Origin of the sequence: Saccharothrix xinjiangensis (assembly GCF_039527585.1) — a bacterium.
GTDB lineage: Bacteria > Actinomycetota > Actinomycetes > Mycobacteriales > Pseudonocardiaceae > Actinosynnema > Actinosynnema xinjiangensis.
This window is the reverse complement of the sequence record NZ_BAAAKE010000035.1, coordinates 1-84597: the sequence shown is the minus strand read 5'-3', so window position 1 is coordinate 84597 and position 84597 is coordinate 1. Positions and strand designations below refer to the sequence as shown.

68 protein-coding genes, 3 tRNA genes and 1 other RNA gene are annotated in these 84597 nt (G+C 70.3%); 24 read left to right on the top strand and 48 right to left on the bottom strand.

Annotation, left to right across the window (positions count from 1 at the left end):
* The first annotated feature begins 792 nt into the window (after positions 1-792).
* Entirely contained in the window at positions 793-4806 is a 4014-nt protein-coding gene (locus ABD223_RS39280; RefSeq protein WP_344042645.1) for an Eco57I restriction-modification methylase domain-containing protein, read from the top strand.
* Between the two features lie 3 nt (positions 4807-4809).
* Positions 4810-8220: a helicase-related protein gene (locus tag ABD223_RS39275; protein WP_344042643.1), complete on the top strand. Its 3411-nt coding sequence runs from the start codon at positions 4810-4812 to the stop codon at positions 8218-8220.
* Between the two features lie 71 nt (positions 8221-8291).
* Here the strand turns inward: ABD223_RS39275 and ABD223_RS39270 are convergent, their stop codons facing one another.
* From ABD223_RS39270 to ABD223_RS39200, 15 genes are all read right to left on the bottom strand, one after another.
* Positions 8292-8633 (bottom strand): hypothetical protein, encoded by a 342-nt coding sequence (locus ABD223_RS39270; RefSeq protein WP_344042641.1) that lies wholly within the window; start codon positions 8631-8633, stop codon positions 8292-8294.
* Positions 8620-9021: a hypothetical protein gene (locus ABD223_RS39265; RefSeq protein ID WP_344042639.1), complete on the bottom strand. Its 402-nt coding sequence runs from the start codon at positions 9019-9021 to the stop codon at positions 8620-8622. Before ABD223_RS39265 ends, ABD223_RS39270 begins: the two co-directional genes overlap by 14 nt.
* A 52-nt stretch (positions 9022-9073) precedes the next feature.
* Positions 9074-13567: a DUF6531 domain-containing protein gene (locus ABD223_RS39260; RefSeq protein ID WP_344042637.1), complete on the bottom strand. Its 4494-nt coding sequence runs from the start codon at positions 13565-13567 to the stop codon at positions 9074-9076.
* The gene (locus tag ABD223_RS39255) at positions 13564-13869 is read right to left on the bottom strand and encodes a type VII secretion target (RefSeq protein ID WP_344042635.1); all 306 of its coding nucleotides are present in this window, start codon (positions 13867-13869) and stop codon (positions 13564-13566) included. The genes ABD223_RS39260 and ABD223_RS39255 overlap by 4 nt, the downstream gene beginning before the upstream one ends.
* 4 nt (positions 13870-13873) lie before the next feature.
* Complete coding sequence (locus tag ABD223_RS39250) at positions 13874-14314, bottom strand: YbaB/EbfC family nucleoid-associated protein (RefSeq protein ID WP_344042633.1); 441 nt, start codon at positions 14312-14314, stop codon at positions 13874-13876.
* A 110-nt stretch (positions 14315-14424) separates the two neighbouring features.
* Positions 14425-14880: an NUDIX hydrolase gene (locus ABD223_RS39245; protein ID WP_344042631.1), complete on the bottom strand. Its 456-nt coding sequence runs from the start codon at positions 14878-14880 to the stop codon at positions 14425-14427.
* Between the two features lie 43 nt (positions 14881-14923).
* Positions 14924-15538 carry a dTMP kinase gene (gene tmk / locus ABD223_RS39240; RefSeq protein WP_344042629.1) on the bottom strand — a complete coding sequence of 205 codons (615 nt, stop codon included), beginning with the start codon at positions 15536-15538 and terminating at the stop codon, positions 14924-14926.
* Between the two features lie 20 nt (positions 15539-15558).
* Positions 15559-17022 carry a B12-binding domain-containing radical SAM protein gene (locus ABD223_RS39235; protein WP_344042627.1) on the bottom strand — a complete coding sequence of 488 codons (1464 nt, stop codon included), beginning with the start codon at positions 17020-17022 and terminating at the stop codon, positions 15559-15561.
* Positions 17012-17833, bottom strand: a complete 822-nt coding sequence (locus ABD223_RS39230) for a DNA glycosylase family protein (RefSeq protein ID WP_344042625.1) — start codon at positions 17831-17833, stop codon at positions 17012-17014. The genes ABD223_RS39235 and ABD223_RS39230 overlap by 11 nt, the downstream gene beginning before the upstream one ends.
* Before the next feature lie 173 nt (positions 17834-18006).
* Positions 18007-19788: a GmrSD restriction endonuclease domain-containing protein gene (locus tag ABD223_RS39225; protein ID WP_344042623.1), complete on the bottom strand. Its 1782-nt coding sequence runs from the start codon at positions 19786-19788 to the stop codon at positions 18007-18009.
* 278 nt (positions 19789-20066) lie between these two features.
* On the bottom strand, positions 20067-21632 hold the full coding sequence (locus tag ABD223_RS39220; RefSeq protein ID WP_344042621.1) for a helix-turn-helix transcriptional regulator: 1566 nt from the start codon (positions 21630-21632) through the stop codon (positions 20067-20069).
* Positions 21633-21851: 219 nt separating this feature from the next.
* A complete protein-coding gene (gene fxlM / locus ABD223_RS39215) occupies positions 21852-23066 on the bottom strand; it encodes a methyltransferase, FxLD system (RefSeq protein WP_344042619.1) in 1215 nt (404 codons plus the stop codon).
* Positions 23063-24286 carry a lanthionine synthetase C family protein gene (locus ABD223_RS39210; protein ID WP_344042617.1) on the bottom strand — a complete coding sequence of 408 codons (1224 nt, stop codon included), beginning with the start codon at positions 24284-24286 and terminating at the stop codon, positions 23063-23065. Before ABD223_RS39210 ends, fxlM begins: the two co-directional genes overlap by 4 nt.
* Complete coding sequence (locus ABD223_RS39205; RefSeq protein WP_344042615.1) at positions 24283-27342, bottom strand: lantibiotic dehydratase; 3060 nt, start codon at positions 27340-27342, stop codon at positions 24283-24285. The genes ABD223_RS39210 and ABD223_RS39205 overlap by 4 nt, the downstream gene beginning before the upstream one ends.
* A 69-nt stretch (positions 27343-27411) precedes the next feature.
* Entirely contained in the window at positions 27412-27573 is a 162-nt protein-coding gene (locus tag ABD223_RS39200; protein WP_344042613.1) for an FxLD family lanthipeptide, read from the bottom strand.
* Between the two features lie 190 nt (positions 27574-27763).
* Here ABD223_RS39200 and ABD223_RS39195 point away from each other — a divergent pair, with 190 nt between their 5' ends.
* A complete protein-coding gene (locus tag ABD223_RS39195; protein ID WP_344042611.1) occupies positions 27764-29281 on the top strand; it encodes a peptide deformylase in 1518 nt (505 codons plus the stop codon).
* Between the two features lie 94 nt (positions 29282-29375).
* Here the strand turns inward: ABD223_RS39195 and ABD223_RS39190 are convergent, their stop codons facing one another.
* The 4 genes from ABD223_RS39190 to ABD223_RS39175 all read right to left on the bottom strand — a co-directional run bounded on the left by ABD223_RS39190 (position 29376) and on the right by ABD223_RS39175 (position 36051).
* A complete protein-coding gene (locus ABD223_RS39190) occupies positions 29376-32513 on the bottom strand; it encodes a type I restriction endonuclease subunit R (protein ID WP_344042647.1) in 3138 nt (1045 codons plus the stop codon).
* Positions 32513-33790, bottom strand: coding sequence for a restriction endonuclease subunit S (locus tag ABD223_RS39185; RefSeq protein WP_344042609.1), 1278 nt, complete (start codon positions 33788-33790; stop codon positions 32513-32515). The genes ABD223_RS39190 and ABD223_RS39185 overlap by 1 nt, the downstream gene beginning before the upstream one ends.
* Positions 33787-35532, bottom strand: coding sequence for a type I restriction-modification system subunit M (locus ABD223_RS39180; protein WP_344042607.1), 1746 nt, complete (start codon positions 35530-35532; stop codon positions 33787-33789). Before ABD223_RS39180 ends, ABD223_RS39185 begins: the two co-directional genes overlap by 4 nt.
* Positions 35533-35978: 446 nt before the next feature.
* Positions 35979-36051 (bottom strand) — tRNA-Ala (locus tag ABD223_RS39175).
* 123 nt (positions 36052-36174) lie between these two features.
* On the opposite strand from ABD223_RS39175, the gene ABD223_RS39170 reads away from it, so the two are divergent.
* A complete protein-coding gene (locus ABD223_RS39170) occupies positions 36175-37467 on the top strand; it encodes a phenylacetate--CoA ligase family protein (protein WP_344042605.1) in 1293 nt (430 codons plus the stop codon).
* On the opposite strand, the gene ABD223_RS39165 is transcribed toward ABD223_RS39170, so the two are convergent.
* From ABD223_RS39165 to ABD223_RS39150, 4 genes are all read right to left on the bottom strand, one after another.
* Entirely contained in the window at positions 37460-38218 is a 759-nt protein-coding gene (locus ABD223_RS39165) for a DsbA family protein (protein WP_344042603.1), read from the bottom strand. The genes ABD223_RS39170 and ABD223_RS39165 overlap by 8 nt on opposite strands.
* Before the next feature lie 69 nt (positions 38219-38287).
* Positions 38288-39595: an MFS transporter gene (locus tag ABD223_RS39160; RefSeq protein ID WP_344042601.1), complete on the bottom strand. Its 1308-nt coding sequence runs from the start codon at positions 39593-39595 to the stop codon at positions 38288-38290.
* 85 nt (positions 39596-39680) lie between these two features.
* Positions 39681-40493 carry a GNAT family N-acetyltransferase gene (locus ABD223_RS39155; RefSeq protein WP_344042599.1) on the bottom strand — a complete coding sequence of 271 codons (813 nt, stop codon included), beginning with the start codon at positions 40491-40493 and terminating at the stop codon, positions 39681-39683.
* Positions 40486-41586, bottom strand: a complete 1101-nt coding sequence (locus tag ABD223_RS39150) for a glycosyltransferase (protein ID WP_344042597.1) — start codon at positions 41584-41586, stop codon at positions 40486-40488. Before ABD223_RS39150 ends, ABD223_RS39155 begins: the two co-directional genes overlap by 8 nt.
* Before the next feature lie 26 nt (positions 41587-41612).
* On the opposite strand from ABD223_RS39150, the gene hrpB reads away from it, so the two are divergent.
* From hrpB to ABD223_RS39130, 4 genes are read left to right on the top strand one after another with little or no spacing between them, the layout of a single operon-like run.
* Positions 41613-43940, top strand: coding sequence for an ATP-dependent helicase HrpB (gene hrpB, locus ABD223_RS39145; protein WP_344042595.1), 2328 nt, complete (start codon positions 41613-41615; stop codon positions 43938-43940).
* A 53-nt stretch (positions 43941-43993) separates the two neighbouring features.
* Complete coding sequence (locus ABD223_RS39140) at positions 43994-44416, top strand: hypothetical protein (RefSeq protein WP_344042593.1); 423 nt, start codon at positions 43994-43996, stop codon at positions 44414-44416.
* Positions 44413-45060, top strand: a complete 648-nt coding sequence (locus ABD223_RS39135) for an alpha/beta fold hydrolase (RefSeq protein ID WP_344042591.1) — start codon at positions 44413-44415, stop codon at positions 45058-45060. Before ABD223_RS39140 ends, ABD223_RS39135 begins: the two co-directional genes overlap by 4 nt.
* Positions 45038-46609 (top strand): GMC oxidoreductase, encoded by a 1572-nt coding sequence (locus tag ABD223_RS39130; RefSeq protein ID WP_344042589.1) that lies wholly within the window; start codon positions 45038-45040, stop codon positions 46607-46609. The genes ABD223_RS39135 and ABD223_RS39130 overlap by 23 nt, the downstream gene beginning before the upstream one ends.
* Before the next feature lie 45 nt (positions 46610-46654).
* Here ABD223_RS39130 and ABD223_RS39125 read toward each other — a convergent pair whose 3' ends face one another.
* Positions 46655-47449 carry an SDR family NAD(P)-dependent oxidoreductase gene (locus ABD223_RS39125; RefSeq protein WP_344042587.1) on the bottom strand — a complete coding sequence of 265 codons (795 nt, stop codon included), beginning with the start codon at positions 47447-47449 and terminating at the stop codon, positions 46655-46657.
* A gap of 167 nt (positions 47450-47616) precedes the next feature.
* Positions 47617-47989: a transfer-messenger RNA gene (gene ssrA, locus ABD223_RS39120) on the bottom strand.
* A gap of 172 nt (positions 47990-48161) precedes the next feature.
* On the opposite strand from ssrA, the gene ABD223_RS39115 reads away from it, so the two are divergent.
* Positions 48162-49409, top strand: coding sequence for a sensor histidine kinase (locus tag ABD223_RS39115; protein WP_344042585.1), 1248 nt, complete (start codon positions 48162-48164; stop codon positions 49407-49409).
* Positions 49397-50041 (top strand): response regulator transcription factor, encoded by a 645-nt coding sequence (locus tag ABD223_RS39110; protein WP_344042583.1) that lies wholly within the window; start codon positions 49397-49399, stop codon positions 50039-50041. Before ABD223_RS39115 ends, ABD223_RS39110 begins: the two co-directional genes overlap by 13 nt.
* A 15-nt stretch (positions 50042-50056) precedes the next feature.
* Here ABD223_RS39110 and smpB read toward each other — a convergent pair whose 3' ends face one another.
* The 5 genes from smpB to ABD223_RS39085 all read right to left on the bottom strand — a co-directional run bounded on the left by smpB (position 50057) and on the right by ABD223_RS39085 (position 53928).
* The gene (gene smpB / locus ABD223_RS39105) at positions 50057-50533 is read right to left on the bottom strand and encodes an SsrA-binding protein SmpB (protein WP_344042581.1); all 477 of its coding nucleotides are present in this window, start codon (positions 50531-50533) and stop codon (positions 50057-50059) included.
* A 30-nt stretch (positions 50534-50563) separates the two neighbouring features.
* On the bottom strand, positions 50564-51466 hold the full coding sequence (ftsX, locus tag ABD223_RS39100; RefSeq protein WP_344042579.1) for a permease-like cell division protein FtsX: 903 nt from the start codon (positions 51464-51466) through the stop codon (positions 50564-50566).
* Between the two features lie 40 nt (positions 51467-51506).
* The gene (ftsE, locus tag ABD223_RS39095; protein ID WP_344042577.1) at positions 51507-52196 is read right to left on the bottom strand and encodes a cell division ATP-binding protein FtsE; all 690 of its coding nucleotides are present in this window, start codon (positions 52194-52196) and stop codon (positions 51507-51509) included.
* 79 nt (positions 52197-52275) lie between these two features.
* Positions 52276-53376, bottom strand: a complete 1101-nt coding sequence (gene prfB / locus ABD223_RS39090; RefSeq protein WP_344042575.1) for a peptide chain release factor 2 — start codon at positions 53374-53376, stop codon at positions 52276-52278.
* 51 nt (positions 53377-53427) lie between these two features.
* Entirely contained in the window at positions 53428-53928 is a 501-nt protein-coding gene (locus tag ABD223_RS39085) for a PadR family transcriptional regulator (protein WP_344042573.1), read from the bottom strand.
* A gap of 376 nt (positions 53929-54304) precedes the next feature.
* On the opposite strand from ABD223_RS39085, the gene ABD223_RS39080 reads away from it, so the two are divergent.
* A complete protein-coding gene (locus tag ABD223_RS39080; RefSeq protein ID WP_344042571.1) occupies positions 54305-54502 on the top strand; it encodes a hypothetical protein in 198 nt (65 codons plus the stop codon).
* Between the two features lie 44 nt (positions 54503-54546).
* Here the strand turns inward: ABD223_RS39080 and ABD223_RS39075 are convergent.
* From ABD223_RS39075 to ABD223_RS39065, 3 genes are all read right to left on the bottom strand, one after another.
* Positions 54547-54620 (bottom strand) — tRNA-Met (locus tag ABD223_RS39075).
* A 281-nt stretch (positions 54621-54901) separates the two neighbouring features.
* Positions 54902-54975 (bottom strand) — tRNA-Met (locus ABD223_RS39070).
* 106 nt (positions 54976-55081) lie between these two features.
* Positions 55082-58060 (bottom strand): UPF0182 family protein, encoded by a 2979-nt coding sequence (locus tag ABD223_RS39065; protein ID WP_380648835.1) that lies wholly within the window; start codon positions 58058-58060, stop codon positions 55082-55084.
* Between the two features lie 130 nt (positions 58061-58190).
* Between ABD223_RS39065 and ABD223_RS39060 the strand changes: the two genes are divergently transcribed.
* The gene (locus ABD223_RS39060; RefSeq protein ID WP_344042567.1) at positions 58191-58733 is read left to right on the top strand and encodes a PPA1309 family protein; all 543 of its coding nucleotides are present in this window, start codon (positions 58191-58193) and stop codon (positions 58731-58733) included.
* Between the two features lie 66 nt (positions 58734-58799).
* Here the strand turns inward: ABD223_RS39060 and ABD223_RS39055 are convergent, their stop codons facing one another.
* Complete coding sequence (locus tag ABD223_RS39055) at positions 58800-59882, bottom strand: YlbL family protein (protein ID WP_344042565.1); 1083 nt, start codon at positions 59880-59882, stop codon at positions 58800-58802.
* Between the two features lie 80 nt (positions 59883-59962).
* Here ABD223_RS39055 and ABD223_RS39050 point away from each other — a divergent pair, with 80 nt between their 5' ends.
* Complete coding sequence (locus tag ABD223_RS39050) at positions 59963-61273, top strand: zinc-dependent metalloprotease (RefSeq protein ID WP_344042563.1); 1311 nt, start codon at positions 59963-59965, stop codon at positions 61271-61273.
* Between the two features lie 270 nt (positions 61274-61543).
* On the opposite strand, the gene ABD223_RS39045 is transcribed toward ABD223_RS39050, so the two are convergent.
* Complete coding sequence (locus tag ABD223_RS39045) at positions 61544-62071, bottom strand: M48 metallopeptidase family protein (RefSeq protein WP_344042561.1); 528 nt, start codon at positions 62069-62071, stop codon at positions 61544-61546.
* Between the two features lie 204 nt (positions 62072-62275).
* Between ABD223_RS39045 and ABD223_RS39040 the strand changes: the two genes are divergently transcribed.
* From ABD223_RS39040 to ABD223_RS39025, 4 genes are all read left to right on the top strand, one after another.
* Entirely contained in the window at positions 62276-62431 is a 156-nt protein-coding gene (locus tag ABD223_RS39040; RefSeq protein ID WP_015098458.1) for a DUF5679 domain-containing protein, read from the top strand.
* 127 nt (positions 62432-62558) lie between these two features.
* Positions 62559-63593: a ThiF family adenylyltransferase gene (locus ABD223_RS39035; protein ID WP_344042559.1), complete on the top strand. Its 1035-nt coding sequence runs from the start codon at positions 62559-62561 to the stop codon at positions 63591-63593.
* A gap of 62 nt (positions 63594-63655) precedes the next feature.
* Positions 63656-64966: an ABC1 kinase family protein gene (locus tag ABD223_RS39030; RefSeq protein ID WP_344042556.1), complete on the top strand. Its 1311-nt coding sequence runs from the start codon at positions 63656-63658 to the stop codon at positions 64964-64966.
* A gap of 80 nt (positions 64967-65046) precedes the next feature.
* Complete coding sequence (locus ABD223_RS39025; RefSeq protein WP_344042554.1) at positions 65047-65604, top strand: hypothetical protein; 558 nt, start codon at positions 65047-65049, stop codon at positions 65602-65604.
* Between the two features lie 448 nt (positions 65605-66052).
* Here ABD223_RS39025 and ABD223_RS39020 read toward each other — a convergent pair whose 3' ends face one another.
* From ABD223_RS39020 to ABD223_RS39005, 4 genes are all read right to left on the bottom strand, one after another.
* Positions 66053-66970 carry a class I SAM-dependent methyltransferase gene (locus ABD223_RS39020; protein ID WP_344042552.1) on the bottom strand — a complete coding sequence of 306 codons (918 nt, stop codon included), beginning with the start codon at positions 66968-66970 and terminating at the stop codon, positions 66053-66055.
* 244 nt (positions 66971-67214) lie between these two features.
* A complete protein-coding gene (locus tag ABD223_RS39015; RefSeq protein WP_344042550.1) occupies positions 67215-67439 on the bottom strand; it encodes a hypothetical protein in 225 nt (74 codons plus the stop codon).
* Entirely contained in the window at positions 67436-67834 is a 399-nt protein-coding gene (locus ABD223_RS39010; RefSeq protein WP_344042548.1) for a WhiB family transcriptional regulator, read from the bottom strand. The genes ABD223_RS39015 and ABD223_RS39010 overlap by 4 nt, the downstream gene beginning before the upstream one ends.
* 776 nt (positions 67835-68610) lie before the next feature.
* Complete coding sequence (locus ABD223_RS39005; protein WP_380648826.1) at positions 68611-70680, bottom strand: ATP-dependent DNA helicase UvrD2; 2070 nt, start codon at positions 70678-70680, stop codon at positions 68611-68613.
* Between the two features lie 63 nt (positions 70681-70743).
* Here ABD223_RS39005 and ABD223_RS39000 point away from each other — a divergent pair, with 63 nt between their 5' ends.
* Positions 70744-71493 (top strand): DUF4191 domain-containing protein, encoded by a 750-nt coding sequence (locus tag ABD223_RS39000; protein ID WP_344042544.1) that lies wholly within the window; start codon positions 70744-70746, stop codon positions 71491-71493.
* Between the two features lie 181 nt (positions 71494-71674).
* On the opposite strand, the gene ABD223_RS38995 is transcribed toward ABD223_RS39000, so the two are convergent.
* The gene (locus tag ABD223_RS38995; RefSeq protein WP_344042542.1) at positions 71675-72133 is read right to left on the bottom strand and encodes an RDD family protein; all 459 of its coding nucleotides are present in this window, start codon (positions 72131-72133) and stop codon (positions 71675-71677) included.
* Positions 72134-72327: 194 nt separating this feature from the next.
* Between ABD223_RS38995 and glnA the strand changes: the two genes are divergently transcribed.
* Together glnA and ABD223_RS38985 are read left to right on the top strand one after the other, a co-directional pair.
* Complete coding sequence (glnA, locus tag ABD223_RS38990; protein WP_344042540.1) at positions 72328-73752, top strand: type I glutamate--ammonia ligase; 1425 nt, start codon at positions 72328-72330, stop codon at positions 73750-73752.
* A 216-nt stretch (positions 73753-73968) separates the two neighbouring features.
* Positions 73969-74403, top strand: a complete 435-nt coding sequence (locus tag ABD223_RS38985) for an inositol monophosphatase family protein (protein ID WP_344042538.1) — start codon at positions 73969-73971, stop codon at positions 74401-74403.
* Between the two features lie 208 nt (positions 74404-74611).
* Here ABD223_RS38985 and ABD223_RS38980 read toward each other — a convergent pair whose 3' ends face one another.
* A complete protein-coding gene (locus tag ABD223_RS38980) occupies positions 74612-75268 on the bottom strand; it encodes a hypothetical protein (RefSeq protein ID WP_344042536.1) in 657 nt (218 codons plus the stop codon).
* 192 nt (positions 75269-75460) lie between these two features.
* Between ABD223_RS38980 and ABD223_RS38975 the strand changes: the two genes are divergently transcribed.
* On the top strand, positions 75461-75673 hold the full coding sequence (locus ABD223_RS38975) for a hypothetical protein (RefSeq protein WP_344042534.1): 213 nt from the start codon (positions 75461-75463) through the stop codon (positions 75671-75673).
* A 34-nt stretch (positions 75674-75707) separates the two neighbouring features.
* On the opposite strand, the gene ABD223_RS38970 is transcribed toward ABD223_RS38975, so the two are convergent.
* The 6 genes from ABD223_RS38970 to ABD223_RS38945 all read right to left on the bottom strand — a co-directional run bounded on the left by ABD223_RS38970 (position 75708) and on the right by ABD223_RS38945 (position 82231).
* On the bottom strand, positions 75708-76637 hold the full coding sequence (locus ABD223_RS38970) for an NADP-dependent oxidoreductase (RefSeq protein WP_344042532.1): 930 nt from the start codon (positions 76635-76637) through the stop codon (positions 75708-75710).
* 12 nt (positions 76638-76649) lie between these two features.
* Complete coding sequence (locus ABD223_RS38965; RefSeq protein WP_344042530.1) at positions 76650-79589, bottom strand: bifunctional [glutamine synthetase] adenylyltransferase/[glutamine synthetase]-adenylyl-L-tyrosine phosphorylase; 2940 nt, start codon at positions 79587-79589, stop codon at positions 76650-76652.
* Between the two features lie 40 nt (positions 79590-79629).
* The gene (locus tag ABD223_RS38960) at positions 79630-79854 is read right to left on the bottom strand and encodes a hypothetical protein (protein WP_344042528.1); all 225 of its coding nucleotides are present in this window, start codon (positions 79852-79854) and stop codon (positions 79630-79632) included.
* Entirely contained in the window at positions 79851-80984 is a 1134-nt protein-coding gene (locus tag ABD223_RS38955; protein ID WP_344042526.1) for an inorganic phosphate transporter, read from the bottom strand. The genes ABD223_RS38960 and ABD223_RS38955 overlap by 4 nt, the downstream gene beginning before the upstream one ends.
* Before the next feature lie 83 nt (positions 80985-81067).
* The gene (locus tag ABD223_RS38950; RefSeq protein ID WP_344042524.1) at positions 81068-81793 is read right to left on the bottom strand and encodes a type 1 glutamine amidotransferase; all 726 of its coding nucleotides are present in this window, start codon (positions 81791-81793) and stop codon (positions 81068-81070) included.
* A gap of 15 nt (positions 81794-81808) precedes the next feature.
* Positions 81809-82231, bottom strand: coding sequence for a rhodanese-like domain-containing protein (locus ABD223_RS38945; protein WP_344042522.1), 423 nt, complete (start codon positions 82229-82231; stop codon positions 81809-81811).
* A 79-nt stretch (positions 82232-82310) separates the two neighbouring features.
* On the opposite strand from ABD223_RS38945, the gene ABD223_RS38940 reads away from it, so the two are divergent.
* From ABD223_RS38940 to ABD223_RS38930, 3 genes are read left to right on the top strand one after another with little or no spacing between them, the layout of a single operon-like run.
* Positions 82311-82775, top strand: coding sequence for an Lrp/AsnC family transcriptional regulator (locus ABD223_RS38940; protein ID WP_344042520.1), 465 nt, complete (start codon positions 82311-82313; stop codon positions 82773-82775).
* A gap of 30 nt (positions 82776-82805) precedes the next feature.
* Positions 82806-83432, top strand: coding sequence for a hypothetical protein (locus tag ABD223_RS38935; protein WP_344042518.1), 627 nt, complete (start codon positions 82806-82808; stop codon positions 83430-83432).
* Positions 83429-83635, top strand: a complete 207-nt coding sequence (locus ABD223_RS38930) for a helix-turn-helix domain-containing protein (protein WP_344042516.1) — start codon at positions 83429-83431, stop codon at positions 83633-83635. The genes ABD223_RS38935 and ABD223_RS38930 overlap by 4 nt, the downstream gene beginning before the upstream one ends.
* On the opposite strand, the gene ABD223_RS38925 is transcribed toward ABD223_RS38930, so the two are convergent.
* Positions 83616-84482 carry a GNAT family N-acetyltransferase gene (locus ABD223_RS38925; RefSeq protein ID WP_344042514.1) on the bottom strand — a complete coding sequence of 289 codons (867 nt, stop codon included), beginning with the start codon at positions 84480-84482 and terminating at the stop codon, positions 83616-83618. The genes ABD223_RS38930 and ABD223_RS38925 overlap by 20 nt on opposite strands.
* Positions 84483-84597 lie beyond the last annotated feature (115 nt).

Genomic DNA, 84597 nt, shown 5'->3' with positions numbered 1-84597 from the left:
AAGCTCACGAGCGAGCCCGGCCCAGCGCCTCCGGCAGGCTACAACCAGTGATCACCCAGCCAGCCCAACCGGTACCTACATACAAGTCGGAAGCTCATGACGACTGACCGCCGCACGGCTGCTCCTGACTGCGGTCACGACAGTATGCATGCTCGGGCACTCACCCACGCCGATGAGCGGTCCACGGAGACCCGCATCCGGCATTCAGGCGATCGTCAACCCCACTTGGGTCTACTCAGAGTAAAAGATCCGCAGTCGTGCGGTCCGCAGTTGGCAGTGCTCAAAACGTTACTTGGTTCTCGGTAACTCCAGCACCTTCACTACCGCTATAGGCGGCGAAGACGTCGACATGGCCATCCATGCCGACACCGCCTGACTACACCCGGAAGACTTCGTGGAGCGCCGATGACCACAGCCACAGCATGTCGCCACCCCACTGCGAGCAGTTGGCGCTCTCCTTCCGCGCAACCGGTTACCGCGCCACCCCTCACTCGCGAAAGCGATTGGCCGACCAACAGCAATCGGATACCGTCCTGACACCAGTGAGTACAGCGGTAGCACCACGTTCACCAGCCGTTTGTCGATCGCCATAGAGTGCTGAGCGAAGTGGCACCCTGGACGCGCTTCAATACCGCGAGCTTCTCGGCGCAATCCGACTGAAGCGGTCACCGTCGCCATCCAGTACTATCTCGGCCTTCGCAACCACTACAGCTTCCAGTATCTGCCGTCCCTTGAACGGGGGATGGCTATTCAGCGCGCCCGAAAACTTGGAACATGGGGACGGACATGGACATGTTCACGATCGACGACTTCTTATCCGATACCGACACAATGGAAGTCGAGTGGCTCCTCCCTCGCGACGCACCTGCGTCTCTCCATCCTGTCCGGGTTCACATCGGCAGAGGCACCGATGGTCTCGAAGTCGTGCTCGTGACATCGGAGACGGCACCTCGCGTGGAGGATGTCCGACGGCTCTGGTGGATGCGCTTGAACCGCCGAGCCACGCCGATCCTCCTCGTCGTCGGCTACCAGGAAGCCGGTGGCTGGGAAGCGACCGTGTTCGGACCTACCGACCACTCAGCCGCCATCGCAGGGCTCGACCTGCGACAGGTCGACCGGATCTGCGCCGCCGCGCTGGCCGAGCCCAACCCTTCAGCCGCGAAACGGACCTTGCAACAGCTGCTAGGCAGCCTGAAGGACCAGCTGATCGTCGGCCTGACGAACCAAGGGCTCTTCGCATCGCACGAGCTTCGCCACGGTGTCCCGGCCCGCTCCGACTGGCAGGAGGCGCGCGCCGCGGGCCGGGCGATTCTCGGCAAGACGGGACTCGACCTCATCTCCGGCCTGGGGTACCACATCACCGCGCACGGGTCCGTAGCGCAAGTGCTGTCGACCGGTGGCACCAAACAGGCGGTGGCCGTCCTCCTCAACGAGGATGAGCTGTTCGACCGGCCCGGACAACGATTCGGGACCGTCTCCCCGGTCATGCAGGGCTTGGCTATCGCGCAAGACCAGGATCTGCCCTGGCTCGTCGTCATCAGGGGGACGCAACTACGCCTCTACCCCGCCAAGCCCGATGTGGGTGTTGGTCGGAAGGGGCGCTCGGAGACCTTCGTCGAACTGGACCTGGCCCTCCTGACCGAGGAGGACGCCGGCTACCTGCCTCTGCTGTTCGCGCCGTCCGCGCTCGCCGACAACGGCACCGTTGTCGAGATACTCACGGCATCCGTTGACCACGCCAGCGCACTCGGCACCCGCCTCCGTGAACGTGTCTACGTGGACGTGGTCCCGGCGCTCGCCGTCGCCGTCGCCAAGGCCATGAAAGCCGACACCGGTTCGGAACTCGATGAGGCCGAGCTGCACGAGGCGTACCACCGGACGCTCATCATCCTGTTCCGGCTCCTCTTCGTCGCCTACGCCGAGGATCGAGGGTTGCTGCCGTATCAGCGCAATCCCGGGTATACCAAAAAGGCACTCAAGAGCCTCGCGCGCGAGTTCACCGAGAACCCCGACATCGTGTTCGACGCCGACTCCCACGACCGCTGGAACGACCTCTTGGCGGTGTGGCACGCGGTCGACGACGGCAACCCGGACTGGGCTGTGCCCGCCTACAACGGCGGCCTCTTCGCCGATGATCGAGAACTTCACCCCTCCGGGCACGCCATCAGCCGCATGCGGCTCACCGACGCGGAGATCGGCCCCGTCCTCAAAGCACTCGTCATCGACGTCAGCAGCGACGGTGATCCGGGCCCCGTGGACTTCCGCTCCCTGTCCGTCCGGGAGTTCGGCACCATCTACGAAGGCTTGCTCGAATCCTCGCTCTCCGTGGCACCCGGCGACCTCGCGATCGATTCCAAGACCAAGGCCTACCTCCCCGCCAAGCCGGGTGACGACGTCGTCGTTCCAGCGGGGATGGTCTACTTCCACAACGCCTCCGGCGCTCGCAAGGCGACGGGCTCCTACTTCACCAAGGCGTTCGCGGTCGAGCACCTCCTGGACACCGCACTTGAGCCGGCTCTGACCGATCACCTCGCCGCCATCGAAGGGCAACTGGCCACCGGCGACGATGCTGGAGCCGCTGACAAGTTCTTCGACTTCCGCATCGTCGACCTCGCCATGGGGTCGGGCCACTTCCTCGTGGCCGCCATCGACCGGATCGAGAACCGCTTCGCGAAGTTCCTCAGCGGTCACCTCGTCCCCCTCGTGAACGACGAACTGCTCCGCCTGTCGCAGGCTGCGGAGAAGGCGCTCGGCGATACAGCCGGACAGGTGGAAATCGACACCTCCATGCTCCTGCGCCGCCAGATCGCCCGTCGCTGCGTCTACGGTCTCGACCTCAACCCCATGGCGGTCGAGCTGGCCAGGCTCGCCATCTGGATCCACACCTTCGTCCCGGGTCTACCGATGTCCTCGCTGGACCACGGTCTCCGGGTGGGCAACAGCCTCACCGGGATGGGCACCGTGGATGAGGCGTTGACCGTCTTCGAACCTAAGGCGGCAGCAGGCCAGTACAGCCTGTTTAGTGAGCCGATCATGGAAGCGCTCGGCACCGCGAGGGACCGCCTGGTTCGCGTCGCGCGTACAGCCGAGGCAACGAAGGCAGAAGCATTGGAGGCATCTCGGGCCCATGCCCAGGCAATGGAGGAGGCTGCCGATGCCAAGGCGTTGCTCGACGCCGCTGTAGGTGTCCGGCTCGGAAAAATCCCCGTTCCCACCGACGTCGACACAGCACTGGCGCTGGGGACCGCCGACGTGACGACCCAGGCCGTTCAACGGTTGGGAGCGGTGCACCTGCCCTTCCTCTTCCCCGAGGTCTTCATGCGCGAGGCACCGGGTTTCGACGTCGTCCTCGGCAACCCGCCGTGGGAGAAGGTCCGCTGGGAGCCGGCGCCCTACTGGGTCGGTGTCAGCCCTGGACTGATGGCACTTCCGGACAAGGCTCGTGAGGCGAAGATCCACGAGCTCCGCGCATCACACCCGCTGGAAGCAGCTCACGAGGAGGCCGAGCAGGAACACCGAGCTGAACTTCAGGAGTACTTCAAGCGCGGGTTCAGCCTCAGAGGTGGGACTCACCTTGAACTGGCCCAGTTGATGCTGGAACGGGCATTGAAGGTCTTGCGCCCGAGCGGACGCCTTGGCTTGGTCCTTCCGCGACAGAGCATGGTGCTGGCCGGCTGGAAGAACCTGCGGAAGACGCTGACAGATGGGTACGACCTCCACCTCGTTCAAGCACGGAACCACTCGGAGTGGATATTTGAGGATGTTCACGCTTCCTACGCTGTAGTTTTTCTGGCAACGGCACCATTGAGCAGTGGGGCCATCCGGGTCTGGGTTGCCACCTCTCCCGATGAGATTCGCTGCGCCACAGAGGACAACGCCATCAACCTGAGCAAGGAAGACATCGAGTCCTACTCCGAGACCAATGTGATCCCCTGGTTCGTCGATTCCGCCGACAGGGAGATATTCGACAAGATCCGCACTCGGCCACGACTGTCCGACAACGGCGGTTGGATCACTGGCCGTCACGACGCGAGGTGGGACTTCAGGGGTACCGGACCGGACAGGGGTCTTGCCGTCCACGCACAGCCACCTGGCGCGTGGAAGGTTCTGATGACCGCGCACGTGGATGCTTACACGTTCGACGCTTCCGCTAAGTTCAAACAATCCGTCCCGAAGTTGGTCGAACTCGCCGCCAAGGGACGTGGCGTCACTGCGCGAGACAGCGGTTTCGTCTTGGACGGCACGCACCCCGTGGTCGTGGTGCGTCACCCAAGTCGAAGCGATGATACTCGCACTATCATCGCCACGGCTTTACCCGAGCAGGAGATCCTGCACAACAAAGGGTACGTTCATGCTGTCGCACATCGACCTGATACTCCGCCAGAAAACAGGCTTGCATTACTGGGGTTGCTGAACACCAATACGCTCGACTGGTGGGCGCGAAGATTCGTCGATCGCCATGTGACAGCTCCCGTGATCAACCAACTTCCACTTCCCGACTGGTCGGACGACCAGATCACCGCCGTGGCCGACAGGGTTTCGGTGATGCTGTCCCGAAACGGCTACAGCCGACTGGCAGGCGGTATCGACCTCGAGAGCCGCCTCCGCCACATGCCGGACGACCTGGCAAACGCTCCGGATGAACACCTGCTGGCCGCGATCGAGGTTTTCGCGCTTGATGGCTACGGCTTGAGCGCCGATGACTTCGTCACCATTAAGAAGGACTTCTCCGACAAGGGACTTCCCCCACGTCACCTGGAGTTGGTACTGACGTACTACAAGACGTGGCGCGCGAAGGCGGCGTGACCCATGACGACACCACCGGAGAGCGTCCGGCCCGAGTTCGCCACGAACGACGAGAGCAAGGGACACCGGGTCGCTTCCGCGATCAACTCGCTGCTCTCCTACCTGCGCACGAAGTGGGTGGAACCTCCCGCGCTGGCCATTGCGACCGCCTACTTCAACCCCGCCGGGTTCGGCTTGCTCGCCGACGAACTGGAGAAGGCCGGGCCGGTTCGCCTCCTGCTGGGCGCCGAACCGACGGATGTCGACCAGCGATCACGGGTACGACCGCTGGGTCGACGGCAGCGTCGCCGTGGGCCTTCCCCCGAGGTGTTGCGCGCGCTGGAAGGCCATGCACGATCGCTGGCCGAGGACCGCGACCTGCTTGGGTTCACCCTTGAGGCGGACATGGCCGCACGACGCCTTGTGAAGTGGCTCGAAGAACACCCGGGTGTGGAGGTGCGCCGGTACGAGCAAGGGTTCCTGCACGGCAAGGCGTTCATCGTGGAGACGGATGCCACCGGTGTGATCGCCGGATCGAGCAACTTCACCTACGCCGGTCTGGCGCGGAACAACGAGTTGAACCTCGGGCACTACCAGCCGACCACGGTGCGGCAGGTGATCGACTGGTTCGACGAGCAGTGGGTCAAGGCAACCCCCTACGACCTCGCCGGTCTGTACAAGGCGCGGTGGGAGCCCCACCAACCCTGGGACGTCTTCCTGCGGATGTTGCACGAGAACTACGGGGCGGACCTCGAGGACGCGACGGTCGGGTCGAAGCTCGGACTCACCGCGTTCCAGGCCGACGGCGTGTGGCGGGCCAAACGAATACTGGACCGCCGCAACGGTGTACTCATCGCCGATGAGGTCGGCCTCGGGAAGACCTACCTGGCCGGAGAGTTGATCTACGAGGCGACCGTGGTGCGCCGGCAGAAGGTGCTCATCATCTGTCCCGCCACGCTGCGCGACTCCACCTGGACCGGATTCCTGCGCCACCACAACCTCCGCGCCGACGTGCTGTCGTACGAGGAGCTCGTGTCGAACATCGACACCGCCGGCAACCGCACGTCAGCGCTCCAAGACCTCGACGAGTACGCGATGGTCGTCATCGACGAGGCACACGCGTTCCGCAACAACGTCACCAGACGGGCCGATGCACTGCACCGCATCGTCGACTCCAGGGTGCCCAAGGACCTGGTGCTCCTCACGGCAACCCCGGTGAACAACAGCCTCGAAGACCTCTACACCCTGATCATGTACTTCGCCCGGAACGACTACGCGTTCGCCGACGTCGGCATCCCGTCACTCCGGCAGTACTTCAACCGGGCGATCGCGACCGACCCCGACAGCCTGACCGCCCAACACCTGTTCGACGTGCTCGACGCCACCGCCGTACGACGCACACGGCGATTCGTGAAGAACCACTACCGCGGCGACAAGATCCGCGTGAACGGCGTCGAGCAGGAGATCTCCTTCCCCACCTGCGAGGTGCGCCGCATCGACTACGACCTCGCCGGCGTTTTACCGGGGATGTTCGACGCGGTGGCGACCTCACTGGGCGCTCACGTGGCGGATGACGTCATGGCGGCGAGCGTGGCCGCCGGAGTCATCCTCGCGGACGTCGGTCAGGTCCTCACGATGGCCCGCTACGTGCCGTCCCGGTTCCGGCTCGACGGCGACATCGAGCAGTACGAAGCGCAGAACGCCGGCCTCTTGCGATCAGCGCTGTTGAAGCGGTTCGAGTCCTCCGCGCACGCCTTCCGACGCACTGTGGAGAAGATGATCGATTCGCACGAACGCTTCCTCCACGCCCTGCAAGCCGGCTTCGTGCTCACGGGGGAGAATCTCCGCGACTTCGTCTCCATCGGCATGGACGACACCGAGGACTTCCTCGCCGAACTCGAAGACGACGACGGCACGATGGACGCCTCCCACTACGACGTCGACGCTCTCCGCAGAGCCGTCGAAGCGGACCAGGGCATCCTGGCCTCGCTCCACGAACGAGTCCGCCACGTCGATCACACCAGCGACCCCAAGGTTGAACGACTCGTCGACGAACTCGCCGCCATGGCCGCGGAGGCGAGAGCCGAGGGCATCGGCGAGGAAGACACCCGGAACAAGCGGAAGGTGCTGGTCTTCACCTACTTCGCCGACACCGCCGACTACATCCAGACCGCGATCAAGGACGCGGTCATCACCGATACCCGGCTGCAGCCTTACCGGGATCGCTACGCCGGCGTCTCCGGCGCGGACAAGAGCGACCGCACCGAGGTGATCACCGGGTTCGCGCCTCGTACCGCGGGGTCCGGGAGCGAAGAAGACCTGTATGACCTCATCGTCACCACCGACGTGCTCGCCGAGGGCGTGAACCTGCAACAGGCTCGGCACATCATCAACTACGACCTGCCCTGGAACCCGATGAAGTTGGTTCAGCGCCACGGGCGCATCGACCGCATCGGGTCCCTGCACAAACGCGTGTTCATGCGCTGCTTCTTCCCCGACGAAGACCTCGACCGGCTCCTGGGCCTTGAGGAACGACTCCAGCGGAAATTGAAGCAAGCCGCAGCCGCCGTAGGCGTCGGCACCGTCCTCCCCGGCATCGACCCGGTCGAGCGATCGATCACCGAGACCCGCGACATGATCGACAAGATCAAGCGGGAAGAGGCCACGTTGTTCGAGGAGGGTGGCTCCGCCGCGTTGTCCGGTGAGGAGTACCGGCGCAGGCTGGCCAACGCCTTCAAGAGCACCTCCACGAAGACCCGGGTCACCGCGTTGCCGTGGGGAGCGGGTAGCGCCATGGCTCGTAGGAACGCAGACCCTGCCTTCGTGTTCTGCGCTCGGGTTGGTGATCATGACAAGCCGTTCTACCGGTACGTGCCTCTCAACGAGGACCTGACGCTGCGCGCCGTCCGAACGGCTGAGGGTGGCACGACTCCGGAGATCGTCCGAGACATCCTGGCCTGCTTGGACCAGGCAGATCCCGGTGATCCGATCACTCCGGCGGCCATACTCACCGAAGAGATGTACCGAGCAGCATTCGACGCGTGGACCGTCGCACGAGCCGACATCCACCGAGACTGGTCACTCCAGACGGACCCCGGACGGCTCGCACCGCCACTGCCGAGGGTGATGCGGACAGCCGTCGAGTACGTCGAGCAGCACGGCGGGTTCCTCGGTGAGAGGCAGGATGACCTGGCGTCGAGGCTCAAGGCGCCTTACACGAATCGGGTTCAGCGAGCCGTCCGCGGTGCGCTCGGCCACGCCGACCACGGCACACCGCGGGAAACCGTCGAACGCATCGCCGCGGTGGCAGACGACTATGGGCTCAGCATTCCCGAACCACCGGTTCCCCTGCCGCCTGCGAACCTGGAAGACATCTACTTGGTTTGCTGGATGGCGATCGTGCCGGCCTCCGAGGTTACGTCCACGCATCGGTAAGGGCTCTTCACTCCCCATCACCCGTGACCGGACCGACGACGCGGCGGCTCGGGCGCCGCTGCGCGTGTTGTTCAGAGCGACCCGGCTTTGGACGTCCGGCTCCCCACTCGCACGGCGGGGGTGGAGGTGAACCGAACGTTGGTGCCCGCCCCCGTCACCGCGACCGACACCCGCTCCCCCACCGGCACCTGCTCCACCCTGGTGGGCAGCTGGTGGCTCCAGCCGTGCACCTCCACGTCGTCGACCGCGGCGAACCTGAGGTGGAACCGGATCCAGTCGTGCTCGGGCGGCGCCTCCCACGTCCGACGGGCGGCTTCGTCCAGCGGTCCTTCGAAGGACACCGTGACCGCCTGCTCGCGCTCGTCCCAGTGCAGGGCGTACACCTCGAACGCCGACAGCTCAGAAGTGCTCATGGTAGGTGTCGACCTCCGCCCCCGGGACCGCCGTGTACAGCCGCTGGTCCAGCCTGCTGGTGAACTCGTGCGGCCCGTCGTCCACCGCGTCCGGGGGCGAGTTGTGGGCGCTGACCTTGCCGAAGCGGAGCTGCTCGGCGCACGTCAGCGTCAGCCGCAGCGCCTCGCCGGTCACCGACACGGCCAACCTCGCCCTGGGCCGTTCCGCGAAGTCGACCGACACCGTGGCGGGCAGCACCGCGCCGCCGGACAGCCGGACGTCGTCGACCGCCAGGAAACCCAGGTGCGCCTGTACGCGGCTGTAGCCGGGCACGTCCGAGGCGACCGGCAGGTCGACGCGCAGCGTGCAGCCCGGACCGCGGCGCTCGAACCGGATCGACCGCAGCACCAGTCCGGTGAGGTCCGGTGCCTGCGGGTGGAACCGGGCCAGCAGCTTGACGTCATTGGGCAGGAGTCGGTCTGCCCAGGTTGGGGTTGTAATAGTAGTGCTCCTGCGCTCCGGGGACCTGGCCGTTGCGGGTGTTGTCGTAGGGTCGCACATGGACGTGCGGGGGTTGGTCGCCCACTCCGCCCTCGCCGAACTGGTGTCCGGTGTAGTGGTCCTGGAACACGATCAGCTCGTCCCGGTTGTTGAGGTAGATCTCCTCGGGGAAGTAGACCGGCTGGTAGTTCTCGTCCAGGATCTGCCGGCCGCCCGGCGTGGTGGAGGGCACCATGCGGCTGTCGAGGGGTTCGGAACCCGGTGGGACGCCGGCGTCGGCAAGGGCCTGCTGCTTGGCCTCGTCGCCGCTGACGTCGCAGCTCTGGAGGCCGAGCGGGTCGATCTGCCGGGTGGGGTTCGGCACGTAGGCGCCGGGGTTGACCGACGGCACCAGGCCCAGCGGGTCGGGTGAGGCGTACCGCCCGGTTTCCGGGTCGTAGTAGCGGAAGTGGTTGTAGTGCCAGCCGGTCTCCGGGTCGTGGTACTGGCCCGGGAACCTCAGCGGGCAGGCCGTCTGGCCCGCCTGGGACAGCGTTCGGCCCCAGAGGGTGCTCGTGCGTCGCCACCCGACCTCGCCGCGGGCGTCGACCAGTTCGGTCGGGCTGCCGACGACGTCCGCCACGATGGCGTAGAAGCGCCGATCGACCTCGTCCTGGTCGACCTGGGCGATCGGGGTGGCCGATCCGGGTTGGTACTCCCAGGTGCTGGTCGTGCCGCTGCTGTGGGCGTGCTCGACCAGTCGCGTGCCGTCCCAGGTGAAGTCGAACCGCTCCACGGGGTTGCCGGCCGCGTCGAACCGCTCCTTCGCGATCCGCCTGCCCATCGGGTCGTAGCGGTACCGCCAGGTGTCGCCGTCGGGGGTGGTCACGCTGGTGAGCCGGTCCTCGGCGTTCCAGGTGAAGCGCCAGAGGCGCACCTGGCCCGACAGCGTGCGGTGTCGCCGTTGCACAACGCGGCCCTGCCGGTCGTGCACGTAGGAGGTGCGCCCGGCGTTGCGCAGGCGCGTGGCGGCGTACTCGCGCGGTCCTTCGGAGCCGTGGTCCGCGATCGGCAGGTCGGCGCGGGTGATGTTGCCGACGACATCGTAGTCGTAATGCTCGGACCAGCCCTGCCCCTGCACGGAGACGACGCGTCCGCGTCGGTCCAGCGCGAACCGGCGCTCGCCGGTCGGGTCGGCGACCCCCTCGATGTGACCGTCGGGCCGGTACCGCCAGCTGCGGTGGGTGATCGGCTGCTTGGCCGCGACGACCTGTCCGGTCAGCTGGTGCGCGGGAGACCACGACTGGGTCACGGTGAGCTCGCCCAGGCTCCGCTCGACCTGCCGGCCGAGCGGGTCGTGCCGGAAGGCGAGGTTGCCGCCTGTCGCGTGCAGCGCCACCGGGTTGCCCGCCGCGTCGTATTCCCAGACGGAGGTCACGCCCACCGCGGTCTGTCGGAACACGCGCCTGCCGGTGGCGTCGAACCCGGACCGGACGGTGCGCCCGCCCACGGTTTCCGCGAGCACGCGCCCGCGGGCGTCCCGCTCGTAGAGGACCTCGGTGTCCGGGTTGGCCGCCCGGACGACGCGGCCGCACGGGTCGCGGTCGAAGGTGGCCGTCCCGGTCGGTGTGTGCTTGGCGACCACGACGCCGTGGACGTCGCGCTCGTAGGTGACCGTCTCGCCCATGCCGTTGGTGCGGGTGGACAGCCTGCCGGCGGCGTCGTGGGTGTAGGTGAGCACCCTGCCGTCGAAGTCCACCTCCCGCCGCAGGCGGCCCGCGGCGTCGTACTCGTAGCGCCAGCTCAGCCCGTGCGGGCCGACGACCTCGACGAGGCGGAGTTCCGTGTCGTACGCGTACGACGTGCGGGCGCCGTCCGGGGCGGTGCGGGCGGCCGGGAGGTCGAAGAAGGTGAACTCCGTGCGGGTGACCTGCCCGAGCGCGTCGACGTGCTCGACCTGGTTGCCCTCGCCGTCGTAGCGCCACCGCTCGGTGCTGCCGTCGGGGCGGGTGCGGGCCAGGAGCCTGCCTTCTACGGTCCAGCTGTACCGGGTGGTGCCGCCGAGCGCGTCGGTCGTGGCGGCGACGCGGCCGAAGGCGTCGCGCTGGTGCCGGGTGGTGGCGCCGAGCGGGTCGGTGATCGCGGTGATCAGCCCGGCGTCGTCGGTCTCGTACCGGGTGACGTTGCCGAGCGGGTCGGTGGTGAGGCTGAGGTGGCCGCGGTCGTCGTACTCGAACCTCGTGGTCGCGCCGGCCGGGTCCGTTTCGACCACCAGGTTGCCGTGGGCGTCGTACTCGCGCAGCCACCTGCCGCCCGCGGGGTCGGTGACCTCGGTCGCCAGGCCCGGCCCGGCGTAGGCGGCGGTGACCGTCGTCCCGTCCGGCCTGGTGATCGCGGTGACGTCGCCCTCGTCGTCGTAGGCGTAGCGGGTGGTGTGGCCGAGCGGGTCGGTCACGGCCAGCAGCCGGTCGTGGTGGTCCCACTCGCGGGTGGTCACGGCGCCGAGCGGGTCGACCTGCCGCACCACCTGGCCGAGTTCGTTGAGCTCGTAGGTGGTCGCGTTGCCGAGGGTGTCGGTGTGCGTGGTGCGGCGGTCCTCGTAGGCGAACGTGCCGTTGAGCGCCCCACCGGAGCCGATGGTCGTGGTGGCCCGGCCCTGCTCGTCGTAGACGTACCGGTACCAGACGCCGTTGCGGTCGGTCCAGGACGTGAGCCGGCCGTCCTCGTCGTGGGTGAAGCGCAGTGCGGCGCCGGACGAGTTGGTCACCTCGGACAGCTGTCCCGCGTCGTCGTAGGAGTAGCGCGTCAGGGTGATCGGCTCGGGCGCGGACGTCAGCCTCAGCGCCATCACCCGCCCGTCGGCCGTGTCGACCGCGACCTCGTACCCGCCGGAGTGGCGCAACCGCGTCGGCAGGCCCTCGTCGTCGTGGTCGACGAGGACGTCACCGCCCGCCCGCCGCCGGACGGCCGTCAGCGGCAGCGTCGAGCGCGCGTCCCACTCCGCGCCGACGGGCTGGAACTCCCACGTCAGCCCCCGCTGCGGGTGCGCCACCTCGTAGCCCGCGCCGCTGCGCCGCAGCGCCAGCCGCGGGCCGAAGTCCGGCAGCACGGTTTCCGCGCCGTCCGGCTTGGGGAAGCGCAGCAGGCGGCCGTCGTCCGTCGCCAGCCAGACGTGGACCGGGCCGACCTCGACCCGCTGGTCCAGGGTGGAGGACCAGGACGGGCCGAACAACCGCCCGGCCCGGTAGGAGGACTGGTGGTGCCGGGAGAACACGAGCGGCAGCAGACCGGGCAAGGTGGCGTCGGTCTGCGACAGCACCACCTCACCGGTGGCGACGTCGATCGGGTCGTCCTCGCAGAACGGCCGGTCGGCCGACTGGGAGGCGTTGTGCGGGTCGTCCACCGTGCTGTCGATGTCGCCGTCGCGCTGCCCGCTGTTCCCGGTGCGGTCGGGCTGCCGAGGACTGTCCGGTGACGTGGTGCCGGGCGGCGCACCGTCCGGGCCGGGGGTGTCGGGAGTGGCGGGGCTGCTCGGGGTGGCGGCCGCCGAGGGGGTGGTGGTGCCGGACGGGCTCGTGGTGCCGGACGGGGAGGTGGTGTCCGGAGCACCGGACGGGCTGGTCGTGCCCGACGGGCCGGTGGTGCCGTCGGGTCCCTTGACGGTCGGCGCGTCGGGTGCGCTCGGGGCGCTGGAGGGGGTGGTGCCGGGGGTACCGGGTCCGTCGGCGCGGCGGCCGAGCTTGCCCAGCTTCTCCATGATCTCGCCGAGCTTGTCCAGGACTTGGCGGATGCGCGGGGTGACGTTGCCGATGGTCTTGACCAGCTTGCGGACCAGGTCCGAGATGCGGTTGCAGACCCGGGCGATGGTCGAGGTGGCCTGGGCGACGATCACCGGCGTGGCCAGGCCCAGGGTGGCCACGGCTTCCAGTGCCCAGGTGATGAGCTTGCCGACGACTTCGGCGACCAGGTCGCGGATGATCTCGCGGACGGCGGCGACGACCTCGCCCATGACCATCACGCCGACGCCCACGCCCTCGGCCAGGGTGGCGGCGCCGGCGATGGCGTCGGCGGTCTGGGCGGCGTGCCCGCGGTAGGTGTCGGCGGCCTGGCCGGTCCAGCCCGACGCGTCCTGCTGCCCGAGTTCGGTGGCGATGCGGCCGACCTCGGTGGCGACGTTGGACCAGGTCTCGCTGAAGGAGCGGATCACCGGCGGGTCGCCGGCGAACCAGTCCAGGGCCTCCTTCAACGGCTGCACGTGCTCGATCAGCCAGCCGACGCCGTAGGAGGCGACGGTGCCGACCGGGTCGATGACCATCGACAGCACTTCCAGGCCCACCCCGACACCGCCCAGGCCGGCCTCGACCCAGCTGCCGTCGGCGATACCGCTGGCCAGGCCCTGCGCCGACTCGGCGATGCCGATGCCGGTGACCGCGGTGGTGTCGCTCTGCGGCGCGGCGATCAGCGGGTTGGTCACCGGTTCATCCCGCCGAAGTTGGTGGACTCGGCGGTTTCCCGCTGGTCGTAGGCGCGGGAGGTGCCGCGCAGGTTCGCCGCGTTGTCGGCCACCGTCTCGGCGGCCTTGACCAACGCCTGCACGCCCATCTCCTCGAACGGTTGCAGCAGCGCGGCGAAGGGTTGGCAGACCACGCCGTAGGCGGAGTCGTTCATCGCCACCGTCCGTGCGGCGTCCGCAGCGGCGCGCAGCCGCTCCGACAGACCTTCGACCCGCCCGGCCAGCGCCGAGATCTCACCGGTGACCGCCTCGTAGCCCGTCATCGCCTCACCCCAGGTAGCTGTCGTCGCTGAAGTCGTCACCATCACCGCGACGCGGCGGCGCGGCGGGAGGGCCGTCCGGCTCGACCTGCGGGAAGTTGCGCTCGGCGGTGGCCACGATGTGCCGCCCCGACGCGGTCTCCCCGACCGTCTCCCCCACGATCCGCGCCAACTCCGCCGGATAGGCGGCCTGGGCCTGGCGCATCGCCTCCATCACCGCCGCCGCGATCTGCTCCGGGCGCAGCCGCGACACCGCCTCGGTCATGGTCACCGCGCCGGGAATGCCATTCGACCCGACGGTCACGCTCACCGCACCACCGGCCGCCGACCGGGTGATGGAGATCCGCCCGACCTCCTGCCGCATCGACTCGTACCGCGCGGCCTTCTCCTGCGCATCCCGCTCCCAGTCGTCCACCAGGCGCTGCACATTCGCCAACGGATCAGTCATCGGCTCCCCCTCCGGTGACGTGGAAATCGGGCCACGCTACCTCGTGTGGGACGGCGCCCGAGGCGGTTTCGTTCCCGAGGTGCCGGCTGAGCCCGACGCGGACGATCCGATCAGAGCGCTACCGGTTGCCTCGCCCAGCCCCGGGTGCTGAAGGTGGTCGCGGCGCGGTAGGCGTGGATGCCGGCGGCCGGGTAGTCGATGAGCCGGTCGGGCAGGGCCTCCAGGGAGAACCAGCGGACCGCGGAGCACTTGTCGGGCTCACAGTTGGTCGGGGTGCCGGTCCAGCGGCGGGCTTCGAAGAAGAGGCCGAGGCGGGGTTCGGGGCCCGAGCCGTTGACGTGGAGGGTGTGGACCAGGCGCAGATCGGCGGGGGCGAGGTGGACGCCGACCTCTTCTTCGGCTTCGCGGACGGCGGCGTCGAGGACCGACTCCCCCGCGTCGAGCTTGCCGGAGGGCAGGTGCCACAGGCCGTCGAAGAGCGGGTTGGTGTCGCGGCGGCGGGTGAGCAGGACGTCGTCGTCGCGGACGAGGAGGACGTGGACGTCGATCAGGTGACGGTCGGCCATGGATCCTCGTCGGTTGCTCACGCGGTTCAGGACCCGGCGCAGCTTACGCGGTGAGTGATTCGTCAGGTGGACCGGCCGTCAATTGCGCAATTCGTTGGGTGATCATGCCGACGACCTGCTCTGTTGCGCTTTTCGTCGTATCGATTGCGAGTATCGGGTAGTTGAGTCGAATCAGGCGATCAATGGTGTCCACGTATAGCTCGGCTTCCGCCCGGCACGTGGTGATGCCTCCCTCGAAGCGGCTGTGCGCGCCGCGCTCGTGAATGCGCCGGGCGGTGACTTCCGGGTCTGCGGTGAGGATGACGGCGAGGTCGGGGATGTCGGCGGCGGCGTTGAGGGCTTCGATGAAGTCGATCGGGACGCCGTCCATGCGTTGCAGCACGTAGGAGGAGGCGACGTAGCGGTCGCACAGCACGATCCTGCCCGCGGCGAGTTGCGGGCGGATCTCGGTGGCCAGGTGGTGGTAGCGATCGGCTGCCACCAGGCAGGCCAGGGCGTGTCCGGAGTAGGTGTCGGTGCCGTGGCGGGCGATCTCTCCGAGTTGGGCGTAGGAGGGCTCGGTGGTGGTGTGGACGGCGTAGCCCTGGCTGGTGAGCTGGTGGCGCACGTGTCCGGTGGTGCTGCTCTTGCCCGCGCCGCCCATACCGTCGATGGTCACGAGAAGTCCGCGGTGGCCGGTCATGCCGCTGTGGCTTTCCGGGCGTGCTGTTCGTGGGTCAGGGCGACGAGTTGGGCGCGGACGTGGTCGATGGGCACTTCCGAGAGTTGCAGGTTCACCGAGAAGTTGAACTCGTCGCGTTCCTTCATGGACTCGTCGATCCCGGCGTCGGTGAGGTCGACGGGGGTGTAGTCGAGCAGTTGGTCGGCGGTGTAGCGGCCGGTGGCCAGGAGGCGGTGCCAGTCGGGTGTGCCGGGGTAGGGGCGGTACTCGAAGGCCGAGGCGCGGAACCGCCCCGGTAGTGGGTCGGTGAGGTCCCACAGTTCGTGCACCAGGCGGACGGTGGCGGCCATCTCGGTCGGGGTCTCGGTGGGGAAGCCGAGGATGAAGTAGCCCTTGACGTCGATGCCGCGTTCGGTCAGGCGGCGGACGACGGTCTTGGTCATGTCGGGGTCGATGCGCTTGTCGATCAGCGTGAGCACGCGCTCGCTGCCGGATTCGATGCCCAGTGCCACTTCGCGCAGGCCGTTGCGCGCAAGGGTGTCGAGGGTGTGGTCGCTCGCGCGGTGCAGGACGTTGATCCGGCCGGTGGCGTCCCAGACCGCCCAGTCTCCGACGCGCTCGGTGGTGAACGCGCTCATCATGTGGTCGATGACCCGTCGTGCGCCGAGGAACAGGTCGTCGACGAAGCGGAACGCGGTCACGCCGGTGTCCCGCAGCTGGTGCATCTCGGCGAGGATGTTGTGCGGGTCGCGGGTGCGGATGGTGATGTCGGGGTTTGCGGAGACCGCCGCGCCGCAGAACGAGCAGTCATAGGGACAGCCGCGGGCGCCGACCATGTTCGCCTCCCACCGGCCTGCCTCGCGGTGCGGGTCCTGGGCGAGGTAGCGGCGGTCGACGAAGGGCAGCGCGTCCACGTCCGGCGCGAGGTGGTGGGCGTTGCCGGGGATGCCGCCGGTCACCGGGCGCTTCAGGATCGGGTCCAGCCACATGACGCCGGGCAGTTCGGTGCGCGACCGGTGGTCGGCCAGCAGGGCGGCCACTCGGGTCTCGCCTTCGCCGAGGACGAGGGCTTCGCAGCGGGACATGCGCGGGTCGGTCAGGATCTCGACGGGCATCGCTTTGGCCTGGTGGCCGCCCAGCATGACCTTGATGGCCGGGTCGAGGGCGGCGGCGATGCGGGCGCTGACCTGGTAGGTCGGGGCGAGCAGGTTGAAGCCAACCCACCGCGGAGCGGCCCGGTTGACGATGCCGATCGTGTGGTCGATGCCCAGGCCGTGGGCCTCGGCGTCCAGGACGCCGACGGTGAAGCCCTGTGCGGCGGCGTAGGTGGCCAGGTAACCCATGCCGAGCACGGGCAGGGTGAAGTCGTTGACGCGGGGCCGCTCGGCGTAGTCGCGCAGCGGCGCGTTGACGAACAGGGCGTCCAGCGGCTGTCGGAGGTCTGCGCCGGTGATCAGCGCTGCGGATGGGTCAGATGGCAACGGCTCCCGAGGTGTTGGCATGACGTACTCCCCATGCGAGTGTGAGCAGCGTCCAGGCGGACAGGTCCTTCCCCGCCAACCGTGCCCAGCGGCGGGCGAAGTCCGGTTCGGTTTCGGGCCAGGTTCGCCCGGTGGACAGGCGGTTCGCCCAGGTGCGCACCGCGAGATCGGCGTACGGGTACAGCGAGTAGTCGTTCGTGAGGTCGGCGACGGTCGCACCCGCGGTCCACGGGCCGATGCGGGGCACGCCCTGCACCTCGTCCCGCAGCACGGCCGGGTCGAGTTCGGCCCACTTCGCGCCGAACTCCAGCACCGCCTCGGCGGCGGCTTTCAGCGGACGGCGCTTGAACGCCATCCCGAGGGCGGTGAACTCCTCGTCCGGGAGCGCCAGGACGGCTTCGGGCGTCGGGAACAGCCAGGTCGGGCCGTGGGGCGTGGTGACCGCCTCGCCGTGGCCCCGGCAGAACGCGCGGTAGAGCTTGCGCGCCTGGCCCGCCCGGATGACCTGTCGGACGATCGACGTGGCCAGGGCGTCCCACAGGTCCGGGTTGCGCCAGCGCCCCACCGTGCCCGCGGCGCGCAGCACGCCCACCACGTCCTCGGGTCCGGTCAGCCCGGCGGGGTCGATGACGTCGAGCACGGGAGCATCTCCCGCGCCGGACACGGGGCGAGCCTCTGCCCGGTACTCGCCGGTCCCGACAGGTGTGCAGGTCAGCACCCAAGTGGAGCGTCCGGAGCGGACGGCGCGGTAGGTGGTGTCATCTGCCGACAGCCAGGAGGGATGGTCGGTCATCACCGAGGACACGATCACAGCGTGGCTCCCTGGGGTGGGTTGAGAGTCACCCATGATGCCGATGCCACCTCCCCTGCACATCCACCCCGCCGGCGTGGCGGAGCGGATGTGCCGGAATGGACGACGACGCCACTCGCAGGTGAAGGAGACCCGCCGTCTCGGCAGAGGCGCGACGATCGAGCCACATCCCACTACTCGGTGTCGATCTGCGCGTCCTTGCCCATGGCTTTGCCGACGAGGTCCAGCAGGGCACCCTGTCGGGTCCTCATCGCGGCGTCGAAGTCGTCGTTGCGCAGGTCGGCCGCCGAGATCAGGTGTGACTGCACGTTCCGGTCGACCTGTTCCGGAGTGGTGTCCGCGGTCTTGGCCAGTCCGCGCAGGTACACGGAAGGCGCCCGGCCGCCGATGAGTCGGTTGGTGCGGGCGGTCAGCGGTGTCTTGTTGACGATGGAGTTGTACTCGGCCGAGCTGATGCCCTGCTTCTCGCACCACGCCTTGGGGAACACGTGGTGGATGTCGACCGCGTTGTCGAAGTAGTTCTCGTTGGACATGTCCGAGCCGGTACGCCAGTCCACGGGCCCCTCCTTGAGCAGCAGCGCGTAGAGGCCCTTGTAGGCGGCGGAGCCGCGGGTGCGCAGGGAGTGGAGGCGGCTGGAGAAGAACTGGGCCTCCTGGACGGTGCGGGGTTCACCACCCTGACCGGTCACCCAGGCCACGACCTCGGGCACGTCGCGTGCGAAGCGGGTCTCGGTGGTGCCGCCGTAGAGCTCACCGAACACACCGGACCAGTACCAGCGGGAGATCTTCTGCAGTGCCCCGACGGTCCCGGCCTTGCCGCCGAGCAGGGCGAAGATCGCGGACATCGGAATGAGCTGACTGCCGTAGGGCAGGAACCGGGTGTCGAAGATGTGCTGCGAGTACAGGAACTGCGCCGCCGACTTGAGCCCGTCGGTCACGGCGGACGCCCACTTGCGGTATTCCGGCAGGGTGAGGTTGAGCATGTCGGCGCGCCGGCAGCCGATGCGCGGGACGGCGACCTCGTCCCGACCGGCCTCCACGGCGGCCTGGTGGCGCTCGTGCGTGGCCAGCAGCGTCACCGCCTGGAGGAAGTCGGTGTTGGCGACCTCGGAGAGGATCCGGTACTGGCTGCCGGCCCACTGCGCCTTGCGGTCGGCCCAGTCCTGGCGCAGGTCGAAGTCGTCTGCGGCGAAGGTCGCGGTCAGCAGCTCGAAGACGGTCAGGGTGACCCCGCCGGTGTTGACCTTCTCGAAGACCTGGCACACCGCCTGGCGAGGCGTGCTCTTGCCCAGCTCGATCACCGGCAGCTGGTACTGCTCGAACCGCTTGACCACGGCCTCGTGGAACTTGCCCCACAGCGCCAGGTTCTCGGACTGCCGCTCGGGCGAGTGCTGGAAGAACCCCATCATCCACTGCATCGAGTTGAACACGGCCGTGCACGGGAACATGCGGTTCGCGTACTCCAGCTCCGGCGTGGACAGGTCCAGCAGCGCCTGCCCCCGGAAGTCCACGCGGACCTTGGTCTCGGGGACGAAGACCACGGCCTCCTCACGATCCCCGTCACCGAGGAGGGCCTTCTCCATGTCGATGTAGAACCAGCCGCGCGTGGTGTTGCCGCGGACGTCGTGGGTCTCCACCGGGGCGTCGCGGAACAACGACTGGTAGAGCGAGGTCAACCGCTGCTGACCGTCCAGGATCAACCGGTCGGGCGCGGCGCCGGCACGGGGCGCTCCTTCGACCGACCTGGTCTTGAAGCGGACGTCACCGCCCTGCTTCAACATCATCACGGTGCCCGCCGGATAGCCCAGCGAGATCGAGGCGATCAGGCTGGCGATGTTGCGGTCGGGCCACACCCAGCCGCGCTGGAACTCGGGGAGCTGCGCTTCGCCTCTGTCCACCTGGGTGAGCAGGTCCTTCAGGAACTCCTTCTCGATGCCGAAGGCCTCGACGCCCATGTGGATCACCCCGTTCGCTGTGCCGTCGAGGGCTGTATCGCGCAGTCGGACGAAAAAGTTTCTCCGAACGTCGCATCGCCTACATGAGATTCCGTCACATGCTGCGCGAGCAGTTCCACTCCATCCGGAGAGACCGACCCCGTGCCTCGACGAGCCGCGTCGATCACACCCCAGACGTGCAGCCAGAAGTGGATGTGCTGCAGTGAGGTGACCTCAACGAGCTTCAGGTGAGTCGTCCGCGACTTCCGGGCAGGGTCGGTTCGATGGATGCCCGAACGCTAGTACCGGAGGAGGGCGGCCCGGTCTCGCCACGCCAGGCGTAGCAGGGTCAACGCGCTAGCTGTCAGGCGCGGTTCGAGGCGGTTGATGGCCTCTTCGGTGAACGGGATGCGCTTGGTGCCGCCCTTGCCGATCACGCTGCCCTCGTCGTTGGTGGACACCATGTTGGCGAACAGCCGGTCGAACTCGGGTGCGTCCAGGACCGCCACGGTGAGCTGCAGGGCGCCGAGTTCGAGCGGTTCCACGACCAGTCCGTAGTGCCACATGCGAAGTGTTCCGCGGTCGCGTGCGAGCTCGAAGCGCACGAATGGCTCGTCGTTCTCATAGTCGATCGATTTCGGGTTGCAGCCGTCGTGTTCGGGGTTCCCCAGGAACTCCTCGGAGAACTCGCGCATGATATTGCGCCACAGGGAGAAGTCGTTCGCTACATCCACCGGCGCGGAGGATGACGGCTGGAACTCGCCAGCGGGCATCACGTGGCACAGCCCGCCACCGTCGGCTACCTTCCCGCCGTCCCGTTCGTGCAGGACGAAGCTCGCACCCTCTCCGGGGCTGCCACGTCGTATCGTCAGGGTATTGATTCCCGGCGACATGAGCAGTCGCGCGGGGTCGAACGGGTTCCCGATGGCAGCGCGCAGCGGAAGCCTTTCGAACCCGGGAATCTGCCTGCCCGACAGGAGCCAGGCTTTCTTGAACTCGTGCGCGACCATCTGCTTGACGTTGAAGACCTCGAAGAACGTGGTGCGCCCGAACCGCAGCGTCAAAGTTCCGTCCGCCTCGCCGTGCACGCCGGTCAGCCGATAGCTGAGACGGTTCTCCAGCAATCGAGGACGCACCAGGTCGCGTACCGCCCGGCTGTAGTCCGCATACCGGTTGTCCTCGTCACGCAAGGGCAGCAGGCCATCAATGGGGACGGCCTCGGGAAGTGCGTAGGGCGCCGCATCCTGATCCCAGCACAGCTTGACGGAGTCCAACTCGACGGGTTCTTCCAGGAGCCAGTGCGAGTCAGCGAGCACGTGACCGCCGACCGCACGGTCGGACTCGGGGTACAACCAGGCCGCCAGTTCCGTCAGCTCTCGCCCCCTCACACCTGGAGCGTTGCGCACGCGCAACCACTCCTCTTGGCTCGTTCGTACGTGCTGAGGCGGATGCACATCGTCGAAGCGACCTTCGAGGATGGGGCCGGTGTTACCAGAGGTGTCCGGCGGAGTCGTTTTGTCGCGTCGACCATGCCGTTCCTGCCGCGCCGCCTCTCGTAGTTCCAACAGGAGGCCGTCCGCTTTCAGCGTCTTGTCAAGCGCTCGAACGAGTTCCAGGGAAGGGAGGTTGGCTTGGGGACGTTCGGCGTGGGACACGTACTGGCGGGTGTATCCGATCAGTCGGGCCAGTTCCGGTTGGCTCATGCCGGCCCGGTTGCGACGTTGACGGATTTCATTAGCCAGCCTCACGGTCGCGTCGAGAGCACCGCCGTTCGCCTGCTCGGAATTGTCGACCGCGTCTGCCACCGGTCGGACCGGAGTTGCCGCCGGCTGCCTCTCCTCGCCATCACCGTGAAAGATGTTCATGCGAACCCCTGGATTGCACGAGCGGCACCACTGACGCGCGCAGTATAGCTCTGGCGTTAAAATCGTGATCGATGAACTTCTGCGATGACACGGCGACCACATTCATCCGCCGACGGCTCGCTCTCGGCGACTGACCACGTCCAGCGATGCGGAGATCACCAGTTCACGGCGGGGTGCTGACCAAGGTCCAAGTCCGCCTACGGGCGGTGCCGGATCGGATCAAGTGGAGATCACCAGGCGAACGAACCGCTTGTCGATGACCTGCCCGTCGACCAGGTCCGCGTTGGGGATGCCGGCGGTGTAGGCGGTGATGACGGGTTGTGCGGTGCGGTCGTGGTCCCAGGTGCGGATCACGGCGCACAGGCGTTCGGCCAGGTCCGTGCCGAGTGGGCCGTGGCCGGTGGCGCCGAGTTCGAAGCGGCGTTCGGTGGCATTGGGCTCGAGGCCACGCAGGGTGAGGTAGGCCAGGGAGTCGTTTTCGACCAGGGCGGGGCTGCTGTACTTGAAAGCGGGGTTGCACAGGCCGGCCTCGACAGCGGTGTTGCCGGCGGCGAAGCGGCACGTTCCGGGTTCGACTCCGGTGAAGCGGGGCCAGATGAGGTCGGTGGATTCCATGGGCGCCACCGACGCACCGGACCACACGGTGACGGCTTCGCGGTCGAGAACGCCGTGGAGTGCCGCGAGGTCGATGGGCTGGTCGGGGTCGAAGTGGAGGTCGACGTCTTCGGCGATGCGGATCTTGCGTTCGCCGTCCTGGCCGTCGCCGATCATGGGGATGAAGCCGCACAGCCGGCTGTCGGTGGCGCGCAGCACCCCGTCCTCCTGCTTGATGAACGCGACGCTGCGGGTTTGTCCCCGCCAGGTCAGCGGCACGACGAGTCGGCCGCCCAGGGCGAGCTGGGCCAGCCAGGCGGGTGGCAGGTCCCAGGGGCCGACGGTGACGATGATCCGGTCGTAGGAGGCGTGGTCGGGGTGGCCGAGGGTGCCGTCGCCGGTGACGACGTGAACGCGGTCGTAGCCGGTGGCGTCGAGGGCGCGTCGGGCGTGTTCGGTGACATCGGGGTGGATGTCGACGGTGGTGACCTGGCCGGTGTCGCCGACGAGTTCGGCCAGCAGGGCGGCGTTGTAGCCGGTGCCGGCGCCGATTTCGAGGACGCGGTGGCCGGGTCGGGCGTCGAGTTGGTCGAGCATCATGGCCACGACGGTGGGCACGGAGATGCAGCTGGCGGGCCTGCCGCCGGGTTCGCCGGGCTTGATGGTGATGGACCTGTTGGCGTAGGCGTCGGGAACGGTGGCGTCGGGCACGAACAGGTGGCGGGGCACCGTGCGCAGCGCGCGTTCGACAGTGGCCGAGCGCAGGTGTCCGGCCTCGGCGATGTGGTCGACCATGCGGTCGCGCAGGTCTTCCGGCGGGGTGTCGGTGGTGGCGGTCATCCGATTCCTTCTGTGTCCGGTGTCCCGGTGGTTGGTGAGGCGATGAGCAGGCAGGCGTCCCAGGCGAAGCCGGGCGTGGGGTGTCGGGTCAGCTCGATGCCCGTGGTGCCTTCGAGCAGGCCGTCGCCGGTCGCTGGTTGTCGGGTGTGCGGGTGTTGTTGGGTGAAGCGGGTGTTCAGGTGTGGCAGCAGGGCGGCCAGTTCGCTGTCGGGTCCGGCGTCGGCCGCCACGTGTCGGGTGGTCTGGACGAGGCCAGCCCAGCCGTGGCACAGGGAGGCGTCGCGGAGCAGAGCGAGCTGGCCGGGGTCGGTGACGCAGGTGGCCAGGGCGTGCTCGGCGGCTCGCTGCTTGTGCTGGTGGTCGAGGGCCATGGCGGCGAGTTGCTGTGCGCGGGCGATTCCGGGGGTGCCGTAGCACCAGGACGGGCGCTGAGGGCCGGGTTGGTCGACCGATCCGCGGTGCCATTCCTCCGGCCGGAGCAGGCCTGGCCACCACGGTCGGGTCGGGGTGCCGCTGCGCCAGTGGTCCAGCCAGGAATAGATGCGGTCGATGGTCTCGGCGTGTCCGGGCACGGTAATTCCGAGGATTGCCGCGTGGGCCAGCAGCGCCAGTGGGCCAGCGATCCCGTGTGCGATCCCGAGGTTGGCGTGCCCGCCGGACCACTGCGGGGACGGGCGGTCGTTCGGTGCGTTGGTGGTCCACCAGCCTGGCAGCTGCCGGCCGTTGACGAACACGGGTTCGGTGGCCAACCGCACCAGGTAGGCCAGGACCTCCCGCACGAGTCCTTCTTGACTGCCGCGGTGCAGCAGTAGGTAGGCGCCGATACCGGTCAGGCCGTTGATCAGGTCGAATTCGCCCAGCCGGGGCGGCAGCCCTTGGTCGATGCGCTGGTGCGCGACGGCGAGACGTCGGGTGACGAGGTCGCTGATGTGGCGGTCCAGCGTGTCGAGGGCTGTCACGTAGGAGGGATGGGCGGCGTGGCGCAGGACGAACGCGACGGCCGGGGCTCCGTGGAACAGCCCTGCGGTCGTATCCGCGGTGACCGGGTCGTGAGTCATCACGGTGATCCACCGGTGGACCTCGGGCCACGGCGTGCGGCCGGCGCGGGCATCGGCGATGTGCAGCAACGCGATCCCCGCTGCTCCGGAGGCCAGCGACTGCCGCCAGAACGGTGACGGTTCGCGCCGTTGTGCCGTGATCGTCGGGTTGGTGGAGGTCATCGGTGCCGCCTGCCCCGGGGTCGGGCACGTCGTGTGAACGCGGCTTGGCGGGCGAGGCGGCGGCAGGCGCGTTCGCTTTCAACGTCGATGCCGAGGGCGCGGTTGTGGTGCATGTGCAGCAGCGACTCCAGCACGACGTCGGTGTCCACGTCCGGCGGCAGTCGCGTGCGGTATTCAGCCAGCGTCGTCGCGCGGGCGTGCCATGCTTGGTCGACCTGTGCGGTCCAGCCGGGCAGTCGGCGCAGCTCATCGGTGTCGGCGGCCAGTCGGATCGCCTGGCCAGTGATCTGCCGGTCGCGAGCGGATGCGGTGGATGCCGGGTGGCTGGTCAGCCAGTCGATCGCCAGGGCGGGGTCGCCGAGGAAGGCGTCGATGATGCCGACCATGCCCGCCACGACCAGCGCGGTAGGTGGCACGGTCGTAGTGAGCCGTGCGTGCAGGGTTGCGGCGACGAAGCGGGAGTCGGCGGCGAAGACGGTCTCGGCGGCGGGCAGGGCGGCACCGTGCCCGTAACGGCCGACTTCGGGATGGTAGGTGTCGAACACCAACCGTCCGGCCACGCCTGCCTGTCGCATCCGCTGCGTCCACTTCCCGAGCGCTTTTGTGCACGCAGCGTAGTGGTCAGGGGTGGGGTTCAGCCGCAGCCGCAGGTGATCGTCCTCGTGAGGGCTGTGGTAGCGCAGGAACCACCAGGGCGTGTCCGCGTCCAGCTCGTCCAGCAGTGCGGGCAGGTGGCCGGTGATGACGTCGTCCATCCGCTCGGGGTGGGTGTAGATCTTCGCGGTGAGCCAGGTGGAGCCGGGTGCGCAGGGAAGTTGTCCGTGGGTGTTGTTCAGTTCGGGCAGTGCGCCGCGGAGAGGGTCGGGTGCCGCGGGGTGGGTGGTGACCAGCGGCAGCGCGATCTCGTGGGCGTGGTGGCCGATCCAGCCGTACTCGGCGATCGGCGTAGCTTCGTAGAGGACGGCCTGGCCGTGCTTGACGAGGTGGGCGTGCAGGAGGGTGGCGTGGGCGGGCTCGTCGAGGGACAGGCGCAGGGTGCGGTCAGCGTCGCGCAATTCGACCACCTGCGGGCAGCCCCACAGCCGCCGCCATCGGTCCAGCAGCCGCGGCCACCCTTCACCGTCCTGGCGTGGCGTGAGGTCGTCGGTGGTCAGTCGCCACTGGGCCGGGGACAGCACGGTGCGTCCGTAGCGGACCCTCGGCAGCCTCGGCAGGCGTGCGAGCGGCCCCCAGTCGAACTGGAACCAGGAGGCGCTGAACGCACGCGGCAGTTCCGCCAGGAACCGGGCCAGGGGCGGAGGTTGCTTGTCCAGCGCGAGCGCGTGGAACACCTGGGGTTCGACGACTCGGCGGCGGGAGCGGCTGACCAGGTACAGCCGGTCGCGGGTCGCGGTGACGGCGAGGTCGTCCAGTCGGATCAGGGTCGCCTCGTCGCCGTGACCGCGGTGTTCGCCCAGCGGAATCACGTGGTCGAGGTAGGCAGGGACGCGGCAGACGTTCTCCGCAGGCGCGTAGCGGGGCCCGAAGCTCAGCTGCGCCCGCAACGCTCCATCGGTGGCGGCCGGTAGGCCCCGGTAGGCCGACGCGAGGCCCGAGCCGGTGGCCATGGGGGTGAAGCGGCTGGTCAGCGTGCCCGCAGAGCGGGCAGGCGCGACGGTGAGGGTGAACTCGCCTTGCTCAAGTGCGGCCATGCTGTCCGCGTGTATGCGGGCCGACAGCTCCACGTGGGGTGGGATGTACCGGACATCGAAATCCTCACTGCCCAGGTCCGTGACGTCCTGGTCGGCAAGCACGATCTCGCCGGTTCCGTCGACGGCCGCTCGCCACGCCAATGCCGCCAGCCGCTCGTCGCGCTCCGAGAACTCCGGGATCGGCGGTGAGTGCACGCTGCCCTGATAACGGGCCGGGTAGCCCAAGCCGCTGTCGGGGCAAACGACGTCCAGCAGCGACACCAGCGTGCCGACGCCGTAGCGGTCGACGAACACGCCGTGGTAGTCACGCCATGCCGGGTCGCCGGTGGGTCGGCGGGTCATGCGCAGCAGCGCGCTCGCGGCGCATTCCATCTCCCGCGTGACCGCGCGGGGCACACTGATGTTGCAGTCCAACAGCAGATCGGCGGCCAACGGCGTGCGGCCCGCCGGGGACAGTGCCCGCATCCGACGGATGAGGTCCGCGCGGATGCGGTCTTGGCCGGCGACCGGCGTGTTCGGATCGTTGTGCCCGGCCAGCCCGGTCAGCACCGCGTCCAGGTCACGCAGCAGGGTGGCGATCTCGGGGACGCTGTCGCCACCGGCCGCGTGCAACCGTGCCAGGACGTGGGCGAACGGGTCGGTGACGGTGAACGGTGCGCGCAGTTCCGTCAGCAGGTACCCCTGCTTCACCAACACGGCGAGCGTGTGGCGGACCTTCGGTCGGTCGGTGGCGAAGTGCCCGGCCAGTTTGTCGACCAGCTCGCCGAACCGGATGGGGATCGCCGCCGCGTCCCACACGGCCGCCACCGCGCCGGTGTATTGGATCGTCACCCGGTTGGGCCCGTGTGGGATCTCCAGCCGGTCACCGCGACGCCTGGCGAGGTCGTTGACCGTCACCTCCAGGCGTTCCAGCAGGTCGACGGCCCCTTCGACACGGGTGATGATGTCGGCCAACCACTCGGTGTTCACCCGTGCCGTCGCGCGGTGTTCCCGCCCCCACCGCACGACCGACGCACCCGTCGCGGCCACCGGTGCCACGCCCGCGAACAACCCGAACGGGGTCGGCCTGCCGATGCTGCGCAGCACGTACCGGGCGGTGGAGACCGTCGCACCTCGGACCCGCCTGTCGGTCACCGCACGTCCCGCGCGGATGGCCTCGACCTGGTCGGCCAGGGACGGGCTGGCCTGTCGCACCGCCTCGGCCAGGCCGGGTCGGGACCACATCCGGTTCAGCCATGCCCGGCAGGCTGGGACGTCGGCCAGGTCGGGCCACTGGTCGGGCGCGTCGGTCAGCGGTGCCGCCGCAGCCCGCACGAGCGCGACACCGACGTGCCGGTACAGCGGTTTCCTACCAGCGGAACGCATCCATTCCTCCCGGCTGTTACAGAGCGGAACGGGGCCGGAGGACACCCGGCCCCGCGAGCGGTCGGGGCCTCAGACGCCCCCGGTGACGCACGCCGAGGCGCACGTCGGGTCACAGCCGTCGTCAGTGCCGTTGGTGCAGGCGTTCAGCGCCGGGTCCGCGGGCATGTCGGTGATGACGCGCAGATCGAGCGCGAAAGGGTCGTCGTGAGTGGGCATTTCCGTCGTCGTCATGAGCAGTGGTTCCCTTCACCGTTCCGGGTGGATTGGCATCGACCCGACGGGCGGTGCAGCCCAGAGGCGGTCTGTCGCCACGTGTGATCGCACTCCACGACACCAGCCGGCTTGGGTGTGCCTCTAGGCTGAGCGGTGACTCACGGTGGGTTCACGCCCACTCACAGTCGGAGAAAGCGGGGGTGTTGTCGTGACCGGCGGGGCGCGTTCGACGGGCGGAGACAGCGGTGAGACCAACGCCTTCGCGGCGGAACTCACCCGTTGGCGTGACGTGCGGAGCCTGTCCCGCACCGCGCTGGCGAAGCTGATGGGCTACGACCGCTCATACGTGTCCAAAGTGGAGTCCGGCCACGAGCGCCCGTCACGGGAGTTCGCGCTGCACGCCGACGCCGCGCTGAAGTCAGGCGGTGCGCTGCGCACCGCGTTCCGCGAGTTCGAAGCCGGTCGTACCGGCAAGTCCCGTCCGCCGCTGCCATTCCCTACCGACCAGTCCGCAGCGGGCAGCCTAGTGGTCGACCACGACGACGCCACCCTGCACTACGACGGGCACACCTACCGGCTCACCCAACGTCGCCACCTGGTCAACGGCGGTACCGAGCCCATCACCCGCTACCTCATCCGCATCTCCGTCGACCGCTACCCCGGCGACCCCGAACGGTCCAACCGCCTCTACAGCGAGAACCCGCTCACCTGGGACGAGATCGGCCTGCACGCCTGGCACGGCCAGGACCGGTCCGAACCGATGGGCTGGAGCGCCCACCACGACCGTGACGCCTTCAAGGAAGTCTGGCTGCACTTCGCCGGCGACACCGGCCACTTTCCGCTCTACCCCGGCGAGTCGACCTGGATCGAATACGAGTACACCGTCCGCGACGAGCACTGGGGCAACTGGTTCCAACGCGCCATCCGGTTGCCCACCGCGAAGCTGTCGGTCTCGCTGAACTTCCCCGCCGACCTCACCCCGGTGGTGTGGGGCCTGCACACCTCCATGACCGCCGAGGCCATGCCCTTCCCCACCGCCATCGACCGCACCATCGACCACGACCGGGTGATCTTCGCCTGGTCTTGCCAGGACCCGCCCCTGCACGCCCGCTACCGGCTCGAATGGGACTTCCGCAGCCGAACGACCACCGACACCACCCCCGCGCGCCCCAGCAAAACCATGGCCGCACTCGGCGTGGTCCAGGACGGGGACCCGCTGCTGCGTCGCACCGCCCGCCCCTTCGACCTGCCTGCTGAGGCCGAGGACGCCCGCCGGGTCATCACCGAGTTGCACTCCGCAGCCGAACGCATCGCCCACGCCCACACCTTCGGCAAGGGCATGGGCATCGCCGCGCCCCAGATCGGCATCGACCGCGCCGCCGCCCTCGTCCGTCCACCCGGCACCGACCAGCCGATCACCCTGCTCAACCCCACGGTCATCGAAAACGGCACCGAGATCGACGAGCAATACGAGGGCTGCCTGAGCTTCTTCGACGTCCGCTGCCTGATCCCCCGGCCAATGCAAATCCACGTCGAGCACACCGACATCACCGGCAAGAAGAAGATCACCGTCTTCGACCGCGGCATGGCCCGTCTGGTCGCCCACGAAGTCGACCACCTCCACGGCACCCTCTGCCACGATCACCTTCCCGAAGGCCGCCATCCCATCCCGATCGAGCAGTACCGAGGCACCGGCCAAACCTGGAACTACAGCGGTTCCTCGTGACTCGCAGTGTTCTAGGCAGCGGCAGCGGAAGAACCTCGCGTGACTAATGGTCCACGGCTGGCCCCGAAGCGAACTGCTCTGCAGGGCGGGCCGCTCATACGTCCGTCTGCTGATCGATCGCGGCCTCGTAGAAGGCGTCTGCGAGGGCCATGATGACAGCGTTGATGCCAGGTCCATCGCTGAAGAAATAGTCGGCCATGGTGTTGTGAGCTTCTTGGTTGTCGACGACCGCCTCTGTGACGGCCATCTGGAAGTCCTGCGACTCCATAAACTGCTTCTTCGAGTTGACCTTGGTCTGATTGATCAGGTTCGGGTAGGTGAGCAACCGCTGCACCAGTCCCTGCACGAACTCACGGACCTGCGACGCGGTGAACGACTCAGCGCCGAAGAGGTCGTTCATCTTGTCGATGACGACCTGGAGGGCGACGTACTTCGGCTCCTTCCGGGTGCCGGTGCCCGCAGCGCCGATCCCCTTCAGCTCACCGTCACCGGTCAGCGAGATGTCGACGGCGGTCCCCTTGCTGTGCTTGACCCCGACCAGGACCACATCGGAAAGGTCGACCTCCGCGGCCCAGGACGAGTCTGCGATGACCTTCTCCAGGAGCCGCAGGAAGATCGACAGCATCTCCATGTACGCGTCGCCGTAGTCGACGATCTGACTCATGAAGTCGTAGAGCCGGACGAAGGTGGAGACGTCCTTGCGAAACAGGTCGAGGGTATTGAGGATGACCTTGTCGTCAGCCTCGATCGCGGCCGCGTAGCGGCGGGCGAACTCGTTCTTGGCAGGACTGATCGCGGCCGAGAGCGCGTTGTTGCCCTTCCGGGTCACCCACAGGCCAGCGACTTCGCGCACCTGCTCCGGCGTGTAGATCCCAGCCTGATCGAGCTTGGTGGAGAGGTGGAACACGACGTACGGGTCGGTTTCGGTCTCTAGGGTGGCGTTGGTGAAGTACGGCTCGAACGCGGTTCGGATGTCCTCGGGCTTGTTCACGAAGTCGATGACGAACGTCTTGCGCTTCTGCTCCCCACCTGCGGTGCGGTGGGTGCGGTTGAGCCGCGAGAGCGTCTGCACCGCAGCGACCCCGGAGAGCTTCTTGTCGACGTACATCGCCGAGAGCAGCGGCTGGTCGAACCCGGTCTGGAACTTGTTGGCGACCAGCATGACCTTGTACGTCGTGCCCTTGAAGGCGGCGGCCAGGTCCGAGCCAGCGCCGGGGTTCAGGTTGGCCTCGGTGAACTCGTCGTCCTTGCTCGGCTGCGGCCCCCAGTCCGAGACCCACTCCTCGTCCTCGGCCATCGTCACCGAACCGGAGAAGGCGACCAGGGTGCCGTAGTTGTACGAGGCGTCCTGGGCGGCGCGCTTGGCGATGTAGGCGTCGATCGCCTTCTTGTACTTCACCGCGGCCTTGCGCGAGTCGGTCACGACCATCGCCTTCGCCTTGCCCTCCAGCAAGTGGGCGACGTTGACGTGGAAGTGCTCGACGATGATCTGCACCTTCTGGCTGATGTTGGTGGGGTGCAGCTTCACCCACCGCATCAGCCCCTTCCGCGCTGCGGCCTCCTCCACCACCTCGCTGCCATCGCCGCTCTCGGCCTGACCTGCGATCTTCAACGCGGTGTCGTAGGACTGGTAGCCCCTGAGCACGTCGAGGATGTAGCCCTCCTCGATCGCCTGCCGCATCGAGTAGAGGTGGAACTCGACCGGCTTCCCGTCAGGGCCCTTGCGACCGAAGAGCTCCAGAGTCTTGTTCTTCGGCGTCGCGGTGAACGCGAAGTAGGAGATGTTCTTCGACTCGGCCCGCTCGGTCATCTCTGCGGCCAGGATCGACTCCACATGGACAGAGCCGCCCTCTTCGATCTCCTTGACCTCCTCGGCGGTCAGCACCGCCTTGAGCTTGGAGGAGATCTGACCGGATTGCGAGGAGTGCGCCTCGTCCGCGATCACCGCGAACCGCTTGCCCTTCAGCCCCTTGTCGGCCCGGATCTCCTCGAGCGCGAACGGGAAGGTCTGCACCGTCACCGCGATGATCAGCTCGCCGTTCTTCAACGCGGTGGCCAGCAGGCCGGACTTTGACTTCGCCCCCGCCTTGCGGACGTCCTCCGGGCTGATCGTAGCCACGATCTTTCCCGAGCCGTCGATCTGCCGGATCGCCTCCTGGAGCTGCCCGTCAAGCACCGTGCGGTCCACGACCACGATCACCGAGTCGAAGACCTTCTGGTCGTTCACATGCAGCCGCGCCAACCGGTGCGCGGTCCAGGCGATGGTGTTCGTCTTCCCCGACCCCGCTGAGTGCTCGATCAGGTAGCGCTGCCCCACCCCTTCCTCGCGCACTGCGGCCACGATGTTCGTCACGGCCTCCCACTGGTGGTATCGCGGGAAGAGCATGCTCGTACGCCGCACCGAGGTGCCGGTGGCGACGTCCCACTCCTCCTTCGTCTCCACGATCATCAGTCGGCCGATGATGTTGAGCCAGGCATGCTTCTCCCAGACCCGCTCCCACAGGTACGCCGTTGCCGACCGACCACTTGCGCCGGGCGGATTCCCCGCGCCAGCGTTGTAGCCCATGTTGAACGGCAGGAAATGCGTCTTCCCGCCCTCCAACTTGGTGGTCATCGCGACCAGATCGTTGGAGACGGCGAAGTGCACTAGCGCTCGATGCCCGAACGACAGCAGCGGCTCTGGCCGACCGTTGGTCAGCGGGTTCCGGTTCTTGCGGTACTGGTTGATCGCCTCGTCGAGGGACTGGGTGAAGTCGGTCTTCAACTCGACAGTGGCCACCGGTAATCCGTTGACGAAGAAGACCAGGTCGATGCTGCGCTGGTCCGCAGTGGAGAAGTGCACCTGCCGCATCACTCGCACCCGCATTGCCGCATACTGCTCATTCGTCGTCGCGTTGAGGCTGGTTTCGGGCCGGAACTGCGCCATTTTCAACCGCCCACCACCGATGTACTGCACGCCGTTACGCAGGATGTTCAGCGTCCCGCCACCGTGCTCAAGAGGCTTGTCGAGCGCCGTAGCCAGCACATCAAGAAACTTCGCCGCCGATCCCGCCGCCCTCAGGGCCTTCACGTACGCCGCCTGCTGAGTCTCCTCCAGCCACGCGAATAGGTCCTCGGGCAAAAGCGCACGCTCTCGGTCGTAGCCGGTGTCATCGGCTGAGTAGAGCCACCCATGATCGGCCAGGCACTCACAGATTTCAGTTTCGAAGATGACCTCGTGGTGGTCTGCCATCACGCCATCTCCTGTACATCGACCTGTCCAGTCACCGCCGCCGTGATCAGCGCTGCCCGACGCTCGCGCGAAAGTTCGATGAACCGCTCCGTCTCAGCGATCAGCGTGTCGATCTTCGGGGTCTCCTCGTCCAAGTACTCGACGATTCGCCGCTGCTCATCAAGAGGCGGGAGCGGGATACGAAAGGCCTTGAGGTCCCCCATGCCGATCGTGCGGATCGTCGACCCGTTCTGGAACGAATCGAAGAACGATTGCATCGCATCCGCGAACAACACCCATAGGTACTCAGGGTCGAGAAGCGGTCCACATACCCACGCGGCGAAGTGCTGCGACGTCGCCATCGGAACGCTCATGATCGCTGCCCTTCCCACAGTTGCGTCCCGGGAGAGAACGACAGTGCGCGCAGGAAGCAACCGTGCGGAACTGTTGGCGAGTCCTGCGTCGCTAATGCGCTGTTTGGTGTCTTGAAGGTACTTGACTCCGCGCATGGTGCCGACGTCATGAAGACTCACCCATGGGATGTAACAGTCCGTCCACCAATCTTCTCGGGAACGACTTGGCGTGTGCCCGCTTTCAAGTTGAGCGACAGAGGCCAGAGGGACAACGCGCCAATTAGCGGGGAGCTGGTTTGCCCACCGCAAGGCACTCTTGACCTCCTCAGTTGGCATGGTTCCGTGCAGAGCCACGTGTACCCGAAGTGCATGCCGTCGCTCGTGGAGCATTTTGATTAGGCACCTCTGCTCCTCGATAAGCGTGTCGATGCGGCAGGTCTCACGGTCAAGAAATTTCGCCACGGCCCGCTGCGTCCGACGATCGGGCAGAGGAATCGAGTACGACCCCACAAAAGTCTCAGGGACACGACGGAGGCCACCCGACCCGGTCATATGGGATTCGCCCCGCTTCAAGAAGTCCGACGACCGGAGGATCCAACCGAGATAGTCCGCCTCGACTTCGACTGACGGCCGCATCACAGTGACTTCTGTCGTCGCGAAGGCTTGACCGTCCGGAAGATCACGCGCGACAAAGCCTTTACCGTTCTCGAAACATGGAGTCACCTTCGCGAACGCAACATCACCGTTCGCCACGTAGGAGTACCCCTGACGCAAATCGTCGATCGGGCGACGACGGCTCGTATCCACGGGACCGAACTCGGAGATCGCCTCCATCGGCAGGTACACCGCATCGCCGCCCGAGTTTGACATGGGGCGAGGATTGAAGGACACGAGATACCGCAGGGGCACTACAGGCGCTGCCGACAACTCTTCCCGGATGCTCATCCCTCCATCTCCCGCAGCAGGTCGAGGATCTTGGTGACCTGCTTTTCCAGGTCGGCGTCGATCTCAGCGAGAGGGCGGGGTGGGACGTACTTGTAGAAGTGACGGGTGAAAGGGATTTCGTAGCCAGTTTTGACCTTGGTCCAGTCGATCCAAGCATCAGGGACGTGCGGCTTCACCTCGGCGTCGAAATACGCCTGGATGACCTCGACCTTGCCAGCGGCACCGACGGTCGAGCCACCGTACCCAAACGGAACGTTCTCGGTGTCGCGCTTTTTCGCGTCCGACTTAGGCTTGCCCCTACGGTCAAGAACCGGCTGACCGGACTCGTCGAGGAGTGGGCGCTCGACGGTGATAGTCCAGTAACCGAACTCGTCGTTGCGCAGCAGCTTGGAGTAATCGGGGTCGGCGTCGGTGAAGTCGGCGTACAGCTTCACGACCTTAGCGCGATCCGCCTCGCTGAGTTCACGGTTCTTGGCGCCGAGGTTCTTGCGCATCTTGGTCCAGAACGAGGTGCCGTCGATGAGTTGCACCTTGCCCTTGCGCTCGGAGCGCTTGTCGTTGTCGAGGATCCAAATGTAGGTGGCGATGCCGGTGTTGAAGAACATGTTGGTCGGCAGCGCAACGATGGCATCGACCAGGTCGTTCTCCAGCAGCCACTTGCGAATGTTGGAGGGACCAGACTCCGCCGCGCCATTGAAGAGCGGCGAGCCGTTCATCACGATCCCGGCCCGGCCGCCGCCGTCCTCCGGCGCCCGCATCTTGTGCACCAGGTGGAGCAGGAAGAGCATCTGCCCATCCGAAGTCGCCGGAAGGCCGGGGGCGAACCGGCCGTAGGGGCCTGCTTCGTCGCGCTCCTTCGTGACCGCCTTGGCGTATTGCTTCCAGTCGACGCCGTACGGCGGGTTGGACATGCAGAAGTCGAACTGGCGGCCCTTGAACCTATCATCGGTCAGGGTGTTGCCGAAGGCGATGTTGGACGCGTCGTGGCCCTTGGCCAGTAGGTCGGACTTGCAGATCGCGTACGACTGCGGGTTGTACTCCTGGCCGTACAGGCTCAGCCTCGCATCGGGGTTACGCTCGAGCAGGTGCTCCTCGGCCAAGGCGAGCATGCCGCCGGTGCCCGCAGTAGGGTCGTAGAGGGTGCGGATGATGCCCGCCTCGGTCAGATCAACGTCTTTCTCGGCGAAGAGAAGATCCACCAGCAGTCGGATCGCGTCCCGCGGGGTGTAGTGGTCACCGGAGGTCTCGTTCGCGGCCTCGTTGAACTTGCGGATGATGTACTCGAACGCGTCGCCCATGTCGGCGTTGGAGACGACATCCGGATGCAGGTCGATGACCTTGAAGGACGCGATGACCTCGCGCAGGATCTCCGCCTTCTTCAGGACGAAGATCTCCTTCTTGAAGTCGAAGTATTCGAACACGTCGACATCCAGCGAGAACCGGTCGATGTAGTCGACGAGGTTGTCCGCCAGCCCGTCGGCGTCAGCCAGCAGGTTGGCGAAGGAGTAGTTCGAGGTGTTGTAGAAGGGTCGGCCGGTTGCCTTCTTGACCTCGATCTTGAGCCGGTTCGGGTTGTCGTATTTCGAAGCCAACTCCCGGACCGTCTCCCGGTCGGGCTCGAGGATGCAGTCGAGGCGGCGCAGGATCGTGAGCGGGAGGATCACGTTGCCGTACTGGTTGGGGCGGTAGGGGCCCCGAAGCTGGTCGGCGATCGACCAGATGAAGCTACCGAGGGTGCTCACAAGGCTCCTCACGAGGCTCACTCGACGATGAACGCTGGACGCCCAGCGCGAGCCCGTGCGCGCCGTTCGAACAGGCGGCGCACAGGCCGCGGCAGCCGGTGCGTCACAGGAGCATCTTTGCGTACGCGGCATTCGCCTTCGTCCACTATGGTCATCGACATGGCCGCATGCGGCGTTAGCGCGAGATTCAGGACACCATCCATCGGCTGGGAACCACCGTCGTCCCGGCGAGCGGTGCCCGTGGATCCCGCGGTCCCACCGGTTACCGCCGGGACGAACGCAGGTTCCTGGAGCAGTTCCGTGACCCCATTTCGCGGGATCTCGACCCCCGCTCCAGTTTTGCTCCAGTCAGGCGTGCGACCGTCCACAGTGGATCAAAATGCAAGATCGCCCGCCGGACCTGCTTCAGCAGGTCCGGCGGGCGATTGATATGCCGTATTCACTTGTGGAGCTGAGGGGACTCGAACCCCTGACCCTCACACTGCCAGTGTGATGCGCTACCAGCTGCGCCACAGCCCCGTACTCCCCACGTTCCCGACCGGTTCCCCCGCCGTTCTCGTGTGGCAATACCGTACATCACCACCCCCGTCCCGACGAAATCGGGGGTATCCCTCCCGCATCCGGCCTGCTAGACCGGGGTGCATGGGTCCCGTACCGCTCGTCGAGCCCGAAGCCGAGGGCATGTCCCCGGACGTGAGGCGTGCCCTCCAGGAACGCCGGTTGCGCCAGCTCCTGACCCGCCTGCTCGACGCCGACGGTCTCCAAGCCGCACGGCTGCGGGATGCGGGGGTCACGCGCCCTGCCGAGGTCGGTTTGGACGACCTTCATGCCCTGCCGTTCGTGACCAAACAGGACCTGTGGGACCACTACCCGTTCGGTTTTCAGGTCGACGACCGCATCGTGTGCGTCCACGGGTCTTCCGGCACGGGCGGGCGGCCCACGCTCGTTCCTTACACCGCCCGGGATGTTGACATCTGGGCCGGGGTGATGGCTCGTGCGCTCGGTGGGGCCGGTGTCACGCGGCGCAGTCTTGTTCACAATGCTTATGGTTACGGGCTGTTCACCGGTGGCTTGGGGGTGCACCACGGGGGGATGCGGTTGGGGGCCACCGTGGTTCCCTTGTCGGGCGGCATGACGGAGCGCCAGGTGCGCCTCATCGCCGATCTTCAGCCCGATGTGCTGTGCTGCACGCCTTCTTACGCGATCCACCTGGGTGAGGCCTTGAGGGCCGCCGGTGTTGCTCCTCCGTTCCGGGTGGGGTTGTTCGGCGCCGAGCCGTGGACCGGGGGGATGCGCCGGCAGGTCGAGGAGCTGCTCGGGATCCGCGCCCTGGACATCTACGGGCTCTCCGAGGTGATCGGTCCCGGTGTGGCGTGCGAGTCGTTGGATTCCGACCACATGCTCAACGTCGCCGAGGACCACTTCCTGGTGGAGGCGGTGGACGAGGCCGGTCGGCCGGTGCCGGACGGGACGCCGGGTGAGCTGGTGTTCACCACGGTGACCAAGACGGGGATGCCGTTGTTGCGCTACCGCACCGGCGACGTCGCCTCGCTCGCCCCTCCGGTCCCGGGTTCGCCGCGGACGCTCAGGCGGATGAGCAAGTTGTTGGGACGGCGGGACGACATGCTCGTGGTGCGCGGTGTCAACGTGTTCCCCACCGAGATCGAGGCGGTGGTCCTGGCGGACGCCCGGGTCGGGCCGCACTACCTGGTCGTCGAGGACCGGCGGGACGCCGGGCGGCCCGAGTTGCGCGTGGTGGTGGAGAGCGGGCACGACGTGGCCCCCGACCTCACCGCCGCGCTCCGGGAGCGCCTCGGCGTCACGTGCCGCGTCGCGGTCGTCCCGGTGGGCTCGGTGCCGCGGGCGGAGACCGGCAAGGCCCGGCGGCTGGTCCGGTGGGACGGTGGCCCGCCGCCGGTGGCCGGGCTCACCTGAGCAGGTCGGTCAACCAGTTCTCGTTGCCGAAGTCGACGACCTGACCGTCCTTCATCACCGTCGGGGTGCCCTTGAACTGGCCGCCCGCGCGCAGCTCGTCGAGGCCGGACTGGGCCTCGGCCTCGTGGGCGCCGCCGTCGACGCACTGCTTGAACGCGTCGCCGGTGATGCCGAGGTCCGTGCCGAGCTTCACCAGCTCTTCCTTGGTGTGGCCGGGGCCGCCCTCGTCGGGTTGCCGGGCGAACAGCGTCTCGTGGTACTCCCAGAACTCGCCCTGGTCGGCCGCGCACAGCGCCGCGTTCGACGAGTCCCGCGAGTAGCCCTCGGGGTCGGAGTACCTGATGAGGAACGGCAGCGCGTGGTAGCGCACGCGCAGGTCGCCCGCCTCGATGGCGCTCTTGATCTGCGCGCCGTAGACCTCTTTGAAGTTGCGGCACGCCGGGCAGAGGAAGTCCTCGTACAGGTCGATCGTGGCCTTGGCGCCCTCGTCGCCCACGACCACGACGGCGCCGTCGCGCTCGACCGGTGCGGAGATGCCGGTGAGGTCCGCGGGCGGGGTCAGGGCCTGGTCGTCCTCGCTCCGGGCGGTCCAGATGACGCCGCCGATGACGACCAGCGCCAGCACCACCACGACGACCACGCCGATGACGACCTTGTTGCGGTCGCCGCCGCCGGATCGCGCCGCCGTCACGACCTTCGCCGCCTGCTGCGCCTGCTTCTTCTTCCGAGCGTTGCGCTCCGCGCCACCCACTTGTCGCCCGTCCTTCCCGGTCCGCTGCGCCCGCAGGCTACCGAGGGATGCTGAGCGGAACCTGAGCGGTCACGCCTCCGGCTGACGCGGGCGGCCGGCCAGGCGCTCGCCGGTGGGCAGCTCGGGGCCCTCGTCGAGCCGACCGCACTCACCGGCCACCGTCGCCCCGACGTGCGTCTCCGCCTTCTTCGGCAGGGTCTCGGGCGCGACGAACCAGAACACCAGCGACAGGGCGAGCATCGCACCCGTCAGGGTGAACGCGGCCTGGTAGGAGAAGGCGTCGACGAGCACGCCGGCGAGCAGCGGGCCGACGATCGCGCCGAGATCGGCGGCCATCTGGAACGCGGCGAGCACCGGCCCGCCCTTGGCCTTCTCGCCGATGACGTCGGCGACCACGGCGTTCTGCGGCGGGTTGAGCAGCCCGGCGCCCGCTCCCGCGACCAGCGAGGCGATCATGAACATGGGCACGTCGGCGCTCAGGCCCAGCCCGGCGGTGCCGATCGCGGACACCACGAGCCCGGCGATGGCCACGGGCTTGCGGCCGGTGCTGTCGGCCAGCTTGCCGGACACCATCAGGGTGGCGGCGTTGCCCGCGGCGAACACCGACAGGGAGATGCCGGCCACGGCGGGCGTGCTGCGCAGCGCCTCCACCACGAACAGCGGCACCAGCGACATGCGCACGCCGAACACCGCCCAGCCGTTGGTGAACCCGGAGGCCAGCGTGGCCCGGTAGGCGGGCAGCCGCACGGCGGCGCGCACGGTCAGCGTCTCCTGGTCGGTGGACCTGTCCAGGGCGGCGAGCGTGGAGCGGCGCAGGAACCACCAGACCACGAGGGCGGCGACCACGAGCGCGGCGGCGTAGGCGATGAACGGGGCCTCGATCGAGATCTCCACCAGGGCCGCGCCGACGATGGGGCCGCCGATGTTGCCGAGCAGGAACCCGGTGGCCCACAGCCCGGACGCCCGGCCGCGCATGGGCGGCGGCGTGATCCGGATCAGCAGGCCGATCGCGGCGACGGTGAACATGGTCGAGCCGATGCCCGCGAACGAGCGGAACGCCAGCAGCTGCCAGTACGAGCCGACGAAGCCGCACGCGCCGGTGCCGAGGGCCACGATGAGGATGCCGACGATGTAGACGCGCTGCTCGCCGAACCGGTCGACCAGCCGGCCGCTCACCGGCGCGAACACGAGCCTGACCAGGGCGAACGAGCTGATCACCACGGACACGGCGAACGTTCCGACGTCGAAGCTCTTGGCGAAGGCGGGCAGGACCGGCGCGACGATGCCGAACCCGAGGGCGATGATGAAGCTCGCCGCCACGAGGACCCACACCTCGCTCGGCAGCTTCAGCTCCGCCTCTTTGGCACTCCCCCGCACAGCGCTCCCCCTCCGGTTCCCTCGGCAGGCCCGAGGACGTTGTCCGTTAGCCCTGCTAAGGATATGCGCTGCGGCAACTAAATACTCAATCGAGGAGTTCGTCCACTCTCCGCGCATAGGCGGTCACCGGGTAGCAGGCCTCGAACCCGCACGCCTCCGCGAACCGCTCCCCCGCGCCGCCCTCGGCCACGTGGGCCGCCACCAGCAGCGCGCCCGCGTCCCGCAGCGCCGCCACCGCGGTCGCGACCAGCGCGCCGCCGAGCCCGCGCCGCCGCCGGGCCGGGCGCACCACCACGTGCTCGACCAGGCCGACACCGCGCTCGCCGAACCCGGAGGCGAACCCGCCGAGCCGGTCGCCGTCGTCGACCACGACGAACGCGCACCGCGGGTCGTCCGCCCGCTGCCCGAGGTGCCGCAGCAGCCGCGGCCCGTCCACGCCCAGGTCGTCGGCCAGCAGCTCGGCGATGCCGGGCAGGTCCACGTCCCGCGCGGGCCGCACCGGGGGCGACGCGGTCGCCGGGCCCCGGTGCACCACGGCCAGCGCCTCCTCCACCGCGTGCCACCCGGTGTCGTCGGCGATGCCCTCGATCTCGGCCACGGTGGTCGGCGACGCGTAGAGCACCGCCTCGGCCCGGCCCACGTCGGCGAAGGTCTGCTCCAGCCGCATCAGCGTGCCCGCGACCTCGGCCGACGACCCGTACACCGCGCACGCGTGGTTGCCGCCGGGCAGCGGGTCGTCCCGGTTCACCACGACCTGGGCCGCGCCCACCCGGCCGACCTTGCCGTACCGGACCGCGCCGGAGGCGAGCCGGGCGGCCTCCACCAGCCCGGCCAGCTCGCGGGCCCGGTACGGGTCCAGCAGCTCCGGGTCGTCGGGGTCGCGCAGCGGGTCAACCACGCATCCCCCGCCCCTTCCACCGGGTGGTGCCGCGCAGCGCGTGCCACGCCGCCTCCAGCGACAGCGCGCCGAACACCACCGGGGCCACCGGCCCGAGCACCGCCGCGACCCGCGGCTGCCCGGTGCGGCGCAGGAACGCGTACAGCGCCAGCGACTGCGCCAGCCACGCCACCAGGCCCGGCTTGGACCCGCGCAGGGTCGCCACCAGCGGCACCGCGCCGTACGCGACGTGCGCGACACCCGCGGTGACCAGTCCGAGGAACGCGGTGGCCGGGCCCTTCGAGTAGAGGTCGGTGCCCGCGACCATGCTCTTGCGCATCGACGCCCACGCGTCGCCGAACGCGTCCAGGCCCGAGGTGGTCAGCGAGCCGGCGCCGTCCGCGTACCGGGTGCGGCCGCCGGTGTCGCGGACCCGGGTGGCGAAGCCCACGTCGTCCGCGCGGGACCCGGCGATCGCGGCCCAACCGCCCGCCCGCTCGCAGGCCTCGCGCCGCACGAGGATGCAGTGGCCGACGGCCAGCGCCATGCCGCGCCGACCGTCGATCGTGGTCGTCTCGAACAGCAGCTGGTTGGTCGGCGGCAGCAGCAGCCACCAGCCGGGGCCGGGCCGGGTGCCGCGGCCGGAGGTGGACACCAGGTCGACCTGCCAGCGGTGGGCGCCCGCGAGCAGCCTGCCGACCAGGTCCGGCGCGGCCTCGGTGTCGGCGTCCACGTACAGCAGCCAGTCGGTGTCGACGTCGGCGCTGCCCACGTGCAGCGCGTGCACCTTGCCCGCCCACCCGGACGGCGGGCCGGCGCTCTCGACCAGCCGCACGCGCGGGTCCTCGGCCGCGTGCCGCCGCACGACCTCGGCGGTGCGGTCGGTCGAGGCGTCGTCGACGACCACGATCCGCAGGTCCGGGTAGTCCTGCTCCCGCAGCCCGGTGAGGCAGCGGTCGATGGTCCGCTCCTCGTCGCGGGCGGGCACCACGACCGTCACCGGGCCGTCGTGGACGCCCTCGCCCGGCAGCCGCTCGACCTCGCGCCACACCTTCACCGCCACCGCCGCGCGCGCCAGGGTCAGCGCGGCGCCGAGGACTCCCCATTTCCCCATGGGTCAACATTGGCACACTCACTCCCGTGGAGCTGCCCGACCTGCCCATCCGCCCGCTGCTCGGCGACATCGCCGGCACGCTGGCCGACCACGGCTCGCTGGTGCTGGTCGCGCCGCCCGGCACGGGCAAGACGACGCTGGTGCCGCTCGCGCTGGAGGGCCGCGTGGTGGTCGCCGAACCCCGCAGGCTGGCCGCCCGCGCCGCGGCCGCGCGGATGGCGAGCCTGCTGGGCGAGCCGGTCGGGCGGACCGTCGGCTACTCGGTGCGCGGCGACCGCAGGACCTCGAAGGACACCCGGGTCGAGGTGGTGACCTCGGGCCTGCTGGTGCGGCGGCTCCAGCACGACCCGGAGCTGGCCGGCGTCGGCACGGTGCTGCTGGACGAGTGCCACGAGCGGCACCTGGACGCGGACCTGCTGCTGGCGCTGCTGCTCGACGCGCGGGCCGGGCTGCGGCCGGACCTGAGGCTGCTGGCGACCTCGGCCACGGTCGCCGCCGACCGGCTCGCGGAGCTGCTGGGCGACGCGCCCGTGCTGCGGGTGGAGGCGCGCGCGTTCCCGGTGGAGGTGACCCACGCGCCGCCCGCGCGCGGTGAGCGCGTCGAGGCGGCCGTGGCCCGCGCGACCCGCCGGGCGCTGTCCGAAGTGGACGGCGACGTGCTGGCGTTCCTGCCCGGCGTGGCGGAGATCCGGCGGTGCGCGGCGCTGCTGGGCGACGACGTGGACGTGCTCCCGCTGCACGGCAGGCTGGCCGCGTCCGCCCAGGACGCGGCGCTGCGCCCCGGCGGCCGGCGGCGCGTGGTGCTGGCCACCGCGATCGCCGAGTCGAGCCTGACCGTGCCGGGGGTGCGCGCGGTGGTGGACTCGGGGCTGGCGCGGGTGCCCCGGGTGGACCACCGGCGCGGCCTGGCGGGCCTGGCCACGGTGCGGGTCAGCGCGGCGGTGGCCGACCAGCGGGCGGGCCGGGCGGGCCGCGAGGCGCCGGGCCGGGTCTACCGCTGCTGGCCCGCGCACGAGCACGGCACCCTGCCCCGCTACCCGGAACCCGAGATCCGCACCGCCGACCTGACCCGGTTGGCGCTGGAGCTGGCGTGCTGGGGCGTGCCGGACGGCGAGGGCCTGGGCTGGTGGGACGCCCCGCCGCCGGGCGCGCTGGACGCGGGCCGGTCGGTGCTGCGGGCGCTGGGCGCGCTGGACGGGCGTGGCGCGACGGACCGGGGCAGGCGGATGGCCGACCTGGGCCTGCACCCGCGGCTCGCGCGGGCGCTGCTCGACGGCGCGGACGCCGTGGGCGCGCGCACCGCGGCGCGGGTGGTGGCCCTGCTGGACGACGACCGCGCGTCGTCCGGGGTCGAGCTGGACGTGCGCGACGCCGACCCGCGCGAGGCGCGCAGGCTGGCCGCGCTGGTGCGGGGCCGGGATCCGGACGGCGGCGACCCGGCGCTGGTCGTGGCCCTGGCGCACCCCGAGCGGTTGGCGCGCAGGCGCGCACCCGGCTCACCGGTCTACCTGATGGCGGGCGGCACCGCGGTGGAGCTGCCGCCGGGCAGCCGCCTGGCCGACGCCGAGTGGCTGGCCGTCGCGGTGGCCGACCGCGAGCCGGGCCGCGCGCACGGCCGGGTCCGGCTGGCCGCCCGCGCCGACGAGGAGCTGGCCCTGGCCGCCGCGCCCGCACTGGTCGTCGAGGAGGACGACGTGCGGTGGGACGGCGACGTGGTGGCGAACCGCGTGCGCAGGCTCGGCGCGATCCCGCTGTCGACCAAGCCGTTGCGCGATCCCGGCGCGGCGCGGCGGGCGCTGCTGGAGGGCCTGCGCGCCGAGGGCGTCGGCCTGCTGCGCTGGGACGCGGACGGCGTGCGCACGCGCGAGCGGATGGCGTTCCTGCACCGCGTGCTGGGCGACCCGTGGCCGTCCGTCGAGGACGAGGCGCTGCTGGGGGTCGTGGACCTCGGTGACGCGCGCCGCAGGTCCGACCTCCAGCGGATCGGCGGGGAGCAGGTGGTGCGGCGGCTGCTGCCGTGGCCCGCGGCGGCGCGCTTCGACGAGCTGGCGCCCGACCGGTTGGAGGTGCCGTCCGGCTCTCGGGTCCGCGTCGACTACTCGGGGCCCGAGCCGGTGCTGCCGGTGAAGGTGCAGGAGGTGTTCGGCTGGACCGACACGCCGCGCCTGGCCGGTGGCCGGGTGCCGGTGGTGCTGCACCTGCTGTCGCCGGCCGGGCGGCCGACCGCGGTGACCGGCGACCTCGCGTCGTTCTGGCGGACCGGGTACCCGCAGGTCAGGGCGGAGCTCCGGGGCCGGTACCCGAAGCACCGGTGGCCGGAGGACCCGATGACCGCCGCACCCGCCCGCCGCTGACCACTTGACGGAAGGCGTCAAGTACTTGACGATAGCCGTCAAGGAGGTGCGTCGTGCTCGCGGAACAGCTCGCCACGATCATCAGGGTCCGACTCCTGGACCCGCTGGAGATCCTCTTCGACGACGTCGGCGACCTGCCCGACCGCGTCGACGCGGTGGCCGGGCGGATGGCCGCGACCCTCCTGGGCGACGACGAGACGGCCGCCCGGCACACCATCGCGCGGCTCGTCGGCGCGCTCTACCCCGGTGACGAGCCGTTCGACCCGCCCGCCGACTGGTGGCGGACCCCGCTCGGGCGGGTCGTCGCCCGGCGGATGGGGCACCCGGCGGCGCACTCGGTCTCGTACTCGGTGGCCGGCGCGATGCTCGGCGTCACCAAGCAGGGCGTCCACGACCTGGTGCGGCGCGGCAAGTTGACCAAGGACCCGGAAGGCGGCGTGACCGTCGCCTCGGTGAGAGCGAGGTTGAACGCGTGAAGGTGTTGGCGCTGCACGGAGCGGGCGGGTCGCCCGCGGACTGGACGCCGGTCGTCGAGGCCATGACGGGCGGGCACGAGGTGGTGCCCCTGGAGCTGCGCGGGCCGTGGGACTGGGAGTCGGTGCTCGACCGGATCGAGCCGCACGCGGCGGACAACCCGGCCGTGGTCGGCATGTCGATGGGCGGCATGGTCGCCGCGCTGTGGGGTCGGCGGCACCCCGAGTGCCCGGCGGTGGTCGACCTCGACGGGCACGGCGTGCCGACGCAGGTCCGGCGCTACCTCGACCCGGCGCCGCTGGCGGAGATCGACGAGCTGCGCGAGGCGTTCCGCGCCTACGGGGAACCGGAGCTGCAACGAGCCCTGGAGGAGCTGGACTGCTTCGAGGTGCTCCAGGAGGTCCGCTGCCCGGTGCTGCTCGCCGTGGCGACGCGGCCGATGGCCGGTCAGGCGCTGTTCGAGCCGTACCGGCGGGGGCTCGAACGCGACCTGGCGACGCTGCCGGACAACGTCGAGGTGGTGCGCCTGGACGCCACGCACGCCGTCGCGTTCGAGCAGCCGGGGCTGGTGGCCGACCTGATCGAGAGGTACCTCGACGGCCGCCGGCTTAGCCTCCCGGAACATGAAGGATCTTTCCCGTCGTAGCTTCTTCGGGTTGAGCGCGCTCACCACCGCCGCCCTGACCACCGGCCGCGCCGCCGCGTCCGACGGCCACGTCCCCGCGATCGTCGTCGGCAGCGGGTACGGCGCGGCCGTCTCGGCGTTGCGGCTGGGCGAGGCGGGCGTCCGCACCCTCGTGCTGGAGATGGGGCAGGCGTGGACGACGCCCGGCCCGGACGGCGACGTCCACTGCGACATGGTCAACCCGGACCGGCGCTCGATGTGGTTCAAGGATCGCACCGAGGCGCCGGTCAACGGCATCCTCTTCCTCGACCTGGCCAACCGGCCGATCCCGCGCTGGGCGGGCGTCCTCGACCGGGTGAACTTCCCGGGCATGGGCGTCTACGTGGGCCGGGGCGTCGGCGGCGGCTCCCTGGTCAACGGCGGCATGGCCGTGGTGCCCGACCGGGCGTACTTCGAGCAGGTGCTGCCCGGCGTCGACGCCGCGGACATGTACGGGCGGTGGTTCCCGCTGGCCCAGCGGATGCTCCGGGTCAACGCCATCCCCGGCTCGTACTTCGAGGGCAGCGAGTACTACCGGTACGCCAGGCTGTCACGGACCCTCGCCGGCCGCGCCGGGTACGGCACGAGGTTCCTGCCGAACGTCTACTCGTTCGACCACATGGCCCGCGAGGAGCGCGGCGAGGCGCCGAAGTCGGCGCTGGCCACCGAGGTGCTCTACGGCAACAACCACGGCAAGTTCTCCCTGGACAAGGGGTACCTGGCGCAGGCGACGGCCACCGGCAACGTCACCATCGCGCCGCTGCACCGGGTGACCCGGATCCAGCCGACCGCCACCGGGTACGCGCTGGCGGTCCGCCGGATCACCCCCGACGGCGAGCTGGTCGCCGAGAAGCACCTGACGTGCGACCACCTGTTCCTGGGCGCGGGCAGCCTGGGGTCCACCGAGCTGCTGCTGCGCGCCCGCGAGACCGGCGACCTGCCCGACCTCGGCGACGAGGTCGGCGAGGGCTGGGGGCCCAACGGCAACGTGATGGTCGCCCGCAACAACCACCTGCTGCACCCGACCGGCCTCAAGCAGTCGGCCATCCCCGTGCTCGCGATCGAGGACCCGGCGCGCGACGTGATCGCCGAGATCGCGCCCGTGCCCGCGGGCGTCGAGACCTACGTGAGCCTGTACCTGGCCATCACCAAGAACCCCAACCGGGGCCGCTTCACGTTCGACCACGCGCGGGACCGCGCCGAGCTCCAGTGGACCGCCGCGCAGGCCCAGCCCTCCGTGGCCGCCGCCCGCGGGCTGTTCGACGACATCAACGACGCCAACGGCACGACCTACCGCCACGACGTGTTCGCCAACAACCAGCCGTTCACCGCCGACTTCTGCTACCACCCGCTGGGCGGCGCGGTGCTGGGCCGGGCGACCGACGGGTTCGGCCGCGTCAACGGCTACCGCCGGCTGTACGTGACCGACGGCGCGCTGGTGCCCGGCTCGCTGGGCGTGAACCCGTTCGTCACCATCACGGCCCTGGCCGAGCGCAACATCGCCCGGGTCATCGCCGAGGACCTGGTCTAGCCCGCGATCCCGGGGCCCGCGCGGGCCCCGGGGTCGTCCACCCGGTCAGAGCACCGAGCGCACCACACCGCCCTCGGCCCGCACGGCCGCGCCGTTGGTGATCGCCGCCAGCGGGCTGGCCAGGAAGAGGACCACGTTGGCGACCTCCTCGGGCGTGGCGAACCGCTGGATCAGCGAGGTGGGGCGGTTGTCCTGGAAGAACCGGGCTTCGAGCTGGTCGCGGGACAGGCCGCTCTGCGCGGACGCGCCGTCCAGCATCTCGGCGACGCCCTCGGTGACGGTCGGGCCGGGCAGCACCGTGTTGACGGTGACGGCGGTGCCCTTGGTCAGCTCCGCCAGCCCGCGCGCCAACGCCAGCGTCGCGGTCTTCGTGACCGAGTAGTGCAGCATCTCCACCGCCATGTCGACGGCGGCGTCGCTGCTGATGAAGAGGACGCGGCCCTGGTTCCGCGAGATCATCCGGTCCAGGTGGTGCCGGGACAGCCGCACCCCGCCCATGACGTTGGTCTGGAAGTACCGCAGCCACTCGTCGTCGGAGATCTCCCGGAACGGCCGCAGCTCGAACGAGGACACGTTGTTGACCAGCACGTCGACGTCGGGCGCGGCCGCGATGACGGTGTCGGAGCCCTCCGCCGTGCCGACGTCCGCGACGACCTCGACCACCTCGGCCCCCGGCACGGCGGCCGCCAACCGCTTGGCGGCCTGTGCGAGCCGCTCCCCGTCGCGGCCGTTGAGGACGACCTTCGCGCCCTCGCGGGCGAACCCCTCGGCGATCGCGTACCCGATGCCCGCCGAGGAACCCGTGACCAGCGCGGTCCTGCCCTGCAATCGGAGGTCCACTGCACCATCCCCTGGAAGATCCACTCCAACCCTGACGACGGGACACTAGGGCCGGTCGGGTGACAGGTGGCCGCACAAGACTTCGGCCCGCGCCCACGGGGGTTCGGTGTCGGGGGTGGGAGAACAGGAGCGGCCCCCTCCCGCGAGGAAGGGGGCCGCTCCGCTACCGGTGGAGGTGCCGGGAATCGAACCCGGGTCCTCTGCCGCCTCATCAAGGCTTCTCCGTGCGCAGTCCGCTAAGCCTCTACTCGACCCCGACGATCACGCGGACAAGTCGTCGTGGCGGGCCCAGCCACTGTGGGTGTCCCGACCGTCCCCCGTGGCCGGGGACGGCGGTGAGCCTCCTAGCTGATGCCGGCGACCGGAGCGGAGGCTCCTCCGGGCCGACAGCGTCGCTCCTGGCCTCAGGCGGCGAGGGCGAACGCGCGCTGGTCGTTAGACTCGGCGCTTATTGGTTTGCGATGACGCTTGCGGTGGTCTCTCGCCTGCACCGGCACGCTTCCCTTGAATCAACGCACAAAGTCGAAACCGTTCACCCCCTGGTCTTGGGTCTCCGCACATCATAACGCCCCGCGGCCCGCCGTTCATTCCCATTACCGCCCACGAGGCGGTAGGGCTGTCCCCACCTGCTGTTGTCCGGCGCACCTGATGGCCCGATGTCACCCGGACCGGCGATGCTGGTCGGGTACATCTGGCGGTGAAGGTGGGGAACATGACGACGCGGACCGACCCGGACGTGTTCCGGACCAGCGGGTACCTCCTGCTGAACCTGGCGACCGGGCTCTTCTGGTTCTGCCTGCTGGTGCCGCTGACCGCGATCAGCGTCAGCACGCTGTTCATCGGGATCGGCCTGCCGCTGGGCGTGCTGACCCTGCTCCTGGCCCGCGCGGCGGCGTCCGGCGAGCGGGCGCTGGTGCGCGTGGCGCTGGGGGTCGACATCCCGAACCCGCACCGCCCGCTGCCCGCCTCGGGCCTCCTCGACCGCGCCAGGGTGGTCGTCAAGGACCCGTCGACGTGGCGCGACCTGGGCTACTGGCTGCTCATGCTGCCGCTGGGCGTGGCCGAGTTCTCGATCACGCTGGTCCTGGGCGCCACGGTCGCGGCCATGGTCCTGCTGCCCTTCTACCAGCACTGGCTGTCCGCCACGTGGGAGGTGCTGCTGCCCTGGGGCGTCTGGTCGATCGACACCTTCGTCAAGGCCATCCCGGTGACCGTGCTCGGCGTGCTGCTCGGCCTGGTCGCCATCCGCCTGGTCAAGCTCATGGGCGCCGGTCACGCCGCGCTCGCCAGGGCGGTGCTCGGCCCGTCGCGGACGAGCCTGCTGTCGGCCGAGACCGAGCGGCTGTCGGCCAGCCGGGCGCGGGGCGTCGAGGCGGCCGAGGCCGAGCGCAGGCGCATCGAGCGCGACCTGCACGACGGCGCGCAGCAGCGGCTGGTGGCGGTGGCCATGGGCCTGGGCCGGGCGCGCGGCAAGCTGGACACCGACCCCGAGTCGGCCCGCGCGCTGATCGCCGAGGCCCACGCCGACGCCAAGCTGGCCATCTCCGAGCTGCGCGACCTGGCCCGCGGCATCTACCCGTCGGTGCTGGGCGACCGCGGCCTGGACGCGGCGCTGTCGTCGCTGGCCGCCCGGTGCCCCGTCCCGGTGGCGGTGGAGGTCGACGTCGAGCCGCGCCCGCCGACGGCGGTGGAGAGCACCGCCTACTTCACCGTCGCCGAGGCGCTGACGAACCTCGCCAAGCACTCCGGGGCCACCGCGGCGCACGTGAGCGTGACCCGCACGGAGAACTCCGTGGTCGTGGAGGTCGTGGACGACGGGCGCGGCGGCGCGCAGGCCCGTCCGGGGGGTGGGCTCGCCGGCCTGGCGGACCGGGCTGCGACGATCGACGGCGTGGTGGTCGTGCTGAGCCCCGTCGGTGGGCCGACTGTGATCCGGGCGGAGTTGCCGTGCGCGTGGTGATCGCCGAGGACTCGGTGCTGCTCAGGGTGGGCGTGCAGCGCCTGCTGGCCGACGAGGGCATCGAGACCGTCGCGGCCGTGGAGGACGGCGACGCGCTGCTCGTCGCGGTCGAGGAGCACCGGCCCGACCTGGCCGTGGTGGACGTGCGGATGCCGCCGACGTTCACCGACGAGGGCCTGCGGGCGGCGATCGAGGCGCGCAAGCGGGTGCCGGACCTGCCGGTGCTGGTGCTCTCGCAGTACGTGGAGGAGCGGTACGCGGTCGAGCTGCTCGCGGGCGGCTCGACCGGCGTCGGCTACCTGCTCAAGGAGCGGGTGGCCGACGTGTCCGAGTTCGTGGCCGCGGTGCGCCGGGTCGCCGCCGGCGGCACCAGCATCGACCACGAGGTCATGATGCAGCTGATGGTGCGGGCCAGGCGCAACCCGGTCGACGCGCTCACCCAGCGCGAGCGGGAGGTGCTGGGCCTGATGGCGCAGGGCCTGTCCAACAGCGCCATCGCCGCGTCGCTGGTCGTGTCGGACGGCGCGGTCGAGAAGCACGTGGGCAACATCTTCGCCAAGCTCGGCCTGGAGCCCAGCACCTCCGAGCACCGCCGGGTCCGGGCCGTGCTGGCGTACCTCAACCTGGGGTAGCCGCGCGGCCCGGGGTCAGTACCGGCCCTTGAGCGCCCGGCCGTGCGCCCGCTGGATCTCCCGCTGCGCGTCCCGCTTGGCCAGGTCCTGGCGCTTGTCGTAGGCCTTCTTGCCGCGCGCGAGCGCCAGCTCGACCTTGACGTACCCGTCCTTGAAGTACATCTGGAGCGGGATCAGCGACAGGCCGCTCTCCTTGGTCTTGCCGATCAGCCGCTCGATCTCGCTCTTGTGCAGCAGCAGCTTCCGCTTGCGGCGCACCTCGTGGTTGGTCCACGTGCCCGCCACGTACTCGGGGATGTGCAGCGCGTGCAGCCAGATCTCGCCGTCGTCGACCTGGCCGAAGGCGTCCACAAGGGACGCCCTGCCCATCCGCAGGCTCTTCACCTCGGTGCCGACGAGCACGACGCCCGCTTCGTAGGTGTCGAGGATGGTGTAGTCGTGCCGAGCCTTGCGGTTCGACGCGATCACCTTCTGACCGCGCTCCTTGACCATGACCGCAACCTTACGTGACCGCGCCAGCCGTTATAGGCGCACGTAGAGACGGAGCGTGACGTACCCGGTCAGCGCCGAGATCAGGATCGCCACACCCACCAGGACGGGCGCCAGGAACAGGATCTCGACCATGCTCACCTCGGGGATGATGTTGGACGAGAACAGCTCGCCCAGCACCCGGTTGAGCAGGAACACCTTGGTCACCACGAGCAGGCCGATCGCGGCGATCGCGCCGATCACGCCGGCGACCACCGCCTCGATGAGGAACGGCAGCTGCGTGTACCAGCGGGTCGCGCCCACCAGCCGCATGATGCCGACCTCCGTGCGCCGGGTGAACGCCGACACCTGGATGGTGTTCGAGATCAGCAGCAGCGCCGCGGCGGCCTGGAGCAGCGCCAGCGCCAGGGCCGCGTCGCGCACGCCGTTGAGGAAGCCGAACAGGCGGTCGAGGTCCTGGCTCTGGTCGTCGACGTTCTTCACGCCGGCCTTGCCGTTGAACTCCTGCACGATCACGTCGGACCGCTCGGGGTCCTCCAGCTTGACCCGGAACATGGCCGGGATGGCCTCCGGCCGGGCCAGCTTCACCAGCTCGGGCTGGGCCTCGAAGATCTTCTGGAACCGCTCGTAGCCCTTCTCGCGGTTCTCGAAGACGACCGTGTCGACCCCCGACATGGTCTCCAGGTCGGTGCGCAGGCCCCGGCACGGCTCCTGCGTGCAGTCCTTGTCGTTCGAGCTGATGTCGTTGGTCAGCATGACGGCCACTTCGAGCTGGCCCAGGTAGTCGTCCTGCATCTTGCCGACCATGTTGACGACCAGCAGGCCGACGCCGAACAGGAAGAGCGAGATCGCGGTCGTCAGCACCATCGCGATGGTCATCGTGACGTTCCGGCGAAGGCCGGTGACGACCTCGCTGAACACGAAGCTGGTACGCATCGGGGGAGCGTTCCTCAGGGTCGGGGGTCGGAGGGGGTGTTCAGCGGCCCACGCCGTAAACGCCCCGCGCGTCGTCGCGGATGATGCGGCCGTTGTCGAGCTCGACGACGCGGCGGCGCATGGAGTCGACGATCGAGTGGTCGTGGGTGGCCATCAGCACCGTCGTGCCGGTGCGGTTGATCCGCTCCAGCAGGAGCATGATGTCCTGGCTCGTGTCGGGGTCCAGGTTCCCGGTCGGCTCGTCGGCGAGCAGGACCAGGGGCCGGTTGACGAACGCGCGGGCGATGGCGACCCGCTGCTGCTCACCACCCGACAGCTCGTGCGGCATGCGGTCGGCCTTGCCGTCCAGGCCGACCAGCTGGAGCACCTCGGGCACCACCTTGACGATGGTGTTGCGCGGCTTGCCGATGACCTCCAGCGCGAACGCGACGTTCTCCGCGACGGTCTTGGCGGTCAGCAGCCGGAAGTCCTGGAAGACGCAGCCGATCGACTGGCGCAGGCGGGGGACCCGGCGCCGGGACATCTTGGCGACGTCGAAGTTCGACACGTACACGCGGCCCTTGCTGGGCACCTCTTCGCGCAGCAGCAGGCGCAGGAACGTGGACTTGCCGGACCCGGACGGCCCGATGAGGAACACGAACTCACCCTTGGCGATCTCGACGGAGACGTTGTCGAGCGCGGGGCGCGAAGAGGTCTTGTAGACCTTGGACACGTGTTCGAGGCGAATCACGAGGCGCGAGTCTACTCATCGGCGGCGTAAAGCCCCCGTCTCGCCCATTTGCAGCACTGCCGGACGGGGGCTTGACCGATCAGGACTGCTGCTGCTTGCGCCAGCGGATGCCCGCCTCCAGGAAGGCGTCGATCTCGCCGTCGAGCACCGCGGACGGGTTGCCGACCTCGTGCTCGGTGCGCAGGTCCTTGACCATCTGGTAGGGGTGCAGCACGTAGGAGCGCATCTGGTTGCCCCAGCTGGAGCCGGTGTCCTTGAGCGCGTCCATCTTGGCCTGCTCCTCCTGGCGCTGCCGCTCCAGCAGCTTCGCCTGGAGCACGGCCATGGCGGTGGCCTTGTTCTGGAGCTGCGAGCGCTCGTTCTGGCAGGAGACCACGATGCCGGTCGGGATGTGCGTGAGGCGCACCGCCGAGTCGGTCGTGTTCACGCCCTGGCCGCCGGGGCCGGACGAGCGGTAGACGTCGACCCGCAGGTCCTTCTCGTCGATGTCGACGTGGTCGGTCTGCTCGACCACCGGCACCACCTCGACGCCCGCGAACGACGTCTGCCGGCGGCCCTGGTTGTCGAACGGCGAGATGCGCACCAGGCGGTGGGTGCCCTGCTCCACGCTCAGCGTGCCGTAGGCGTAGGGGGCGGTGACCCGGAACGTGGCGGACTTGATGCCCGCCTCCTCCGCGTAAGAGGTGTCGAACACGTCCACGGGGTAGCCGTGGCGCTCCGCCCACCGCGAGTACATGCGCAGGAGCATCTCGGCGAAGTCCGCCGCGTCGATGCCGCCCGCCTCGGCGCGGATGGTGACCAGCGCGTTGCGCTCGTCGTACTCGCCGGACAGCAGGGTGCGGACCTCCAGCGACGAGATCTCGTCGCGGAGCTTCGCGCGCTCGGTGTCGGCCTCGGCGAGGCTGCCCTCGTCGCCCTCGTCCTCGGCCAGCTCGTAGAGCACGCCGAGGTCGTCCAGGCGGTCGCGCAGCCCGGTGATCCGCCGCAGCTCGCCCTGCTTGTGCGAGAGCTGGCTGTTGACGCGCTGCGCCTTCTCCTGGTCGTCCCACAGGTCGGGGCGGGCCGCCTCCTGCTCCAGCTCGGCGACCTGCGCGCGCAGCGAATCGAGGTCCATCACCGCCTCGATGCTCGCGAGCGTGGCGGAGAGGTCCTTGATGTCTGCTTCGACGTCGGGGTTCACGGCAGAAGATTACGCCAGGACCGGTCGCGGAGCGCGACCGGTTGGCGCGCCTCAGCCGTGCGGGATGGCGTCGAGCAGCTTGAGCACGGCCTTGGCGTGGGCCAGGCCGAACTCGGCGACCGCCTTCGAGTAGGCGTCCTCGGCGGTCTTGACGGCGGTCCGGGCGGCGTCCTGCTCGGCGCCGTAGGTGGCGCGCGCCGAGTCGATCAGGTTCTGCCGCTGCTTGGGCGTCAACGAGCCGGCGTGCACCAGGCGCAGGATCAGCGGGCTGCGCAGGTGGTCCGGACCGGGCTCGGAGAGCAACCAGTTCTTGAACGCCTTCTTGCCCGCCGCCGTGAGGACGTACTGCTGGCTGGAGCGCGGTCCCTGCTTGCCGAGGCGGAGCAGGCCGGCGTCCGCCAGCGCGGGCAGCTCGCGGTAGACCTGGCTGCGGGTGACGCTGAAGAACGCACCGAAGCGCTCCCCGGCCTCAGCCACGAGCTGGCCACCGGTCTTGGGTCCGTCGTGCAGCAGCCCGAGCAGGGCCGCCGCGGTCGCATTCAGGTCCGACACCCCACCAACGGTGCCACGCCGTGCGGACGGTGTCCACAATGGTCAGCCGTTCCGTCCACAGTGGCTGATCACGGGCTAGCGGAGTTGGGCCAAGCGGAGCAACGGGAAGCACCTCTCCGTAACCGGCGCCCCGGACCCCACCACGCGTTCAGCCGCTTGACCCGGGTTGTCCACGCGAGCCGGAATCCCTTGCACCCCACCGAAACCGCACTATTGCGTTCACCCTAACGGCAGCCGCGGTCACCGCCCGCAGCCACTCGCCGCCACATCCCGGCCCCTCCGATAGCACAACTCGGTGATGTCGTCCCCCTGATCTGGCAAACACGGCCGGTGGTGGGACCATTACCACGGGTGTTCGTATCCTGGGAGGTCAGCTGTGGGCATCAAGTGGACAACGGGGACCAAGGTCGTGCGCAACGCCCGCGCGTGGGCGAGCGGCACCATCCCCGAGCAAGCGGGCAAGGACGAGTGCATGGTGTGCGGCAAGCACATCCGCCGGCACCGCACGGTCAGCGGCGAGGGCCGGGTCTGCTCGTTGACCTGCGCGCAGTACTGGGCCGAGAACATGTCCTGAAGGCAAAAGGCCCCCTCTCCGAAGAGAGGGGGCCTTCAACGCAGTAGCGGGGACAGGATTTGAACCTGCGACCTCTGGGTTATGAGCCCAGCGAGCTACCGAGCTGCTCCACCCCGCGTTGACATGTAGAACTATACACACCCCGAAAACCCCCTTTTCCAGGGGGGTACCCAAACCACATTTCCGCAGCTCAGGCGGGATCCCGAGAACCTGACGCACCAGTCGGCCCCCACGGCGGCCCACCCAAATCCACCAAGGTTTTTCCCATCCCCACCCACCCCCCACCCGGAGGTGCAGGGGGCGGAGCCCTCCTGCCCGGGGCCCGGGGGTAGGACCCCCGGTGTGAAATGCGAAAAAGTCCCGTCTGCGCGCTCCGCAGACGGGACTCTTCCAACTTTGTAGCGGGGACAGGATTTGAACCTGCGACCTCTGGGTTATGAGCCCAGCGAGCTACCGAGCTGCTCCACCCCGCGTTGGTAATGCTTACTCTACGCAGGGATTGCCGTGAGATGCAAATCGGGTGGCCCCGATGTGTCCGGGGCCACCCGATCCAGTGACTACCTCACCGGTTTCCGCAGGTCAGCCGGTCGGCGTCGGCGTCGGCTGCGTCGTCGACGGCTGCGTCGTCGAAGCCGGCGGCTGCGTCGCGGAGGCGTTGGCCGAGTCGAACCGCTTCATGGCGTCGTCCAGCGCCTTGTAGGCGTTGCCCAGCGCCGCGAAGTCACCGCTGGACTGCGCCGCCCTGATCTGCGACAGCGCCGACTGCATGTCCCGGACCGCCTGCTGGACGTCCGGCGACTGCCCGTCGCCGGCGTTCGGCACGGTCGGCGTGGTCGACGGGTTGTTCGACGGCGGCTGGTTGCCGCTGTCCTGACCCGGCACCTGGGTGGAGGCGCCGGTGAGCACCTTCTCCAGGGCCTCGCTCAGCGTCGGCGCGTAGCCCACCTTGTCGCCGAAGCTGACCAGCACCTTGTAGAGCTGCGGGAACTGGGTGTTCTGGCTGGCCCGCTCGATGTAGATCGGCTCGACGTAGAGCAGGCCGCCGCCCACCGGGAGGGTGATCAGGTTGCCGTAGACGACGTTGGTCTGCCGCTGGGTGAGCAGGTTCAGCTCGCTGCTGACCTCGCCGGAGGTCAGGAACTGCGTCTGGATCTGCTGCGGGCCCTTGGCCTCGTTGTTCAGGGTGAGCACGCTGAACCGGCCGTAGTTGTCCGGGTCGGACCTCACCGTCACGTACGACGCCATGAACTCGCGGTTCTCGCGCACCAACGCGCTGGTCAGCTGGAAGCTGACCTTGTTCGGGTCGCCGGTCGGGTCGCCCGCCAGCACGTAGAACGGCGGCTGCTGGTCGCGCTGCTGGCGGCTCTGCTGCTCCTGGGCCTCCACCGTGGTGGCGTTGTCCACGGTCGGGTCGGACGGCACGGCCCAGAACGAGACACCCGAGTAGAAGTCGCGCGGGTTGTCCACGTGGTAGCGGGCCAGGATCTCGCGCTGGACCTTGAACAGGTCCTCCGGGTAGCGCAGGTGCTCGCGCAGCGACGGCGACATGTCGCCGGCCGGCTTCACCGTGCCCGGGAACACGCCCTGCCAGGCCTTCAGCACGGGGTCGCGCTCGTCCATCGCGTACAGGCTCACCGTGCCGTCGTAGGCGTCCACAGTGGCCTTGACCGAGTTCCGGATGTAGCTGATCTGCCGGTTCGGCTGCTGCGCCACGCCCGGCAGCGAGTCCCTGGTGGCGTCGCTCAGGGCGGTGCGCCGCGCGTAGGGGTAGTTGTCGAGCGTGGTGTACCCGTCGACGATCCAGGTGATGCGGCCGTCGACCACCGCCGGGTACGGGTCGCCGTCCACGGTCAGCCACGGCGCCACGTCCTCGACGCGGTCGCGCGGGTTCCGGTTGAAGATGATCCGCGAGTCGTCGCCGATGGCCGAGTTGAACAGGATGTTCCGCTCGCCGTAGGCCGCGGCGAAGACCAGCTTGTTGAACAGGCCGCCGATGCGGACGCCGCCCTTGCCCTCGTAGGTGTACGACGAGCCGTCGGTGTCGTACTCGCCGGGCGCGCCCTCGCCCCGGCCGCCGACGATGGCGTAGTCGCCGGGCTGGCCCATCTCGCCGAAGTAGGTCCGCGGCTGCTCCACGCCGAACGGGCCGGGCTTGACCTGCCCGTCCTGGCCGACCTCGGCCACCTCGAACAGCGGGTAACCGCCGTTGCCGCCCTCGTCGACGGCCGAGTTGACCTTGCTGGCCTCGGCGAACACCATGCCGTTGCCGTGCGTGTAGATGAGGTGCTGGTTGATCCAGTCGCGCTGGGCCTGCGGGATGCCGCCGGTGTTCAGCTCGCGGACCGCCACGATGTAGTCCTGGAGCTGCTCGTCCACTTTGTACCGGTCGACGTCGAGCTTCGCCGGGAACGAGTAGAACGGCCGCAGCTGCTGGAACTGCGTGAACGTCTTGGAGATGACCGCCGGGTCGAGCAGCCGCACGTTGCCGACCGTCGCCTGGTCGTTGCGCAGCTCGTCGAGCGAGACGTTCTGCTTGCCCGCGTACGACTCGGTCTCGACCTTGTCCTCGGTCAGCCCGTAGGCCTGTCTGGTCGCCTCGATGTTGCGGCTGATCGACTGCGCTTCCTTCTCGATGGCGTTCGGCCGGACCGAGAACTGCTCCAGCACGGCGGGCCAGGCGGCGCCGACCAGGACGCTGGACAGCACCAGCAGCACGGTCGCGATGGCGGGCAGCTGGAGGTTGCGCAGCACCGCGCCCGCGAAGAACGCCACGGCGCAGAAGACCGCGATGAACAGCAGGATCAGCTTGGCGGGCAGCACCGCGTTCAGGTCGGTGTAGCTCGCGCCCTGGAACCGGGAGTTCCGGTCGGAGAAGAGCAGCTGGTACCGGTCGAGGAAGTACGCGCCCGCCTTGAGCAGCACGAACACACCGGCGACGATGGCCAGGTGGGTGCGGGCGGGACCGGACAGCTGCCCGCCGCGACCGGCCAGCCGGATCCCGCCGAACAGGTAGTGCGCCACCACCGCGCCGATGAACGAGACCGCGGTGGCGATGAACAGCCACGACAGCAGCCAGGTGTAGAACGGCAGCTCGAAGGCGTAGAAGCCGATGTCGTGCCCGAACTCGGGGTCGGTCACCCCGAACGCGGTGCTGTTGAGGAACAGCTGGAGCTGCTGCCAGTCCGCCTGCGCCGAGGCGCCGGCGACGAGGCCGACCAGGGCGGGCAGGCCGATGGCGAACAGCCGCATCCGGCGGGCGACGATCGCCCGGTAGCGCGCCACCGGGTCGTCGGGCCCGGTGACCGGCACGAACACCGGCCGGCTCCGGTAGGCGAGGATGAGGTTGATCGCGACGAGGCCGCCCACCAGCAGGCCCACGGCGAGGAACAACCCGAACCGGGTCGCGAGCACCGTGCCGTAGACGCTGCGGAAGCCGACCTCGCCGAACCAGAGCCAGTTGACGTAGGTGCCGAGCAGCCTGGAACCGGTGATGAGACCGACCAGGACCACCGCACCGACGATGAGCAGAATCCGGCTGCGACGGGACAGCCTGGGCAGTCCGACCGGGGGCCGTGTGGCCACGGGGCACGCTCCTGGATCGCGGTAGTGGCGTTCGTACGTTCTGTCCAACTCTACGGAGGGTCCCCGGGGTTCCCCGTTCGGTCCGCCGTTTCGGGTGGGTGCGACCATGGCGGGCGTGTCAGCCGATGAGAAGCCCACCGTGGCGCTGCCCGCGGTCGCCCGCGAGGTCGAGGAGTTCGTGTCCACCGGCGGGTGGAACCAGCCGACCCAGCTGTTCGCGCTGGTGCCGACCGCGGAGCTGCTGGTCCAGCAGCCCGAGCTGGCCGGTCAGCTCGACCCGCGGGCGTCACCGCTGACCCCGATCGCGCAGGACTCCCTGCCCGACTCCGAGCTGGACCGGGCGCTGGCCGGGATCGTGTGGCCCGAGGTCGTGCGCGGGTGCGCGCTGGCCCAGGAGATCGTGGTGCTGCCGCCGGAGGCCGAGGCCGAGCTGGCGGCGGGCGACCTCGACGACGAGGGCGCCCGCAGGTTCGCCGCCGAGCACCCCGAGCGGCGCGAGGCGCGGCTGGTGGCGGCGGTGCTGCGGGACGGTTCGGCGGCGTGCGTGCTGCGGCTGCGCGGCACGGTGGAGGTGCCCGAGGAGGTCGTGGCGCACCCCGAGCTGGCGCCCAACCTCACGCGCGCGCTGCTGGAGACGCTCAAGCCCTGACCGCGTTCCGCCACCGCCGGTCCACGCCCGGTGGTCGGGTCGCGGCTGCCCGACCACCGGGCGCGTTCAGCAGGTGGGGGCGTCGCCGCCCTCGCTCAGGCTCTCCAGGGAGCGCACGGCGTCGTCCAGGGTCTCCACCTTGACCAGCCGCAGGCCCTCGGGCGTCTGCTGCTTGGCCTCGTCGCAGTTGCCGGCGGGCACCAGGAAGACGGTGGCGCCGCCCTCGCGCGCGGCGACCATCTTGAAGGTGATGCCGCCGATGCGGCCGACCTCGCCCTTCTCGTTGATCTCGCCGGTGCCCGCGACGGGCTCGCCGCCGTTGAGCTCGCCGGGGGTGAGCTTGTCGACGATCGCCAGGGCGAACAGCAGGCCGGCCGACGGGCCGCCGACGTCGCTCAGGCTGATCTTGATGTCGAACGGCACGTCGGCGCGGTCGAGCGGCAGCACGCCCAGGAAGCCGGTGTCGCGGCCCTCGGCGGTGCCCAGGGTCACCTCGGAGGTCCTGCGCTCGCCCTCGTGCTCGAAGGTCAGCGCCACCCGGTCGCCGGGCTTGGTGCCCTCCAGCGCGGGCCGCACGTCCTCGGCGGTGGTGATCTGCCTGCCGTTGACCGCCAGCAGCCGGTCGTTGGGCTCCAGCACCTGGTCCGCGGCGGTGTCCTCGGTGATCTCGGCGGCGACGACCTTCAGCGGGTAGTCGAGGTAGCGCAGGGCGGCGACCTCGGCGCTGCTCTGCGAGTCCTGGAACGCCTTGACGTTCTGGTTGCGCACGTCCTCCTGCGACTCGCCGGGCCGGAAGAACTCCTCGCGCGGCGCGAGCGCGTACCGGCCGCTGACCCACAGGCCCAGGGCGCCGAACAGCGACACGTCGTCGGTGAGCGAGACCGTGGTCATGGTGAGGTTGCCGGCGGTCGGGAAGGTCTCCTGGCCCTCGATCACCACCACGTCGCCGCCGTTGACCTGGCCCAGCGTGTCGTAGGTCGGGCCGGGGCCCAGCGCCACGTAGGGCACCCTCGCGAACCCGCCGAGCAGGCCGAGGGCGAGGACGACGAGGAGGCTGACCACGAGGGTCCACGTCCGCCTGGTCAGGCCGCGGCGCGGCGCGGGCGGGACTGGGGCCGGTGCGTGGTCCACGGCGGTGCCTTCGCTCACGCCCCCAGCCTACGACCACCCGGTCACGCCGCGGGCGAACCGGTCCCGCGCCCGACCCCCGTTCCGCGTACCGTGGTGGCATGAGTGACCTGCCCTTCGGGTTCGGCCCGCAGGACCCCGACGACCGCGGCCGCAAGCCGGAGGACCAGGGGGGCGCGAACCCCTTCGACTTCAACCAGCTCGGTGCGATGCTGAGCCAGCTCGGCGCGATGTTCAGCAACGCGGGCACGTCGTCCGGGCCGGTCAACTACGACCTCGCCAAGCAGATCGCCCTCCAGCAGCTGGCCGGCAAGGGCGTCGCCACCACGGGGTTCGGGCCGGACCAGAACAGCGCGGTGACCGACGCGGTGCACCTGGCGGAGATGTGGCTCGACCCGGTGACCGCGCTGCCCGCCGGCGCCCGCAAGGCCGAGGGCTGGAGCGCGCGGGAGTGGGTGGAGCGGACCCTGCCGACGTGGCAGCGGCTGTGCGACCCGGTGGCTCGGCGGGTGTCGGGCGCGTGGGTCGAGGCGATGCCGGCCGAGGCCAAGGAGGCGGCCGGTCCCCTGCTGTCCATGCTCGGTCAGATGGGCGGCATGGCGTTCGGCTCGCAGCTCGGCGGCGCGCTGGCGCAGCTGGGCTCGGAGGTGCTGACCTCGTCGGAGGTCGGGCTGCCGCTGGGCCCCGAGGGCACGGCCGCGCTGCTGCCCGCCAACATCGAGAAGTTCACCGAGGGCCTGGAGCGGCCGGCGAGCGAGGTGCTGGTGTTCCTGGCCGCCCGCGAGGCGGCCCACCAGCGGCTGTTCAGCCACGTGCCGTGGCTGCGGCAGCGGCTGCTGGACACCGTGGAGGAGTTCGCGCGCGGCATCGCGGTCGACACCTCGGCGCTGGAGCAGCTGGCCGGCCAGATCGACCCGAGCAACCCGGCGAGCATCGAGGAAGCGATGAAGTCGGGGATGCTCGAACCCCAGACCACGCCCGAGCAGAAGGCCGCGCTGACCCGCCTGGAGACCCTGTTGGCCCTGGTCGAGGGCTGGGTGGACGTGGTGGTGAACGAGGCCGTCGGCGAGCGGCTGCCGGGCGCGGAGGCGCTGCGCGAGACCCTGCGCCGCCGGCGCGCGTCGGGCGGCCCGGCCGAGCAGACCTTCGCCACCCTGGTGGGCCTGGAGCTGCGCCCCCGCCGCCACCGCTCGGCCGCGGCCCTGTGGAAGCTGCTCGGCGACCAGTACGGCGCGGAGCAGCGCGAGAGCGTGTGGGAGCACCCCGACCTGGTGCCCACGTCCGAGGACCTGGACGACCCGCTGGAGTTCGCCGAGCGGTTCGGCCAGACCCGCAAGGCCCTGGAGGACCCGATCGCCGAACTCCAGCGCACCCTGGAGGACAAGCCCAAGGACCAGGACCCCGACGCCTGACCACCTCGCGTGTCCTCCACTCGGACACCGCGTGTCCTCCACCCGGACATAACGTGTCCTCCACTCGGACACCGCGAGTCGTACGCCCAGACCCACCGTGTCGTACGCCCAGAACGCGCGAGTCGAACGCTCAGGACCACCGTGTCGTACGTTCAGGACCCCTGAGTTCAAAGTTCAGGACAGCCGGGACCGGCGTCCACGGCTGGTGGGCGCGCAACGCGAAGGGCCCCGGGTGGTGAACCCGGGGCCCTTCGCGTTGCGCGCTCGCGCTCAGTCCTCCTCGGTGATGCCCAGACCGGCCGCGGCCGAGAGCCCCTCCAGGTACCCGACGGCCCGCTCGGCCCTCGGGTACCGGTGCACGAGCTGCCAGAAGTCCTTGCCGTGGCCGGGCACGCTCAGGTGCGCCAGCTCGTGCACCAGCACGTAGTCGAGCACCCACGCGGGCACGTCGCGCAGGCGTTCGCTGATCCGGATCGTGCCCTCGCTCGGCGTGCAGGACGCCCACCTGGTGCGCATCGGCGGCACCCACCGCACGCTGCTCGGCCGCACGCCGCCCAGGTAGCGGTCGGACAGCTCCTCGCACCGCTGCAACAGCGCCGCGTCGGAGGTGCGCGTGGGCGAACGCCTGCGGGTCTCGCTCCGCTGGAGGCGGCTGAGCATCTCCGCCACCCAGTGCTTCTCCTCGCTCTTCGTCATGCGAGCCGGCAGCAGGACGACGACGGTGTCCCCCTCGCGGTACGCGCTCACCATGCGACGGCGCCGAGCGCTGCGCCGCACCTCCACCTGCGGTTCGGGCATGGCGTTCACGGTAAGGCCAGGGGCCGACAATTCGCGGCGGCCAAGCGGCGGCCTGTGGATACCCGGACGATCAAGTTCCCCCAAAAGGCGGCTGGACACGTTCGACGCGGCGTGCAGCGGGCCGGCGTTCCCGGAGGTAGCGTGCTGCGCAGCCCCGAGTGTGGCGCAGATCGCCCCGCACTCTTGCGAACAAGGGAGGAAGCCGTGGCCGAGACTTACAACGGCTACTGCGTCAAGTGCCGTGAGAAGCGCGATTTCACGGGCGAGGTGCACGAGAGCAACAACCGCAGGATGGCCAAGGGCAAGTGCCCGGTCTGCGGGACCACGGTGACCCGGATCCTCGGCAAGGCCAAGGTCTGAGCGGCGGCGGGCGGCCGAGTCCCACTGCCCCGGCCGCCCGTCAAGCTCCACCGTGCCGCCTGTGGACAACCCGCGGGCCTGTGGACAGGCGTTTTGCGGTTCGCCCGTTCCCCAGCATGCTGCCGGTGTGGATCTACCCAACCGGCCCAGGGTCCTGCCCGGACTGCCGTTGCTGCGCCGCCGGGACGACGTGGTGCAGATCGGCACCGACCCCCGGCACGCGGTGCTCGTCGAGGACGTGCCCGCGCCCATGGCCGCCCTCCTGCTCGACCTCACCGGCCAGCACACCCTGCGCGAGCTGCGCCAACGGCTCGCCCACCACGGTGACCAGGCCGTCGAGCTGCTCGGCGTGCTGCGCGGCCTGGCGCACGCCGGGCTGGTCGAGGAGTCCGTGCCCGTCCCCCACGCGCGGCTCGCCGCCGAGACGACGAGCTGGGCGCTGCGCACCCGCCGCCCAGCGCCCCACCTGCCCGTCGTCCGCGCCGCGCGGTCGGTCGTCGTGCACGGCGAGGGGAGGTTGGCGGTCACCGTCGCGTCGCTCCTCGCGTCCACCGGCGTGGGACACGTACGGGTGAACGCACGAGGGCGCGTCGGCCCCGAGGACACCGGTTCGGGTTACCTGGAGGAGGACGTCGGCCGGCCGCGCGCGGAGGCGGCGGCGGACGCGGTGCTGCGGGCGTGCCCGGCGGTGCGGTCGGCGCCGCGCGACGCGGACCTGGTGGTGCTCGCGGACGCGCTGGTGCCCGCGCCGGAGCTGCTGCACGAGCTGCTCCGGTCGCGCACCGCGCACCTGGCCGTGCGGGTCCGCGAGGGCCTCGGCGTGGTGGGCCCGCTGGTCGTGCCCGGCCGCAGCAGCTGCCTGAGGTGCGCCGACCTGCACAGCTCGGAGCTGGACCGGGCCTGGCCGATGATCGCCGCGCAGTTGGTGGACCGGCCGCAGCACGCCGACCTGGCCACGGTGACCGCCACCGCCGGGGTCGCGGTCGGGCAGGCGCTGCTCGCGCTCGACCACGACCGCGAGGCGCGCACCAGGCCCCCGACCTGGGACGCGACCCTGGAGGTCGACGCGTTCGCCGGGGTCGTCGAGCACCGGATAGCGCCGGTGCACCCGCGCTGCGAGTGCCGTTCCGCCGCTCGACCGGCGGTGGGCGGAGCTGTGTAGGTTTTGTGGGGAGAAGCACGAGCCGCCGCGACGACGCGACCGGACGGGGGGAGAATCACCGGGTGAGCGATATCCCGCGCAAGGCCGTGCAGCGCACCGCCAAGCTGGCCAGCCTGCCGCTCGGGGTGGCCGGTCGGGTGGTCGGCGGCTGGGGCAAGCGCCTGGCAGGCCGCAGCCCGGACGAGGTCAACGCCGAGGTGTCGGCGAAGACCGCGGAGCAGCTCTTCGCGGTGCTCGGGCAGCTCAAGGGCGGCGCGATGAAGTTCGGCCAGGCCCTGAGCGTGTTCGAGGCCGCGGTGCCGGACGAGCTGGCCGAGCCCTACCGCGAAGCGCTGACCAAGCTCCAGACCGCCGCGCCGCCGATGCCGTCGCGCACCGTGCACCGGGTGCTGGCCGAGCAGCTGGGCTCGGGGTGGGCCAAGCGGTTCCGGTCGTTCGACGACGACCCGGCCGCCTCCGCCAGCATCGGGCAGGTGCACCGCGCGGTGTGGCACGACGGCCGCGACGTGGCGGTGAAGGTGCAGTACCCGGGCGCGGACGAGGCGCTGGCGGCCGACCTGAAGCAGCTGCTGCGGTTCAGCCGGGTGATCCAGGCCATGATGCCGGGCACCGAGGTGAAGCCGCTGCTGGAGGAGCTGCGCGACCGGTACCTGGAGGAGCTGGACTACCGGACCGAGGCGGGCAACCAGCGGGTGTTCGCCAAGGCGTTCGCGGACGACGAGCGCGTGCTCGTGCCCCGGGTGGTGGCCAGCTCGCCCAGGGTGATGGTCACCGAGTGGACCGACGGGACACCGCTGTCCAAGATCATCCGTGATGGGTCGCGGGAGGACCGCGACCTGGCCGGGCAGCTGCTGTCGGAGTTCCACTTCTCCGCGCCGAGCCGGTCCGGCCTGCTGCACGCCGACCCGCACCCCGGCAACTTCATGCTGGGCGCGGACGGTCGGCTGCGGGTGCTGGACTTCGGCGCCGTGGCCCGCCTGCCCGAAGGACTGCCCGAGCCGCTGGGCGTGATGACCAGGCTCGCGCTGGAGGGCCGGTCGGCGGACCTGGAGGAGCTGCTGCGGGTGGAGCGGTTCATCCGGCCGGGGACCGAGCTGCACGCGGAGGACGTGCTCAACTACCTGGCGCCGTTCGTGGAGCCGCTGCGCGTGGAGACCTTCCACTTCACCCGCCGCTGGCTCCAGCTGCAAGCGGAGCGCGTCGGCGACCTCCGCAGCCCGGACATGCAGACCGGCAGGTCCCTGAACCTCCCGCCCCAGTACCTGCTCATCCACAGGGTCACGCTCGGCGCGACCGGCATCCTGTGCCAGCTCGACGCGAAAGTGCAGGCCAGGGCCATCGTCTCCCGTTGGCAACCGGGCTTCGCGGACTGAGTTGTCCACAGCTCGACGAGTTGTCCACAGATCACGGAACCCCACTGGCCCCTCCCCCGGCCCCGGCCGAAGATCGAGCCATGACCACCGACGTGATCAAGACCGCGGACCTCGAAGCCGGCGGCGTGCCGGGGCACGTCATCGACCTGAAGTGCCGCCCCGGCGGGCCGTGGCAGCGCATCCTGCCGGGCGTGCTGCTGCTCAGCCCCGCACCGCCGTCCCGTGACCAGCGGCTGCGCGCGGCCTTGGCCTACGCGGGCCCGGAAGCCGTGGTGACGGGGGTGGACGCGCTGCGCGCCCAGGGCCTATCCGACCTGCCCGGCGCACCGGTGATCCACCTGCTCCAACCCGCCACCCGCCGCCGCGCGTGCACGCCCCAAATCCTGCTGGAACGCACCACGCGCCCACCCGGCACGGTGGTCCGCAACGGCCTGCGCCTGGCCGAGCCGACCAGGGCCGTGCTGGACGCCGCACGCCACGAACCGCACGCGCTCCGCCGGCACCACCTGCTGGCCACCACCGTGCGCTCGGGCCTGTGCACGGTCGCGGGCCTGGAAGCGGAGCTGGCGGCGGGCAGCAAACGGGGTAGCGCGGCGCCAAGGGCAGCCCTGCGCACCTTGAGAGCACTGCTCCGCTGACGAGCACCGCTCTCAGGCCTGGCCTCCCTGTTGCCGGCTCGGTTGCATCGGCTTGGCTGCACAGGCTCGGTTGCACAGGCTTGGCTGCACCGGCTCCGCCAGCCTGCTCCTGTCCCGCCGGCGGGATCAGCCACACCCAACGCCGCAGCCGCTCGCACCCCGCGGTCACCAACCCGTCCCGAGGAGGTGGGTCCAGCCCGTCCAATCCATTCGAGATCAATCGATCAGGCCGATTGCCTGCCCCGCCGTCGCGGCGTCGCGTTCTACAGCCAGTAGTCCGCAGGCAGTTTGCCCTCGATGTCCCTCACGTGGGTCCGGGCGCACCCGTGGCACAGCCACTGGTCAGTCCCGTGTTCCTTCTGACGGACCCAGGCCAGCAGCTCGGCCGGGTCGGAGACCGATCCGCGCGTCCGCCCGCAGCGGGCACAGGAGTCGTGACCGGCGCCGGTCACGGCTTGCGCCCCAGGTGGACGGTGTTGGCCATGAGCAGGAAGACGTCGTCGCGCAGGCCCAGGTAGGCGGGGTCCTGCGGGTCGAGGAGGCGGCGAACGGCGTCCCGGTCCGAGGGGTGCAGCAGGTCGCCGGCGACCTCGCGGTGCCACTTGAGCTGGTTCACCGCCCAGTCGCGCACGGCCTGCTTGGGCGGTGCGGGGTGGTCGATGAGGTAGCTGAAAGCGGTGACGTCGAGCATGCCGAGGTCCGCCAGCACGGTGTTCCAGCCGCCGGGCAGCCGGACCGAGCCCTCGATGTTCTCGCGCATCAGCGTGAACCAGTGCGCGCGGGCGCCGGACAGCCGGGCCGACAGACCGGGCTCGCCCACACCCAGGTCCCAGGGGAGGAACTTGCCCTCCAGACCACCTTCGGCCAACGCCAACCAACCGCCGGGCGAGACCGCCTCGACCAACCCGGCCACCGCCGCACGCTGATCAGGGAGGTGGTGCACGACGTTCGAAGCCCACACCAGTTGCGCTGGTCCCGCGAACTCGACCGGCCGCTCGGTGGCCAGGTCGGCCAGCACCGGCCGCACCTTCACCACGGCCGTGGCGGTGTCGCCCTCGTAGGTGGCCGCCGAACGCGCGGCGCTCGTGGCGGCGTCCAGCATCTCGGGCGTCCCGTCGACGAGCACCAACGTCCCGCCACCGCGTGCGGACAGCGCTTCGACGAGCGCCACCGCCATCCCACCCGTGCCGCACCCGACGTCGAGCACGGTCGGGCGGTCGGGCAGGGGACGGACGAGCCTGCGCGCGACCACCCGGCGAGCTTCGGCGTCGAGTTCGTCAGCTTGCCGGAAGAAGGCCAGCCGGGTCGACCAGTCGATCCCGTCCTGGGTCCGCGCGTGGTGATGGTGGTGAGAGTGAGCAGCCACACGTCGCACCGTACCCACGGCCGCCCGACCCTTCCTACCGAAAGGAGAACGACCGACACCCAGCACACCAGCCGCGAGCAGGCTGAACTGCGGTGATGCCGCACCCAACCCCGGCAGCCAACCCCGGCGGCCAACCCCGGCGGCCAACCCCGGCGGCCAACCCCGGCGCGGCCTGGCGGCCTGCGCCTCGTGCGACGCGGCCCACCCGCCCCGTCGGAACGGGGCGGGTGGGCCGGGTCTCGCATCAGAGCGCGCGGGCTTTCAGGGTTGCCCTGCGTTGGGCCCATCCGGCCAGCCGCCGCCACCTGCGGGCGACGACGAGGCGGTGGGCCAGCCGATGCTGTTGGGCGAATATCTCCGCTTCATGCATTCGGGATCTGGCCAAGTTTTCTTCGAGCAACATGGGGTTCCCCCGCGGGTCGAGTTGGATGATCATCGCTTCGTCGCTGGTGGATCGGTACGTGGTCACGCGGCGGCCTCCTGGTTCTTGGCCCCCCGGACGACGGTCGCGGCGGGCGCCGCGGGAACAACAGGTGCTGCGTCCTTGCGCGGGCGCCCACGGGGGCGCTTGCGCGCGATCACCGCACCGCGCTCGAAGATCTCGCCGCCCCAGACCCCCCAGGGCTCGTGGCGAGCGAGCGCACCGGCCAGGCACTCGGCGATGACCGGGCAGGTGACGCAGAACTTCTTGGCCTCCTCCAGCTCCGCCGGTGCGTCGGCGAACCAGAGGTCGGGGTTGTTGGTGCGGCAAGGAAGGTCCAGGCCGGCCTCGGGCGCGGTGTCGATCAGGGAGGCGACACCAGCTCCGTTGAAGTCGGTCTGGGCGGACAGCGCCCCGCTTATGGGGACGGTCGCGGTCAACATGAGGTGGGCTCCTGTCAGGTCTTGCACGGGGTTTTTGGTTCTCGAACGGGTCGAACAAACACAAAGGCCGCGGATCCGGTTACGGGTCCGCGGCCTTGGTGAGCTTCGTGGCCTGACAGCTTGGTGTGTCAGGTACTTCGCTCTCGCGCGGACGGCGCAACGTTCTGAGTCGGGACAACGGTCGGGGCGAACTTGGTCGCCACCTCGATCAGCTGAACTCGCTCCGGACCCCAAACGAGGCCTCGGCGATCGCGGGCAGACTTCTCCCCCGCGACATGAGCGGCACCGGACACCGAGACAGCGCTGATCAGCGGGTAGTCGGGCGTCTTCTCGCACATCAGTGTGTTCACGACCGGCCACCTCCTCAGGTGTCTCGTCTCAGCTACAGCTCTTGAATCCCCAGCGGGCGCTCCGCGCCCGGCCTGAGCAGGTTATGACTCGGCGCGGGACGGGGGCAACCTATTTTCCCAAGAACCTGTCGATCGAGTGAAATTTCCGCGTTTGCCCTGTACAGAGCGCTGCCGGGCGGACCCGCGACCTGCCCGCCGGCGGGCACCCGACCCAACTCGACCCAACCCGACCCACGCGGACCTCGGCCCGCCGGCACCCACGTCGCAACGCACCAACCGCCCGGCACGAGGACCGCCCGCGGCGCCCGGCTCGACGACCGCCGCCCGACCACAGCCGCTCGACCACAGCCGGCTCGACAACCACTGGCTCGACCACAGCCGGCTGACAACCGCCGGCGCAACAACCGCCGGCTCGACGACCGCCGCTCAACGACCGCCGCGCACGAGGCCGAGGACGTCCTCCCCGTAGCGGTCGAGCTTGGCCGCGCCGATGCCGGCGATCGAGACCAGGCCCGCGACGTCCTCCGGGCGCTGTTCGGCGATCGCCACGAGCGTCGCGTCGGTGAAGACCACGTACGCGGGCACCTTCAACTCCCGTGCCCGGTCCGCCCGCCACGCGCGCAGCCGCGTCAGCAGCTCCTCGTCCAGGTCCGACGGGCATGACGCGCACCTGCCGAGCTTGACCGCCCGCGAGTCCACCAGCGCCGACCCGCACACGCGGCACTGAGGCTTGGGCTTGCGCTGGAGCGGTTCGCGCTTGGCGGCCGCCAGGCGGGACGCGGGGTGGTCGTCCGGGATCAGCCCGTAGAGGAACCGGCTCCGGCGCCGGTAGCGCCGCCCGCCCGCGGCCCGTGCCAGCGCCCACGACAGCCACAGGTGCTCACGGGCGCGCGTCACCCCCACGTACAGCAGCCGGCGTTCTTCCTCGATCGCCGCGTCGTCGCCGTCCGCGTGCTGGATCGGCACGGTGCCCTCGACGAGCCCGACCAGGAACACCGCGTCCCACTCCAGGCCCTTCGCCGCGTGCAGGGACGCGAGCGTGACGCCCTCCACGGTCGGCGGGTGCTGGGCCTCGGCGCGCAGGTCCAGCTCGGCGCAGAACCGGGGCAGGTCCGTGCCGTCGAGCTGGCCGACCAGCTCCTCGGCCAGCTCGACCAGCGCGAGCAGCGACTCCCACTTCTCCCGCGCCGCGCCGCCGGCGGGCGGCTCGTCGGTGAGGCCGATGCCGGACAGCACCTCGCGCACGACCTTCGGCAGCTCCCCGGACGGCTCGTGCGCCGCGGCCGCGCGCAGGGCGACCATGGCCTGCCGCACCTCGGCGCGCTGGAAGAACCGCTCGCCGCCGCGCACCTGGTACGGCACGCCGACCTCGGCCAGCGCCTGCTCGTGGATCTCGGACTGCGCGTTGACCCGGTACAGGACGGCGATCTCGCTCGCCGCCACGCCCTGGTCCAGCAGCTCCTTCACCCGCTGGGCGACGGCGGACGCCTCCAGCGTCTCGTCGTCGAACTCGGTGAACGCCGGCCTGGGCCCGTCGGGGCGCTGCCCGATCAGCTTCAGCCTGGAGCCGGCGGGACGGCCGCGCGCCGAGCCGATGACCTGGTTGGCCAGCTCGACGACCTGCGGCGTCGACCGGTAGTCGCGCTCCAGCCGCACCACGGTGGCGTGCGCGAAGCGGCGCGGGAAGTCGAGCAGCGGGCGCGGCGAGGCGCCCGCGAAGGAGTAGATGGTCTGGTTCGCGTCGCCGACCACGGTCAGGTCGTCCCGGGCGCCCAGCCACGCGTCGAGCACGCGCTGCTGGAGGGGCGTGACGTCCTGGTACTCGTCGACCACGAAGCACCGGTAGCGGTCGCGGAACTCCTCGGCGACGTCGCCGTGCTCCTCCAGCGCCGCCGCGGTGTGCAGCAGCAGGTCGTCGAAGTCGAGCAGCTGGGCCTTGTTCTTCAGCTCCTCGTAGGTTCGGTAGACCCGCACGACCTGCTCGGCGGGCGCCGGGGTGTCGCGGTTGGCGCGGCCGGCCGCGGCGGGGTAGTCGTCGGGCGCGATCAGCGACGCCTTGGCCCACTCGACCTCGCCGGCGAGGTCGCGCAGCGAGTCCGACTCGGTGGACAGGCCGACCCGGTGCGCGGCCTGGGCGACCAGGCGCAGCTTGTTCCGGTCGATCAGCTGCCACGGCTCGCCGCCGACGACGCGCGGCCAGAAGTAGCGGAGCTGGCGCAGGGAGGCGGCGTGGAACGTGCGGGCCTGCGCGCCGTGCACGCCGAGCGCGCGCAGCCGGGTGCGCATCTCGCCCGCCGCGCGCGCCGTGAAGGTGACGGCCAGGACCTGCCCGGGGGCGACGTGCCCGCGCTGGACCAGGTGGGCGATGCGGTGCGTGATGGTGCGGGTCTTGCCCGTGCCCGCGCCCGCGAGGACGCAGACCGGGCCTCGTGGGGCTTCCACGGCGGCGCGCTGTTCCGGGTCGAGTCCCTCCAGCAGCCGGTCCATGGATTGCATCCTCGCAGAGCACACCGCGTACTCCTGTCATGGGGCGACGCGGCGCGCCGTATCCTGGTCGGCATGGCTGGTAAGCAGGACAAGGCGGCTGCCAAGGCGGCGGCCAAGGAAGCGTCGAAGGCGCGGCGCGCCGCGTCGAAGGAGCGCCGCGGCCAGATCTTCGAGGCGTTCAAGATGCAGCGCCGCGAGGACAAGGCGCTCGTGCCGCTCATGCTGTTGTGCCTGCTGGGCGGCGCCGCCGTGGCGTTCCTGATCGGCCTCATCTGGGACATGCAGTGGCTGCTGCTGCCCATGGGCATCGCGGTGGGCGCGCTGCTCGCCGTGATCGTGTTCGGCCGGCGGGTGCAGCGCACGGTGTACGCGAAGGCCGACGGCCAGCCGGGCGCGGCGGCGTGGGCGCTGGACAACCTGCGCGGGCGCTGGCGCGTGACGCAGGCCGTCGCGGGCACCACCAGCGGCGACATGGTCCACCGGGTCATCGGCCGGCCGGGCGTCGTGCTGGTCGCCGAGGGCGCGGCGCACCGGGTCAAGGGCCTGCTCGCGCAGGAGAAGAAGCGGATCGCGAGGGTCGTCGGCGACACCCCCATCTACGACGTCATCGTCGGCACGGACGAGGACCAGGTGCCGCTGCGCAAGCTCCAGGCCCACCTGATGAAGCTCCCGCGCAACATCCCGGCCGCCCAGGTCGACACCCTGGAGAACCGCCTGGCCGCGCTGGCCAGCCGGGGCTCCCGCGGCGCCGCCCTGCCCAAGGGCCCGCTGCCCCAGGGCGCCAAGATGCGCAACGTCCAGCGCGCCATGCGCCGCCGCTGACCACCCTCCCCGACCGCGTGTCATCCACTCGGGCACCGCGTGTCGTCCACTCCGGCAGCACGTGTCGTCCGGTCGGGCAGCACGAGTCGTCCACCTCGGCACCGCGAACCGCACCCGGCGGCGCGGTGCCGAGGCGTTTGAGCAGGTCAACGTGTTTCAGCAGGTCAACGCGCGCAGCGGGTCAGCGCGTCAAGACGACGACGGTGCCCGCGGCCTTGTCGTGCAGACCCCTGCCGTCGGCGTCCCACACCACGGCCGGGATGATCGGGAAGATCAACGCGGTCCGCAGGGCCGCCCGGGGCAGGCCGACGGTCCCGGCGCCGTCCAGGCGGGCCACCCGGAGACCGAACAGCGCGTGACCAGGGGTGAAGCCGAAGAAGCCGACCGCGATGACGGTGATGGCGAACCAGGCCAGCAGGCTCCAGTTGCGCGGCAGCTCGGGCAGGGTGAACAGGCCCGCGACACCACCGGAGAGCAGGAAGTCGACGAGGATGGCCACGGCGCGGCGACCGGTGGAGGCCACCGAGCCGGGCCCGGACCGCGGCAGGCCGAGGCGCTCACCCTTCCATCGCTGGCCGGAGTCGCCCGGCTCCAGGGTCGAGTCGGGGCCAGACAACCACGAACCGGTCCACTTGCTCACCCCACCAGAGTAAGGCCGTGCTCAGCGGGTGAGGAGCGCCGGTCCGGTTGCCCGACCTGGGCAGCCCGTTAACACTGGCGAAACACCAGGGTGACTGCCGGGCAACACCGCAGTCTTAGTTTCGCCACGACGGCAGGCCGCACCACGCAGCGGCGTCCAACCGCGCCCCCACAGCAGTAGAGGAGTCGACGAGGGTGTTCAAGAATCCCGACGAGGTCCTGAAGTTCATCTCCGACGAGGGCGTGAAGTTCGTCGACGTCCGGTTCAGCGACCTGCCCGGCGTGATGCAGCACTTCACGCTGCCGGCCTCGGCGTTCGACGAGGACGCCATCAACGAGGGCCTCGCGTTCGACGGCTCGTCCGTGCGCGGCTTCCAGTCCATCCACGAGTCGGACATGCTGCTGCTGCCCGACCTGTTCACCGCGCGCCTCGACCCGTTCCGGATCGAGAAGACCCTCATCGTCAACTTCTTCGTGCACGACCCGTTCACCCGCGAGGCGTACAGCCGCGACCCGCGCAACATCGCGCGCAAGGCGGAGCAGTACATCACCGAGTCGGGCATCGCGGACACCGCGTACTTCGGCGCCGAGGCCGAGTTCTACATCTTCGACTCGGTCCGCTTCGACACCACCGCGAACGCCTCCTTCCACGAGATCGACGCGATCTCCGGCTGGTGGAACACCGGCCGTGAGGAAGAGGGCGGCAACCGCGGCTACAAGGTCAAGTACAAGGGCGGCTACTTCCCGGTCACGCCGACCGACCACTACGCCGACCTGCGCGACAAGATGGTCCTCAACATGGAGGCCCAGGGCTTCACCGTCGAGCGCGCGCACCACGAGGTGGGCACCGGCGGCCAGGCCGAGATCAACTACAAGTTCAACACGCTGCTGCACGCCGCGGACGACCTGATGCTGTTCAAGTACATCATCAAGAACACCGCGTGGCAGGCCGGCAAGACCGTCACGTTCATGCCGAAGCCGCTGTTCGGCGACAACGGCTCGGGCATGCACACCCACCAGTCGCTGTGGAAGGACGGCCAGCCGCTGTTCCACGACGAGTCCGGCTACGCGGGCCTGTCCGACACGGCGCGCCACTACATCGGCGGCATCCTGCACCACGCCCCGTCGCTGCTGGCCTTCACCAACCCGACGGTGAACTCCTACCACCGCCTGGTGCCCGGCTACGAGGCCCCGGTCAGCCTGGTCTACTCCCAGCGCAACCGGTCGGCGTGCGTGCGCATCCCGATCACCGGCAACAACCCGAAGGCCAAGCGCATCGAGTTCCGCTGCCCCGACTCGTCGGGCAACCCGTACCTGGCCTTCTCGGCCATGGTGATGGCGGGCCTCGACGGCGTGAAGAACAAGATCGAGCCGCCGGCCCCGATCGACAAGGACCTCTACGAGCTGCCGCCGGAGGAGGCCCGCGACGTCAAGCAGGTGCCGGCGTCCCTCGACGCGGTGCTGGACAACCTCGAAGCGGACCACGAGTTCCTGCTGGAGGGCGGCGTGTTCACGCCGGACGTCATCGACACCTGGATCTCGTTCAAGCGGGAGCAGGAGATCGACCCGCTGCGGCTGCGCCCGAACCCCTACGAGTTCGCGCTGTACTACGACGTGTGATCGGCGCGGGGCTCTGACCAGCGGTTTCACTGGTCGAGGTCCCACCCAGGCCGTCTCCAGGCCGGCTGAGCTGGAGAGGCCGCCAGATCCTCCACGGGCCGAGGGCCGGGTGACTGAGTCCAGTCACCCGGCCCTCGGCCGTCCGGCGTTCACGCCGCTTCCGCCGGCTTCTCCCGAGCCCATCCGCCACATCACCCTCATCACCGACCAGGCCCCGTGCGTGGTCCAGCCCTGGCCGCACAGGGCCGCGGTGCGCACGTCAACGGCGAGACGATCCACGTCAGCAAGACGGCCGAACTCCCGAAGGCGATGATCGCCATCGGCGACTACGCGACCGGCGAAGGTTCGGACGAGGAGAACAAGCAGCGCGTAGCACTGACCGCAGCACTCGCCGCCGAGGTCGAGCGCATCCGCATGTTCGGTTCAGCGGCCCACGACCTCGCGTGGCTGGCCGAAGGCCGCATCGACGGCGCGGTGATCCTGTCCAACAAGACCTGCGACATCGCGGCAGGCGTCCTCATCGCCCGCGAAGCCGGAGCACTCGTGCTCGACAGCTCCGGGGCCGAGCACACCGCCACCGCCACGCACACCATCGCCGCCGCGCCAGGGGTCGCCGAGCCGTTGCTCGCGCTCGTCCGGTCCGCTCTCTGAACCTCTGCCGAACCCGGCTCTGCGGGATCAAGGCGCGCCGCCTGCGGCGACGCGCGGCCAGTCCCGCCTCACGTTGGCACCGACGCCCCGCATCGCGGCCCGCCGCCCAGCCACTCCCGTCCGCCGAGGTTGTGACGATCGCGCAGTCCACGACTGCCGGCGCCGGGCACGGCGATCGGCTGTCGCGACGGGCCGTGGCGCTCGCGGGCTACGCGGGGAACGGGATCCCCGGCACCGTGATCTCGCCGCCGGTGGGGGCCAGTTGGCCCACGATGCCCCCGAACGTCAACGCGAACGCGCTGCTCCCGGCGGCCGGCCCGCGGTCCAGGTCGACGATCCCGGTGAGGGTGGAGTTCTTCGCGATCGTCGCCGACCACTTGCTGGTCGCCAGGGACGCCCGGTACTCGCGCCCCGCGTCGTCGACCGCGGTGATCGACGGGATCGGCAGGTCCATCTTCGACGTGCTGGCGTTGACCGCGGTGACGTGCACCCTGACCCGTCCGGCCTGGTCCTCGACCTCGGTCACCTCGACGGTGAGCAGCCCCCGGGACTGCTTCCAGGAGCCGGTGACCGACTTGCCGGCCGCGCTCGGCGGGGCGTCTGCGGACGTGGCCGGGCCGAGTGCGCCGTCCAGGCCGGCCGCGCCGTCGGGACCGGCGGTGTCGTCGGTCGTCCCGGCGCGCGTCGAGGTCGTGGGGGTCGCCGACTCGCGCAGCGTGACGCTCAGGGCCCCGACGCCGACCGTGCCGGCGGTGACGGCCTGGACGACGCCCAGCAGCACGAGCACGCCGAGCACGACGGCGCCGATCTTGAGGGTCGCGCCGCCCTTGGTGCGGTGGGTCCCGTGGTGGAACTGGTCGGCCATGACGTCCTTCGTCCGGGCACAGGCGTGCGAACGTGAACATCCCCCATTTGAGCGACGTCAGTTTCGGTGGTCCGAAGGTGAATAGTCAATGGACCGACCCCCCTCATCTACGCTGGGTCACCTTCTTGCGACTCCACGTCTCCGAACGGGGCTGTCCATGCCCCGTTCGTGGAGGCCGGTTAGGGTCGCGCCGTGTCTGAAGACGTCGCAATCGCCGCGCAGGTCCTGTCCACCAACATCTTCGACTCCGCCACCGAGGCGATCGAGGCGATCGCCGCCGTCGACGTGCTCGGCCTCGGCGTCCGGGTCGCCAACCGGCTCGTCACGGAGGAGGAGTCCGACGAGCTGGTCGAGGAGTGGGTCGTGGAGGTCCTCAGCTCGGTGCCCACCGCCGACGAGGAGTGAGCCGGAGGGCCCCGCCAGGGGCCCTCCACCCGGGTCACACCGCCAGCACGACCTTGCCGCGCACGTGCCTGCCCTCCAGCAGGCGGTGCGCCTCGGCGGCCCGCTCCAGCGGGAGCACCTGCTGCACCTCGACCTTCAGCCCGCCCTCGCCCGCGTGCCCGGCCAGCCACCGCAGGTCCTCCTGCACCGGCTTGGCGTAGGCGTAGCGCCCGCCCAACTCCAACACGTTCGTGTCGACGATTGACACGATCCGGCTGTTGTCGCGCACCAGTGCCGGCGAGTCGTTCAGCGCCGCGCCGCCCACGCAGTCGAACGCCACGTCCACCTTGCCGTCGCCGCCGACGACCTCGGCCACGTTGTCCACCAGCGCGTCGCCGTACGCCACGGGCTCGGCGCCGAGCGACCGCAGGAACCCGTGGTTGCGCGGCGACGCCGTGCCGATCACCCGCGACGCCCCGAGCAGGCGCGCCACCTGCACCGCGAGGTGCCCGACGCCACCGGCGGCGGCGTGCACGAGCACCACGTCGCCGGGCGACACGCCGACCTTGCGCAACGACTGCAACGCGGTCAGCCCGGTCAGCGCCAACCCGCCGGCCTCCTCGAACGACAGCGACGCGGGCTTGTGCGCCAGCCCCCGCTCGGTCGCCGCGATCAGCTCCGCGTACGCGCCGTGCTGCACGTGGTCCTTGCGCTGGTAGCCGAACACCTCGTCGCCGACCGCGAACCCGTCCACCGCGGGCCCGACGGCGCGCACCACGCCGGCCACGTCCCAGCCCGGGACCAGCGGGAAGTGGTGCGGCACCGCCCCGGCCAGGTAGCCGGCGCGCACCAGCCGGTCCACCGGGTTCACGCCGGCCGCCCGCACCTCCACCAGCACCTGGTCCGAGCCGATCGGCGGATCGGGCAGCTCTTGCAGCCGGAGGACCTCGGGATCCCCGAACTCGTTCTGCGCAATCGCTTTCACGGCGCCCAGTCTTCAGGAACCGTAGAAGACCCGCTCGACGACGGCGCGCGCCCGCCGCGTGGTGCGCCGGTAGGCGTCGAGGAACTCGCCCGGGTCGTCGTGCCCCATCGCGCACGCCACCGCGGCCAGGTCGCGCCCGGCGGTGGGCAGCTGGTCACCGGCCTTGCCGCGCACCAGCACGACCGCGTTGCGCGCCCTGGTGGCCGTCGTCCAGGACTCCAGCAGCGCCGCCGCGTCGTCCTCCGACACCAGCCCCGCCCCCGCGGCCGCGCGCAGCCCCCGCACGGTGGACGGCGTGCGCAGGCCCGGCACCTCGTGCGCGTGCTGGAGCTGGAGCAGCTGCACGGTCCACTCCACGTCCGCGAGCCCGCCGCGCCCCAGCTTGGTGTGCGTGGACGGGTCCGCGCCGCGCGGCAGCCGCTCGGCCTCGACCCGCGCCTTGATGCGCCGGACCTCCCGCACCGCGGCGGTGTCCAGGCCCCGCTCCGGGTACCGGACGGGGTCGACCAGCTCGACGAACCGCGCGCCCAGCTCCGCGTCGCCCGCGATGAACCGGGCCCGCAGCAGCGCCTGCGCCTCCCACAGCTCGGACCACTGCGCGTAGTACGCCCGGTAGGACTCGAAGGTGCGCACCAGCGGCCCCTGCCTGCCCTCGGGCCGCAGGTCGGCGTCCACCTGCAACGGCGGGTCCTGGCTGGGCGCGCTGAGCACCCGCCGGACCCGCTCCACCACCGACGACGCGTAGCGCACCGCGTCGCCGTCGGCCACGCCCTCGGCCGCCTCGCACACGAACACCACGTCGGCGTCCGAGCCGTACCCCAGCTCGCGCCCGCCGAGCCGCCCCATGCCGATGACCGCGATCGCCGCCAGGGGCTCGCCCGCCGAGCGCACCACGGCGTCCAGCGCGGCCTGGAGCACCGCCACCCACACCTCGGACAGCGAGACGCACACCGCGCGCAGCGGCATGAGCCCGAGCAGGTCGGCGCACGCCACCCGCAGCAGCTCCTGGCGGCGCAGCGACCGGGCGGCGGTGACCGCGCGGTCCAGGTCGCTGTACCGGGACACGGTGCTGCGCAGCGGGTTGCCGATGGTCATGGGGTCCACGCCGACCAGCGCGTCGGTGTCGGCCAGCAGCCGCAGCACCTCCGGGGCCCGCATCAGCAGCTCGGGCACGTACCGGGAGGTGCCCAGCAGCGAGGCCAGCCGGTCGACCACCGTGCCCTCGTCGCGCAGCAGCCGCAGGTACCAGGGCGTCTCGGCCAGCGCCTCGGACACCTTCCGGTACGACAGCAGCCCGCCGTCCGGGTCGGGTGTGGTCGCGAACAGGTCCAGCAGCACGGGCAGCAGCGCGGTCTGGATGCGAGCCCGCCGCGACACGCCCTTGGTCAGCGCCTCGATGTGCCGGAGCGCGCCGTCCGGGGCCGCGTAGCCCAGCGCGGCCAGCCGCGCCGCCGCCTGCGACGTGGTCAGCCGCAACGCCTCCGTCGGCACGTTCGCCACGGCCTGGAGCAGCGGCCGGTAGAACAGCTTCTCGTGCAGCCTGCGCACCTGGTTGGCGCGCTTGCGGAACTCCGCCAGCAGCACCTGCCCCTCCGACTGCCCGCCCTCCGCGGACAGCCCGGCCGCGCGCGCCAGCCACCGCAACGCGCCCGCGTCGCCGTCCGCCGGGAACAGGTGGGTGCGCAACAGCCGCTGGAGCTGCAACCGGTGCTCCAGGGTGCGCAGGAACCGGTAGGCGCGGCCGAAGTCGGCGGCGTCCGCCCGGCCCACGTACCCGCCGCGACCCAGCGCCGCCAGCGCCTGCGTGGTCGAGGTGATGCGCAGCTCCTCGTCACCGCGGCCGTGCACCAGTTGCAGCAGCTGCACGGCGAACTCCACGTCCCGCAGCCCGCCGCGACCCAGCTTCAGCTCCCGGTCGCCCAGCCCCGCGGGCACGTGGTCCTCGACGCGGCGGCGCATGGCCTGCACGTCGGGCACGAAGTCCTCCCGCTCGGCGGCCGTCCACACCAGCGGGCGCACCACCTCCAGGTAGCGCCGGCCCAGCTCCTCGTCGCCCGCCACCGGCCGGGCCTTGAGCAGCGCCTGGAACTCCCAGGTCCGCGCCCACCGCCGGTAGTACGACGCGTGGCCGTCCAGGGTGCGCACCAGGGCGCCCGCCTTGCCCTCGGGCCGCAGCGCCGCGTCGACCTCGAAGCACGCCTGGCCCGCCACCTGCATCACCGTGCTGGCCAGCCGGGTCGCCACGGCGATGTCGCCCTCGCCGACGAACACCACGTCCACGTCGCTGACGTAGTTCAGCTCCCGCGCGCCGCACTTGCCCATCGCGATGACGGCCAGCGAGCACTCCCCGGAGCGCGGCACCTGCCTGCCCGCGACGTCCAGGGCCGCCCGCAGCGCGGCCACCGCCAGGTCCGACAGCAGCCCGGCCACCTCGTCGTAGCTGACGTAGGGCTGCTCCGGCTCGACCACGTGGGCCAGGTCCTCGGCGGCGACCCGGCACAGCAGCGCCCGGTACGCCGCCCGCAGCGCGCGCACCGCCTCACCGCCGGTCAGCCCCTCGACCGCGCCGACCAGCGCGGGCGCGAACGCCCCGGCGTCCAGCGGCTCCGGGTCGGCCAGGTCGGTCCACCGGTCCGGGTTGGCGACCAGGAAGTCCGACAGCGCGGTCGACGAGCCCAGCACGGCCAGCAGCCGCCCGCGCAGCGCCTCGTTGTCGCCCAGCGCCGCGTCCAGGTCGGCCCACCGGTCGCCGAGCGCGTCGCGCAGCCGGTCCGCGCCGAGCAGCGCCAGGTCCGGGTCGGGGCTGCGGGACAGCGCGACCAGGACCGGCTCGTGGCCGGCGGAGGGACCGCGGCCCTCCCACCACCCGGCGGCGCGCAGGTGCTCACCGCTGCGCGCCCCGGTCAGGCCGAACCGCGCGGGGGACGTCGGGGTGCGGGCTGGATCGGTCATCGCCGAACACCGTAGCCCGCCCGGGGCGCGGTGGCGCCGGTCAGCCGGCCACGATCAAGTAGATGCCGTGCAACACCACGGTCACGCACGCCAGCAGGCACACCGCCGCCGCGGCCGTCGGCAGGACCGCCGAACCTCCGCGCTCCCGCTCGGCCTCGCGCGCCGACAGCGCCCGCAACGCCACCGAGAACAGCAGGACCAGGCCCAGCACCACCGCGAGGCTCACCCCGAAGACTGCGCCCAGGGCCGCCCAGTCGACCTTCACGCCGCCACCTTGTGCGCCTCGGCCCGCGCCGCGATCTCGTCCACCACGTGCTCGGGCCGCACCGGTTCGCGGCGCGACAGCAGCCAGATGCCCAGCGCCACGCCCGCGCCCACCACCGCCACCACGACCACGCCCGCCGTGCCGAGCGAGGCGACCTTGCCCGCCAGCGCGCCGACGATGCCCGCGGCGGGCAGCGTGAGCAGCCACGCCACGGCCATCCGCCCGGCCACGCCCCACCGCACCGCGTCGCGCCGCCGGCCGAGGCCGGAGCCCAGGATGCCGCCGGACGCCACGTGCGTGGTGGACAGCGCGAAGCCCAGGTGCGACGACGCCATGATCACGGTCGCGGCGCTGGTCTGCGCGGCGAAGCCCTGCGGCGCCTCGATCGTGGTCAGGCCCGTGCCCAGGGTCCGGGTGATGCGCCAGCCGCCGAGGTAGGTGCCCAGCGCGATGGCGATCGCCGCGCTCAGGATCACCCACAGGGGTGGTTCCGCGCCCGGCGCGAGGGTGCCCGCGGTGATCAGGGTGAGCGTGATGATGCCCATGGTCTTCTGCGCGTCGTTCGTGCCGTGCGCGAGGGACATCAGCGCGGCGGACGCGATCTGGCCCGCCTTGAAGCCCTTGTCGTTGACCGACTTCCGGGCCCGCTCGGTCATCCGGTAGGTCAGGTAGGTGGCGAGCAGGGCCACGATGCCCGCGACCAGCGGCGCGGCGATGGCGGGCGCGACGACCTTGTCCACGACCTCGTCGAAGTGCACGGCGCCGGCGCCCGACGCGATCCAGGTGGCGCCGATCAGGCCGCCGAACAGGGCGTGCGAGGACGACGACGGCAGGCCGGCGTACCAGGTCACGAGGTTCCACGTGATCGCGCCGACCAGGCCGCCGAACACGACCGCCGGTGTGATCAGGGCGTCGTCGACGATCCCGCCCGAGATGGTCTTGGCGACCTCGACCGACAGCAGCGCGCCGACGAGGTTGAGCACCGCGGAGAAGGCGACCGCCGTGCGGGGCCGGAGGGCGCCGGTGGCGATGGACGTCGCCATCGAGTTAGCGGTGTCGTGGAAGCCGTTGGTGAAGTCGAAGACCAATGCCGTGACGACCACGATGATGACGAGGAGCGAGGCATCCACGCTGATTCCTCCGGCTGGACCGACACCGTCGTAGGTGAACGTTACATGTCCAACCAATGAATCCTCGTCTCAACAGAGGTTCGTCACACCAACGGCAGCCTCCGTTGGATCGTCAGCTCTCCAGCCGCCAGGCGCGCAAATCTTTCGCAGAACGGCTGCCACACCTCCCGAATGTCCTCGTGGGCGGCGTCCAACCGAACCGGGTCGAGCCAGCCGGGCCGCGGGCCGGGGTGGCGCTCGGCCCACTTGAGGACCACCTCGGGCGTCGTCTCGATGTGGAACTGCACCCCGTAAGCGCGGTCCCCGACGCGGAACGCCTGGTTCGCGCACCGGGGCGAGGACGCCAGCAGCACGGCGGTCGGCGGGAGCAGCGACACCTCGTCGGCGTGGAACTGGAGCACGTCCGGCGTCCACGGCAGGTCGGCGAACAGCGGGTCGTCGCCCGCCGCGTCCCGCTTGGCCACGAGCATCACGCCCACCTCGGGCCCCTGCGCGGCCCGCCGCACCTGGCCGCCGGTGGCGGCGGCGAGCAGCTGCGCGCCCAGGCACACCGCCAGCAGCGGCACGCGCCGCGACACCGCCTCCGACAGCAGCCGGCGCACGTCCGCCAGCCACGGGTGCTCGGCGTCGTCCAACGCGCCCATGGCGCCGCCCAGGCACACCACGCCGTCGTAGCCGCCCAGGTCGGCGGGCAGGGGCTCGGCGTAGGGCTCGACGACGTCCAGCACCGCCCCGGCGGCGGTCAGCCACTCGCCGAGGCGGGCCGGCGGGTCGTCGCGATCGGGTTGCAGCACCAGCAGACGCGTCACCCGACCGAGGGTAGATCAGCAGTCGCAGGTCACCCCGTGCAGGCCGGTCCCCTCCACCGGGTGGCCCGCCGCCCGCCAGGTGGTGATGCCGCCGGCGAGCCGCTTCACCCGGAACCCGAGCGCGCTCAGCTTCAGCGCGCCCTTCGTGGCCGCGTTGCACGCCGAGCTCTCGCAGTAGCAGACGTAGACCAGGTCGCGGTCCCAGTCGGCGGTCGTGGCCGCGTCCACCTCCCAGTGCGGCAGGTTGACCGCGCCGGGGATCCGGGCCCGCTCGAACGCCTCGCGGCTCCGGGTCTCGACCAGCCGGAATCCGGCGGTGTCCCCGGCCTCCAGGTCGCGCGCCACGTCGTCCGGGTCGGCCTCGAAGGCCAGTTCGGCGGCGAAGAACGCGACGGCCTCGGCGGGGTCGGCGGCGGGGTGGCGGAGCGTGTTCGTCATGGGTAGATCGTCGCTGACCAGCACGTTCACCCACAGGGGGAACTCCAGGCGTTCCCCGCGTCCCGCCTACGATTCCACGGTGGAACTGGACGACGTGGATTGGAAACTGCTGGACCTGCTCCAGCACGACGGCCGGATGACGTTCACCGAGCTGGCCAAGCGGGTCTCCCTGTCCGCGCCCGCGACCACCGAGCGGGTGCGCAGGCTGGAGCAGGCGGGGATCGTCACCGGGTACGCGGCCGTGGTCGACCCGCAGCGGCTCGGGCTGCCGATCGAGGCGATCGTCCGGGTGCGGGTGCGCAGCCTGGACACGCCGCGGTTCCGGGAGCGGGTGGTGACCTCGGCCCGGGTGCGCGACGCCGACCACGTGACCGGGGACGACTGCTGGCTGCTCCGCGTGGTCTGCCGGTCGATGGTCGAGCTGGAGGGCTTCGTCGAGCAGGCCCAGCGGTACGGCGACACGACCACGTCCCTGGTGTTCTCCTCGCACGTCCGCAACAGGCCCCTGACACGCGACGTCGCAGACGGTATCGTTTATCGATAGTAACGAAAAACGATATGCGCGGGGGGCGTCATGTCGAAAGGCCGTGGTACGAGGACCACCGACCCGCTCGGACCGCTCACCAGGGTCGTCCGGTTCCTGTGGTCGGTGACGGCGGTGCTGGTCGCCGGCGCCACCGTGCTCGGGGCCGTCGTGGGCGCGGTCAACGGTCACCCCGAGTGCTTCCGCACCGACCTGCCCGTCGTCCACCGCGACAGCGGCGCACGGGTGAGCGAGGGCGTGCGCAGCACCATCGAGGTGGAGAACGTCTGCATCGACGGACCGACCGCCCTGGAACGCGTCTTCGGTTTCCTCGACACCGCACCCACCGCCTTCGGCTCCGCCATCGCGCTCCTCCTGCTGCTGGTGCTGCTGGAGAAGGCGTCCCGGGACGGCATCCACACCAGGGGCACGGCGGAGCGCGTGCGCCGCCTCGGGTGGTTCGTGCTCGTGGCCCTGCCCGCGGCGACCCTGGTCGAGGCCGTCGCGGTCGGGTGGCTGCTCGAACGGGCGCTACCCCAGGACCTGGAGGCCTTGGCGCTCCTCTCGCAGTGGGACGTGCCGTGGTGGGCGGTGGTCACCGGCGTCGGCTTGCTCGCCCTTGGGAAGATCCTGTGGACGAGCGCCGACATGCGCGAGGACTTGGAAGGAACCGTGTGACCATCCACGTGCACCTGGACCGGTTGCTGGCCGAGCGCGGGATGACGCTGTCCGAGCTGTCCGAGCGCGTGGGCGTCACCGTGGTCAACCTGTCGGTCCTCAAGAACGGCAGGGCCAGGGCCATCCGGTTCAGCACGCTCACCGCGCTGTGCCAGGCGCTGGACTGCCAGCCGGGCGACCTGCTCAGCCACTGGCCGGGGTGAACGCGAACTCCGCCGAGTCCACCACCGGCCGGAAGCCGATCCGCTGGTACACCGAGTTGGACGTGGGGTTCGACAGGTCCGTGTAGAGCACGACGTGCTCGGCGCCGTTCTCCAGCGCCCACGTCGCGCACGCCGCCGTCACCGCCGCGCCGTAGCCACGCCTGCGGTGCGCCGGCGGCGTGAAGACCGGACCGATGCGGGACATGGACGACGCGGGCGCGCTCGTCGACGCCCACGAGACCGGCGCGCCGTCACCGTCGCACCAGAGGACGTGGCCATAGCCGGCGGCCAGGGTGGTCCGCACGTACCGCGCCGACTGCTCCTCGACGCCCTCGTCCCCGACCTGGTCGGTGGCCTCCACCCGGAACTCCGAGTACCACGAGGTGAGCAGCTCGACGTCGTCCTCGGTCGCCACCCGGGCCTCGCCCGGCACGTCCGGGAGCACCAGCTCGCCGAGCTGGTAGAGGCGCAGGGACATCACCTCGTGCGCCGCGCAGCCCGTGCGGGCCGACCAGGCGACGACGAACGCCTCCACCGCGTCCCTCGGACCGTTCACGCCGGGCAGCTCCACCTCACCGGCCAACGCGTCCGCGAGCGTCTCCGCCCACTCGGCCGGGACGCCGGTCAGCGTCAGCGGCCACGGCGGCGTGCGCAGGGCCGCCGCCACCAGGACGTTGGCCTCGGACACCGTCACCAGCAGCGGCGGCGCGTCATCGGGGTCGGGGTGGTTGAGCCGGCGGTTCACCCCCGCGATGGGGATGCTGTGGAACACGGGGTCGGCGTTGAAGAAGTCCCCGGTGAGGTCCCAGAACTCCGCAAGGTCATCGTGAATCGTCACCTCGGCCACGGGCGCGACGGTAACGCAAAAAAGCCCTCAGGGGCACCCGGCTCGCGGGTGCCCCTGAGGGAAAGAATGTTCGGCGGCGTCCTACTCTCCCACACCCTCACGAGTGCAGTACCAT

Excerpts from the sequence above, each read along its gene's own strand:
- ABD223_RS39280 (WP_344042645.1), top strand. The coding sequence starts at position 793 with ATGTTCACGATCGACGACTTCTTATCCGATACCGACACAATGGAAGTC.
- ABD223_RS39275 (WP_344042643.1), top strand. The coding sequence starts at position 4,810 with ATGACGACACCACCGGAGAGCGTCCGGCCCGAGTTCGCCACGAACGAC.
- ABD223_RS39270 (WP_344042641.1), bottom strand. The coding sequence starts at position 8,633 with ATGAGCACTTCTGAGCTGTCGGCGTTCGAGGTGTACGCCCTGCACTGG.
- ABD223_RS39255 (WP_344042635.1), bottom strand. The coding sequence starts at position 13,869 with ATGACGGGCTACGAGGCGGTCACCGGTGAGATCTCGGCGCTGGCCGGG.
- ABD223_RS39250 (WP_344042633.1), bottom strand. The coding sequence starts at position 14,314 with ATGACTGATCCGTTGGCGAATGTGCAGCGCCTGGTGGACGACTGGGAG.
- ABD223_RS39245 (WP_344042631.1), bottom strand. The coding sequence starts at position 14,880 with ATGGCCGACCGTCACCTGATCGACGTCCACGTCCTCCTCGTCCGCGAC.
- ABD223_RS39225 (WP_344042623.1), bottom strand. The coding sequence starts at position 19,788 with ATGGGCGTCGAGGCCTTCGGCATCGAGAAGGAGTTCCTGAAGGACCTG.
- ABD223_RS39220 (WP_344042621.1), bottom strand. The coding sequence starts at position 21,632 with ATGAACATCTTTCACGGTGATGGCGAGGAGAGGCAGCCGGCGGCAACT.
- fxlM (WP_344042619.1), bottom strand. The coding sequence starts at position 23,066 with ATGACCGCCACCACCGACACCCCGCCGGAAGACCTGCGCGACCGCATG.
- ABD223_RS39210 (WP_344042617.1), bottom strand. The coding sequence starts at position 24,286 with ATGACCTCCACCAACCCGACGATCACGGCACAACGGCGCGAACCGTCA.
- ABD223_RS39205 (WP_344042615.1), bottom strand. The coding sequence starts at position 27,342 with ATGCGTTCCGCTGGTAGGAAACCGCTGTACCGGCACGTCGGTGTCGCG.
- ABD223_RS39200 (WP_344042613.1), bottom strand. The coding sequence starts at position 27,573 with ATGACGACGACGGAAATGCCCACTCACGACGACCCTTTCGCGCTCGAT.
- ABD223_RS39190 (WP_344042647.1), bottom strand. The coding sequence starts at position 32,513 with ATGGCAGACCACCACGAGGTCATCTTCGAAACTGAAATCTGTGAGTGC.
- ABD223_RS39185 (WP_344042609.1), bottom strand. The coding sequence starts at position 33,790 with ATGAGCATCCGGGAAGAGTTGTCGGCAGCGCCTGTAGTGCCCCTGCGG.
- ABD223_RS39170 (WP_344042605.1), top strand. The coding sequence starts at position 36,175 with ATGGGTCCCGTACCGCTCGTCGAGCCCGAAGCCGAGGGCATGTCCCCG.
- ABD223_RS39150 (WP_344042597.1), bottom strand. The coding sequence starts at position 41,586 with ATGGGGAAATGGGGAGTCCTCGGCGCCGCGCTGACCCTGGCGCGCGCG.
- ABD223_RS39130 (WP_344042589.1), top strand. The coding sequence starts at position 45,038 with ATGAAGGATCTTTCCCGTCGTAGCTTCTTCGGGTTGAGCGCGCTCACC.
- ABD223_RS39115 (WP_344042585.1), top strand. The coding sequence starts at position 48,162 with ATGACGACGCGGACCGACCCGGACGTGTTCCGGACCAGCGGGTACCTC.
- smpB (WP_344042581.1), bottom strand. The coding sequence starts at position 50,533 with ATGGTCAAGGAGCGCGGTCAGAAGGTGATCGCGTCGAACCGCAAGGCT.
- ftsX (WP_344042579.1), bottom strand. The coding sequence starts at position 51,466 with ATGCGTACCAGCTTCGTGTTCAGCGAGGTCGTCACCGGCCTTCGCCGG.
- ABD223_RS39060 (WP_344042567.1), top strand. The coding sequence starts at position 58,191 with ATGGCGGGCGTGTCAGCCGATGAGAAGCCCACCGTGGCGCTGCCCGCG.
- ABD223_RS39050 (WP_344042563.1), top strand. The coding sequence starts at position 59,963 with ATGAGTGACCTGCCCTTCGGGTTCGGCCCGCAGGACCCCGACGACCGC.
- ABD223_RS39045 (WP_344042561.1), bottom strand. The coding sequence starts at position 62,071 with ATGCCCGAACCGCAGGTGGAGGTGCGGCGCAGCGCTCGGCGCCGTCGC.
- ABD223_RS39025 (WP_344042554.1), top strand. The coding sequence starts at position 65,047 with ATGACCACCGACGTGATCAAGACCGCGGACCTCGAAGCCGGCGGCGTG.
- ABD223_RS39010 (WP_344042548.1), bottom strand. The coding sequence starts at position 67,834 with ATGTTGACCGCGACCGTCCCCATAAGCGGGGCGCTGTCCGCCCAGACC.
- ABD223_RS39005 (WP_380648826.1), bottom strand. The coding sequence starts at position 70,680 with ATGCAATCCATGGACCGGCTGCTGGAGGGACTCGACCCGGAACAGCGC.
- ABD223_RS39000 (WP_344042544.1), top strand. The coding sequence starts at position 70,744 with ATGGCTGGTAAGCAGGACAAGGCGGCTGCCAAGGCGGCGGCCAAGGAA.
- ABD223_RS38980 (WP_344042536.1), bottom strand. The coding sequence starts at position 75,268 with ATGGCCGACCAGTTCCACCACGGGACCCACCGCACCAAGGGCGGCGCG.
- ABD223_RS38965 (WP_344042530.1), bottom strand. The coding sequence starts at position 79,589 with ATGACCGATCCAGCCCGCACCCCGACGTCCCCCGCGCGGTTCGGCCTG.
- ABD223_RS38945 (WP_344042522.1), bottom strand. The coding sequence starts at position 82,231 with ATGACGAACACGCTCCGCCACCCCGCCGCCGACCCCGCCGAGGCCGTC.
- ABD223_RS38935 (WP_344042518.1), top strand. The coding sequence starts at position 82,806 with ATGTCGAAAGGCCGTGGTACGAGGACCACCGACCCGCTCGGACCGCTC.